Source organism: Halomonas sp. AOP27-A1-41 (assembly GCF_052378605.1).
Taxonomy (GTDB): Bacteria; Pseudomonadota; Gammaproteobacteria; order Pseudomonadales; family Halomonadaceae; genus Vreelandella; species Vreelandella citrativorans.
Genome location: NZ_JBQSXT010000002.1, coordinates 1 through 115,343, shown reverse-complemented (window position 1 = coordinate 115,343; position 115,343 = coordinate 1). Strand labels below are relative to the sequence as shown.

At 53.7% G+C, this 115,343-nt stretch carries 102 protein-coding genes, 1 tRNA gene and 2 pseudogenes (1 of these 105 running past the window's edge); 58 read left to right on the top strand and 47 right to left on the bottom strand.

The features are described from left to right. The 5 genes from ACT3TC_RS02695 to ACT3TC_RS02675 form a co-directional block, all read left to right on the top strand. Positions 1–1,357, top strand: partial view of an NAD-dependent succinate-semialdehyde dehydrogenase gene (locus ACT3TC_RS02695; protein WP_444639023.1) — the 3' portion only. It extends 140 nt beyond the left edge of the window; the window shows 1,357 of its 1,497 coding nt (coding positions 141–1,497); its start codon lies off the left edge, out of view; its stop codon occupies positions 1,355–1,357. A 235-nt stretch (positions 1,358–1,592) separates the two neighbouring features. Further along, positions 1,593–3,026: an aspartate aminotransferase family protein gene (locus ACT3TC_RS02690; RefSeq protein WP_444639022.1), complete on the top strand. Its 1,434-nt coding sequence runs from the start codon at positions 1,593–1,595 to the stop codon at positions 3,024–3,026. A gap of 118 nt (positions 3,027–3,144) precedes the next feature. After that, a complete protein-coding gene (locus ACT3TC_RS02685; protein ID WP_444639021.1) occupies positions 3,145–3,837 on the top strand; it encodes a haloacid dehalogenase type II in 693 nt (230 codons plus the stop codon). 46 nt (positions 3,838–3,883) lie between these two features. Further along, the gene (locus ACT3TC_RS02680; protein WP_087111984.1) at positions 3,884–4,231 is read left to right on the top strand and encodes a putative quinol monooxygenase; all 348 of its coding nucleotides are present in this window, start codon (positions 3,884–3,886) and stop codon (positions 4,229–4,231) included. Positions 4,232–4,279: 48 nt separating this feature from the next. Further along, a complete protein-coding gene (locus ACT3TC_RS02675) occupies positions 4,280–4,747 on the top strand; it encodes an S-ribosylhomocysteine lyase (RefSeq protein WP_444639020.1) in 468 nt (155 codons plus the stop codon). A gap of 99 nt (positions 4,748–4,846) precedes the next feature. Here the strand turns inward: ACT3TC_RS02675 and ACT3TC_RS02670 are convergent, their stop codons facing one another. Beyond that, complete coding sequence (locus tag ACT3TC_RS02670) at positions 4,847–4,984, bottom strand: hypothetical protein (RefSeq protein WP_172117478.1); 138 nt, start codon at positions 4,982–4,984, stop codon at positions 4,847–4,849. A 476-nt stretch (positions 4,985–5,460) separates the two neighbouring features. Between ACT3TC_RS02670 and ACT3TC_RS02665 the strand changes: the two are divergent. Together ACT3TC_RS02665 and ACT3TC_RS02660 are read left to right on the top strand one after the other, a co-directional pair. Then, a pseudogene (locus ACT3TC_RS02665) lies at positions 5,461–6,491 on the top strand (CNNM domain-containing protein). 165 nt (positions 6,492–6,656) lie between these two features. Continuing rightward, positions 6,657–7,307 carry a peroxiredoxin gene (locus ACT3TC_RS02660; protein WP_087111990.1) on the top strand — a complete coding sequence of 217 codons (651 nt, stop codon included), beginning with the start codon at positions 6,657–6,659 and terminating at the stop codon, positions 7,305–7,307. 260 nt (positions 7,308–7,567) lie between these two features. On the opposite strand, the gene ACT3TC_RS02655 is transcribed toward ACT3TC_RS02660, so the two are convergent. Beyond that, complete coding sequence (locus ACT3TC_RS02655) at positions 7,568–8,581, bottom strand: isocitrate dehydrogenase (RefSeq protein WP_444639017.1); 1,014 nt, start codon at positions 8,579–8,581, stop codon at positions 7,568–7,570. A 510-nt stretch (positions 8,582–9,091) separates the two neighbouring features. Between ACT3TC_RS02655 and ACT3TC_RS02650 the strand changes: the two genes are divergently transcribed. The 3 genes from ACT3TC_RS02650 to cfa all read left to right on the top strand — a co-directional run bounded on the left by ACT3TC_RS02650 (position 9,092) and on the right by cfa (position 12,790). Continuing rightward, positions 9,092–10,582: a SulP family inorganic anion transporter gene (locus ACT3TC_RS02650; protein ID WP_444639016.1), complete on the top strand. Its 1,491-nt coding sequence runs from the start codon at positions 9,092–9,094 to the stop codon at positions 10,580–10,582. A 22-nt stretch (positions 10,583–10,604) separates the two neighbouring features. Next, on the top strand, positions 10,605–11,462 hold the full coding sequence (locus tag ACT3TC_RS02645; RefSeq protein WP_444639015.1) for a universal stress protein: 858 nt from the start codon (positions 10,605–10,607) through the stop codon (positions 11,460–11,462). Positions 11,463–11,629: 167 nt separating this feature from the next. Next, positions 11,630–12,790, top strand: coding sequence for a cyclopropane fatty acyl phospholipid synthase (cfa, locus tag ACT3TC_RS02640; RefSeq protein WP_444639014.1), 1,161 nt, complete (start codon positions 11,630–11,632; stop codon positions 12,788–12,790). Here the strand turns inward: cfa and ACT3TC_RS02635 are convergent. From ACT3TC_RS02635 to ACT3TC_RS02620, 4 genes are all read right to left on the bottom strand, one after another. Beyond that, positions 12,787–13,755, bottom strand: coding sequence for an arsenic resistance protein (locus ACT3TC_RS02635; protein ID WP_444639013.1), 969 nt, complete (start codon positions 13,753–13,755; stop codon positions 12,787–12,789). The genes cfa and ACT3TC_RS02635 overlap by 4 nt on opposite strands. A gap of 31 nt (positions 13,756–13,786) precedes the next feature. Then, positions 13,787–14,176 carry a fluoride efflux transporter FluC gene (locus ACT3TC_RS02630; RefSeq protein WP_444639012.1) on the bottom strand — a complete coding sequence of 130 codons (390 nt, stop codon included), beginning with the start codon at positions 14,174–14,176 and terminating at the stop codon, positions 13,787–13,789. Then, positions 14,173–14,559, bottom strand: coding sequence for a fluoride efflux transporter CrcB (gene crcB, locus ACT3TC_RS02625; protein WP_444639011.1), 387 nt, complete (start codon positions 14,557–14,559; stop codon positions 14,173–14,175). Before crcB ends, ACT3TC_RS02630 begins: the two co-directional genes overlap by 4 nt. Before the next feature lie 126 nt (positions 14,560–14,685). Next, positions 14,686–16,380 carry a 2-isopropylmalate synthase gene (locus tag ACT3TC_RS02620; RefSeq protein ID WP_444639010.1) on the bottom strand — a complete coding sequence of 565 codons (1,695 nt, stop codon included), beginning with the start codon at positions 16,378–16,380 and terminating at the stop codon, positions 14,686–14,688. Positions 16,381–16,614: 234 nt separating this feature from the next. Here ACT3TC_RS02620 and ACT3TC_RS02615 point away from each other — a divergent pair, with 234 nt between their 5' ends. Together ACT3TC_RS02615 and ACT3TC_RS02610 are read left to right on the top strand one after the other, a co-directional pair. Further along, positions 16,615–17,097 carry an Lrp/AsnC family transcriptional regulator gene (locus ACT3TC_RS02615; protein ID WP_172117488.1) on the top strand — a complete coding sequence of 161 codons (483 nt, stop codon included), beginning with the start codon at positions 16,615–16,617 and terminating at the stop codon, positions 17,095–17,097. Between the two features lie 71 nt (positions 17,098–17,168). Further along, on the top strand, positions 17,169–17,522 hold the full coding sequence (locus tag ACT3TC_RS02610; protein WP_193054457.1) for a RidA family protein: 354 nt from the start codon (positions 17,169–17,171) through the stop codon (positions 17,520–17,522). Positions 17,523–17,548: 26 nt separating this feature from the next. On the opposite strand, the gene ACT3TC_RS02605 is transcribed toward ACT3TC_RS02610, so the two are convergent. From ACT3TC_RS02605 to ACT3TC_RS02595, 3 genes are all read right to left on the bottom strand, one after another. Continuing rightward, positions 17,549–18,400, bottom strand: coding sequence for a MurR/RpiR family transcriptional regulator (locus ACT3TC_RS02605; RefSeq protein WP_193054458.1), 852 nt, complete (start codon positions 18,398–18,400; stop codon positions 17,549–17,551). After that, positions 18,400–18,609: an EAL domain-containing protein gene (locus tag ACT3TC_RS02600; protein ID WP_444628459.1), complete on the bottom strand. Its 210-nt coding sequence runs from the start codon at positions 18,607–18,609 to the stop codon at positions 18,400–18,402. The genes ACT3TC_RS02605 and ACT3TC_RS02600 overlap by 1 nt, the downstream gene beginning before the upstream one ends. A 104-nt stretch (positions 18,610–18,713) precedes the next feature. After that, a complete protein-coding gene (locus ACT3TC_RS02595) occupies positions 18,714–20,069 on the bottom strand; it encodes an aldehyde dehydrogenase family protein (RefSeq protein ID WP_444639009.1) in 1,356 nt (451 codons plus the stop codon). A gap of 241 nt (positions 20,070–20,310) precedes the next feature. On the opposite strand from ACT3TC_RS02595, the gene ACT3TC_RS02590 reads away from it, so the two are divergent. The 12 genes from ACT3TC_RS02590 (at position 20,311) to lpxL (ending at position 30,898) form a co-directional block, all read left to right on the top strand. After that, positions 20,311–21,474 (top strand): GNAT family N-acetyltransferase, encoded by a 1,164-nt coding sequence (locus ACT3TC_RS02590; RefSeq protein ID WP_444639007.1) that lies wholly within the window; start codon positions 20,311–20,313, stop codon positions 21,472–21,474. Positions 21,475–21,526: 52 nt separating this feature from the next. After that, a complete protein-coding gene (gene ftsB, locus ACT3TC_RS02585) occupies positions 21,527–21,880 on the top strand; it encodes a cell division protein FtsB (protein WP_444628463.1) in 354 nt (117 codons plus the stop codon). A 34-nt stretch (positions 21,881–21,914) separates the two neighbouring features. Then, positions 21,915–22,622 (top strand): 2-C-methyl-D-erythritol 4-phosphate cytidylyltransferase, encoded by a 708-nt coding sequence (gene ispD, locus ACT3TC_RS02580; RefSeq protein WP_172117494.1) that lies wholly within the window; start codon positions 21,915–21,917, stop codon positions 22,620–22,622. Next, on the top strand, positions 22,622–23,110 hold the full coding sequence (gene ispF / locus ACT3TC_RS02575) for a 2-C-methyl-D-erythritol 2,4-cyclodiphosphate synthase (protein WP_193054463.1): 489 nt from the start codon (positions 22,622–22,624) through the stop codon (positions 23,108–23,110). Before ispD ends, ispF begins: the two co-directional genes overlap by 1 nt. Then, a complete protein-coding gene (gene truD, locus ACT3TC_RS02570; RefSeq protein ID WP_444639006.1) occupies positions 23,103–24,143 on the top strand; it encodes a tRNA pseudouridine(13) synthase TruD in 1,041 nt (346 codons plus the stop codon). The genes ispF and truD overlap by 8 nt, the downstream gene beginning before the upstream one ends. Positions 24,144–24,179: 36 nt before the next feature. Beyond that, positions 24,180–24,926 (top strand): 5'/3'-nucleotidase SurE, encoded by a 747-nt coding sequence (surE, locus tag ACT3TC_RS02565; RefSeq protein WP_193054465.1) that lies wholly within the window; start codon positions 24,180–24,182, stop codon positions 24,924–24,926. Continuing rightward, positions 24,913–25,590 carry a protein-L-isoaspartate(D-aspartate) O-methyltransferase gene (locus ACT3TC_RS02560; protein ID WP_172117498.1) on the top strand — a complete coding sequence of 226 codons (678 nt, stop codon included), beginning with the start codon at positions 24,913–24,915 and terminating at the stop codon, positions 25,588–25,590. The genes surE and ACT3TC_RS02560 overlap by 14 nt, the downstream gene beginning before the upstream one ends. After that, the gene (locus ACT3TC_RS02555; RefSeq protein ID WP_444639004.1) at positions 25,587–26,546 is read left to right on the top strand and encodes a DUF368 domain-containing protein; all 960 of its coding nucleotides are present in this window, start codon (positions 25,587–25,589) and stop codon (positions 26,544–26,546) included. The genes ACT3TC_RS02560 and ACT3TC_RS02555 overlap by 4 nt, the downstream gene beginning before the upstream one ends. A gap of 17 nt (positions 26,547–26,563) precedes the next feature. Continuing rightward, the gene (locus tag ACT3TC_RS02550) at positions 26,564–27,628 is read left to right on the top strand and encodes a peptidoglycan DD-metalloendopeptidase family protein (protein ID WP_444639003.1); all 1,065 of its coding nucleotides are present in this window, start codon (positions 26,564–26,566) and stop codon (positions 27,626–27,628) included. A 158-nt stretch (positions 27,629–27,786) separates the two neighbouring features. Further along, positions 27,787–28,761, top strand: coding sequence for an RNA polymerase sigma factor RpoS (gene rpoS / locus ACT3TC_RS02545; protein ID WP_087112035.1), 975 nt, complete (start codon positions 27,787–27,789; stop codon positions 28,759–28,761). A 112-nt stretch (positions 28,762–28,873) separates the two neighbouring features. Beyond that, positions 28,874–29,974: an alanine racemase gene (alr, locus tag ACT3TC_RS02540; protein ID WP_172117501.1), complete on the top strand. Its 1,101-nt coding sequence runs from the start codon at positions 28,874–28,876 to the stop codon at positions 29,972–29,974. A 9-nt stretch (positions 29,975–29,983) separates the two neighbouring features. Then, the gene (gene lpxL, locus ACT3TC_RS02535) at positions 29,984–30,898 is read left to right on the top strand and encodes an LpxL/LpxP family Kdo(2)-lipid IV(A) lauroyl/palmitoleoyl acyltransferase (RefSeq protein ID WP_172117502.1); all 915 of its coding nucleotides are present in this window, start codon (positions 29,984–29,986) and stop codon (positions 30,896–30,898) included. Positions 30,899–30,986: 88 nt separating this feature from the next. On the opposite strand, the gene speD is transcribed toward lpxL, so the two are convergent. The 4 genes from speD to ACT3TC_RS02515 form a co-directional block, all read right to left on the bottom strand. Beyond that, entirely contained in the window at positions 30,987–31,781 is a 795-nt protein-coding gene (gene speD, locus ACT3TC_RS02530) for an adenosylmethionine decarboxylase (protein WP_172117503.1), read from the bottom strand. 229 nt (positions 31,782–32,010) lie between these two features. Beyond that, complete coding sequence (locus tag ACT3TC_RS02525; RefSeq protein ID WP_087112043.1) at positions 32,011–32,430, bottom strand: OsmC family protein; 420 nt, start codon at positions 32,428–32,430, stop codon at positions 32,011–32,013. Positions 32,431–32,537: 107 nt separating this feature from the next. Beyond that, entirely contained in the window at positions 32,538–33,197 is a 660-nt protein-coding gene (gene murU / locus ACT3TC_RS02520) for an N-acetylmuramate alpha-1-phosphate uridylyltransferase MurU (RefSeq protein ID WP_444639002.1), read from the bottom strand. Further along, a complete protein-coding gene (locus tag ACT3TC_RS02515; protein WP_444639001.1) occupies positions 33,194–34,204 on the bottom strand; it encodes an aminoglycoside phosphotransferase family protein in 1,011 nt (336 codons plus the stop codon). The genes murU and ACT3TC_RS02515 overlap by 4 nt, the downstream gene beginning before the upstream one ends. Before the next feature lie 70 nt (positions 34,205–34,274). Between ACT3TC_RS02515 and ACT3TC_RS02510 the strand changes: the two genes are divergently transcribed. From ACT3TC_RS02510 to ACT3TC_RS02480, 7 genes are all read left to right on the top strand, one after another. Further along, positions 34,275–36,722, top strand: a complete 2,448-nt coding sequence (locus tag ACT3TC_RS02510; RefSeq protein ID WP_444639000.1) for an LPS-assembly protein LptD — start codon at positions 34,275–34,277, stop codon at positions 36,720–36,722. A gap of 35 nt (positions 36,723–36,757) precedes the next feature. Continuing rightward, positions 36,758–37,783, top strand: a complete 1,026-nt coding sequence (locus ACT3TC_RS02505; protein ID WP_172117507.1) for a peptidylprolyl isomerase — start codon at positions 36,758–36,760, stop codon at positions 37,781–37,783. After that, positions 37,784–38,842, top strand: coding sequence for a 4-hydroxythreonine-4-phosphate dehydrogenase PdxA (gene pdxA / locus ACT3TC_RS02500; RefSeq protein WP_444638998.1), 1,059 nt, complete (start codon positions 37,784–37,786; stop codon positions 38,840–38,842). Between the two features lie 41 nt (positions 38,843–38,883). Further along, entirely contained in the window at positions 38,884–39,714 is an 831-nt protein-coding gene (rsmA, locus tag ACT3TC_RS02495) for a 16S rRNA (adenine(1518)-N(6)/adenine(1519)-N(6))-dimethyltransferase RsmA (RefSeq protein WP_193057004.1), read from the top strand. After that, the gene (gene apaG / locus ACT3TC_RS02490) at positions 39,711–40,088 is read left to right on the top strand and encodes a Co2+/Mg2+ efflux protein ApaG (RefSeq protein ID WP_193057005.1); all 378 of its coding nucleotides are present in this window, start codon (positions 39,711–39,713) and stop codon (positions 40,086–40,088) included. Before rsmA ends, apaG begins: the two co-directional genes overlap by 4 nt. Positions 40,089–40,279: 191 nt before the next feature. Next, positions 40,280–41,098 carry a symmetrical bis(5'-nucleosyl)-tetraphosphatase gene (locus tag ACT3TC_RS02485; protein ID WP_444638996.1) on the top strand — a complete coding sequence of 273 codons (819 nt, stop codon included), beginning with the start codon at positions 40,280–40,282 and terminating at the stop codon, positions 41,096–41,098. Between the two features lie 2 nt (positions 41,099–41,100). Next, entirely contained in the window at positions 41,101–42,222 is a 1,122-nt protein-coding gene (locus tag ACT3TC_RS02480) for a polynucleotide adenylyltransferase (protein WP_444638995.1), read from the top strand. A gap of 19 nt (positions 42,223–42,241) precedes the next feature. Here ACT3TC_RS02480 and folK read toward each other — a convergent pair whose 3' ends face one another. Beyond that, the gene (gene folK, locus ACT3TC_RS02475) at positions 42,242–42,787 is read right to left on the bottom strand and encodes a 2-amino-4-hydroxy-6-hydroxymethyldihydropteridine diphosphokinase (protein ID WP_444638994.1); all 546 of its coding nucleotides are present in this window, start codon (positions 42,785–42,787) and stop codon (positions 42,242–42,244) included. Positions 42,788–42,791: 4 nt separating this feature from the next. Next, entirely contained in the window at positions 42,792–43,163 is a 372-nt protein-coding gene (gene folB / locus ACT3TC_RS02470; RefSeq protein ID WP_192527421.1) for a dihydroneopterin aldolase, read from the bottom strand. A gap of 78 nt (positions 43,164–43,241) precedes the next feature. Here folB and plsY point away from each other — a divergent pair, with 78 nt between their 5' ends. Then, positions 43,242–43,814, top strand: coding sequence for a glycerol-3-phosphate 1-O-acyltransferase PlsY (gene plsY, locus ACT3TC_RS02465; protein WP_444638993.1), 573 nt, complete (start codon positions 43,242–43,244; stop codon positions 43,812–43,814). Here plsY and tsaD read toward each other — a convergent pair whose 3' ends face one another. Continuing rightward, complete coding sequence (gene tsaD / locus ACT3TC_RS02460) at positions 43,815–44,864, bottom strand: tRNA (adenosine(37)-N6)-threonylcarbamoyltransferase complex transferase subunit TsaD (RefSeq protein ID WP_444638992.1); 1,050 nt, start codon at positions 44,862–44,864, stop codon at positions 43,815–43,817. 235 nt (positions 44,865–45,099) lie between these two features. Here tsaD and rpsU point away from each other — a divergent pair, with 235 nt between their 5' ends. From rpsU to rpoD, 3 genes are all read left to right on the top strand, one after another. After that, a complete protein-coding gene (gene rpsU, locus ACT3TC_RS02455) occupies positions 45,100–45,315 on the top strand; it encodes a 30S ribosomal protein S21 (protein ID WP_008956349.1) in 216 nt (71 codons plus the stop codon). A 175-nt stretch (positions 45,316–45,490) separates the two neighbouring features. Further along, positions 45,491–47,359, top strand: coding sequence for a DNA primase (dnaG, locus tag ACT3TC_RS02450; RefSeq protein ID WP_444638990.1), 1,869 nt, complete (start codon positions 45,491–45,493; stop codon positions 47,357–47,359). A 225-nt stretch (positions 47,360–47,584) separates the two neighbouring features. Further along, positions 47,585–49,441, top strand: a complete 1,857-nt coding sequence (rpoD, locus tag ACT3TC_RS02445; RefSeq protein WP_444638989.1) for an RNA polymerase sigma factor RpoD — start codon at positions 47,585–47,587, stop codon at positions 49,439–49,441. Positions 49,442–49,566: 125 nt separating this feature from the next. Here rpoD and ACT3TC_RS02440 read toward each other — a convergent pair whose 3' ends face one another. Together ACT3TC_RS02440 and ACT3TC_RS02435 are read right to left on the bottom strand one after the other, a co-directional pair. Then, a complete protein-coding gene (locus tag ACT3TC_RS02440; RefSeq protein ID WP_192527424.1) occupies positions 49,567–51,138 on the bottom strand; it encodes an AbgT family transporter in 1,572 nt (523 codons plus the stop codon). A 175-nt stretch (positions 51,139–51,313) separates the two neighbouring features. Further along, entirely contained in the window at positions 51,314–52,210 is an 897-nt protein-coding gene (locus ACT3TC_RS02435) for a LysR family transcriptional regulator (RefSeq protein WP_444638988.1), read from the bottom strand. A gap of 160 nt (positions 52,211–52,370) precedes the next feature. On the opposite strand from ACT3TC_RS02435, the gene ACT3TC_RS02430 reads away from it, so the two are divergent. The 6 genes from ACT3TC_RS02430 to ACT3TC_RS02405 all read left to right on the top strand — a co-directional run bounded on the left by ACT3TC_RS02430 (position 52,371) and on the right by ACT3TC_RS02405 (position 58,570). Next, entirely contained in the window at positions 52,371–53,480 is a 1,110-nt protein-coding gene (locus tag ACT3TC_RS02430) for an S-(hydroxymethyl)glutathione dehydrogenase/class III alcohol dehydrogenase (protein WP_193054474.1), read from the top strand. Positions 53,481–53,570: 90 nt separating this feature from the next. Further along, positions 53,571–54,425: an S-formylglutathione hydrolase gene (gene fghA / locus ACT3TC_RS02425; protein WP_444638987.1), complete on the top strand. Its 855-nt coding sequence runs from the start codon at positions 53,571–53,573 to the stop codon at positions 54,423–54,425. Positions 54,426–54,433: 8 nt separating this feature from the next. Then, a complete protein-coding gene (mtgA, locus tag ACT3TC_RS02420) occupies positions 54,434–55,150 on the top strand; it encodes a monofunctional biosynthetic peptidoglycan transglycosylase (RefSeq protein ID WP_444638986.1) in 717 nt (238 codons plus the stop codon). A 260-nt stretch (positions 55,151–55,410) separates the two neighbouring features. Then, positions 55,411–55,803: a DUF4168 domain-containing protein gene (locus ACT3TC_RS02415; RefSeq protein WP_087105327.1), complete on the top strand. Its 393-nt coding sequence runs from the start codon at positions 55,411–55,413 to the stop codon at positions 55,801–55,803. Positions 55,804–55,932: 129 nt separating this feature from the next. Further along, positions 55,933–57,843, top strand: coding sequence for a putative nucleotidyltransferase substrate binding domain-containing protein (locus ACT3TC_RS02410; RefSeq protein WP_444631431.1), 1,911 nt, complete (start codon positions 55,933–55,935; stop codon positions 57,841–57,843). 1 nt (position 57,844) lies between these two features. Then, entirely contained in the window at positions 57,845–58,570 is a 726-nt protein-coding gene (locus ACT3TC_RS02405) for a 3'-5' exonuclease (RefSeq protein ID WP_444631430.1), read from the top strand. Positions 58,571–58,633: 63 nt separating this feature from the next. Here ACT3TC_RS02405 and ACT3TC_RS02400 read toward each other — a convergent pair whose 3' ends face one another. The 4 genes from ACT3TC_RS02400 to ACT3TC_RS02385 all read right to left on the bottom strand — a co-directional run bounded on the left by ACT3TC_RS02400 (position 58,634) and on the right by ACT3TC_RS02385 (position 63,495). Next, positions 58,634–60,277 carry a BCCT family transporter gene (locus tag ACT3TC_RS02400; protein ID WP_192527427.1) on the bottom strand — a complete coding sequence of 548 codons (1,644 nt, stop codon included), beginning with the start codon at positions 60,275–60,277 and terminating at the stop codon, positions 58,634–58,636. A gap of 160 nt (positions 60,278–60,437) precedes the next feature. Continuing rightward, entirely contained in the window at positions 60,438–61,310 is an 873-nt protein-coding gene (locus tag ACT3TC_RS02395) for a glycine betaine ABC transporter substrate-binding protein (protein ID WP_172117528.1), read from the bottom strand. A gap of 152 nt (positions 61,311–61,462) precedes the next feature. Beyond that, entirely contained in the window at positions 61,463–62,293 is an 831-nt protein-coding gene (locus ACT3TC_RS02390) for an ABC transporter permease (protein WP_172117529.1), read from the bottom strand. Next, positions 62,293–63,495: a quaternary amine ABC transporter ATP-binding protein gene (locus tag ACT3TC_RS02385; RefSeq protein WP_172117530.1), complete on the bottom strand. Its 1,203-nt coding sequence runs from the start codon at positions 63,493–63,495 to the stop codon at positions 62,293–62,295. The genes ACT3TC_RS02390 and ACT3TC_RS02385 overlap by 1 nt, the downstream gene beginning before the upstream one ends. Positions 63,496–63,879: 384 nt before the next feature. Here ACT3TC_RS02385 and ACT3TC_RS02380 point away from each other — a divergent pair, with 384 nt between their 5' ends. Next, positions 63,880–64,287, top strand: coding sequence for a hypothetical protein (locus tag ACT3TC_RS02380; RefSeq protein WP_444638984.1), 408 nt, complete (start codon positions 63,880–63,882; stop codon positions 64,285–64,287). 283 nt (positions 64,288–64,570) lie between these two features. Here the strand turns inward: ACT3TC_RS02380 and ACT3TC_RS02375 are convergent, their stop codons facing one another. The 6 genes from ACT3TC_RS02375 to ACT3TC_RS02350 all read right to left on the bottom strand — a co-directional run bounded on the left by ACT3TC_RS02375 (position 64,571) and on the right by ACT3TC_RS02350 (position 72,938). Next, the gene (locus ACT3TC_RS02375; RefSeq protein ID WP_172117533.1) at positions 64,571–65,971 is read right to left on the bottom strand and encodes a sigma-54-dependent transcriptional regulator; all 1,401 of its coding nucleotides are present in this window, start codon (positions 65,969–65,971) and stop codon (positions 64,571–64,573) included. A gap of 11 nt (positions 65,972–65,982) precedes the next feature. After that, the gene (locus ACT3TC_RS02370) at positions 65,983–67,428 is read right to left on the bottom strand and encodes a sensor histidine kinase (protein WP_172117534.1); all 1,446 of its coding nucleotides are present in this window, start codon (positions 67,426–67,428) and stop codon (positions 65,983–65,985) included. A gap of 109 nt (positions 67,429–67,537) precedes the next feature. Beyond that, positions 67,538–68,716: a PQQ-dependent sugar dehydrogenase gene (locus ACT3TC_RS02365; protein ID WP_444638983.1), complete on the bottom strand. Its 1,179-nt coding sequence runs from the start codon at positions 68,714–68,716 to the stop codon at positions 67,538–67,540. Positions 68,717–68,815: 99 nt separating this feature from the next. Continuing rightward, positions 68,816–69,709: an AEC family transporter gene (locus ACT3TC_RS02360; RefSeq protein ID WP_172117536.1), complete on the bottom strand. Its 894-nt coding sequence runs from the start codon at positions 69,707–69,709 to the stop codon at positions 68,816–68,818. A 78-nt stretch (positions 69,710–69,787) separates the two neighbouring features. Further along, positions 69,788–70,702, bottom strand: a complete 915-nt coding sequence (locus tag ACT3TC_RS02355; RefSeq protein WP_444638982.1) for a LysR family transcriptional regulator — start codon at positions 70,700–70,702, stop codon at positions 69,788–69,790. A 178-nt stretch (positions 70,703–70,880) separates the two neighbouring features. After that, the gene (locus tag ACT3TC_RS02350) at positions 70,881–72,938 is read right to left on the bottom strand and encodes a TonB-dependent receptor domain-containing protein (RefSeq protein ID WP_444638981.1); all 2,058 of its coding nucleotides are present in this window, start codon (positions 72,936–72,938) and stop codon (positions 70,881–70,883) included. 423 nt (positions 72,939–73,361) lie between these two features. Between ACT3TC_RS02350 and ACT3TC_RS02345 the strand changes: the two genes are divergently transcribed. From ACT3TC_RS02345 to ACT3TC_RS02330, 4 genes are read left to right on the top strand one after another with little or no spacing between them, the layout of a single operon-like run. Then, a complete protein-coding gene (locus ACT3TC_RS02345) occupies positions 73,362–74,285 on the top strand; it encodes an ABC transporter substrate-binding protein (protein ID WP_193054481.1) in 924 nt (307 codons plus the stop codon). Between the two features lie 39 nt (positions 74,286–74,324). Then, on the top strand, positions 74,325–75,338 hold the full coding sequence (locus ACT3TC_RS02340) for a FecCD family ABC transporter permease (RefSeq protein WP_444638980.1): 1,014 nt from the start codon (positions 74,325–74,327) through the stop codon (positions 75,336–75,338). A 7-nt stretch (positions 75,339–75,345) separates the two neighbouring features. Further along, the gene (locus ACT3TC_RS02335) at positions 75,346–76,494 is read left to right on the top strand and encodes a FecCD family ABC transporter permease (RefSeq protein WP_444638979.1); all 1,149 of its coding nucleotides are present in this window, start codon (positions 75,346–75,348) and stop codon (positions 76,492–76,494) included. Continuing rightward, the gene (locus ACT3TC_RS02330; protein WP_444638978.1) at positions 76,491–77,300 is read left to right on the top strand and encodes an ABC transporter ATP-binding protein; all 810 of its coding nucleotides are present in this window, start codon (positions 76,491–76,493) and stop codon (positions 77,298–77,300) included. Before ACT3TC_RS02335 ends, ACT3TC_RS02330 begins: the two co-directional genes overlap by 4 nt. Before the next feature lie 20 nt (positions 77,301–77,320). On the opposite strand, the gene ACT3TC_RS02325 is transcribed toward ACT3TC_RS02330, so the two are convergent. Further along, positions 77,321–77,911 (bottom strand): hypothetical protein, encoded by a 591-nt coding sequence (locus ACT3TC_RS02325; RefSeq protein WP_444638976.1) that lies wholly within the window; start codon positions 77,909–77,911, stop codon positions 77,321–77,323. Positions 77,912–78,024: 113 nt separating this feature from the next. Between ACT3TC_RS02325 and ACT3TC_RS02320 the strand changes: the two genes are divergently transcribed. From ACT3TC_RS02320 to ACT3TC_RS02285, 8 genes are all read left to right on the top strand, one after another. Further along, positions 78,025–78,101: transfer RNA gene (locus ACT3TC_RS02320), tRNA-Ile, on the top strand. Between the two features lie 97 nt (positions 78,102–78,198). Beyond that, on the top strand, positions 78,199–79,275 hold the full coding sequence (locus tag ACT3TC_RS02315) for a site-specific integrase (protein WP_444638975.1): 1,077 nt from the start codon (positions 78,199–78,201) through the stop codon (positions 79,273–79,275). A 232-nt stretch (positions 79,276–79,507) separates the two neighbouring features. Beyond that, the gene (locus ACT3TC_RS02310) at positions 79,508–79,756 is read left to right on the top strand and encodes a plasmid-related protein (protein WP_089675995.1); all 249 of its coding nucleotides are present in this window, start codon (positions 79,508–79,510) and stop codon (positions 79,754–79,756) included. After that, positions 79,753–80,124: a hypothetical protein gene (locus tag ACT3TC_RS02305; protein WP_444638974.1), complete on the top strand. Its 372-nt coding sequence runs from the start codon at positions 79,753–79,755 to the stop codon at positions 80,122–80,124. The genes ACT3TC_RS02310 and ACT3TC_RS02305 overlap by 4 nt, the downstream gene beginning before the upstream one ends. 664 nt (positions 80,125–80,788) lie before the next feature. Beyond that, positions 80,789–81,508, top strand: a complete 720-nt coding sequence (gene virB5, locus ACT3TC_RS02300) for a P-type DNA transfer protein VirB5 (RefSeq protein WP_141440765.1) — start codon at positions 80,789–80,791, stop codon at positions 81,506–81,508. A gap of 13 nt (positions 81,509–81,521) precedes the next feature. Further along, the gene (locus tag ACT3TC_RS02295) at positions 81,522–82,001 is read left to right on the top strand and encodes a hypothetical protein (RefSeq protein WP_444638973.1); all 480 of its coding nucleotides are present in this window, start codon (positions 81,522–81,524) and stop codon (positions 81,999–82,001) included. After that, the gene (locus tag ACT3TC_RS02290; protein ID WP_193063292.1) at positions 81,998–82,258 is read left to right on the top strand and encodes an EexN family lipoprotein; all 261 of its coding nucleotides are present in this window, start codon (positions 81,998–82,000) and stop codon (positions 82,256–82,258) included. The genes ACT3TC_RS02295 and ACT3TC_RS02290 overlap by 4 nt, the downstream gene beginning before the upstream one ends. Position 82,259: 1 nt before the next feature. Then, entirely contained in the window at positions 82,260–83,339 is a 1,080-nt protein-coding gene (locus ACT3TC_RS02285) for a type IV secretion system protein (RefSeq protein WP_444638971.1), read from the top strand. Positions 83,340–84,887: 1,548 nt separating this feature from the next. On the opposite strand, the gene ACT3TC_RS02280 is transcribed toward ACT3TC_RS02285, so the two are convergent. The 10 genes from ACT3TC_RS02280 to mads1 form a co-directional block, all read right to left on the bottom strand. Next, positions 84,888–85,037 (bottom strand): hypothetical protein, encoded by a 150-nt coding sequence (locus ACT3TC_RS02280; RefSeq protein WP_444638970.1) that lies wholly within the window; start codon positions 85,035–85,037, stop codon positions 84,888–84,890. Positions 85,038–85,042: 5 nt separating this feature from the next. Beyond that, positions 85,043–86,143: a hypothetical protein gene (locus tag ACT3TC_RS02275; protein WP_444638969.1), complete on the bottom strand. Its 1,101-nt coding sequence runs from the start codon at positions 86,141–86,143 to the stop codon at positions 85,043–85,045. Next, positions 86,143–89,301 carry a type III restriction-modification system endonuclease gene (locus tag ACT3TC_RS02270; protein ID WP_444638968.1) on the bottom strand — a complete coding sequence of 1,053 codons (3,159 nt, stop codon included), beginning with the start codon at positions 89,299–89,301 and terminating at the stop codon, positions 86,143–86,145. Before ACT3TC_RS02270 ends, ACT3TC_RS02275 begins: the two co-directional genes overlap by 1 nt. Then, on the bottom strand, positions 89,298–90,386 hold the full coding sequence (locus ACT3TC_RS02265; protein ID WP_444638967.1) for a PDDEXK nuclease domain-containing protein: 1,089 nt from the start codon (positions 90,384–90,386) through the stop codon (positions 89,298–89,300). Before ACT3TC_RS02265 ends, ACT3TC_RS02270 begins: the two co-directional genes overlap by 4 nt. An 8-nt stretch (positions 90,387–90,394) precedes the next feature. Next, the gene (locus tag ACT3TC_RS02260; RefSeq protein WP_444638966.1) at positions 90,395–92,338 is read right to left on the bottom strand and encodes a site-specific DNA-methyltransferase; all 1,944 of its coding nucleotides are present in this window, start codon (positions 92,336–92,338) and stop codon (positions 90,395–90,397) included. Between the two features lie 82 nt (positions 92,339–92,420). Then, positions 92,421–93,830, bottom strand: a complete 1,410-nt coding sequence (locus tag ACT3TC_RS02255) for a DUF2130 domain-containing protein (RefSeq protein ID WP_444638965.1) — start codon at positions 93,828–93,830, stop codon at positions 92,421–92,423. Between the two features lie 2 nt (positions 93,831–93,832). Then, positions 93,833–95,713 (bottom strand): ATP-dependent nuclease, encoded by a 1,881-nt coding sequence (locus ACT3TC_RS02250; RefSeq protein ID WP_444638964.1) that lies wholly within the window; start codon positions 95,711–95,713, stop codon positions 93,833–93,835. Further along, positions 95,710–96,423, bottom strand: coding sequence for a DUF4391 domain-containing protein (locus tag ACT3TC_RS02245; protein ID WP_444638963.1), 714 nt, complete (start codon positions 96,421–96,423; stop codon positions 95,710–95,712). The genes ACT3TC_RS02250 and ACT3TC_RS02245 overlap by 4 nt, the downstream gene beginning before the upstream one ends. Beyond that, on the bottom strand, positions 96,420–99,728 hold the full coding sequence (locus tag ACT3TC_RS02240; RefSeq protein WP_444638962.1) for a helicase-related protein: 3,309 nt from the start codon (positions 99,726–99,728) through the stop codon (positions 96,420–96,422). Before ACT3TC_RS02240 ends, ACT3TC_RS02245 begins: the two co-directional genes overlap by 4 nt. Positions 99,729–99,765: 37 nt before the next feature. Then, positions 99,766–99,963 carry a methylation-associated defense system helix-turn-helix domain-containing protein MAD1 gene (mads1, locus tag ACT3TC_RS02235; protein WP_444638960.1) on the bottom strand — a complete coding sequence of 66 codons (198 nt, stop codon included), beginning with the start codon at positions 99,961–99,963 and terminating at the stop codon, positions 99,766–99,768. 1,085 nt (positions 99,964–101,048) lie between these two features. Between mads1 and ACT3TC_RS02230 the strand changes: the two genes are divergently transcribed. After that, positions 101,049–103,187 (top strand): TonB-dependent siderophore receptor, encoded by a 2,139-nt coding sequence (locus tag ACT3TC_RS02230; RefSeq protein WP_444638959.1) that lies wholly within the window; start codon positions 101,049–101,051, stop codon positions 103,185–103,187. A 67-nt stretch (positions 103,188–103,254) separates the two neighbouring features. Here the strand turns inward: ACT3TC_RS02230 and ACT3TC_RS02225 are convergent, their stop codons facing one another. The 5 genes and pseudogenes from ACT3TC_RS02225 to ACT3TC_RS02205 form a co-directional block, all read right to left on the bottom strand. Next, on the bottom strand, positions 103,255–103,590 hold the full coding sequence (locus ACT3TC_RS02225; RefSeq protein WP_192527439.1) for an AzlD domain-containing protein: 336 nt from the start codon (positions 103,588–103,590) through the stop codon (positions 103,255–103,257). Then, a pseudogene (locus ACT3TC_RS02220) lies at positions 103,587–104,298 on the bottom strand (AzlC family ABC transporter permease). Before ACT3TC_RS02220 ends, ACT3TC_RS02225 begins: the two are co-directional and overlap by 4 nt. Beyond that, positions 104,295–104,825, bottom strand: a complete 531-nt coding sequence (locus ACT3TC_RS02215) for a helix-turn-helix domain-containing protein (RefSeq protein WP_441679520.1) — start codon at positions 104,823–104,825, stop codon at positions 104,295–104,297. The pseudogene ACT3TC_RS02220 and the gene ACT3TC_RS02215 overlap by 4 nt, the downstream one beginning before the upstream one ends. A gap of 230 nt (positions 104,826–105,055) precedes the next feature. Continuing rightward, entirely contained in the window at positions 105,056–106,282 is a 1,227-nt protein-coding gene (sstT, locus tag ACT3TC_RS02210) for a serine/threonine transporter SstT (RefSeq protein WP_444638958.1), read from the bottom strand. A 341-nt stretch (positions 106,283–106,623) separates the two neighbouring features. Then, the gene (locus tag ACT3TC_RS02205; protein WP_444638957.1) at positions 106,624–106,938 is read right to left on the bottom strand and encodes a hypothetical protein; all 315 of its coding nucleotides are present in this window, start codon (positions 106,936–106,938) and stop codon (positions 106,624–106,626) included. Between the two features lie 868 nt (positions 106,939–107,806). On the opposite strand from ACT3TC_RS02205, the gene ACT3TC_RS02200 reads away from it, so the two are divergent. Continuing rightward, positions 107,807–109,459, top strand: a complete 1,653-nt coding sequence (locus ACT3TC_RS02200) for an SLC13 family permease (RefSeq protein WP_444639088.1) — start codon at positions 107,807–107,809, stop codon at positions 109,457–109,459. Positions 109,460–110,050: 591 nt separating this feature from the next. Continuing rightward, positions 110,051–111,952 carry an FUSC family protein gene (locus ACT3TC_RS02195; protein ID WP_444638956.1) on the top strand — a complete coding sequence of 634 codons (1,902 nt, stop codon included), beginning with the start codon at positions 110,051–110,053 and terminating at the stop codon, positions 111,950–111,952. A gap of 105 nt (positions 111,953–112,057) precedes the next feature. Here ACT3TC_RS02195 and modC read toward each other — a convergent pair whose 3' ends face one another. The 3 genes from modC to modA are packed head-to-tail and all read right to left on the bottom strand — an operon-like array spanning position 112,058 to position 114,643. Beyond that, positions 112,058–113,170 (bottom strand): molybdenum ABC transporter ATP-binding protein, encoded by a 1,113-nt coding sequence (gene modC, locus ACT3TC_RS02190; RefSeq protein WP_441679514.1) that lies wholly within the window; start codon positions 113,168–113,170, stop codon positions 112,058–112,060. Continuing rightward, on the bottom strand, positions 113,163–113,861 hold the full coding sequence (gene modB, locus ACT3TC_RS02185) for a molybdate ABC transporter permease subunit (RefSeq protein WP_441679512.1): 699 nt from the start codon (positions 113,859–113,861) through the stop codon (positions 113,163–113,165). The genes modC and modB overlap by 8 nt, the downstream gene beginning before the upstream one ends. Continuing rightward, the gene (gene modA, locus ACT3TC_RS02180; protein WP_444638955.1) at positions 113,858–114,643 is read right to left on the bottom strand and encodes a molybdate ABC transporter substrate-binding protein; all 786 of its coding nucleotides are present in this window, start codon (positions 114,641–114,643) and stop codon (positions 113,858–113,860) included. The genes modB and modA overlap by 4 nt, the downstream gene beginning before the upstream one ends. Positions 114,644–114,869: 226 nt before the next feature. On the opposite strand from modA, the gene ACT3TC_RS02175 reads away from it, so the two are divergent. After that, complete coding sequence (locus ACT3TC_RS02175; RefSeq protein ID WP_193054497.1) at positions 114,870–115,280, top strand: DUF1090 domain-containing protein; 411 nt, start codon at positions 114,870–114,872, stop codon at positions 115,278–115,280. Positions 115,281–115,343: the final 63 nt, after the last annotated feature.

The window sequence follows — 115,343 nt, the reverse complement described above, 5'->3', positions numbered from 1 at the left end:
GATCGGGCATATTCCTCTTCTGGAAGCCGAGCAGATTACCGCGGCGGTGGATGCCGCTGAGTCGGCCTTTGTTCACTGGCGCGCACTGCGTGCCGATGAGCGCTGCGAGCGCTTGCTGGCCTGGTACGATTTGATTCAGGCCAACCGCGAAGACCTAGCGACCATCATGACCCTGGAGCAGGGCAAACCGCTGCCCGATGCGCGGGGCGAAGTAGAGTACGGAGCAAGTTTCGTGCGCTGGTTTGCGGAAGAGGGTAAGCGCACTTACGGGGAAACGATCCCCAGCCATATTCCTAATGCCTCGCTGGGGACTATTAAAGAGCCAGTTGGCATTGCCGCGATGATTACGCCGTGGAATTTTCCGCTGGCCATGATTACCCGTAAAGCGGCGGCCGCGCTGGCTGCTGGCTGCCCGGTGATTGTGAAACCGGCCAATGAAACGCCTTTTTCAGCGCTGGCGCTGGCAGAATTAGCCGAGCGGGCAGGCATACCGGACGGTATCTTTAACGTTGTTTTGGGTGAGCCTGCCGAGGTTTCAAAAATACTGTGCAGCGAGCCACGCATCCGGGCGCTGTCGTTTACCGGCTCCACCCGCGTTGGCCGCCTGTTAATGGAGCAAAGTGCGGGAACTGTTAAGCGCCTTTCACTGGAGTTGGGCGGTAATGCGCCGTTTATCGTCGGGCCGGATATGGACCCCAAAGAGGCGGCTTACGCGGCGGTAGATGCCAAGTTTCAAACGGCAGGGCAGGACTGTTTGGCGGCCAACCGGATTCTGGTGCACGAATCCATTCATGACGCCTTTGTTGAGCAGTTTACCGAGCGCATGGCGGCATTAACCGTCGGCAATGGTTTGCAGGGCGAGATCGATCTTGGCCCGCTGATTCACCGCCAGGCGGTAGAGAAGGCCGCCTCGATTGTCGATGACGCGATTTCTCGGGGCGCCACGCTGGTGATGGGAGACCAGAACCAAGCGCCGGGCGAAAACTTCTTTATGCCGGTGCTATTAACAGGCGTAACGCCACAAATGAAAGTCTGGCGGGAAGAGAACTTTGCCCCCGTGGCCGGGATCACCGCTTATTCGAGCGACGAAGAAGTTATTGAGCTTGCCAATGATACTGAGTATGGCTTGGCGGCCTATGTGTATACCCATGATATCCGCCGGATCTGGAAGCTGATGCGTGCGCTGGAGTACGGCATGGTCAGTGTAAACTCCGTCAAGATGACCGGCCCACCGGTACCCTTTGGCGGCGTGAAGCAGTCGGGCCTTGGCCGTGAGGGCGGCGCCACCGGTATCGACGAGTACCTCGAAACCAAGTATTACTGCTTAGGCGCGCTGGGGTCTGTATCAGGGAGCTAGAGTAGATAGTTTCGCAGTAGAGGCTAGTTAGGCACTAAGCGAACCGTCTTTTTCAGGGCCGAAACATGCTCCATTCAGTTTCGGCATTCCCGCCATCCATGGCGGTCAGTGAAAAAGCCGAGCGCCCAGGGATGGGTTTACAGCGTGTTCGCGTGTGACTAACCAGCCGTGAAGCCTGCAATATTTCAAATTCCTTCCCGCTGACCGGGGAGGTTTATCGTACAGAGAGAACGTTATGAGCCAACATCAGGATCTGATCGAACGCGACCGCAAAGTCACTTTTCACGCCTCTACCCATCTGCGTGACTTCGCCCATGGCGATGCGCCGGGCCGTGTGATTACCGGCGGTAAAGGCATCAATATTGTCGATAAGGATGGCCGCGAATTTATCGACGGCTTTGCCGGGCTTTACTGCGTTAACATCGGTTATGGTCGCACGGAAATTGCCGAAGCCATTTACAAGCAGGCGATGGAGCTCTCTTACTACCACACCTATGTCGGCCACTCGAACGAGCCGCAGATCGCGCTTTCCGAGCGTATTCTGAAAATCGCTGGCATGAACATGTCCAAGGTCTACTACGGCATGTCGGGCAGTGACGCTAATGAAACCCAACTGAAAATTGTGCGTTACTACAACAACGTACTTGGCCGCCCGCAGAAGAAAAAAGTCATCTCGCGTATGCGTGGCTACCATGGTTCGGGCATTGCTTCTGGTTCCTTGACCGGTCTTAAGGCGTTTCATGACCACTTTGACCTGCCAATTGATACCATCCGGCATACTGAAGCGCCGCACTACTACCTGCGTGCCGCCGAGCAGCATGGCATGACCGAGCTTGAGTTTTCCTCCTTCTGTGCCGACAAGCTGGAAGCGATGATCCTTGAAGAAGGCCCGGATACGGTGGCGGCGTTTATCGGCGAGCCGGTATTGGGCACAGGCGGTATCGTACCGCCGCCCGAAGGTTACTGGGACGCGATTCAGGCGGTGTTGGCCAAGTACGATGTACTGTTGATTGCCGATGAAGTGGTATGTGGCTTTGGACGTACCGGGTCTGATTTTGGTAGCCACCACTACAACATGAAGCCGGACCTGGTCACGATTGCCAAAGGCCTGACCAGCGCCTATCAGCCGCTTTCTGGCGTGATTGTGGGTGAAAAAGTATGGCAAGTGCTTGAGCAGGGCACGGGTGAGTTTGGCCCAGTCGGTCACGGTTGGACCTACTCTGGCCACGCGCTGGGCTGTGCCGCCGGTATTGCCAACCTGGATATCATCGAGCGTGAAAACCTGGTGGGCAATGCGGCTGAAACCGGTGCGTACTTCCAGGCGCAGCTTAAGGCCACGTTTGAAGGCCATCCGCTGCTGGGGGATGTACGCGGTGTTGGCTTAATGGCCGCGCTTGAGTTCTCACCGGATGCCAAGCAGCGCCTGCACTTTGACCCTGCCCTCAAAGTAGGACCGCGAGTGGCCGCCGCCGCCATGGAAGAGAACCTGATTGCTCGCGCCATGCCCCAAGGCGACATTTTAGGTTTTGCGCCTCCGCTGACCATTAACCGCTCAGAAGTTGATGACGTGATTGGCCGTGCCAAGCGCGCCATTGACCGGGTAACCGATGAACTTACCCGCTCAGGCGATTTAAAAGCGGGCCATCAGGAAGCTGCGTTGACGATTTAATGAAAAGACGCTGATCTGGTAACGCCGCTGCTTACTTATGCAGCGGCGTTTTTGTTTTTGGGGTGGGAAGCTATGCTACTAAATACAGTGACGGTGAACGGATACGTTAGGAGTGGCTATGCAACCGGTATTGGCTTTCGATGTATATGGCACGCTGATTGATACCCAGGGCGTTACGGCGGAACTCGAACGGCGACTTAACGATGCCTCCAACGCAGAAGAATTTGCCAAGCGCTGGCGGGAAAAGCAGCTTGAGTACAGCTTTCGTCATGCCTTAATGGGCGCTTATGTGCCTTTTTCAGAATGCACGAGAGAAGCCCTGGTGTTTACCAGCCGCACGCTGCAAGCAGGTCTTTCTGACAATGACCACGACCACCTCATGGATGTATATGCAGAGCTTCCAGCCTTCCCGGATGTGGTGGATGCGCTTGATCAGTTGCGTGATGCGGGCATTCGTTGCGTGGCGTTTTCCAATGGCACGACGGAGGCGGTAACCCAGTTACTGGTACGTGCCGGTGTAGAAAGCCACATGGATGCGGTGATCAGCGTGGATGATATCAAGCGCTTTAAGCCAGACCCGGCGGTATATAGCTATCTTCGCTCACAGCTGGAAGCGCGTCCTGAGCATACCTGGCTAATTTCAAGCAACGCCTTTGATGTGATTGGTGCAACCCATGCCGGGCTGCGAAGTGCCTGGGTGCGGCGTCATTCCGATGCGCCCTTTGACCCCTGGGGCATTGAGCCTGATATGACGGTGCCTGACCTGGAGGCCTTGGCCGAACGTATTATTCGCCAGGTTGTTAACCGATAAGAACAAGCCGCATAATGACGTACGATTCATATATCAGGATGTGATTATGTCAGAGAAAATTTACTGTATTGCTGGCTTCAAACCCAAACCAGGCAAAGAGGAAGCGGTGTTTAAAGCGCTTCAGTCGCTGGAGCCAAACACACACCGGGAAGATGCCTGCATTCACTACACGGTGACCCGCCAGATCGATAACCCCTTCGCTCAAGGCACCAGCTATCCGATTGTATTCCATGAAATCTGGGCGAGCCGTGAAGAGTTTGAAGCACATTGTCAGCGTAAAGAGATCCAGGACTTCTTTGCCAAGCACGTTGAATCACCGGATGGCGATATCGAAGATGCCAACGTATGCGTGTATACCGATGAACCGTGGAATTTTGATGCCCCCAAGGTATAACCCCAGCGTGTAGAATGGGCCCACGACACCGATAAGCACGGAGCAACCATGACCGAAAAGAAAATGAACGTTGAAAGCTTTAACCTGGACCATACCAAGGTTAAAGCGCCTTATGTACGTCTTGCTGATATCAAGCAGGGCCAGAACGGCGACCAGATTCATAAATATGATCTGCGTATCTGCCAGCCGAACAAAGAGCACATGGAGATGCCTGCGCTGCATTCTCTTGAGCACTTGATGGCTGAACTATCGCGTAATCATACCGATAAAGTGGTCGATATCAGCCCGATGGGCTGCCAAACCGGCTTTTATATCGCGATGATCAATCACGATAACTACGACGACGTGTTAACCATTATTGAGCAAACGCTGAACGACGTTCTGGCGGCTACTGAAGTACCTGCCTGTAACGAAATGCAGTGCGGCTGGGCCGCGAGCCACAGCCTGGAAGGCGCCCAGAAGCTCGCTCGTGACCTGCTTGCCAAGCGTGGCGAATGGACGGAAGTGTTTGCATAAAACGGCCTTTTCAAACCGTTTTTAAGACCGTTCGTTTGACGCCGTTGCAGAGAAAACAAGAACGCCTTCTTCACGGAGGCGTTTTTGTTTGAGCGTTTCTTATAATCGCGTATCAGCGGCCAGTTGCTCAATAGAGCGGGCGACGTCCTGAGCGTCGTGGAGAATCTTGTTCACAATCGCATCAATTTCGCTAACCCTGGATTGACCGGCTTTGCTTTGTTGAATGACCTGTTGCATGGCTTTGAGTATTTCCCCTTGAAGGGTATGACGGCCATTGAGTCATTGAGCGCCTTTAGCCACGGCCTTTTGCCGTTGAGATTCTTGATGATGCTGGGTGGCATCATTCGCTACTTTCAGGATTTACGTCACATGGCTTCGAAAATTTCGTATAGGCACATACGTCGCCTCTAACCAGACTTCTTCGTTCGCACGTACGCGACAAAAATGTCCCTGACGGCTATCCCCTTGCCGCTAATGAGTGCCAAAGCTGTTGATGTTCGGCGCTGCTGACTTCCAGTTCATCACAAAACATGCGGTGATGCTTACCCTTTATACCGTCTAACTGCGTAACGAAGATGACAAGTACCAGCTATAGAGAGGAGGAAATTGAGCCAGCAGGGAGCGCTATCCATGCCTGAAAAGGCGTACAGAGGTCTATTGACAGACATCTAGATTGCTCCTATAAACACTTATACTCACCACCTCAGGTTCTCATGTTCCTTCTCATCACGATTGCCACGCTTTCCATCGCACTGTCTTTTTTGTGTTCTATTCTTGAAGCGGCTTTACTCTCTATTACGCCCAGCTATATTGCCAGGCTAAAAGAAGAGAAACCCAAGCTGCATGCCTCGCTTAATCAGCTTAAGACCAGCATTGACCGGCCTTTGGCGGCGATACTGACGCTTAATACAATTGCGCATACCGTTGGTGCAACGGCAGTGGGCGCGCAAGCGGCAGTGGTATTCGGCGAAGCCTCCATTGCCATTGTGTCTGCTGTCATGACAATGCTGATTCTGGTGCTGTCTGAAATTATTCCCAAGACGATTGGCGCCACTTATTGGCGCGGGCTGGCACCACTTTTGCCGCGTTTACTAAAGCCGATGATAGTGGGGTTACTCCCTTTATCTGGATGTCGGAGCAGATTACGCGTCGGCTGGGCACGTCAGAGCATGATGTTGATCTACGTGATGAGATCAAAGTGCTGGCGCGCGTAGGGCTTGAGGAAAAGGTGTTGGATGCCGACGAGTCGCGCACCATCATCAATATGCTTAACTTGCATGACATTGCCGTAAGCCAGGCCATGACGCCAAGAACGGTATGCGTGACAGTGCCCCCTAACATGGACGTCAAAACATTTGATCAGCAGTACGGTAAGACATCCTTTACGCGCTTTCCCGTTATGGATAACGGTGAAATGGCCTTTGGCTATGTGCATAAATCCGATACATATCACGCCGATGACGCCAAAACCATGCGCGAGCTTATGCACCCCATTGGCAGTGTCGATATTGCGCACAATGTAGAGCAGGTTTTTGCTTCAATGCTCAAGGACCATCTGCACATGCGCGTTGTGTATGACGAGCATGGCACCTTTGTAGGCCTTATTACGCTTGAAGATATTATTGAAACCATCCTGGGTCAGGACATCATTGATGAGACTGACAGCGTGGCTAATTTAAGGCATCACGCCAAGCAGCGCTGGCTGACACGTGTAAAGCATAAAGACCCCAATGCTAGCGCTTAGGCTAGCCGTGCGAAAGGGTACTTCAAAAGTGACGGGAGCTGTCCTTTGAACGTCAGCCAATAGCACGGGTGAATATTCGCTTTCTTAGCACTAAATGTTCTATAGTGGATTGCTTAAAGGTGGTTTAAGGTATTAAAAGCAGTAATCACCCGCGAAGGAGGCACAATGTCACTACGTATTAATGCGGTCGTTCCCGATTTTGAAGCACAAACTAGCCAAGGGCCTATCCAGTTCCACGAGTGGATTGGTGATAGCTGGGCTATTTTATTTTCACACCCCAAGGACTTTACACCGGTTTGCACCACGGAGTTTGGTGCTGTAGCCACGCTAAGCGCCGAGTGGAAAAAGCGCGGTACTAAAGTGATTGGTGTGTCGGTTGATGGCGTTGAGGATCACAAACGCTGGGCCGACGATATCACCCGGTATAGCGGCAGCGACGTTGATTTTCCGATCATCGCCGATGAAGGCCTTAAGGTTTCCAAACTGTTTGATATGCTGCCCGAAGATGCCTATCTGCCGGATGGCCGTACGCCAGCCGACAGCGCCACGGTACGCTCGGTGTTTATCATTGGGCCGGATAAGCAGCTAAAGCTATCCATGACCTATCCCATGACGGTAGGGCGTAATTTCGCTGAAATTCTACGTGCTCTGGATGCCCTGCAGGCAACCGTTAAGCACGGTGTGGCGACTCCCGCTGATTGGACAGTTGGCCAGGATGTGATTATTCCGCCAAGTGTTTCAGATGACGATGCCAAGCAAAAATTTGGTGAGTTTGACGCGGTGCTGCCTTACCTGCGTAAAACATCGCTAAAATAAGCGCGCAGTCATAGCGTTCTTAAAAGCCCCAGGGTTATTAACGCCTTGGGGCTTTTTTAATGGCGCCTGATAACCCATGACGATGTTGCTAACACACGTTGTTTAAGCGCTGTTGATACGCTGGTCTGTTAGTTTAAGACTTTGGTTAGCCGCTGAGCTTCCGCGATGGTTGGCTAGCAGTGGGCAAGCAGGGCTCGTAACCAAAAGCGCCCTTGATGAAAGGGCGCAGATAGCTAACGAAACGTATTCAAGCCGAATATTTAGGCGTGGATGTACTCAACCAGCGCTTGTGCAAAGGTATCGGTGTTGCCCGTGCCGCCCATATCGGGTGTGACCATGTCACGGCGGGTCTCTAACACCGAGCGAATGCCGTGACGGATAGTTTCGCCTTTGTCTGCCATGCCCAGGTGATCAAGCAGCTGTGCGGCAGCCAACAATAGAGCGCAGGGATTGGCGAGCTTTTTACCCGCAATGTCAGGGGCTGAGCCGTGTACCGCTTCAAAAATCGCCGCTCTTTCACCAATATTAGCGCCAGGTGCCAAGCCCAGCCCGCCCACCAGGCCTGCACACAGGTCTGAGAGAATATCGCCAAACAGGTTAGTGGTAACCACCACATCAAACTGATGCGGGTTCATCACCAGCTGCATACAGGCGTTATCGACAATCATCTCTTGAAACTCAATGTCGGGATATTCGCCTGCGATCTCACGCGCCACATCCAAAAACAGCCCTGAGCTGGTCTTGATGATATTGGCTTTATGCACTGCAGTGACCTTTTTCCGGCCACTGCTTTTGGCCAGCTCAAACGCATAACGCACAATACGCTCGGAGCCTTTACGGGTTACCTTGATCACTGAAATGCCGGTGTTGCCGTCGTCGATCATCTCCTGACCGTCAGACAAATACGCACCTTCGGTATTTTCGCGTACGGTGATCATGTCGATGTCTTCAAAGCGCGAACGAGTGCCAGGAAAACTGATTGCCGGGCGTACGTTGGCATAAAGGTCAAAGTGACGGCGTAGCTGTACGTTAATGGAGGAGAAGCCCTTGCCAATGGGCGTGGTCAGCGGGCCTTTCAATGCAATGCCGTGTTTCTCTATAGCATCAAGTGATGCCTGCGGGATCAACGTTCCATGATTTTCCAGCGCTGACAGGCCTGCATCCACAAACTCGTATTCAAAGCCGCACTCAAGCGCATCGAGCACGCGCAGGGTGGCATCCATAATTTCAGGCCCAATGCCATCGCCTTTAATCACCGCAATTGAATGGCTCATGTGCTACTCCTCTGGAAGATGGGAACGCGTTGGTCGAAATGTTGACCAGGTCTTATGCGCTTGATGCCCATGGTAGCGATGGTGACGCCGAAGCGCATCCTGCGCTGACTATTTAAGTATACAGCCAGGCCTCAAGTGCGCCGGGGTGCAGAAGAGGTAGGTTGCTGGTAAACTCTGCGCCGGTTCTGCCGCTTAACCTTCAGTGGCAGGGTAACTTCGTAAAATATCTCGGCAAGGCATCTGCGCAATGAAACGTTCATTGGCAACATCTGTAGTACTTACCACTGGGTTGATGACTCCACCCTAGGTATTCCCTCTTTCGAAAATGCCATGGCGCGAAAGCGCTTCCACGGCGTTACGGCATTCTATTGCCGTTATTTGGCTACTGACGCTCCTGGCGTCTTCATCCTGCAGCCTGACTCATACAATCTGGTTTTGAATGACGTGACATCTGACCCTGTGCGGCGGAGTTAGCGCGTCTTGTTTAATCAATAACGATGGACTCCCTGAATGGCACTTTTCAGCAAGCATGAGTGGTTTTCCAATATTAAAGGCGACACCCTTTCGGGCCTGGTCGTCGCGCTGGCGCTGATTCCCGAAGCGATCGCGTTCTCCATTATCGCAGGCGTCGACCCGAAAGTAGGTCTTTATGCCTCGTTCTGTATTGCGGTGATTATCGCCTTTACCGGTGGGCGGCCGGGGATGATCTCTGCGGCCACTGGCGCCATGGCGCTATTGATGGTCACGCTGGTGCGTGAGCATGGCCTTGAGTACTTGCTGGCGGCAACACTTTTAACCGGGGTGCTGCAGATTATCGCCGGGTATTTAAAACTCGCTGAGCTAATGCGCTTTGTGTCGCGTTCGGTCGTTACTGGTTTTGTGAATGCGCTGGCCATTTTGATCTTTATGGCCCAGTTACCTGAGTTAACCGATGTCACTTGGCATGTGTATGTCATGACCCTGGCCGGTTTAGGCATTATCTATTTATTCCCTTATCTGCCGGTGATCGGTAAAACGCTACCCTCGCCACTGGTGTGCATCGTGGTGTTAACCATTGTGTATATGGTGAGCGGTATGGATATTCGCACGGTGGGTGATATGGGCGAACTTCCCGATACGCTGCCGATTTTCCTGTGGCCGAATGTCCCGCTTAACCTTGAAACCTTGATGATTATTCTGCCTTACGCCTTGATGCTGTGTGTGGTGGGTCTGCTGGAATCGATGATGACAGCGACCATTGTGGACGATTTGACCGACACATCGAGTGATAAAAACCGCGAGTGCAAAGGCCAGGGCATTGCCAATATTGGCGCCGGATTACTGGGCGGTATGGCAGGTTGTGCCATGATTGGTCAGTCGGTGATCAATATTAAATCCGGTGGCCGTACGCGGCTATCCACATTGATTGCGGGCGTTGTACTGCTGCTGTTGGTCGTGTTTCTCGCCGACTGGGTATCACAAATCCCCATGGCCGCGCTGGTGGCTGTCATGATCATGGTGTCGATAGGCACCTTTAGCTGGGCGTCGATTCGGGATCTTAAAAAGCATCCTCTCAGTACCAATATTGTCATGTTGGCGACGGTCGCTGTGACCGTAAGCACCCATAATCTGGCGATCGGGGTCTTTGTTGGCGTGCTGCTGGCAGCGCTGTTTTTTGCTAATAAAGTTGGCAATATCATGTACATCGGCTCTACTGAGATAGAGGCGGGCTGGGAGCGTGAGTATCAGGTCGTTGGGCAGGTCTTCTTCGCCTCTTCCGAGCGTTTTATGGCGGCGTTTGATTTCAAGGAGAGCCTGGACAAGGTAACGATCAATGTATCCAACGCGCACTTCTGGGATGTTACCGCTGTACAGGCACTTGATCGGGTCGTTATCAAGTTCCGCCGTGAAGGCACTGACGTCGTGTTGGTTGGGATGAGCGAAGCCAGCGCCACGGTGGTTGACCGCTACGCGATGCACAACGATCAAAAGGCGGTCGAAAAACTGATGGATGGCCACTAAGCATCTAATAAAGGAGAGCAGCATGCCGGAACATGTAGTCGCCGCAATTGACGGTTCCCGGTTTTCACAAGGCGTTTGCGATTACGCTTCTTGGGCAAGCCTTGCGCTGGGCGCGCCGTTAACCTTTGTGCATGTGGCCGATAACCATTCAGAAGTGCCAGGCGAGCCGGATCTTTCGGGCCAGCTGTTTTTTGGCGCCCGCGAGCGCTTGCTGGAGGAATTGATGGGTCTTGATGAGAAGCGTGCCAAGGTCAACCGCGAACAGGGCAGGTTGATGCTGGAAGCAGCCCAGGCGCGCGCCGTTGAAGAGGGCGTTAGCGACGCCGTTACTCGCCAACTGAACGGTACTTTGGTGGAAACACTGGTCGGGCTTGAAAATGAAATGCGCCTGCTGGTGATGGGTAAGCGCGGCGAGACGGCTCATCAAGCCAGCGAGCATCTTGGCTCCAACCTTGAGCGGGTGGTGCGTGAAATGCATCGCCCTATCTTGATGGTGCCCGCCACGTTCAAGCAGCCTGAAAAAGTATTGATTGCGTATGATGGCAGCAAAACGGCTCGCAAAGGCGTGGAAATGCTGGCCCGTTCGCCACTGTTTTCAGGCAGCGAGTGCCATGTACTACTGGTGGATACGGATAATGCAGAGAATCGCCTGGAGCTTGGTTGGGCGCTAGGTATCCTGCGTGAAGCAGGCCACAAGGCAGAAGGCGCTATCCGCAACGGCAACGTAGATGATGCGCTGCAAACCTACGAGCAAGAGCACGCCATTGACCTCTTGGTCATGGGCGCTTATGGGCACTCGCGCATCCGCCACTTGTTGGTTGGCAGCACGACGACAGCGATGCTGCGTAGCAGCCGTATCCCCGTTCTTATTTTGCGCTAAGTCTCTTTTATGTTCCTACGGTAAGTCGCTTTGCTACGGGTTAGCAGAGCGGCTTTTTAACAATGAAAAAGGGAAAAATTAAAATCTGCAAATGCTGAAATGAGCTTCTATGTTTATTTAAGAGTGTCTTGAACTATTCATCTCTTGAGTAGCGTAAGGAGCCTGATGTGAATCTACCCACGCTTGAACGAACATCACAGCCGTTTAATCCCACCTCTTCCTCTCATCGCTTTGCAGCCAGCCTAATGGCCCAGGCTGATATACAGTTCAACGGCGATCGCCCTTGGGATATGCAGCTTAAAGCGCCTGGTGTGATCGAGAATGCACTGGCGCGTGGCAATCTGGGCTTAGGTGAAAGCTATATGCAGGGGCACTGGGACTGCGATCAGTTGGACGTGTTTTTTACCCGCTTGCTGCGCGCGCAATTGCATCAACGTATTAAGCCCACGCAATTGATTTATCACGCGTTGCGTACTCGGTTGTTAAACCGACAAAGCGTAAAGCGGGCTTGGGAGGTGGGCGAGAAACACTACGATCTTGGCAATGAGTTTTATGCGGCCATGCTTGACCAGCGTATGACGTATACCTGCGGTTATTGGAAAGACGCGTGCACACTAGATGAAGCACAAGAGGCGAAGCTGGACTTAATCTGCCGAAAGCTGCAGTTAGCACCGGGTATGCGCGTACTTGATATCGGCTGTGGGTGGGGGAGCTTTATGGCTTATGCGGCCGAGCATTATGGCGTTGAGTGTGTCGGCCTGACCATCTCCAAAGAGCAGGCGGATTTTGGTAAACGATTGATCAAAAAAGGCTTGCCGGTAGAGTTCCGTTTACAGGATTACCGCGATGAAACTGAAAGATTTGATCGTATTGTTAGTATTGGCATGTTCGAACATGTGGGCCGTAAAAACTATCGCGCCTATATGGAAGTGGTCAGTCGATGCCTAAAGGATGAAGGTCTTTTCTTGCTTCATACGATTGGCAAAAACCTTGGTACGACGATGTCCGACCCCTGGATCGATAAATACATTTTTCCGAATGGCGAGTTGCCTACCTTAAGCCATATTACCGATGCGGTTGAAACGCTTTTTGTGGTGGAAGATATACATAACTTTGGAGCTGACTACGATAAAACGCTGATGGCCTGGTATCACAATAGCGAAGCCAATTGGCCCCAGTTTAAAGGTCAGTTTAATCCAACGTTTTATCGTATGTGGCGCTACTACCTGTTGAGTTGTGCGGGAGCCTTTAGAGCACGTGAAATTCAGCTGTGGCAACTGGTATTCAGCAAACAGGGTGTAGTGGGAGGATACGCGCGGGTTAGCTAGCTGCCTCGCTCACGGTCAGGCAGCAATTTACCGGGCACCCAGCGTAGATAGAAGATCATTCCAAAAAGCTCTACCAGTGACTGAAAAATAATCACTACCACCGCGGCTTGCCACGCGTCAGGTAGCGCCAGCGCGATGGGCAGCATGACAAACGAGTTGCGGGTGCCAAAGCTAAAAGCCAGCGTGCGGGCACTGGCGGTTGGCAAACGGAACAGCCTACCCAGCGCACGCCCCAGCCAGCCCGCAAACACCAAAAAAACCATGAAGACCAACATGACCTGAGCCATCACATGATACAGCCCGCCCAAGTGATTGACCTGTGACGCTGCAATAATAAAGACCACAAAGGCAAGCAGTGGCACGGGCAGTATGCCCAGGTGATAGATGGCGCGCTTGATGCGCTTATGCCGAGTAGCCGCAAATTCCGTTAGCCCGGCAAGCGCCAAGGGAAGCAGGATAAGGCCCGCAAAGGCAACGATTAGTGAGGTGGAGAGTGCCAGATGAAACCACTCTGATCCCAGAAAGAGCCAGAGATAGACAGGGAGAGCCACCATTTGCACCAGTAGCAGCAGCGGAGCAGCCGCGACAGCGCGGGGCGTATCTCCCTTGCCTAGGTGAGTAAAGCTGATAAACCAATCAGTGCAGGGCACCAGCAGTACCAGCAATACGCCGGCCAATACTGCGGGCGAGAGCGGCAGCCAGGCGACCACCAACCCCAGAAAGGCCGGAATGGCGATAAAGTTGCCCACTAGTAGCGCCGTCATAAAGCGGCCGTCGGTAAGGCCGCGCGCCACGCTAAGCAAAGGAATCTGGCTAAAGGTGGCGTACATCAGAAGGCCTAGCAGTGGCCACAGTAACTGCTCCAGTACATCAGCCAGCGCCGTTGACACAACGCCCAAGGCCAGCCCTAGGCCAATGCAGACCAGGTAAATCCAGCACTGGTGTTTTTCCATCTGCTCGCGCATTGGTTCTCCCTGAGTGGTTTTTCTTGAGTATTTATTGGCGGCGAAGTGCCAAGCGCTCGCCCGCCTTGGCGGCCAATAGCCATAGCGGCAGGCTCACCAGCACGTATGAAATTCCCAGCCAGCCTTGCCCATGGTTAATGAAATGCTGCGTTTCCAGGCTAAACAGTGAAAAGGTCGTAAAGCCGCCGCAAAAACCTGCCACGAGCAGCGGGTGCCAGTAGGCTAGCCTGCCATGGGGCGCACGTAGCGCTGTGGCGGCTATCCAGCCGATCAAACCTGACCCCAGTACGTTGACGGTCAGCGTGCCCCACGGGAAATAGCTACCCAAGGCAGCTTGGGAGATAAGCGATACGGCGTAGCGCAGTGCGCTGCCCAGGCCGCTACCAATCCCGACGGCAAGGTAGCATTTCCAAGTCCTCATACGCGGTACCCTGCCAGCGCCCAGCCCAACGCTGCCATACCAATGCCCAGTACTAGTGTGCCGCCCACGTTGAGTGCCGCACGGCCCGATTGACCGCCTTGCCAAAGTTCAAGAGTTTGCAGGCTAAACGATGAGACCGTGGTATAGCCGCCGAGTAGACCAGTTACGCTAAACAGCCAGAACGCCGTTGGTGTGTCAGGCAGGCCTTGGCGGCCCAGTAGCCAGCCTGCGGCCAGCGCGCCGGTCGCGTTAACAACGAGCGTGCCCCAGGGAAACGCCTTGCCCAGCCAGCGCGCTAACAGGTTGGAAAGAGCAAACCTGGCCATTCCCCCGAGTGCGCCGCCCAGCGCGATAAGCAGTACGCTTGCGATGCCTGGACCCATGTTTTCTCCACTGACTAACAAAAGGGGGCTTCGATAAGCGGCCAATTCTAACATGCGTTTTCAAGGCGCAGAAAAATGCCTTGCGTGGGTAGCCACGCAAGGCATTGGTATATTACCTATAAATCGTTAGGCTGGCAGGACGCTGCCCTGCTGGCTTGGTGCTGCCTCCGCGTTTGCAGTAGAGACGCGGTTAATGCCCGAAATCAGGGCTTTCAAAGAAGCGCTCACCGTGTCGCTATCTTCGGCAACGGCGCAAATGCGCTGGCCATCAATGCTCAACTGTACAAAGGCAATGGCGTTGGCTTCGCTACCACCGCCCAGCGAGTGCTCACTGTAGTCGATAATCGTCACGTTAACACCGGAGTGCTTCTGCCAGGCATCGGTAAAGGCCGACATGGCACCGTTGCCGGAACCAGACAGGCGCAGGGTTTCGCTACCTTGCCACAAGGTCACGTCAAGCCCTTCGTGCTGGCCCTTGGAAAGCTGGTAGTCTGCCAGCGACAGTGGCGTTTCCTGGGTGAAGTTATCGAACATCACTTGGCGAATCATCTCGCTTGAGAGTTCGCTGGCGCGCTCTTCGCTCTCTTTTTGTACATAGGGGGCCAAGGCCAGCATCATCCAGCGTGGCAGGTTGATGCCGTAGTCGCGCTCAAGCAAAAAGGCCATGCCGCCCTTGCCGGACTGGCTGTTGACTCGAATCACGGCCTGGTAGTCGCGGCCAATGTCGTGGGGATCAATCGGCAGGTAAGCCACTTGCCACGGTTCGTCGGGCTTCTGGTGCTTGAGGGATTTACGAATCGCATCCTGATGGCTACCAGAGAAGGCGGTATACACCATTTCACCTACCCAAGGGTGGCGTGGGTGCATGGTAATGCCGGTGCACTCGTGAACGACCTGAATGATCTCATCCGGGTTGGAAAGATCAAGTTTAGGATCAATCCCTTGGCTGTAAAGGTTCATGGCCAGCGTGATGATGTCCATGTTGCCGGTACGCTCGCCATTACCCAGCAGCGTGCCTTCCACACGGTCGGCACCGGCAAGCAAGGCAAGTTCGGCTGAGGCTACTGCACCGCCTCGGTCGTTGTGGGTATGCACCGAGATAATCACGCTATCGCGACGACTGATGTGCTGGCAGAAGTATTCGATCTGGTCGGCATGGTGGTGAGGGCCAGCCACTTCGACGGTCGTCGGCAGGTTGAGGATACACTTGTTCTCAGGCGTTGGCTGCCAAACGTCCATCACCGCTTCACAAATCGCCAGCGAGAAGTCGATTTCGGTGCTGGAGAAGCTCTCCGGTGAATACTGAAAACGCCAGGCAACGTCTGGATAGCGCTCGGCATACTGTTTAACCCAGGTAGCGCCCTGAACGGCAATATCGGTAATACCGTCGCGGTCCATCTCAAACACGCGTTCGCGCTGAATGGTCGAGGTCGAGTTATACAGGTGGATAATAGCGCGCTTGGCACCCACTAAAGCTTCAAAGGTTTTTTCAATCAAATGCTCGCGACACTGCACCAGCACCGCGATAGTGACATCCTCAGGAATCTGATCTTCTTCAATTAACCAGCGCACAAAATCAAAGTCGGGTTGGCTGGCGGAAGGGAACCCCACCATGACTTCTTTAATGCCCACCTTAACGATCTGGTGCCAGAAGCGCTTTTTCTGCTCAACGGTCATCGGCTCTAGCAGCGCCTGGTTACCATCACGCAGGTCTTCACTTACCCAGATCGGCGCACGATCAAGGTCACGGTCAGGCCATTGGCGGTTAAACGCAGGAACGCGCGGTGCTGGGCGATATTTACGATGATCGAAAGCAGACATGATGAGATTCCTAAGGGGGTTAATGACTTGGAAAACTGGCCGCTTGTGGGTAGGCCTTTGTTCATCGGTGCAGACTCATGATGCAGAGTATGGCACACAACCGTTAACTGCTTTTGGCAGTGTGAATAGTGTAACGGGTTTATAGCGCTAGGTTGTTGCTAAAAATGAATAAAAATGGCATTAATTGGCAGTATGTTTTAATAATTTATAATTTCTTAGCAGAGGCTGCTGTTTATGTCGGTGACGCCATTGACGCTTGACCGTTTTGACCGCCAAATTTTGACGATTCTGCAACAAGAAGGGCGGATCAGTAACCAGGAATTGGCTGATCGAATTGGCCTTTCGGCATCGCCCTGTTTACGCCGGGTGCGTGCGCTGGAAGAGCACGGCTTGATTATGCAGTATCGCGCCGAGGTAGATGCTCGCCAGTTGGGCTACCAACTGATGGTACTGCTGCATATTGCCATGGACCAGCATACCTCCGAGCGGTTTGAGAACTTTGAACGCCACATCCGAAAAATTCCCAACGTGATCGAATGTCTGATCATTACCGGGCAGGCTGCCGACTTTCAGCTAAAGATTTTAGTCCAGGATATGGATGATTATCAGCATTTACTGCTGCACGTTATTAACCGTATTGAAGGTGTCACAGGGGCGCATACCAGCTTTGTGTTACGCCGGGTTTTTGAACATCGGCCGGTACCCACACAGCGCTGAACAGGAAAGCGTGGTCAGTCACTGAGTCGCCGTTTACACTGTTTTTTTCCCATTTTTTAGGAGAGTGCTCTATGACGATCGAACGTCACGATACCAAGGCCCGCATGAGTCGCGCCGTTATCCACCAAGGGGTTGCTTATTTGTGTGGTCAGGTCGCGGGGCCTGAGGCGCGTCATGGCGATATTAAGGCGCAGACAGAAAGCATGCTGGCGCGTGTCGATGCGCTGTTAAAAGAGATCGGCTCAAGCCGTGAGCAGCTATTAAGCGCCACGATTTATCTCAAGGACGGCAGCGATGTCGTCGCCATGAATGAGGTGTGGGATGCCTGGGTGCCCGAAGGCTACGCGCCAGCGCGCACCTGCGTATGTGCCCCGATGCCTGCCGACGAGTTAAAAGTAGAAATAACCGTGACCACCGCTGTATAGAACGGAAGCCTTTCTAGCTGGTTGAGCTAGTCCAGCGGAAAGCGGGTGTCGCGCAGGCTGTCCTTGATTTTTTTCAAGTGCGGTAAGAAGTCTTCGCCACGCCGTAGTGTGACGCCGGTGGCCAGGGCGTCAATCAAGGTAAGCTGAATCACCCTTGACGTCATGGGCATGTAGTGGTCGGTGTCTTCAGGTGTTGCCACGTTAAGCGTGGCGCTGCACTCGTTGGCAAGCGGTGACGCGGGGGCTGTAATACCCAGCACAACGGCGCCAGATTCGCGCGCTACACGGGCGATATCTACCAGCTCACGGGTGCGTCCGGTGTAGGAAATAATCACCACCACATCGCCCGTATGGCAGGACGCCGCCACCATGCGCTGCATCAATACATCGGCGTAGGCCATGACCGGTAGATTGAACCGAAAAAACTTATGCTGAGCATCCTGAGCGACGGCACCTGATGCGCCTAACCCAAAAAAGTGAATCTGTTTTGCCTGGGTTAGGTAGTCGACCATTCGTTCAATGGCCGCCATATCAATATCACGCTGGGCTTCATCCAGCGCGGCAATGGTGGCGCCAAAAATTTTCTGCGTGTATTGGGCCGCCGTATCGCCGGGCTCAACGGCGCGGGTCACGTAGGGTGTCCCACCCGCCAGGCTTTGCGCGAGCTTGATTTTAAAGTCGGGATATCCCTTGGCGCCAAAATTGCGGCAAAACCGGTTAACGGTTGGCTCGCTGACACTGGCGGCTTGGGCCAAGCTTGCGATGCTTAAGCTGGTAGCGGCTGTCGGATCGTCCAGGATCACGTTAGCAACTTTACGCTCGGAGCGGTTTAATTCTTCTAAGCGTTCGCGTAAGCGGTCAAGCAAGTCATGCGCCATTAAGCAGGCTCCAAAGCAGTGTGGGGCGGAAGTTGTGATGTCCAATCTTTACACCAGGCAACAAACACATTGGCTGGCAGTGGTCGAGCATAATAGTCCCCTTGCGCTGCTTCGCAACCGATAGAGTGTAAATCGGCGGCGTGTTCGGCGGTTCCAATCCCTTCTGCCACAATATCACAACCCACCGCGTAGGCTAATTGGGTAATCATAACGGCAAGTTAGCGATCAGTGCCGGAGCCTCTACTCTGCGAGGTTGCTCTTATCCTGCCAATATCTCTGCAATGAAACGCCAATAGCCCCTAATGAATAAGCTTTAACGTAAACGAAGCAGTTTCATAAGCCAGCGCCGGTAGGGCGGCTGTAAAATTCTGCTGGTAGCGTGTTTCGTTTGATAAAACACACCACGTAAATGGCTAAAGCGCTCAAAACCGTGGCGCCCATGATAAGCCCCCATGCCACTTTCACCGATGCCGCCAAACGGTAAGGTGGGGACCGCGTGATGGAGCAGTGTTTCATTAAAGACAAGCGCACCTGAACGAGTCTGTTGCAGTAACCGCGTTTGAAGCGTTTTATCATTAGTAAACGCATATACCACTAGAGCGTGCGGACGTGCATTCACAAACCCAATCGCCGCCTCCATATTTTTAACACCGATAACGGGGAGCGCGCGGCCAAAAATCTCTTCGTGCATCACAGAAAGTGTTTGGGTGGGGTCGATAGCCAGCGCAGGGGCATGGTTGCCGTGATCAATGACTCGGCAGCCGTGGTTACGGGCTTCTGTCAGCAGGCCCTCTACGCGTGCGCGATGGGCATCATTGATCGGGCTGGTTGCCTCTCTGCTATCAGGGCGCTGCTGGACAATAGCACGGCTTAGTGCGCTAACCAGGGACTCAAGATGACGGCTTTCTACAAGAACGTAATCGGGTGCCAAACACGTTTGTCCACCGTTAAGTCCCTTGCCGAATATAATGGCCGTGGCCGCTTTATCTATATCGGCATCACCTGCCACCAGTGCGGGGGATTTACCGCCTAGCTCCAGGGTCACTGGCGTAAGGTTGGCTGCCGCAGCACTAGCCACGTGACGTCCAATGCTGGTCGAACCGGTAAACACCAGGTGATCAAAGGGAAGCTTGCTAAATGCCTGAGCCGTCGATGCATCTCCTTGAATGACGACGAGTTCATCCTGGGTAAAATATTGGCAAGCCAAGCGAGCGAGCAAGGTGCTGGTGTGAGGTGTTAGCTCACTGGGCTTTAGCATGACAACATTACCGGCGGCAAAGGCGTCAATAACGGGCAGTAGCGCAAGACTCCACGGGTAATTCCAGGGGGAAATAACCCCAACGATGCCCAATGGCTGCGGGGCTATGCGTGCTTGTGCCGGTAACAGGCGCCAAGGCACACCGACGCGCCAGGGGCGCATCCAGCGCCAGAGGTGACGGCGCGCATAACGTATGGCCTGTAGCACGGCACTAATTTCCGCCAAATGGATTTCTGTGTCGCTACGCTGGCCAAAGTCCGTTTGAATAGCCCGCACAATCTCATGCTGATGGCGCTTGGTCATTTGCGCTAAACGTGCCAATCGTGCGCGACGAACACTTAGCGTTGGAAAAGGCGTTTGATCAACAGCGTGTCGTTGGGCATTAAAGATACCTGTAAAATCGTGCTGCATAACCGCTCCTTATCTTCCGTACCTGGGTGTCTTGGGGCGCAATAGTGGCTTGTAAGCGCTACGTTAATGCTCGTGTCGTAAGGCTAAGACGGTAGTTAAGACTGTAGTTAAGACGATAGTTAAGACGATAGTTAAGACGATAGTTAAGACGATAGCTAAGTCGATAGTAAAGGTAACGCTGCGTTAATGATAAAGTAAGACAGGATAACAGGGCGCCAACGCTTTGCTCTTGGGAGATATCATGTCTGCGTGCTCGTTAGAACTCTCTACTCTATCCGCCATGGAAGATATTGAGGCAAACCAGTGGGATGCCTTGGTCGGCCACGATCAGCCTTTTCTGCGCCATGCATTTTTGCATGCGCTGGAGGCGAGTGGCTCGGTGAGTCGTGAGACAGGATGGGAGCCCTGCCATGCCTGCGTTTGTCGTGCAGGCCAATTGGTAGGCGCACTGCCCATGTACCGTAAACATCACTCTTACGGTGAGTATGTGTTTGATTGGGGGTGGGCGGAAGCGTTCGAGAGAGCCGGTGGCACCTATTACCCTAAAGCGCTCAGCGCTATCCCGTTTACTCCCGTTCCGGGGGTGCGCACGCTACTTGCTAGCCATCTAAATGCTGAGGCTATCCGTGCTCTGTTAGCGTCAGCCTGGCAGACGCTTTGTCACCAGGAGGCGCTCTCCAGCTGGCATTTATTGTTTGCCGATGAGCATGACGTGACGGCCTGGCAGGCGCAGTTTCCCCAATTAACCGTCCGCGAAGGGCTTCAATTTCAGTGGCAAGACGCAGGTTTTGGCGACTTTGATGGTTTCCTGGCAAGCCTGACATCCAAACGGCGCAAAATGATCAAGCGTGAACGGCGCTTGGTGGCCGAACAGGGGCTAAATGTGGTGCGCCTGGAGGGCCAGGAGATCACCCTGGAAACAATGACGCACTTCTATCGCTGTTATTCAATGACGTATCTGGAGCGCGGTCGTTCGCCCTATTTAAATCATGCCTTCTTTGAACAGTTACGCCAGACCATGCCCGAAGCATTGATGCTGGTGCAGGCGCAGTTGAATGGCCAGCCAGTCGCGTCGGCGCTCTATTTTCGTGGTGAGCACACGCTGTATGGCCGCTACTGGGGAAGTGAAGTGGAGGCCGATTGTCTGCATTTTGAAGCCTGCTATTACCAAGGCATTGAGTACTGCTTGCAGAATGGGCTGACGCGCTTTGATCCTGGTACCCAGGGCGAACATAAGTTAGTACGCGGTTTCGCCCCTCAACGCGTTCGTTCGCTGCACTATATGAGCCATTCTGGCTTGGCGGCGGGTATTGCCCAATTTTGCCAGGCGGAGGGCGCCCAAGTGAGCGCGTATCGTGAGGCGGCTTTTCAAGCGCTGCCTTTTAAAGTGCCTGCGGCTCGCTGATGGTTCTGCATAGTGGCATAATGCGCGCCGTTACTGCCTTGGGAGATCGGTGATGCACAAATGGGTTGTGGTAGCGTTACTTGTCGTGCTGGGTTTGCTCCAGTACACGCTTTGGTTAGGTAATGGCGGCTGGCGTGACCTGCAAATAGTCGAGCAGCGCGTTGCTGCACAGGAAGAGGCCAACTTGCCCATGCGCGAGCGAAACGCACGCTTAGCGGCCGAGGTCACCGATCTTAAAACCGGGCTGGACGCTATTGAAGAGCGGGCCCGAAGTGATATGGGCATGGTGCGTAGCGATGAACAGTTTTTCTGGGTGCCGGGTGTCGCCATAACGACTGAGTTGATAGGTATTAACGCAGGCCTGGTGGTCCAACCACGACTAGACCGTGAGCAATCGGCACAGTGAGTAAACAAACAGTGAATATGTCAGGTAAGCGGCTTTGAAAAAAACGCTTTGGCTGATCGTGCCTGCCGCCGGGCAAGGGCGTCGCATGGGAGCTGATAAACCCAAACAGTACCTGATGTTAGGTGAGCGCCCGATACTGGTGCACACTCTGGCGCGACTTTACGAGGCGTTTCCCAAGGCGTCGTTAGTGCTCTGCCTGGACAGCGATGATCAGTGGTTTCAGGCTGAATGGGTGCCTTTTGCGGCCTGGCAGCGCGTAACGGGCGGCATCGAGCGCATGGATAGCGTACTCAATGCGCTACATGCCATACCCGCACAGGATGACGATATTGTGATGGTGCACGATGTGGCTCGCCCGTGCATTACCACGGACGACCTGCATGCCCTGTATCAGGCGGTGACTCATCACACCGGCGGGGCGCTATTAGCGATGCCGGTGGCAGATACCATGAAACGGGCCAACGCCGAACAACAAAGTACCTGTACAGAACCCCGTGAAGGGCTTTGGCATGCGCTGACACCTCAGGGGTTTCATTACGGGCTATTGCGTCAGGCACTTGAGAGTGCCCGGCATCAAAAACGCATGGTGACCGATGAGGCGTCAGCGGTCGAGGCGCTGGGTAGGCAGCCACAACTGGTTAGCGGGCGGCGCGATAATTTAAAAGTGACGCACCCGGATGACCTTGCCCTCGCCGCCGCCATTTTGTCAGCACAATCAGATACGTTTACTCAGGAGGCTTAATGCGAATTGGTCATGGCTTTGATGTTCATCGGTTCGGCCCCGGCGACCACTTAATGATTGGTGGCGTTAAGCTGCCGTTTTCACAGGGCTTTGTCGCACACTCCGATGGCGATGTGCTGCTTCATGCGGTCAGCGATGCGCTGTTAGGTGCCTGCGCGCTCGGTGATATTGGTCATCACTTTCCCGATACCGACCCCGAATGGAAAGGCGCTGATAGCCGTATGCTGCTGCGCCATGTGGTGAGCCTGGTTCGGGCGGAAGGTTATGAAGTTGTAAACCTGGACGCGACCCTGATGGCTCAAGCGCCCAAAATGGCGCCGCATATTGCGACAATGCGTCAAACCATTGCTGATACCCTGAATGTCTCCTTGGGCCAGGTAAACGTTAAGGCTACCACGACGGAACGGCTAGGGTTTACCGGGCGCGGTGAAGGCATTGCTGCTGAAACGGTGGTTTTACTTGGCCGGCCTGAGGCGTTGAATGAGTAAGCTGCCTCAGTGGGCACGCTCTTTGGATGCTGCGTTTGGGCCGCCCAAGCCGGGGCATTATCGGGCCCAACCTGAGGATTTTTTGGTTGACGAACAGCTGGACTTCACGCCCGAATCGCATGGTGAGCATCTTTGGCTGCGGATTGAAAAACGCAATCAGACCACGCTGGATGTGGTGAAAAGTGTCAGCCGATTATGCGGTGTGACCCCGCGAGATATTGGCTATTCAGGCATGAAGGACCGAATAGCCGTGACGCGCCAATGGTTAAGCATTCACTTGCCAGGGCGTGACGCGCCTGCTGACTTGATATCAGCACTGGGTGGATTAGGCATCACGGTGCTTGAAAGCGTGCGTCATCCACGCAAACTAAAACGTGGCGTTCATCGCACCAACGCGTTTACGTTACGATTGAGTGGCGACGCGATCACAGCGGATGATTTCGTTCATCGCTGGCAGGCGCTTTGCCAGTTCGGGGCGCCCAACTATTTTGGCCCTCAGCGGTTCGGCCCTGAGGCGCGTAATTTACAGCGTGCCGAGGCACTACTCGCACGGGGGTGGCGCAAACGTGACGACCGTCAAGGAATGCTGCTCTCTACTGCGCGAAGCTTTCTATTTAATGAGCTGCTAAGCGCTCGCTTGGCGGACGGCAACTGGCATCAGCCTATCCCAGGCGATACCGTGATGCTTGACGGCACCCAAAGCGTATTCGGCGTCGACGCGGTGGATGAGTCGTTGATAACGCGTGCCGCTGAGCTGGACGTGCATCCAACCGCGGCGCTTTGGGGCATTGGTGAAAACGCCGTTGATGACGCAGGGCGCTACGAGGCGCAGCTGGCCCGTCAGCATCCTGAGTTGTGTAAAGGTTTGGAGGCAAGCGGTGTGAAACGCTCCCATAGGGCACTGCGTATGCGATTAACGGCGCCCCAGCTCACTTGGGAATCTGATGCCGTGCTACTCTCGTTTGCGCTACCCCGAGGCAGTTTTGCTACCGCCGTTATCGGTGAACTCATTCATCACCCGGATATGGCATAAGCCGCCAGATTACGCTTGATCAACAAGGAGGCATCAATGCGGCGACTGCTGCTCTCTAACGACGACGGTGTTTACGCCCCAGGGCTGAAAGCGCTACATGATGCGCTGGAAGCTCATGCCAAGCTGCGTGTCGTTGCCCCGGACCGTGACCGTAGCGGGGCAAGTAACTCGCTGACATTATCGCGCCCGCTCTCATTAACCGCGCTGGAAAATGGTTTCTATAGCGTGGATGGTACGCCCGCTGACTGCGTTTACTTGGGCGTAAATGGCGTGTGGGATGAGCGGCCTGACCTGGTTATTTCAGGGATTAACCACGGTGGCAATTTAGGCGATGACGTGCTCTATTCAGGCACGGTGGCCGCGGCCATGGAAGGACGCAACCTGGGCATGATCGCGATTGCCATGTCGCTATGCGGTGATCGTTACTTTGACACCGCGGCGAAAGTGGCCTCCAGCCTGATTGGCGCCGCCGATCAACTCTCCTTGCCGCCCAGAACGCTGCTCAACGTTAACGTTCCAGATGTGCCGTGGGAAGCCATCAAAGGCGTTAAGGTAACCCGGCTTGGATATCGTGGCCCGGCTGAAAAACCGCTTGCGATCAAAGACCCACGTGGGCGGACGCGCTACTGGATTGCACCGGTTGCTGCCAATGCGGATGACGGTGAAGATACCGATTTTGCAGCGATCGAGGCAGGGTATGTATCGATTACGCCGCTGCAAACCGACTTGACGCGCCACCCTGCGTGCCGTGACGTACAGGATTGGTTGGATGCCTTTGCCTGATATTTCGCCCATTGAGCGGCGCGGGCGGGGAATGACCTCTCAGCGTACCCGGGATCGCATGATTGATCGGTTGATCGAACAGGGGATTCGACATCCGGATGTGCTTGATGTGATGGCTGGCGAGCCCAGGCATCTGTTTGTTGACGAGGCTTTGGCGCATCGTGCCTATGAAGATACGGCGCTGCCTATCGGCTTTGGGCAGACGTTATCACAGCCGCTTACCGTGGCGCGAATGACAGAACTGGTTGTGAAAGCCGAGCCACGCCGTGTGTTGGAAGTGGGTACCGGTTCCGGGTATCAAACGCTGATTTTGTCGCGCTTAGTGAAGGAGCTTTACTCCATTGAGCGTATTTACGCCTTGCATGAGAGAGCGAGTGATCGCCTTTGGCGCTTGGGCGCAGAGGTAACGCTAACCGTTGCCGATGGCGGCGAGGGTTGGTCAACGGCGGCACCGTTCGATGTTATTTTATTGACGGCTTGTGCGCAGACACTGCCTGAGATATTGCTCGAGCAGCTAAGTCGTGATGGGGTGTTGATTGCGCCGTTGGAAGCGCCTGATGGCAGCCAATGGCTTACCCAGATAAAGCGCAGTGGGAATGCTTTTGAGAAGCGGCGGCTTGAGCCCGTGCGTTTTGTACCTTTATTGCAAGGAGTAGTGGATTGAAGCGTAAATCCTTGGGGATTTTTTTTAAAGGTGCCGGGATGGGGGCCGCAGATGCCATACCCGGAGTTTCCGGGGGCACGATTGCCTTTGTTACCGGCATTTATGAAGAGCTGATCAATACCATTAAGCAGTTTGGTCCTGGCGCGCTGGTGGTTTGGCAGCGTGATGGGTGGCGTGCCCTCGTTAAGCACTTGAACCTGGCCTTCTTGATTCCTTTGCTGGCTGGTATCGGCATCAGCCTGGTCAGCGTGGCGCACTTGGCGCTATGGCTGATGGAAGCGCACCCCCTGCTGCTTGATGGCTTCTTTTTCGGGCTGGTCGCCGCCTCTGGAATGGTGGTCGCCCAAGCGGGAGACCGTTGGAAATTTTGGTATTTATTTCCGTTGTTGGCCGGTTTACTGTTAGCCAGAATGCTGCCGAGCTTAATGCCCTTGGTGCTATTGCTCGGTAATGAAGCCACGATTGTGATGGTGGCGGGATGTATTGCGATTAGCGCCATGTTGTTGCCAGGCGTGTCGGGTAGTTTTTTGTTGCTCACGATGGGGCTCTACGGCACGATAATGGGGGCTATTCGCAGTTTCGACATCACTATTATTATGCTGTTTGGTATGGGGTGTGTGATAGGCCTTGCGCTGTTTTCGCGGCTATTATCCTGGCTGTTAAGACGTCATCATGGCTTTACGATGCAATTGCTTTTAGGGTTTATTATTGGCTCGTTGCCGGTTCTGTGGCCATGGCGCGAGCTGTTGCGTTATCAGGTTGGCCCAAGCGGGCAAATGATACCCTTGGAGTATCGTTATTTACTGCCCAGTGATTATGCGGTGTTGACCGGCGCTTCCGCGCAGATTATCGGCGTGGTGCTGCTGATGGCCGTTGGTATATTGCTGGTCATGCTATTGAACCGTCGGGCAGGGAAGTCGACCACGTTAGATTCAACTAATACGGCCCAGCGCTGAAAAGGAGTAGGGTTTGCATGCGTAAAGTCTTCATGATGTCAGCCTTGGTGTTGGCAATTAGCGGGTGTGCCAATCAGCAGCACAATACCCCGCAAGTACGTGACTTGAGTGAAGCGAGTCGCGTGGTGGAAAACTCGCCTCAATATACCGTCAAACCAGGTGATACCCTGTATGGCATCGCTTGGCAGCATGATCTGGATTACCGCCAGCTAGCCACCATCAACAATATTGACGCGCCCTACCAAATCCATCCCGGACAGATGATTGCATTACGTGAAGGGGCAGGGGCTGGAAATAATTCCCAGCCCGCAAATCAGGCGCAAAACACGCCGAATGAATCGCGCGGCGTCGTCGCAACCGGGCTCAACCCGCAGGCGACAGCAGTAGCCAGTAACGACCAGGAACTTGATTGGCTACTGCCTGATGAATCGGCGATTGAACGCGCTCAGCGTTTAAACGCTGAGCGCCCTGAACAACAAGCGGTTGAAAGTGCTCAGCAGGTAGCGTCAACTAACAGTGCGCCGCAAGAGTCTCCCTCTCAACCCGAGGTGCCTGCTACCGAGCCAAGGCCTGAGCCCGAGCCTGAGCCTGAGCCAGAAACGGTCCCAGCATCGGAGCCTGAGGAACAGGTGGTTGCTCAATCCGAAACACCTGTGGCTGCTCCAGAGGAACGTTCGGATCGCTCATCACGTACGTTCACGCCCGCAGAGACGATCAACTGGCAATGGCCGACAGATGGGCAAGTCGCGGGTAGCTTCGGCGAAGGTGATTCGATTACCGCCGGGATTGATATCGCCGGACAAAAGGGGCAACCTGTCAAAGCCGCAGGCCCGGGTATTGTCGTTTATGCGGGGAGTGGCGTACGTGGGTACGGTAATCTTATTCTTCTTAAACACAACGATCAGTTCCTAAGTGCCTATGCGCATAATGACAGCTTAAACGTTAGTGAAAATGACGTGGTTGAAGCAGGCGAAGTGATCGCCACCATGGGAAACAGTGATGCAGAAAGCGTTAGGCTGCACTTTGAGGTGCGCCGTGATGGTCAGCCTCAGGATCCTATGGAGTTTTTACCTGCACGCTAATCAGTGGAGTACCCGATAAGCGAGTAGCGGCAAGGTTTTGTTGAGCCAGCCCCTTACGAGCTGGCCCACATAAAAATAATAACACCAGTAACGCACACGTAAGCGTGGTTACCTTTAAATATTAAAAGGCGGGCAGGCGATACTACGGGGGTAAGGCCATGAGTATGCTGGAGAAGGATCTACAGGAGGTTGACCTGGATGCTGCCGAAGAAGCGTTGGAAAACGCTGACGATGATGTCGCAGCGGAAGAGGAAGCTTTTGAGAAAGCACTAGGACGTGAGGACCGGCAATCGACTCAAAGCCTGGATGCGACGCAAATTTACCTCAATGAAATAGGATTTTCGCCGCTCTTAACGCCAGAAGAAGAGGTCTATTATGGCCGCCTGGCGCGAAAGGGGGATCCGCTTGGTCGTTCTCGAATGATCGAGTCTAACCTGCGGTTGGTGGTTAAAATTGCCCGGCGCTATCTAAACCGTGGGCTGACGCTGCTGGATCTCATTGAAGAGGGTAATTTAGGGCTTATTCGTGCCGTTGAAAAGTTTGACCCTGAGCGTGGGTTTCGCTTTTCAACCTATGCAACATGGTGGATTCGACAGACCATTGAACGCGCGCTAATGAACCAAACGCGCACCATTCGTCTGCCGATACATGTGGTGAAAGAGCTTAATATTTATCTGCGTGCCGCGCGTGAGCTGACACAAAAACTTGACCATGAAGCGACCGCTGAAGAGATTGCTGAGCATCTCGACAAACCGGTTGATACGGTCAAGAAAATGCTTGGCCTCAATGAGCGTGTCTCCTCGGTAGACTACCCCATGGGTGGAGAGAGTGATAAACCGCTGATTGATACCTTGGCCGATGATGATGTTCAAGGCCCAGAAGGTTGCCTGGTAGATGGTGATGTGCGTGAACACGTGGATCTTTGGCTTGATGAGCTAAGTGATAAACAGCGTGAAGTGGTCGTGCGTCGTTTTGGTTTGCGCGGTCATGAGGCGGCCACCCTGGAAGAGGTCGGCGCTGAAATTGGCCTGACACGCGAGCGTGTACGACAGATTCAAGTCGAGGCATTAAAGAAGCTACGCCGTACGCTTGAAAAGCAAGGCCTGTCGCTAGAGGCGATTTTCGAAAGCTAGCCAAGACAGCGTGGCTACGTAGGCACGGCCTCAACGCACCGAGTTTATACTCGGTGCGTTGTTGTTAGAGGGGCTATTTTTGATGACTTATTATGTATAAGCGAGATACGCAATGCGCCCGCTAGCGGCCCATATCGATTTGGATGCTCTGCGTCACAACTATCAGTTGGCGTGCCGCTGCGCGCCACAAAGCCGCTCGGTGGCGGTTATCAAAGCGGATGCCTATGGTCACGGCGCTGTAGCGTGTGCTCACGCGCTTGAAAGTCACGTCCCGGCGTTTGCGGTGGCGTGTATCGAAGAAGCGATTGCGCTACGTAACAGCGGCATCAGCAAACCTATTGTGCTGTTAGAAGGTATCTTTAGCGCTGATGAGTTACCGCTGGTGGAGCGCTACGCACTGTGGACCACCATTCATAGCGCATGGCAGGTAGACGCGCTGCTAGCATTTTCGCCAAGCCAACCCATTCCCGTTTGGTTAAAAGTCGATTCGGGTATGCATCGGCTGGGGTTTGGCCTCACGGAGGCGGAAGCGGTCTGGCAGCACCTGGCCAATGCACCACAGGTCACGGCGCTGCATTTAATGAGCCATTTTGCGACCGCTGATGCCAGCGACGGCCACTATTTTAATCAGCAGCTGTTGAGTTTAAAGGCCTTGGCCAAGGCGCTTGATGCGCCTTTGTGTTTAGCTAATTCACCGGCGACGCTTGCCTGGCCTGACGCCCATGGTGACTGGAACCGACCAGGCATCATGCTCTATGGCAGTGACCCATTGGAAGTGGCCACCCCAACCACGCAGCAATTACGTCCGGTCATGAGTCTGCGTTCGGAAATTATCGGTTTGCGCGAGATTAACGAAGGTGAACCCGTCGGCTACGGAGGGCGCTGGCGCGCCCCGCGCCGGTCACGTATTGCGGTGGTGGCCGCGGGTTACGGCGATGGTTATGACCGCCATGCGGTGGATGGTACGCCGGTACTGGTCAATGGGCAGCGCTGTGCTATCGCCGGCAAAGTGTCGATGGATATGTTGACCGTTGATGTGACCGATATACAAGATGCTGCCATTGGCAGCGAGGTGGTGCTCTGGGGAACGGCCAGCAATGGGGCAGTGCTAGCCGTCGATGAGGTTGCACGCTACTGCGATACGATCAGCTATACCCTGCTTACCGGGGTGTTGCCACGCGTACCCAGACGTTATCAAGAGTCTTCAGTGTAGGTGGTACGTATGTCGAAAAAAGAGTATCCAGCGTCGTTTGCTCACCCACGCTACTGGGGAACCTGGCTTGCCATCGGTGCGATGTATATCGCGGCTTGGTTACCTTGGAGTATTAAGCTTTGGGTAGGCAAGGTCATCGGGCTATTGGCATGGCGATTTGCCAAACGGCGGCGGGACATTACGGCCACCAACCTGGCGCTTTGCTTCCCGGAAAAGAGTGCCGATGAACAACGAAAGTTGGTGAAAGATACCTTTATTGCTAACGGTATTGGCCTGGTGGAAACCGCGACTGGCTGGTGTCGGGAGGCAGAAGGATTTCGTCATCGAGTGGCGTACCATGGCCAGGAGCATTTGGCGAATGCCAAGGCCCAAGGCAAAGGAGTATTGGTCGTCGGGATCCACTTCTCAACGCTTGATTTGGGTGGCGCGCTGCATTCGCTGTTCTTTCCGGCGGATGTCGTATATCGCCCGCATAATAACCCGCTTTTCGAGCGCTTTATGACGCGTGCTCGTTCACGTATTTTCGGCCAGGCGATTGATCGACACGATCTGCGCGGCGTGGTGCGACGTATCAAGGCAGGGCATATTGTCTGGTATTCACCCGACCAGGACTTTGGGCCGGATGTCAGTGTATTTGCCCCCTTGTTTGGTCAGCAGGCGGCCACCATTCGGCTAACGTCTAAAATCGCTCGTATGACGGGCGCGCCGGTGGTGCCGCTGATGTTTCATCGCAACCCGGATAACCGCACCTATACGATTGAGTGCCTACCTGCGTTTGAAAACTTTCCCAGTAACGATGAAGTTAACGACGCAACGCGGGTTAATCAGTTTATTGAGCGTGCCATTCGCAAGCACCCCGAGCAGTACCTGTGGCTGCATCGGCGCTTCAAAACGCGTCCTGAAGGGGATGAAGGTTTCTATTAGATACGATTCTTTTAGATACGGTTTTTTTAGATACAAAGAAGCCGGCGCGATGCCGGCTTCTTTGTGGCTGTTGTTAGCTACTCAGGCATTAATCCAGGTTACGTGAGTAGAAGATTTCCAGCATCTCTTTGCGCAGGCGGCTTTCGATATCGCGGGCTTCTTCAAACGTAATGTCGCGACGCGACTTGCCGAACAGGTAATTGTCGAGCTCGAAGTCTTTCAGCAGCATCTTGGTATGGAACATGTTGTCCTGATACACGTTCACGTCCATCATCTGATACGCCTGCTTGGTATCTTCCGCCAGGTAATCCTGGATCGAGGCGATCTCGTGATCGATGAACAGCTTTTTACCGTCGACGTCCCGGGTGAAGCCGCGCACACGGTAATCCATGGTGACGATATCAGAATCAAAGCTGTGAATCAGATAGTTCAGCGCTTTCAGCGGGCTGATATGCCCACACGTTGATACGTCGATATCCAGGCGGAAGGTGCTGATGCCGTTGTCAGGATGCGATTCCGGGTAGCTATGTACGGTGACATGGCTCTTATCCAGATGGGCAACCACGGTTTCAGGCAGCGGGCCAGGGCCTGGTTCTGTGTTTTCAGGGTTGGCTTCATCAAGCTCATGTTCAGCAATGAGAATGGTGACGCTTGCCCCGTGAGGTTCATAATCTTGACGGGCAATATTCAACACATGCGCACCGATAATATTGGTGACATCCTTCAAAATTTGCGTCAGCCGTTCGGCGTTGTACAGCTCATCGATATAGTCGATATAAGCGGTACGTTGCTCTTCGGTCTTGGCATAGCAGATGTCGTAAATATTAAAGCTCAGCGAGCTGGTCAGGTTATTGAACCCGTGGAGTCGGAGACTATCTGTCATGTCCGAACCTCCCTATGGCTGATGAAGACACCCCGACGAGCCAGCGCCGGAACCGAGAAAAACCTAATGCCATACGTGGTGCGCATGTTCTAAAAGCACTTGCAGGGCAGTCAGGGGGAATACAAGGAGGCGTATTATGCCCGGCCGGGGCAGGGGATGCATCCAGGCAGGGCATTTTTTTTCGCTGTGCTGCATCGTAGGCCGAAGGAGCGAGCGTCGTCGCTCTGCCTCAAGCCTCTACAATTTCAAAGGAGTGCGTAATTTCAACACCGCCTTTGACAAGCATAATGGATGCACTGCAGTACTTTTCGGCGGAAAGCTCTACGGCACGTGCAACTTGCTTCTCTTTTAGCGCTCGGCCTGTGACCACGAAGTGAACATGAATTTTGGTGAATACGGCAGGCACCTCATCGGCGCGCTCAGCATCCAGTTCGGCAACACAGTCGGTCACATCGGCACGGGCTTTATCGAGAATATTCAGGATATCAAACGCCGTGCAACTGCCCATGCCCATCAGCAGCATTTCCATGGGGCGAGGCCCGGTATTGCGGCCGCCGTGGTCGGGTGGGCCATCGATCACAACGCTGTGCCCACTGCCTGACTCGGCGATAAATTGACGGCCATCCGTCCATTTTACCCTTGCTTTCACGTGGCTCTCCTTATCTTGGCGACGACAGGTAAGTCGCGCAGCATAACATTTCTTTGCCTGGGCGCACTGTTTGAATCCCCACTCTGGGCCTTCTTATAACGGGGGATTTACTGGCTTAAAAAGTGCTCCAGGGCGACAAGGCGTTCGGGTGTTCCTACATCAACCCAGTGTCCTGCGAAGTGTTCCCCTGACACCTGCTGTTCATGCATCGCATTTTTTAATAGTGGCGCGAGCGCAAACGCCTCGGTGGGCTGGCCAGCCAACAGCCTGGGATGAATAATGCTGACACCGGCATAGGTATAACGCTGTGCACCTTGATTAAGAACGCGCCCCTTATCCAGGGAAAAGTCGCCTTCAGGATGATGGTCAGGGTTATTCACCAGTATTAGGTGCGCCAGATCGCCACTTTTTAGCTGAGTGTTGACGGGCAGGTAGTCACACCACACATCACCATTGACCAGCAGAAAGGGTTCCTCGCCCAGCAGCGGTAGCGCCTTTTGAATGCCTCCGCCCGTTTCAAGCGGCGTGGCCTCATGGCTCCACTGAATATTGACACCGTAGGCCCGGCCATCGCCTATCGCTTGAATGATTTGCTCGGCGCGATAGCTGACATTAATAATGACGTCTTCAATACCTGCCCGCTGAAGCCGCTCCAGGTGATGAACGATCAGCGGCTTCCCTGCGACCGGGAGCAGGGGCTTGGGGCAGTGGTCGGTTAACGGGCGCATTCGCTTGCCTAATCCGGCCGCTAATATCATCGCTTTCATGGACGCTCTTCCGCCAGGCGTTGCAGAATGGCTGGGCGCAGCGTGAGCCTTACCCAGTTGGCAAAGGCGACGTGTTCGGGCAGGCCATTCAGGCTATCTTCAAGGTGATCCAGGAAGTGGGGTAAGCGTGCCAGGTAGCCCTGTTTGTGGTCACGTAGCGTTAACCGACAAAAAATCCCCAACACTTTTAACGAACGCTGAGCGGCCATGGCGTGGCACTGGGTAATAAAGTCGGCCTCTGTTAGTACACTGGACAGGCGCCCATCGCTGCGGGCCTGGCGATAGAACAGGGTGGCCAGCTCGGCGAATTGGGCCGCACTAAAGCGCCAATAGCGGCCTCGCAGCAAGGAAATAACGTCGTAGCTAATCGGCCCTGCCACGGCGTCCTGAAAGTCGATCATATATAAGCGGTCATGGTTGATCATGATGTTCATGGCATCAAAATCACGGTGAACGCTAACCGTCGGTTGTTGAAGCGCCCGGTGAATAAGGTCTGTGCGCAGTGCCTCCCAGCTTGATGGGCAAGGTAGCCTCAGCCACTTATCCATGCACCACTCAGGGAACAGGTCGAGTTCACGAGCCAATAGCGCAGCATCATAGTCGGGAAGTGCGGTTGGGCTGGCCCTGTTTTGCAGCTCGGCAATCAAGCCCAGAGCTTTTTCATGATACTGAATCACCGCGGCACTATCGGTAAACCGGTCCTGCATGGGGGTACTGCCTAAATCGTCCAGCAGTAAAAAACCGTCGTCTAAATTCGCGGCATAAATTTTGGGAACGGGTAAGCCCGCCGCGTACCAGCGGTGGCCAATGGTAACAAAAGGGGCTGAATCCTCTTGAGCAGGCGGTGCATCCATGACTATTTGGGTATCGCCATTAGGTAGTGTTAGACGAAAATAACCCCGAAAGCTGGCGTCGCCGCCCGCTGGTGAGAGGGTAATCAACGCCGGATTTAGGCTATTTTGTTCTGCGGCCCATCGGGTGAGGGCATCAATCCGTAAAGAGGACATGCAAGCTCCTTGCTGGTCGGGCATCATGCGGGCTGTATAATACCTATTCTGGATGCCAAGGATAACGAACATGGGCAAGCGATTTTCGCGCATCATACCGGTTGCGCATACGCTGATGGGCAGTTTGCTCGCTAGCGCCTCGTTCTCGGTGGTGGCTCAGAATCAAGCGCTGCCCGCACAAGCGCTTGACTGGCAGGCCTGGGAAGGAGATGAAGCGTCACAACAGTTGTGCCGTGGCCGATACGTGATGCCCAGCTACCGGTTGCCTGTAGAGCAGAACCCGGAAACGCTGTCAGTTGAAACCCAGGACGTAGATTACGCCGCCGATGGCGAGGCATTGCTGCGAGGCGATGTGGTATTGCGACGTGGTAATTCGGAATTAGAAGCCGAACGCATTTATTTACCCGCAAACCGTGAGCAGGTGGATGCTGAGGGGAATCTCGCTTTGCGTGATGGCCAAGCGTTGGTGCGTGGCGACAGCGCCACCCTAATGCTCAATGAAGACCGCGCGAGTGTGCGTAACAGCCACTATGTGCTGTATGAAGAGCGCTTGCGTGGCCAGGCAAGTCAGCTTGAGCAAACAGGCGAGTCTCAGTATCGCTTGCGAGATGCCACCTTTACGACCTGTGAGCCTGGCGCCAATACCTGGGAGCTGGTGAGCAGTGATATACGCCTAAATCAGGAGTCGGGGTTTGGTACCGCGACGAATGCCCGCTTAAAAGTAAAAGACGTGCCTGTTTTTTATTGGCCGTGGTTGCGCTTCCCTATCGACGATAAGCGTCACACGGGGCTGTTGTCCCCGGCTATCGGGTTTTCGTCAGATGGATTTAATTACGCACAGCCGTTTTACTGGAATATCGCCCCTAATCACGACGCCACCATTACGCCGCGTTGGATGAGTGACCGTGGGTTGCTGCTCAACGGTGAATACCGCTACCTGTTTTCGGAAAGCGAGGGAACCATTGAGGGGGGCTACTTAAGTAGGGACGACGGAGGTAACAGTGGTAGTGACCGCTTTGCTGGCGAAACCCGTTGGTATATCGATGCGCGCCATGCGGGCCGAGTCAACAGCCGCAGCAATTATCGGTTGCGCTATGGCGCTTCCAGTGACGGCCGCTATTTCGACGACTTCGGTGATGAGTTTGGAGGGAGTGACCGCGTAAGCCTTGAGCGGCTTGCCCAGATAGATTATCAGGGTGACCAGTGGTATCTCGATGCCAGGGCGCAAGGCTTTCAGCGCCTTGAAGACCCGCTTAGCGACTCCGATAAGCCGTTCTACCGCTTGCCCAGCCTGACCGCGAATTCCAATTGGCAGCTAGGCAGTGGCTTCTTCAGCGAATGGCGCTCCAACGCGACCTATTTTTGGCGTGACGTGGATGAGCGGCTGGTGCCGGAACGCGAGGCGGCAACCGGCACGCGTCTACACTTAACGCCGGCCGTCGGCTGGCGCGAAGAAAAGCCCTGGGGATATATCGAACCACGGGCTGAGCTTTGGTATACCGCCTACGAGTTGGACTACGGTGACCGTGAAACGGAGCGCAATACCTCACCAAGTCGAACTGTGCCGGTGACGTCGGTGGATGGCGGCCTGGTATTTGAGCGTGAATTGGAGCTTGGAAATCGCGGCTATCGGCAAACGCTGGAGCCGCGGTTTAACTATGCCTATGTGCCCCGCAAGAACCAGACCCAGCTACCCGATTTCGATAGTCGTGAGCGGGCTTTCTCGTGGGACCAACTGTGGTCGCCCCACCGCTTCTCCGGCGGGGATCGGGTCGGCGATCTTAACCGTGTGTCAGTGGGTGTGCAGACGCGCTTTATCGAAGATGACAGTGGCCGTGATCGTCTAACATTCGGTATCGGGCAAAGTCTCTATTTTTCGGACCGCCGTATTGATAGTGACGGAGACCCGGATACCCTGCCAGCGCGGCCAGAAGAAGACCCTTACGTTAACCCGCAGCGTTACTATCAGGCCACGCGTGATCGTTCGCCTCTGGTAACCCGGCTGGACTGGCAGATCAATGATCGCTGGAGTACCGGCTACGAATGGCTTTACGATGATCACCGTGAAAAGACGGAACGCACTCGCTTTGACCTGCGTTATCGGCACCCTGAAGGCCATGTAGTGAACCTGGGTTACCGTTGGGAGATCGAAGGCTTCGACCCTGATACGTTACCAGGCGATGATGGCTTTCGTGATTACAACCGCGAAGAGTGGGACGTGTCATTTGCCTGGAAAACCAGCCCAAGGGTGGATCTGATAGGCCGGTATCTTCACGACCAAACCAATGATCGTGCGCTTGAAAAACTGGCAGGGGTACAATGGAACGACTGCTGCTACGGCGTGCAGCTTGTTTGGCGCGAGTGGGTGGATGATAACGACACTGCGCGTGTTGCAGATGACTTCAACGATCGCGGGCTATTTTTACGCTTTGTATTCCGTGGCTTGGGCGGCGTTGGCCAAGAGGCTGACAGCTATTTTGAACGGACCATTCCTGGTTACCGTCCTACTCCCTTGTAACGACGTTCTTGAATGGCGACTGAAAGAGACTTTTTATGAAAACCAGAAATATGCTGCTAGCTCATGCAAAAACGATGTCGGCCGCGAGCGTTATCGCGCTGTGCATGGGCGCAGGCACGCTTGCCGCTCCACTGGTCACGCAAGCGCAGAATTTTGAGTCCACCCAGCGCCAGCCGATCGATAGCATCGTTGCCGTGGTTAACGATGGCGTTATTATGCGCAGTGAACTCGACGATCGTGTTGCTCAGATAGAGCAGCAAGCGCAAGCTCAGGGAGGCTCGCTTCCGCCAGGCTCTGCGCTTCAGGCGCAAGTGCTTGAACGGATGATACTGGATGAAATCCAGTTACAGCTGGCAAATCGCAGCAATCTAAGCATCGATGATACCGAGCTGAACCGTCAGCTGCGTACGATTGCTGAATCCAACAACATGACGTTGGATCAGTTCGCAAACGCGGTAGAAGCCGATGGCATGACGCTTGCTGAGGTGCGTGAAGACATTCGGCGTGAAATGTTGATGCGCCAAGTGCAGCAGCGCCAGGTTGGTCAGCGCGTATCGGTCAGCGACCGTGATGTTCAGCGCGTGCTTGATCAACAGGGCAATCAAAATAGCGATCAGGCGTTTGTCGAAGAGATCCGCGCACGTCACGTATTGGTTGAGCTAACGCCAACGCGCAGTGAAGAGCAGGCGCGTGCCCGGGCCCAGGAGGTGCGTCAGCGTTTACAGCAAGGCGCTGACTTTGCCTCCGTAGCACGTGAGTTTAGTGACGACAGCGGCAGTGCGCTTAACGGTGGCGAGCTGGGTTGGGTGCGTCCTGGCCAAACCGTACCGGCGTTTGAGGAAGCATTGCAGACGCTGAACGTTAACCAAATCTCCGAGCCAGTGCGCTCACAGTTCGGCTACCACGTAATTGAAGTTGAAGAGCGTCGTCGTCAGAACGTGACCAATGAGAGCCGCCAGGAGCAAGTGCGTCAGGCCATTTTCCAGCGCCGCGCCAATGAAGAGCTGCAAGTCTGGCAGCAGGAAATTCGCGCGGAAGCCTTTGTGGATGTTCGCCTTTAAATGAGCCAAATCGCTGACCTTCCGCTGCTGATCACCACGGGAGAGCCTGCGGGTATTGGGCCTGAGCTAGTGCTTATGCTGGCCGCGCAGGGCCATCTGCCGGCGCAGGCCGTCGCCATTGGTGATGTTGATATGTTGCGCCAGCGGGCCGCTGCGCTAGGGCTTGATGTGGCGCTGGTGGAAACAAGCCCAGGCCAGGAAGTGGCCGCCTGCGCGGGGCAGTTACCCGTTTGGCCCGTAGCGTTGAATGAGCCCGCAACGCCTGGCGTGCTTAACCCGGCCAATGCAGGGTATGTGCTTGCCACGCTTGAGCTGGCCGTGGCGGCCTGTCAGGCAGGCCAGGCGGCCGCCATTGTCACCGCACCGCTGCATAAAGGCGTCATCATTGAAGGTGGCTACCCAGGATTCACAGGGCATACAGAGTGGTTGCGTGATGCCTGCGGTGTTGACGAGGTCGTGATGATGCTGGCAACCGATGCCGCGTTACACGCCAACGCAGCGGACTGGCAAGGCAGTGGTGATCTTCGCGTTGCATTGGTCACCACACACTTGCCGCTGCGCCAGGTCGCCGATGCGATTACCGTCGCGCGGGTAACCCGGATTAGCCGCTTGTTGGCCGATGATCTAGTGCATCAGTTTGGCATTGCCTCGCCGCGTATTGCCGTATGCGGGCTAAATCCTCACGCGGGCGAAGATGGCCATTTGGGCCATGAAGAGCAAGAGACGATTATCCCCGCACTTGAATCCCTGCGTGCGCAGGGGCTGGATATTCAAGGCCCTTTTCCTGCCGATACGCTCTTTACGCCTCGCCACTTGGCGGGTGTTGATACCGTGCTGGCGATGTACCATGACCAGGGCTTGGCCGTGCTTAAGTATGCTGGCTTTGGTCAAGCTGCTAATATCACGCTGGGCTTGCCGCTAGTGCGTACGTCGGTAGACCACGGCACCGCGCTTGACCTCGCGGGTAAAGGCGTGGCTGACCCTGGTAGCCTGCGCGTTGCACTATCGCTTGCGCGGCGTCTTGCCGAACAGCGCGCCCAAACGGCCCGCCAGGCGTAACGCCTCCACGATTGAAAAATACCTCCAAGGAATTCTGTTAGATGTCTCAAGTGCCCCAGCAGCACCGTGCTCGCAAACGCTTCGGTCAAAACTTTCTACGTGACCTGGGTATCATCTCGCGTATTGTGCGCTCTATTGGGCCGCGGGAAGGCGACCGTCTTGTTGAAATTGGGCCGGGCCAAGGCGCGCTGACCGCGCCACTGCTTGAGGCGGCAGGGAAGCTTGAGGTGATTGAGCTGGACCGTGATTTGATTCCGGGCCTACGCGTGCAGTTCTTCAACTACCCCGACTTTATTATCCATGAAGGCGATGCGCTGAAGTTTGACTTCGCGGCGCTGAAAGGCGATGGCCCCGCCCTGCGTGTCGTCGGCAATCTGCCCTATAACATCTCAACACCTCTGATCGTGCATCTGCTCACGGCCGGTAATGCGGTTGCCGACATGCACTTCATGCTCCAAAAAGAGGTCGTTGAGCGGCTGGCTGCCCAGCCAGGCGGTACGGATTGGGGGCGGCTTTCTGTAATGGCACAGTACTACTGCCACGTCGACCAGCTGTTTATCGTACCGCCCGAGGCCTTTGTGCCCCGGCCTAACGTCGACTCTGCCATTGTGCGCCTCACACCGCACGCAAGTTTGCCGCACGTAGCCGACGACCCGGCACTCCTGTTTGAGCTGGTAAAGCTAGCCTTTGGCCAACGCCGTAAAACCTTACGTAATAACTTTAAAGGACGCGTCAGCCCTGAAACGTTAGAAGCGCTGGGTATTGACCCCACGCGCCGCCCGCAAACGCTAACGGTTGCTGAGTATGTAACCATTGCTAACCGTGTGGCTGCTGATGAAAGGCCAGGTAGTGATGGGAGTGAAAACGGGTGAGTGGTTTAGCCATCGACGTCAGTGTAACGCCTGAATATTGTGCCGAAGAATCCAGCGACGTGGAATCACGCTACGTATTTAGCTATACCGTGACGGTACATAATCAAAGCCCGCATAGCGTACAGCTGATGGCACGTTACTGGAAAATCACCCAGGGCAGCGGCGATAGTCAGGAAGTGCGTGGCAAGGGCGTGGTCGGGCAGCAGCCATTGATCGGCCCCGGTCAGCGCTTTCGCTATACCAGTCGGGCGATTTTGCAAACACCGGTGGGCGTGATGGAAGGTGCCTATACGTTGTTGAACACCTATACCCAGCGTGCCTTTGAAGTGCCCGTAGCGCCTTTTCGCTTGGCTGTGCCGCGCCAGTTGCACTAACGTTAGTGATCACCATCGCGAATACTGCATTAAAGCATTGTTGAGTTCAGTCTGACGGCCAGACAGTGCTGGTTTGGTATGGGGCTCTTGCCAGGACAGGCGCTCAGAGCGCAATCGTACACCGCGCAGCATGTGTAATGTGCGCGTTTTAATATGCATGTTTAATGCCCTCGTTTATATAAGGCCCGCGCATGAGTACCTACGCGATTGGCGATTTGCATGGCTGCTACGCCGAGTTTATGACGCTACTTGAAGCCCTGAACTTTAATCCCTCGCACGACACTTTGTGGCTGGTGGGCGATGTGATCAACCGTGGGCCAGGCTCCCTTGAGTGTTTACGCGAAGCGCACGCACTGGGCGGCTCGGTACGCTGTGTGCTGGGCAACCACGACTTTCATCTGTTGGTGGTCGCGCGTGGCGGTGGCAGGCAAAAAAAGCACGACACCCTCAACGATATTCTTAATGCGCCAGATCGCGAGCAACTGCTGGATTGGCTGCAGTGCCAGCCGCTTGCAGTGCAGCAAGGCAATACTCTAATGACGCATGCCGGTTTGCTGCCTCAGTGGCGCATAGAGCAGGCTGTCGCTTATAGCCGTGAGGTCGAGCAAGCGCTTGCCAGCGAGCAGTCAGGGCATTTCTTGACCGAGCTTTTTGGTAATCAGCCTGATTGTTGGCGAGAGGACCTGGAGGGAATGGACCGGCTGCGCTTTATTGTTAACGCTATGGCACGTATGCGATTTATTGACAGCCAAGGGCGGCTGGAGTTTGCTGCTAAAGAGGGACTCGCTAGCACCCCGCCTGGCTTTGCGCCGTGGTTTCAGTATGCCCGTGACGACGACCCACATCTCCTGTTTGGGCACTGGGCCGCGTTAGAAGGAAAGACTCGGGGCGCCAGGGTTCGGGTAGACGCGTTGGATACGGGCTGCGTGTGGGGGGGGACGTTAACCGCGCTTAATATAGATACCGGTGAGCGAATGAGCGTACCCAGCCAGCAACGAGGAGGGCGGTAGTAATGGCGCACTCAAATGATCCGCGCATTGCCGGGCTGGACGTATACCGCGTGGGAGGCGCTGTTCGCGATGCGCTGCTGGGCTGGCCAGTGTATGACAACGACTGGGTGGTGGTGGGCGCTACCCCAGAGGCTATGCGCCAGCGCGGCTTTAAGCCCGTGGGGCGAGATTTTCCGGTGTTTTTGCACCCTGATACAGCGGAGGAGTATGCGCTGGCGCGTACGGAGCGAAAAGCCGGGCACGGATATTCCGGGTTTGAAGTGCATGCCAGCCCCGAAGTAACGCTGGAAGAGGACCTGCTGCGTCGCGACCTGACCGTGAATGCCATTGCACAACGGGTCGATGGGCCGCTGATTGACCCCTTTGATGGCCAGAAGGATATCGAACAACGCGTGCTGCGGCATATTTCTTCTGCGTTTGGTGAAGACCCGCTGCGGGTGCTGCGTACGGCACGTTTTTTAGCCCGCTATGCGTCGCTGGGGTTCTCTATCGCCTCTGAAACCCTGGCACTGATGACCGAGGTTAGCCGCAGTGGTGAGCTTGAGCATTTAGCCGCTGAACGAGTATGGGTCGAAACCGAAAAAGCCTTGGGTGAACCCAGCCCCGAAGCTTACTTCACAACGTTGGCGCAGTGTGAAGCGCTGGCAATATGGTGGCCGTTCTTAGAAGGAAAACTGCAGGACGGCTTGGCCGCACTGCAGTACGTGCCTGACGATAGCTCAACGCCGCTGGCGCATTGGCGCTATGCATTACTGGTGAGTGTGCTGGACGACGCGGGTCGCGAGGCATTGGCGTCAACGCTACGTTTACCCAATGCCGTAGCGCAGTTGGCGCGCTATGTCGCGTTGACCCTGTCGCTGCTAAAAGAGCCTTTAGAGGCGATAGCGGTGCTGCATTGGCTGGAACGCCTGGATGGTTTTCGTAAGCCTGACCAGGTCGCCACACAGCTCACGTTAGTCGGTGTTATTGAAAAAAATTATGCCCAGCCGCTACAGGCTGCTTGGCTGGCGGCACGTAGCGTTAGCCCGCAGGGGCTCATCGCTCAAGGATTCAAGGGGGCTGAATTAGGCCAAGCGCTACGTGAACAGCGCCAGCAAGCGGTCAGTGATGCGTTAAGCGAATGATTAGCCAAGCAGAAGAGGTTTAGCGAGCCTGGGACGTACAGAGCGCAGGCTCCGCGTGCGATATCCAGGCGCTACCCCAGGTAAAATCTACCGCCCAAAGCCGCTGATTCCCCAGCGAAAAATTATTCCAAAGTGTGGCGTAAGGCGTGTTGCAAGCCGGGTGCCGTTCGTTAGGTAGCAGCTCCGCCAAGGGCTGTAACACGAATGCGCTTTCGGTCATCTCGGCGCGGGGCAGTGCAACACCTTCAACGACGCCCTGCAGGTTGCCCACCGTTAGCAGGTCGATATCCAGCGCTTTAGGGTTGTATTTGTCCAAGCCCTGCTTACGGCCATGATTAATTTCCAAAGCCTTGGCCCATGCCTGTAATTCACTCGGCGACCAGTTACTTTCGAAGGCCACTACCAGGTTGTAAAAATTACGGGTATCGCTAAAACCAACCGGCTCGCTTTCAAAAACGCGCGAGACGTTTAAAGGCCCGAAGGTATCGAAAAGTGCATCGAGACACAGGCGGATATGACGCACAGGATCAATATTACTGCCTAAACTGACGGTAACCAGGCTCATGAGATTATGTCCTTGTGGCCTCCGGTAGCTCGCCACGTGTAATTTCAAGGCCTACGCTCGCCGCTTGCGGCACCGCGCCGGGTTTACGCACCCGCAAGCGTAACCAGGTAATGGAAAACTCGCTGCGCAGGCAGTCAGCCAGACGTTCCGCGAAGGTCTCCACCAGCGCGAATTGATGCGTGTCAGCGAATCGTTGGATACGCTGGCAGATAGCCGCATAGTCTAGCGTTAAGCTTAAATCGTCAGTAGCGGCAGCCGGGCGAATATCGGTCGCCAGGGTTAAGTCCAGGCTAAGCGACTGTTGAATGGTGCGCTCCCAATCGTAAACACCAATCACGGTGTCTACCTTGAGTGCTTCGATCAAAATGCGGTCCACAAGCTCTTCCTCGGCGACAACAAGCGGGCGATTGTACGTTAGGATGAAACGAAACGACAGTAGGATGGAAAAGGCGCCATGGCGTGGTTAGTGTTCGGCTATTTAAGCGGCAGTTGGCTGGCAGCGATTAGTGTTTGCCGGATAGCGGGAGTGGGCGATCCTCGTCGCTGTGGCTCCGGTAATCCCGGTTTTTCTAACGTGTTACGCCTTTATGGGCCGCGCCTGGCGGGCGCCACGCTTTTGCTGGATGCGTTAAAAGGCGTACCCGTAGTGCTTGCCAGTAAATTAATGGCGTTACCGGTCAGTTGGCAGGGGCTGATTGGGCTGGCGGTATTGCTGGGGCATAGCTACCCGGTATGGTATGGCTTTCGTGGCGGAAAGGCCGTCGCCAGCGCGTTGGGCGTGCTGCTGGTGCTGACCCCGGGTGTTGCGCTGGTGAGTGTGGGGGTGTGGACCTTGCTGGCGTGGCGCTTAAAAACCGCGGCAATGGCTTCCTTATTAAGCGCGCTGGTGGCGCCGCTTGCCTGTATCTGGCTGGCGCCTGCTTATGTGGGCGTAGTGGGCGGCTTGAGCCTACTGGTGCTGCTGCGTCATGGGCTTAATATTCGCAGATTAAGACGCGGCGATGAGCCGCGCCTGGGGCGTCGCTAATTATTCGGCGTTGGGAGGCATCAACTGATCAAGCGGCCAGCGCGGCGTAGCCTGCATAACGCCATCCTTGTCCTGTTCACCAGCGGCCAGGCGCTGCGCGCCCACGTACGCAATCATGGCGCCGTTATCCGTGCAGAACCGGCCGCGAGGATAGTAGGCCTTTGCCTGACGTTTTTGACACTCAAGTGCCAAGCGCTCACGCAACCGGTGATTGGCGCTCACCCCGCCAGCCACCACCAGCCGTTTTAACCCCGTTTGGTCCAGCGCCCGGCGGCATTTGATGACCAGTGTATCGACCACGGCTTCTTCAAAGGCGCGGGCCACATCAGCGCGCGCCTGCTCGTCAAGCTCGCCAGCCGCTTCCAACTGACGTATGGCCGTTAATGTATGCGTTTTTAACCCTGAGAAACTGAAGTTAAGCCCCGGCCGGTCAGTCATCGGACGTGGAAAACGAAACCGTTTGGGGTCGCCCTGTTCGGCAAGCTTGGCCACCAACGGGCCGCCGGGATAAGCAAGGCCGAGCATTTTGGCGGCTTTATCAAACGCTTCACCGGCCGCATCATCAACAGATTCACCCAATAGCTGATAGCTTCCAAGTCCTTGGACTTCCACCAACTGGGTATGGCCGCCAGATACCAGTAGGGCCACAAAAGGAAACGCTGGCGCATCGTCTTCCAGCATGGGAGCGAGTAGATGACCTTCCATGTGGTGCACGCCCAATACCGGAATGCCTAGTGCACGGGCCATACCGTGGGCCGTACTGGCACCCACCATGAGCGCGCCTACCAACCCCGGGCCTGCGGTATAGGCAATACCCTCTAAATCGTCTCTTGTCAGCTTGGCATCACTTAACACTTGCTCAATCAAAGGGAGCAGCTTGCGCGTGTGGTCCCGTGAGGCAAGCTCGGGTACCACGCCGCCATACTCGGCGTGCATGGCAATTTGGCTATACAGCGCATCGGCCAGCAGGCCATCGCCCCCTGAACGGGAGGTGTCATAAAGAGCAACGCCGGTTTCGTCGCAGGAAGTTTCGATGCCAAGCACACGCATAGGAAGTCTCTACAGAGGGCTAACAGATTGCATAAGGCAAAATTTTAACATGTCTAACGCCCATAAAGGTGGCATTGATTACACAATGTCAGGGGTGCAGTTTGCAATCATTGCCAACCACGACTAAACTATCGTGCGCTGTAAAAACTGGGTCGTACGCTATGTTCCTCGCAATAATGCGATGATGGTGTACGTACTTTCGAACTCAAGACTCCTTAAGGTAGGTGAGTGCTTAATGCCTTCTGTAAAAGTACGTGATAACGAGCCGTTTGACGTCGCCCTGCGTCGCTTCAAGCGTTCTTGCGAAAAAGCTGGTGTTCTTTCTGAAGTACGCCGTCGCGAGCACTATGAGAAGCCGACTGCTGAGCGTAAACGCAAAGCGGCAGCTGCCGTAAAACGCCACGCCAAGAAAGTTCAGCGTGAGCAAAAGCGTTTCGAACGGCTCTATTGATCCGTACCCGAGAGAGCCAGAGCGGTTAGCTGGTTGTCTCAAGAGGGATGCCAAGCGGCCGCCACTAGGTGGCCGTTTGTTTTTTCAGTTTTCTACGCTGTTTAAGGTGATTGGGCAGTCCGCCAGATGACGTTAAGCAAGCGTTTAGCGCACATGCGCGAGGGTGCCGTTGTAAATGGCAGGCCAGATTCCCCAGCGTTTTATTGACGATTTGCTTAGCCGCGTTGACGTGGTGGAAGTGGTTGGTGAGCGTGTGCAGCTTAAAAAGGCTGGCCGGAACTACTCGGGTCTTTGCCCTTTTCATCAGGAAAAAACGCCTTCGTTTACGGTAAGTGCTGATAAACAGTTTTATCACTGCTTTGGCTGTGGCGTGCATGGGAATGCACTACGCTTCTTGATGGAATACGACAAATTGCCGTTTCCTGAAGCGGTGGAGCAGTTGGCCGGGCGACTGGGTCTTGACGTGCCGCGCGAAGGCGCTGACGACCCGCGTGCACATCAGCGTGAAAAAAAGCGCAAAGAGGGCGTTAACCTGCTCGAGCTTGCGGCAAGCTTTTATCGCGAGCGCCTTAAAATGCGCGAAGGGCAAGGCGCCCAGCAATATCTGGAAAACCGGGGGCTTTCTGCTGAGGTGATCAATGCCTACGGCATAGGCTACGCGCCTGGCGGCTGGGAAGCGCTCAAGCAGCACCTTGGTGAGCGGGAGATATCAGAACCTGTCCAGATTGAGTATGGCCTGTTGATCCATCGTGAAGATACGGGGCGTACTTACGATCGTTTTCGGGATCGGGTGATGTTTCCGATCCGCGATCTACGAGGGCGGACGATTGCATTTGGTGGGCGAGTGATGGGCGACGAGCAGCCCAAATACCTCAACTCACCAGAAACCCCAGTGTTTCATAAAGGGCGCGAGCTTTATGGGCTTTATGAAGCGCGCCAGGCATCCAGCAAGCTTGAGCAGCTGGTGATGGTAGAAGGTTATATGGACGTTGTGGCGCTTGCGCAGTACGGCATCCATAACGCGGTGGCTACGCTGGGAACCGCGACGACCGAAGATCACCTAAGCCGTCTGTTTCGTTTGGTCAGCCGAGTGGTGTTCTGCTTTGATGGCGACCGCGCTGGCCGCCAGGCCGCCAGTCGAGCACTGGAAACCGCGCTGCCGTTGATGATTGACGGCCGTGAGGCGCGTTTTCTATTTCTGGCAGAAGGTGATGACCCGGATACGCTGGTGCGTCGTGAAGGCGCCGAAGCGTTTAAGGATCGTGTTACCTGCGCGATGCCGCTGTCGGAGTTTTTGTTTGAGCAGGCGGCTCAGGGCCGTGATTTAAACACGGTGGAGGGGCGCGAGCGATTTGCAAGCCAGGTGCTTGAAGCGTTGAACAAAGTACCTGATGGCATGCTCAAATCGTTACTGCTTGAAGCGCTTGCCAAGCGCAGTGGCTTGGCGCAACAGCAGTTGCAAGCGCTGTTGGATAAGCGCACAGCGGCACCCAGGGGGCAGGCGTATTGGGAGCCTGCTAGCGAGCAGTTTCACGGTGAGTCACCTGGGCTGGAAAATGACAGCTTGGTCAATCGATCGGGTCGTCAGGGGGAGGTGTCTCAAGTTCTGTCGGCTGTTAGCCGTATAGTGCAGCTTTTACTACATGAGCCGCGTTTGATAGTGGCATTGCCTGAATCTCTGTGCTGGTTGCCAGAGAGTGAAGAAACATCGCTATGCCGTGCCTTAATTGCATTGCTACGCGCTGGGCGCTATCGCAGTCCACAAGTGATTCTTGCGCACTTTCAAGGCACTCATGAAGGACAGCTATTAAGTGAAATTGCGAAAAAAGAAATATTGCTTCCAAAAGAGCATCGCGAAACAGAGCTTAAAGATAATGTTAATTACCTCAAAGCCATAAAAGAGCAGCATGACCCTCAAAACGAGCTTGATGCACTGATGGAGCAGTTCTCTGCGTTAGTAAAAAAGCAGGAGTCTGGTGAGAAATTAACTGTTCAAGAGAGGCAAAAGTTTATGCAGATGTTGGAAGCAAATAAGCGGTTATAAGTTTAAACGCCACATCTGTGGGTTGAATTTATTGACTTCAGCACCACATAAAGGGGTTAGTAGCCAAGTGCTGGCCTAACCGAACAACCTAACACACCTGAATGACCGCGCAAATACGTTTCGCTGGAAAAAATACAGCTATTTACGCTATACTGTTCGGCTTGTTGAGTTTAATCGATTCAGCGCTCCAGGTGTTTCATTCTTCTTCGTCGAGATAGGGTTTCTATGGCTGGAAATGCGCAGCAGCAGTCACGTCTGAAGGAGTTGATCGCGCGCGGCAAAGAGCAGGGTTACCTGACATATGCCGAGGTCAACGACCATCTACCCGAGGATATCGCCGACCCGGATCAAGTGGAAGACATCATTGGCATGATCAACGACATGGGTATCCGTGTCGCTGAAGAAGCGCCTGATGAAGACACTTTGATGATGTCGGATCACTCCACGGACGAGTCCGCTGCGGAAGAGGCCGTTGCGGCACTCGCTGCCGTGGAAAGCGACGTGGGTCGCACCACAGACCCAGTCCGCATGTACATGCGTGAAATGGGCACAGTAGAACTCTTGACCCGTGAAGGCGAAATCGAAATTGCCAAGCGGATCGAAGAGGGTACACGTGAAGTCATGTCGGCACTGGCCTACTTGCCAGGGGCTGTCGCCTCCATTCTGGATGCTTACGACGCTACTCAGGATGAAGAAGCGCCTGGCCGTCTGTCGGATCTTTTCTCAGGGTTTATCGACCCCGATGAAGGTATCCCCGGCGTTGCCGAAGCGGATGTGCCTGAACCTGAGGTAGCCACCGACTTAAGCGACGACGAAGACGGCGACAGCGATGGCGAGGAGGATGACGAAGATTCCAACGCCAGCGAAGGCGGTCCGGACCCTGAAGAGGCGCGGGCGCGTTTTGAGCAAATTCGTGAGCAAAACGCGTTAGCTGCAACGGCGCTGACCAAGCATGGTCGCGGCAGCGCCGAGCTGAAAGCCGAACAGGCTCGTCTTGCCGAGTTGTTCTCGCCGATCAAACTGGTGCCAAAACACTTTGAACGCTTGGTAGGCCAGGTACGTATTAGTGTTGAGCAAGTGCGTGCTCAGGAAAAAGCGGTCATGCAGCTTTGTGTTAAAAAAGCCAAGGTGCCGCGCAAGACGTTTATCAAATCGTTCCCGGGTAGCGAATCTAACCCCAAGTGGTTGGATGCGTTCCAGGAAGCGCAGCCCAAATACGCTGACCGTCTTGAGCCGTTACGTTCTGATATCGCCCGTTCGCAGCGTAAAATTGCTTTCGAAGAAGACATGGTGCAGCTCACCGTGGCGGATTTGAAAGAGGTGAACCGCAAGCTGTCAATTGGTGAGGCAAAAGCACGCCGCGCCAAGAAAGAGATGGTTGAGGCCAACCTGCGTCTGGTTATCTCGATTGCCAAGAAGTACACCAACCGTGGTCTGCAATTCCTTGATTTGATTCAGGAAGGCAACATCGGCTTGATGAAGGCAGTGGATAAGTTCGAATACCGTCGGGGTTATAAGTTCTCTACTTATGCTACCTGGTGGATTCGTCAGGCGATTACCCGCTCAATTGCCGACCAGGCACGGACGATCCGTATTCCGGTTCACATGATCGAGACGATCAACAAGCTTAACCGCGTGTCGCGCCAGATGCTGCAGGAAATGGGCCGCGAACCGACCCCGGAAGAGCTCGGCGAACGTCTTGAAATGCCGGAAGACAAAGTACGTAAGGTGCTCAAAATTGCCAAAGAGCCTATCTCCATGGAGACGCCGATTGGTGATGATGATGACTCGCATCTGGGCGACTTTATCGAGGACGGCACCATGCTGCTGCCTATCGATATGGCCACCGGCGAAGGCTTGATTGAAGCGACGCGTAACGTATTGGGCGGCCTCACCGCACGTGAAGCCAAGGTACTGCGCATGCGGTTCGGTATTGATATGAATACTGACCACACGCTTGAAGAAGTGGGCAAGCAGTTTGACGTAACCCGTGAACGGATTCGTCAGATTGAGGCCAAGGCGCTGCGCAAGCTTCGCCACCCTAGCCGCTCTGAGCCGCTACGCTCGTTCCTGGACGAGTAAGCCAGTCCAGGTTAGTGCTTAGGCGCTAGTGTCTAGCGTAAAAAAAGCCCGCCGTTTTTTAAACGGCGGGCTTTTTGCTATCTAGTGTCAAGCACTCCACGAATCCTGATGCCGTTGAGCCTTTGTTATAGCGTGTAGTGAGTGGCAGAGCCAGGACCAACAGGCAGACCCAGCAAAAACACCCACACAAAGAACAGTAAACTCCAGCCGATCAACATGAATAGCGTATAGGGCAACATTAAGGCGACCAGTGTGCCTATGCCCATATCGTTGCGATAACGGGTAGCAACCGCCAGTATCAGCCCAAAATAGCTCATCATCGGAGTGATCAGGTTGGTGACAGAGTCACCGATCCGGTAGGCCGCCTGAATCACCTCTGGCGCGTAGCCCATCAGCATCAGCATGGGAACGAAAATCGGAGCGGTCACCGCCCATTGCGCCGATGCGCTACCCAGCGACAGGTTGACGAACGCACACAGTAAAATAAACAGCGCAAACAGACCCGGGCCACGTAACCCAAGAGACTCCAGCAGATCAGCGCCCGCCACGGCCGTCACGGTACCAAAATTGCTCCAGTTAAACAGCGCCACAAACTGAGCGGCAAAGAAGACCAGCACAATATACAGCCCAAGGCTGCTCATGCTTTTGGCCATGGCATTTACCACATCACGATCATTGTGCATCGTGCCTGCCAGGCGCCCATAGATGAAGCCCAGTAGCGAGAAGGAGACCGCTACAATGACCACAATGCCGCTCAAGAAGGGCGAGCCGCTGATTAGCCCTGTTTCTGGATTACGCAAGATGCCATTTTCAGGTACCACGGTCATGGCAATTAAGCCAATAAGCACCAGCGTGGCTAACCCCGTGCCTTTTAGCGCCCGCTTCTCCTCAGCGGAAAGCCCTTGCATGGACTGCTGACCAATGTCGCTATCGGCATCAGCGGCATCGTATTTGCCAAGCTTCGGTTCCACGATACGTTCGGTAACCAGGCCGCCGATCAAGGTCACAAAGAAGGTGCTGACAAACATGAAGAACCAGTTTGCTTCAGCGCCTACCACATAAGCCGGGTCCAGTAGGCGAGCGGCCTCTTGGGTAATACCAGAAAGTAACGGGTCGACGGTTCCAATGAGCAGGTTGGCGCTGTAGCCGCCGGAAACACCACAGAAAGCCGCAGCGAGACCCGCCAAAGGGTGGCGCCCAAGTGAATGGAAGATCATGGCGGCCAGAGGAATAAGTACAACGTAACCAAGCTCGGCCGCCATGTTGGACATTATGCCCGCAAACACAATGGCATAGGTAACGATGCGGGGTGAGCGGTTAAGCACCAACGCTCTCATGCTGGCAGAAAGTAGCCCTGAGTGTTCGGCTACGCCAACGCCCAGCATGGCAACCAGTACAGTGCCTAAAGGCGCAAAGCCTGTGAAGTTTGTCACCATCTCGGTGACCAGTCGGCGTAAGCCTTCGGCATTAAGGAGGGAATTAACCGCAATCCATTCGCCCTCGTTAGCGGGACGTGGGTCGGCAACCGACACGCCTAAAGCACCGGCAATACCGCTGGCTATCACCACAAGGACACATAAAATGGCAAATAGCGTGACCGGATGAGGGAGCAAGTTGCCAAGCCACTCAACGCTATCGAGAAAGCGGGTAAATGCGCCACGCTTTAGATTTTTTTCATGGTTTTTAGGGGGTGTCATAAGTTTTATATCGTTAGAGTGGAGGTTTGTAGCAAAAAAAGGCCCATTGAGGCTAAAAGATGACACTACGTTGAAGTGTATAAGGGCGCAAACGGCTTTACGTATAGCGGGATTTAAAAAATGAAATGCCGCAAGCGCAGGAGGGGCTATGGCAAGCGAAAGGTCGGCCCTGGCGTTAAAGTGATGGCGTGTTCGGCAGTACTCGCGACATATTAGCCACCAGATAATCGACCAATTGACGAATCTTGGGGGACAAGTGGCGGTGGCGGGGGTAAACCGCCCAGACAGCCGTATCATGATGCTGAAAGGGCTCCAGTACGGCGATGAGTTCGCCACTTGCAAGGTGAGGTGCCACGTAATAGTCGGGCAGTTGGGCAAGGCCCAAGCCCTTAAGCGCGGCATCCAGCAGGGCGGGCCCGGAGTTACCTGTCCAGCAGCTTTCTACGCGTACTTCGCGGCGTTGGCCGTTGGTATCAAACAGCCAATTAGGCCGTGAACCTACCAAACAACGATGTTGGCCAAGTTCCGCCAACGTGTGAGGAGGCGGTGTCTGGCGAAAGTAATCCTGGGAGCCGACAACGTATTCACGTCGGTCGCACAGGCGCCTGGCGATCAGGCTTGAATCCTTTAATACGCCCATGCGAATGGCGATATCAAAGCCTTCCTCAATGAGTTCAACGGGCCGGTTGGTAAAATGCATGTACACTTCAAGATCAGGATGTAGGCATTGAAATTCATTAACCAGTGGTGCGATATAACGCTCGCCAAAGGTAGTGGCTGAGGTCAGCTTAAGCAGGCCTCGAGGCTTGGCCTGCAGTTCGCTCAGCGCCTGTTCGGCATCTTTCAATCCATCAAACAGATGCTGACAATGCTCCATATACAGAGCGCCTGCATCCGTTAAGCGTATTTGACGCGTTGTCCGGTATAGAAGCTGAATGCCGAGCTGGTTTTCAAGTTGGCTCACCAAGCGGCTAATATGCGAGGTTGATACTTTTAGATGGTTTGCGGCCGCAGAAAATGTGCCCAGTCTGACCACTTCAATAAAGGCTTCGACACGATCCCAGCGCTGCATGGAGGCTCATCCGTTGTAGGTGATTGTTGCTCAGTGGCAATAATATTATGAGTATATCCCGCTTTTTCTAGTACCTCTAGCTACCTTACACTGTCGCTATTGGAGCAATACGTTATCTGTTCAGGCGACTTACTGCGCCACTGTCTTAAGGAGTGACACTATGAAATCACGTGCTGCCGTTGCGTTAGAGGCGGGTAAACCGCTTGAGCTGGTTGAAATTGATGTGGAAGGTCCGAAAGCGGGCGAAGTGTTGGTAAAAATGGCGGCTACTAGCGTTTGTCATACCGATGCTTATACGTTGTCGGGGGCTGACCCGGAAGGACTCTTCCCTTCAGTGCTGGGTCATGAAGGCGCCGGTGTCGTTCAGGAAGTAGGTGAAGGGGTGACCAGCCTCAAGCCTGGCGACCATGTTATTCCGCTATATACCGCTGAGTGCGGCAAGTGCAAATTCTGTCTGTCAGGTAAAACCAACCTGTGCGGCAGCGTGCGTGCCACCCAAGGGAAAGGCGTAATGCCCGACGGCACCTCGCGCTTCTCGCTGGATGGCAAGATGCTGCACCACTACATGGGAACGTCCACGTTCAGCGAATACACCGTACTTCCTGAAGTCTCGTTAGCGGCGGTTTCCAAAGAAGCCCCGATGGATAAAATCTGCTTGCTGGGTTGTGGCGTGACTACCGGTATTGGCGCGGTACTCAACACTGCAAAAGTAGAGCCAGGCGCTACCGTCGCAGTCTTTGGTTTGGGTGCGATTGGTCTGGCGGTAATCCAGGGCGCGGTCATGGCGAAAGCGGGTCGAATTATCGCCATTGATGTTAATGCGGATAAGTTTGAGCTGGCCAAGCAGTTTGGCGCGACTGACTTTGTAAACCCCAAGGATTACAGCGACTCCATTCAGCAGGTTATTGTTGATTTGACCGATGGTGGCGTGGACTATTCGTTTGAGTGTATCGGTAACGTCAATGTGATGCGCTCAGCGCTTGAGTGCTGCCACAAAGGCTGGGGCGAATCGATCGTGATTGGCGTCGCCGGTGCGGGGGAGGAGATTTCCACACGTCCGTTCCAACTGGTGACCGGGCGCGTTTGGAAAGGCTCCGCGTTTGGTGGTGTGAAAGGCCGCAGTGAACTGCCAGGCTACGTTGAGCGTTACATGAACGGTGAAATTAATATTGATGATTTCATTACTCACGATATGCCGTTTGAGAAAATCAACGAAGCGTTTGAACTGCTGCATGCGGGCAAGAGCATCCGCACCGTTCTGCATTACTAGGTCGTTATTAACAGGTCTGTATTGTTAATTTACTGATAAAGCGCGGCAGGCAGCACTGCCGCGCTTCTCTTTTCGCAAGGAGCCTGCCCCATGAGCATGAGTGAAACCCTGGAACTGGTGTCTGCCAATCGCAGTTTTGGTGGCTGGCACAAACGCTACCGCCATTACTCTCGGGCGCTGGATTGCGATATGGAATTTGCGGTGTACTTACCGCCACAAGCCGAAAGCGAGCGTGTACCGCTTTTATGGTGGTTATCCGGGCTTACCTGCAACGATGAAAACTTCATGCAGAAAGCGGGCGCCCAGCGGATAGCGGCAGAGCTTGGGATTGCTATCGTTTGCCCGGATACCAGCCCACGTGGCACAGACTTACCGGGTGAGCACGATAGTTATGACCTTGGCTCGGGGGCAGGTTTTTATGTCAACGCTACCCAAGCGCCGTGGAAGCCACACTATCGAATGTACGACTATATCGTTGAAGAGTTGCCTTCCGTTGTACGCCAGCACTTCCCGGTAAACGGGCGTGAGTCGATTAGCGGTCACTCGATGGGTGGCCACGGGGCATTAATTTTAGCGTTGCGTCATCCAGGTCGTTTTAGCTCGGTGTCAGCATTCTCGCCGATTGTGAACCCGATGAACTGCCCTTGGGGTCAAAAGGCGTTTACCAGCTATTTGGGTGAGGATCCGTCCACCTGGCGTCAATACGATGCTTGTGAATTGGTCGCTAATGGCGCCTCGCGTCAACGGCTGTTTATTGACCAGGGCGAGGCGGACCAGTTTTTAGAAGAGCAGCTCAAGCCCGAGCAGCTTGAAGCCGTATGTGACGCGCATGATCACCCGCTTACACTGCGTCGTCAGCCAGGTTACGACCATAGTTACTTCTTTATTGCCTCGTTCATTGAGGAGCATCTACGTTATCATGCGGAACATCTTATGAAATCTTAAGGATAACGATGCTTAAACGTACGCTGAGCCGCTTTCTTCGTCAGCTATGGCGTCTTGTGTGGCGCGGCGTGCTGGTTTTTGTGCTCCTTTCTGTGGCGCTGGTCATTCTGTTTCGTTTTGTGCCCTTGCCAGGCTCCATGATCATGGTGGAGCGCAAAATACAGAGCTGGGTAAACAGCGAGCCTATTCGCATTCAGCATCAGTGGCGAAGTTGGGACAATTTATCCAGCAATGCCAAGTTGGCAGTGATTGCTGCTGAAGACCAGCGCTTCCCTCTGCATCGAGGCTTTGACCTTGTTGAGTTGCGACGCGCCTGGGAGACCAGTCGTGATGGCGGCCGTTTGCGCGGCGCCAGCACACTGAGTCAGCAAACAGCCAAAAATGTTTTTTTGTGGAGCGGGCGCAGTTGGACGCGCAAAGCGTTAGAGGCCTGGTTCACGCTGTTGATTGAAATTTTCTGGAGCAAACAGCGTATTCTTGAGGTGTATCTGAATATCGCTGAATGGGATAGCGGCGTGTTTGGCCTGGAAGCCGCAGCGCAACACTATTTTGGCGCCTCCGGCGGAGCGATGACGGAGCGCCAGGCAAGCCTGCTCGCGGCCATCCTCCCCAGTCCACGTACCCGCAGCGCCTCTCGACCTGACGCCCAAGTGGAAAGGCGTAGCCAATGGGTACGTCAACAGATGCATAACCTAGGCGGAGTAGGTTACCTGGAACGGCTATAGAAGGCTGGATTAAAGAGCTAAAGCCATCTTCTTCCCTTGATACGCTTCTTTTTATAAATAAAAGTGCGCTAATGTTGTTCAAAATGATAGCAGTGTTTTTTATATAAGTGATTGAATATAAGCTTTTTTAATATTTTTTGTGCATGTTGTTATTGTCATAACTTCATTTTGTTACGTTCTCTTACTTAAAAAATTGAACCTGTGCTGAATCCTTGCGTCACACCTACCACATTCATACCGCGTCAATGAGGTTTCTTACTATGCAACGTATAACTGCTCTATTCTCTGCTGCCCTGCTCGCCACTGGCTTAATGGCATCTACTGCCAACGCCCAGCAAGCGCAGGACCCGGCTCAGGATCCCATGGCTACTCAGCAAGCAGCACCCGCCCAGGATTTTTCTGACCAGCAGCTACAGCAGTTCGCCGATGCTTCTCAAGAAATCGCCGTGATCTCGCAAGAGTACACACAGCGTCTGCAGGAAGCAGGAGATGAGTCAGCCCAACAGGAAGTTCGCGCCGAAGCTAACGATCGTATGATCGAAGTAGTTGAAGACAGTGGCTTGGATGTCGATACCTTCAATGCTATCGGTCAGTCTATCCAGCAAGATCCGGAAATGATGCAGCGTGTTCAAGAGATGGCAAGCCAGTCCTAAGCCATCACTAGCTGATACACCAGCAAAGCCCGACACCTTGGTGTCGGGCTTTTTTTGCGTCCAGGGTTTACGGTAGTGATGAACCGAGCCAAACTCGGCTTATCTATTAGACACGTCTTGGGAGATCACATGGACGTAGAACTACTTGAAATACGCCAGTTTATGGGCCAGTTTCCTCCTTTTGATGGTCTCTCGGATGAGCTGCTTGATGCGATTGCCGAGCGCGTTGAGGTCAGCTATTTCAAAACGGGCAGCGATATCCTGGAGTTAAATGACACCGTTAGTGAGCTGTGCTTTATAAGAAGTGGCGCTGTTGAGGTGTATCGCCGCCAGGGCGAGCTTTATAACCGGTTGGGCGAAGGGGATATTTTTGGCCACTTTAGCTTATTGCGAAATCACAAAGTACGCTTTCCGGCTCAGGCGATTGAAGACACACTGATCTATTTTATTCCCAACGATGTCTTTCAGCGCTTATGTGAAGAGGATGATGACTTTGCTGACTTTGTAGAGCTTGAACGGCCCCGGCTTGAAACGGTTGCCGAGCAACAAAAAAAGTCGAACGATATGATGGTCACGCGTATTCGCAAACTGGTGACCCGCTATCCCGTCATGGTGGCATCCACCACCAGCCTTCAACAGGTTGCCCAGCAAATTAACGACGCCCAGGCATCAGCGGCCATTGTGCTCACCCAATGTACCGGCAGCCCGCGCTACAGTTTTCAAGACAGCGAGGGCGCCAAATGGAAAATGGTGGGTATTTTTACCGATAGTGACTTTAGAACCCGGGTCGTGGCAGAGGGGCTTTCACCGCAAACCGCGATTGGCGATGTCGCGTCCTCTCATTTGATTACCATACAGTCGGATGCGTCGATATATGAGGCCATGCTGACCATGCTGCGCAACAATGTTCATCACTTGCCGGTGCTGTATCGGCAGCGGCCTGTTGGCGTGGTGCACCTTTCCGATATTATTCGCTATGAAACGCATAGCGGACTCTACCTGGTCAGCAATGTTTTCAATCAGTCCAGCACACAAGGGCTTGCCAAACTGGCACCCGATGTTCGAGCGTCCTTTGTCCGAATGGTTCAGGAGGGCGCTAACTCGCAAATGGTGGGCAGCGCGCTTTCAACGGTGGGGCGTAGCTTCTTCCGGCGCTTGCTGGAACTGGCCGAAGCTGAGCTGGGGCCACCGCCGGTGCCTTACTGTTTTATGGTTAATGGCTCAATGGCACGCAATGAACAAAGCATTGTGACTGACCAGGATAATGCGCTCATTTTGTCTGATGACTTTATCCCTGAAGAGCATGACGCCTATTTTTATGCGCTGGCCAAGTTTGTTAGCGATGGGCTGGATGCCTGTGGTTACACCTACTGCAAAGGCGATATCATGGCCACCAATCAAGAGTGGCGTCAGCCGCTGGGCGTTTGGAAAAGCTATTTTGAAGATTGGATTTCCAATCCGACGCCTAAAAAGCTGCTGCAGAGTTCGATCTTCTTTGACCTTGATAGCATCTATGGCGAAGAACATTTTGTTGAAACGCTACAGGATCTAATTGCTCGTAGAGCCGCTGAGTCGCCGTTGTTTTTAGCGGCAATGGCGCGTAACGCGTTGAACCGTACGCCGCCGCTTGGCTTCTTCCGTACCTTTGTCATGGAAAAGGATGGCAAGCATAACAATTCAATTAACCTGAAACGCCGTGGCACAGCACCGATGGTTGACCTAATCCGTATCCATGCGCTGGCGTGTGGTTCCAAAGCGCAAAATACGTTTCAGCGACTAAAAGATATAAGCGATACCCAGCTTTTAGCTCCAGGTGTTAGCGATAAGCTGAGCTATGCGTTTGAGTTTTTATGTATGACGCGGTTGCGCCACCAGATGATCGATATTCAGGAAGACCGAGAGCCAGATAACAATATTGAGCCTGAAAATGTAGAGGACAGCGAGCGGCATACGCTGAAAGATGCTTTCCATGTGCTTAGCAATGCTCAGAAATTTTTAAAGTTCCGTTACCCGGTGCCCGCTCAACGGCAGAGGCACTAACATGCTAGGCATTCGCCCGCGTCACCGCATCACCCAGCCCGACTGGATTGACTATATGGCGCAGCGTGAGCGCCAGGCGAAAGACCCTGCTATCCAGCGGTTTTTTGCCACATCACTGCCTTCTGGTGATACCCCCATTGCTGACGTGCCGATGGTTGCACTGGATTTGGAAACCACCGGTTTAGATGAGCGGCGCCATGCTATTGTCAGTATGGGCGTCGTGCCGTTTACACTGGATCGTATCAAGCTCGCGGAGCGCCGTTATTGGGTCGTCAAGCCCACCAGAACGCTGTCTGAATCATCGATAGCTTTCCACCATATTACCCATTCCGAGGTGGCAGATGCCCCGGATTTGGACATGGTGCTGGATGAGCTGTTGGACACGCTTGCGGGCCATTTGGTCGTGGTTCACTTTCGCAATATTGAGCGGCCCTTCCTGGATACGGCGATTAAAGCACGGCGTGGCGAGGGGGTGATGTTCCCGATGATCGATACGATGTCGCTTGAGGCGAGGATACATCGACAAACGTTATGGGCACGTTTTCGCCGCTGGTTGGGACGCCCCCCGGTTTCAATACGTTTAAACGCTAGCCGTGCCCGCTATGGTTTGCCTGCCTACCAGGGGCATCATGCGCTGGTCGATGCATTGGCAACGGCAGAGCTTCTCCAGGCACAAATCGCCACCCATTATCAGCCAGATACGCCTTTAAAAAATATTTGGTGTTAGCACGGTACTAATAAAAAACGGGCAGCCCTTGGGCTGCCCGTTTTGGTCATGCGTACCGATTAATTACACTGCTTTTGGTTCGCTCATCAAACCTTTGACGATCGCGTAGCACGCCACCAGTAGGATGATGGTAAACGGGAACCCGGTGGAAACGGCCATGGTTTGTAGCGCCGTAAGGCCGCCGCCCAGCAGCAGCGCAATGGCAATGGCGCCTTCAATGATCGCCCAGAACACGCGTTGCGGTGTGGGGGCATCCACTTTGCCGCCCGCAGTGATGGAGTCAATCACAAGCGAGCCTGAGTCGGAGGAGGTGACAAAGAAGATGATGACCAGCAAAATCGCCACGAAAGAGGTGATTTGTGCCAGTGGCAATTGCTCCAGCATCAGGAACAGCTGAAGGTCGACGCCCGCATCGCGCACGGTGCTAATACCCTGGCTTACATATTGATCAATGGCGGTGCCGCCAAAGGTCGTCATCCAAAGTACCGATACTACTGAGGGGATAATAAGTACGGAAATCAAAAACTCTCGAACCGTACGGCCGCGTGATACGCGGGCGATAAACATGCCGACGTAAGGAGACCAGGAGATCCACCATGCCCAGTAGAAGGCCGTCCAGCCTTGGCTGAAGTTAGCATCTTCACGGCCGAACGGGTTTGAAAGCGCGGTGAAGTGAGTCGCATAGCTCCACAGGTTTTCAAAGAAGCCCGTCGCGATGAACAGAGTCGGGCCTACCGCAATCACAAAGAACAGTAGCAACGCCGCCATGGCGATGTTGATCTTGGAGAGCAGTTGCACGCCCTTATCAACACCAGCAACAATGGATGCAATCGCCACCAGGGTAATGCCGACGATCAATAGAATCATCGTGACATCGCTTTCAGGCGCGCCAAACAAATACGAAAGCCCCGCTGCCGCCTGGCTGGCACCTAGGCCTAGTGACGTAGCCAAACCAAACAGCGATGCAAACACCGCCAGAATATCGATCACATGGCCTGGCCAGCCCCAAACGCGCTCACCCAAAATGGGGTAAAACACCGAGCGCATTGAAAGCGGCAAGCCTTTATTGAACGAGAACAGGGCCAGCGAAAGTGCCACGATGGCGTAAATCGCCCAAGGGTGCAGGCCCCAGTGGTAAATGGTGGCTGCCATGGCAAGCGATGTGGCTGCTGCAGCGTTGCCTTCGGCGCCGCCAAGCGGTGCCCAATTACTGCCATCAAAGGCGGTGCCGAAGTGGGTAAGTGGCTCATTTACGCCAAAGAACATCAAGCCAATGCCCATGCCAGCGGCAAACAGCATAGAGAACCAGCCCATATAGGTGTAATCCGGTTTGGCGTCGACGCCACCAAGGCGGATTTTACCCAACGGGGAGAAAATCAAACCAACACATAAAATAACGAATATGTTGGCAGCCGTGATAAAAAACCAGGACAGGTTGCCGGTTAGGAAGTTGAAAATGGAATCGTATACCGGCGCAATGGTGTCTTGCAGCGCCAGCGTCAAGACCACGAATAGCAGTACAATAATCGCTGAAATGCTAAACACCTTGCCGTGCAGGTCAAGGTCAAAGCCCATTTTATTGGTCGTAATGTTGTCCTGACCAACAACGTAGTCGGTATCGATCAGGTTTGCCGCCCCATCGGGAGCGGGTATGCCTTCAGGGGATTTTGGCTCCTCAGGGGAGCTATTGGGCTCTTGTTTATCCACGAGTACCTCTCCGTTTTAATTAGAAAACACGCGTAGTGTCGTTTTGCTTAACTATATATTAACAAGCATTGTATTGCTGTTTTATTGGAACTGTTTTGTAAGTGCAAACAAAGGTGCCGACCCCAGTATCAACTGACGTCGGCACAGTGGTGGATAGTGATTAGCTATTTAGCCATTGCTCAACCACATCCTGGTTTTCTTCGACCCATTTCTTGGCGTTCTCGTAAGGGTCGCTTCCGTCCTCCTGATTCATCAGCATTACTTCACCCATCTGTTCTGGGGTCCATTCGAATGCATTGAGAATCGCGTAGGCTTCTGGCATTTCATCGGCAAAGCCGTTACGTACAACGGTATGAATTTGCTCAGCGCCTCCAAACACGTTTTCTGGGTCTTCCAGGTATTTAAGGTCCCAGCGTGCAAACATCCAGTGGGGCGTCCAGCTAGTGATCACGATATCTTCTTCATTATTAATGGCGTTGCTAAGCGCTGCCACCATCGTGGCATCGCTGCCACTGCGCAGGCGAAGATCAAGGTCATAGGTATCGACAACTTGCTCCGTCAAGCCCATCAGGCCTGCACCAGGATCTATACCGATGATCTCACTGTTAAAGAGGTCTGCGTTGCTATTAAGGTCGGCAATCGAGTCAACGTCTGTGTAAGACGGTACGACGAGCCCCAGTTTGGTGCCGTCCAGGTTGGGGCCCAAGTCTTCGACGTGGTCACCAATGCGCTCCATGTACTCAGCGTGCGTTGTTGGCAGCCATGCGGCAACAATCGCATCGGCGTCACCGGTTGAAAGTGCCTGGAACATGGCCGCTGCGGAAAGCGAAGTCATGTCTACTTCGTAGCCAGCCTGCTCCAACACCGCAGCAACGACGTTAGTGGAGGCTACTTCTGACGACCATTCAACATACGCAAGATTGATGGTGCCTTGATCCTGCGCCTGAGCGGCACTGCCTACGACTAACCCAGTACCTGCAATCAATGCGGCAGAGGCCAGACGGATACGACGATTTAGCATACGTGTTTTCATTCACTTGCTCCCTTTTGTATTGTTTGCCTTAACATAACATCATGTTAGGCAATTCAGCATGGTCGTGAAAATAAAGCTCATCAAGTCAAAGGGGCTAACACCCCATCAAGCTACTTCTCATTTTCTCGTTGTCGTTGGGTATTTCAGTCAGCTTACCTTGAGGTCTTGCGTAACGACTGCGTTAAACGGTCAAGCAGCATGGCCAGAATAACAACGGCAATACCGGCTTCAAAGCCGTCGCCTGGGCGCAGGCGCTGTATTGCACGCCATACTTCGCTGCCTAGCCCATCGGCACCTATCATCGCGGCAATAACCACCATGGAAAGCGCTAGCATGATCGTTTGGTTAATGCCCGCCATCACAGTAGGTAACGAGAGCGGTAGCTGCACTTTAAATAGTTTCTGGCTTCGAGTAGCGCCGTAAGCATCCGCAGCTTCTATTAACTCTGTAGGTACCTGACGAATGCCGAGCGTCGTAAAGCGAATGGCGGGCGGCATGGAAAAGATAACCGTGGCAAAAATGGCGGACACAGAACCAATGCCGAAAAAGGGAATGGCCGGTATCAGATAGACGAACGCAGGCATGGTCTGCATAAAATCCAGCAGCGGCATGAACAAGCGATAAAGGCGTTCCGATAAGGCCGCGGTAATGCCGATAGGCAGTGCAATGACAACGGCAACGACGGTTGCGATCACCACCAGCGTTAACGTCTCGATCATGGGTCCCCAAAGGCCCATGTTCCAGATTAATGCCAAGCCAAGGACCGCCCCCAGTGCCAAGCGCGGGCCCGCAAGCCTCCAGCAAAGCAGGGCAATAATGGCCAGCAGTGCCCACTCCGGTAGCCACATCAGCCCATCATTCAGGCTGTTAATCCCGGTTTGGGTAAAGCGTGAAATGCCGCGAGTAACCACAGAGTATTCGCTGGTTAGCCAAGTGAGGCCACCTTCGATCCAACTGCCTAGCGGGATACGGGGAATGTCCATTACGGTTCTCCTGCTCGTGCCAATTCATCCAGTACCGCGCCTTTCACCACAACGCCCAGAAGGCGTTGCTGTTCATCTACCACGGCAATAGGAAAGCTCTTTTCACTAAACATGGCGAACAGGTTCTGCAACGGCTCGTCGGGGGACACTTTGCGGAAGTCCTGAGTCAGGTAGTCGGCGATTTTTTCGGCGCCTTCCTTGATCGCCGTACTCGCGGACTCGGCTTCCAGTAGCCCGAGCAGACGGCGGTCACGGTCAGTTACGTAGATAGAGTCAATTGCGTGGTCCCGCATGCGGTGAAGTGCCGTGCGCGGGCCATCACTGTCACGCGCGGTGCTACGCAGTGGGCGCATAGCGCTCTCGGCCGTTAGTACACGCGAGCGGTCGACCCCTTCGATAAACCGACGCACATAATCATCCGCAGGTTGGGTCAGAATTTCTTCAGGAGTGCCAATTTGGACGACTTCGCCATCTTTAAGCAGCACGATTCGATCACCGATATTCAGCGCTTCATCCAAATCGTGGGTAATGAAGACCGTGGTCTTTTGCATTTTGGCTTGGAGCTGCAAAAGTTCCAGTTGCATGTCCTTACGAATCAAGGGGTCAAGCGCTGAAAATGCTTCATCCATTAACAGTACGCTGGCATCGTTAGCCAGTGCGCGGGCCAGGCCAACGCGCTGCTGCATTCCCCCTGAAAGCTGGTGGGGATACGCGTTCTCCCAGCCTTCCAGACCCACCTGTTTAAGGGCGGTATGGGCGATTTTATGACGCTCGGCTTTATCAATGCCGCGTATTTCCAAGCCAAACTCTGCGTTTTTTTGCACCGTGCGATGCGGAAACAGCGCAAAATTTTGGAAGACCATCGAGAAATGGCGGCGCCGGCACTCCAGTAACGCTTTTTCACTCAGGGTGGGGATGTTTTCATCATCAATGATGATCTCACCTTCCGTTGTGTCAATCAGGCGATTAAGACAGCGGATCAGTGTCGATTTGCCTGAGCCCGAAAGGCCCATGATGACGAGGAGTTCACCTTCATAAACATCGAAGGATATGTTGGAAAGGCCGAGTGTCTGGCCTGTTTGTTCAAGGATTTCTGGACGTTTAAGACCCTGGTCGCGTAGCTCTAATGCTTTTCGAGGTTGTTTACCAAAGACCTTACTTAAGCCTCGGACTCTAATTTTAACAGGACGTTGCTCATCCATAGGCGATGCCTTTTATGTGTATGAGGCGCTTTGTATGGTTGCTCTTTCTGATTTGCCGCCATTTACATAAAAGCAGCGCCACCTTCTATATAAAGCAGCCACACAAAGCATTCATAATGAAAAAACAGTATATGGTTGTATATTTATTAAAAAATATTATACATAAATGAGAGGGTTGTGTCACAACGCCTCTTTAAGCGCGGTCAAGAAATGCCACATGTGTCATTTTGCGCCCACGCGTGGTTGATTGTTAATAGTGATTGTTTCTTTTAAGATGTTGATTTTAATTATTATTTTTAATAATTCATTGAGTTGGCTTGATGTGTGCTTGGTTTAGGATAGTGATTCAGGATGTTTTTTGCAGGTTTCAAGGAGATGAATTTTATGAATAAGCACGCGGATGTAAAAGCGAAGCGCCCACGTCTACTTTCTTTGTGCATGATCGCAACTGCTGCCAGTGTCCTCTTGCTTGCTGGCTGTGGTGACAATGAAGAAGAATTGCCGCCTGCCCAACAGCCTGAAACCATGGAGCAAAGTGCAGCACCTGACGTTGAGCAGGATGCCACCATGACCCAAGAGCCCTCCTCAGTGGATCAAACCGCAGATCCCGCTGATCCAGCAAGCATGGACTCAGCAGATAACGGTGAAGCAATTGTCCCGCAAGAGTCAGTCCAGCCTGAAGATGAGGCGCGTACCCAGGATGTTGAAGAAGAGCCCGGTTTTGGTGAAGGTACAGATCCCATGCCAGGTGTCGCCGATGAAGAAAATGATGATGAGTTAACTAACGGCTAATACCTACGTACTGTTCCCTACGATGATAAGCCGCTTCAGCTGTTCGTTCCCTGCGGCTGCTCCACACGGTTTATCATCTTTACCCTCGCGCCTGCGAGGGTTTTTTTTGCGCTGAAGTATGATGCTACTGAGGGTCGCTAGCCGTGTACCCGCGCTACCGCAGCCAGACGCTTGCATCGTAGAAGCGCCTGGCTATGTCGATAAAACACGCATCAAGGCACTGTTGTTGGCCTTTTCATACAGAGTCCTGTTGGTCTAGTCCGATTGAACTGGTCCTGTTGATCTACTCTTCGCTATCTTCAAGACGGCGATAGAGTGTGCGTCGAGCGATACCCAAAAGCTCCGCTGTTCGGCGTTTGTTGCCTCCTGTCGCTTCGAGCACTTTTCGAATATAGCGCTTTTCCACTTCCTCCAGGCTAGGCCATCGAGTGGGCGAGGGCGTCGGTAACTGTGCCCCTGGCAGTACTTCTCCGCTTAACGTCGGCGTGATCTCGGCACCAGCTTCCGGATGAGAATTCTCGCGTAAGCGTTCGGGTAAATCCTGGTGCTGCAAAAGACCCTCTTCACTGAGCGTTACCGCTCGCATAATGGCGTTTTCCAATTCGCGGACGTTACCGGGGTAGGTGTAATTCAGCAGGCTGTTGAGTGCCTCGGGCTCAATTTGCTCAATCTGCTTGTTTTGCGCTTCCGCATGTTTATCAATCAACGCAAAAATCAGATGTTCAATATCGCTGCCCCGTTCACGCAGGGGAGGAATGCGCAGTGAAAAGGTTTCCAGACGATAAAACAAGTCGCTACGAAAACTCTCCTGCTCAATCTCTTTGTCCAGGTTGCGGTGGGTTGCCGCGATGATGCGCACATCCACAGCTTCTTCGCGCTCGCCGCCGACCGGACGCACGGTTTTTTCCTGAAGCGCCCGGAGCAGTTTGGCCTGGAGGTTGATCGGCATTTCGCCTATCTCATCCAAAAACAGGCTGCCACCTTGAGCGGTATGAAAAAGCCCTTTGCGCGCTTCATTGGCCCCGGTAAAGGCGCCTTTCACATGGCCGAAAAACTCACTTTCCATCAGCTCAGCAGGTATGCTGGCGCAGTTGACGGGGATAAAAGGGGCCTCATGGCGAGGGCTTTCCTGATGAATGGCGCGCGCCAAAAGCTCCTTGCCGGTACCGCTTTCTCCCAAAATAAGAATGGGGGCGTTACTTTTAGCCAATCGCGATGCGTCATGAAACAGCGACTGCATAACATTACTTTTGCCCACAATACCGTGAAAGTGGCTGAGTTCTGTATCGTGTGAAAGCGATAGACGCTGGCGCTCCAGCACCCGAAAGACCGCCTCACGGATAGCATCAAGGTCAAGTGGCTTGGTCAGGAAGTCGTTGGCGCCAAGCTTGAGCGCTTCAACGGCCTGATCGATAGTGCCAAAAGCGGTAATAACGATGATCCCCAATTCGCTGCCACTTTGACGAATTTGCTGCAGCAACTGAATGCCCGTCATTCCTGGCAGGCGTACATCGGTAATCATCATGGCCACAGGGGTATGGCTTAGTAGGGCAATGGCCTCTTCAGCGCTGGGCACGCCAAGCGTTTGATAGCCCGCATCGTTCAACTCTTCTTCTAAAAGCTCTCGGATAGCGGGGTCATCTTCCACTACCAGCAAAGGTAAAGGATGTTCCTGATGGGTCACAAATGTTGTCCTCAAGCGGATGCGGTTTCACTAAGTGGAAGTGTGATTTCAAATCCAGCGCCACCAAGAGCGCTGTCAAACACACCAATCGTACCGCCGTGGTCATTAATAATACGGTGCACCATGGAGAGCCCCAAGCCACTGCCTTGACCCACCGGTTTGGTAGTGAAAAATGGGTCAAAAACGTGCTGATGGTTGCTAGCAGGGATGCCTGGGCCATCGTCTTCTACATAGAGCGTTAATTCATGATCATGCGTACGTACGCGTACGCGAATATGGCTTACGTTAGGTGCTTGCGCTGCATTACGCAGTAGATTGGTAAGCACCTGAACGATTTGCTGTTCGTTCGCCAGTAAATGAGGCGTGGGCGAGGGAAGATGGATGTCCAACCGGATATTTCGCGGTTCAAGCTCCTCTTCTACTAAATCGCTGGCATTTTGAATTAACCGATCAAGCGCCAGCTCGCCTTTTTCGACATTATGCTGTCGGCCTAATTCCATTAATTGACGAACTATTTCGACAATTCGCTCAACTTCGCCACGAATACGGACAAGTTTCGCCCGTTCCTCATCGCCAATGACGTTTCGGCGAGCTAGCCGCTGGGCCTGGCCGTTAATAACCGTAAGGGGGGCGCCAATTTCGTGGGCGACGCCGGCTGCAAGAACACCCAGCTCTGCCAGTTTTTTGGATTTACGCAGGCGCTTTTCAAGCTCAATTTCACGCTGTTGACGCTCTTCAATATCGTGATCTTTTTCAGCCATGGCATCGAGCATGCCATTTAAGCCTGAGGCAAGCCGACTATACTCAGCCGGGCCGTCTATCGTCGCACGCTGGCTACGATCACCGTCTTCCACCAGTAGCATAACGTGCAATAAACGATTAAGCGGACGTTCAATATAGCGCCTAAACCCCCACCAAATGCTAAAGACGATGCCAGCTGCGCCAATGACAAACACCAGAACCGCCACAATGCTTATAAACCCGGTGTAATTTTCGATGCCGGTATTTAAGCGGTTAACCTGAAGTGCACCATGAACGGTGCCATCCTGGGTGCGTAGTGGGATGATGGCCGAGTAATAGGTCCAGCCATCATACTGGCGGTAATTGCTGTAAAGGTCATCCTGCTCAATCACCTGACGGATCTCTTCGGGAGAGAAAAGATCTTTACCTAAGCCCAGCCCGTAAACTTCGCGCCCCTGAAGGTCAAAGACGTAAGCGCCATAAATTCGATGGAACGAAAATGCCGATTGCAGCGCTTCTTCTAGCGGTGTGGGGCTGTCTCGGGAGACCGCACCACTCAGTGAGGTGCTAAGCGCCCGAGTAATGATCTCGACTTCCGTTTGCAATTTGGAGCGAACATTGTCTTCCAGCGATTTTATGGCCACTAAGCTGAACACCACCAATACAACAAACAGCGGTACGATGACGGTGATGATAATTAAATTACGAAGTCGCATGCTGCTTCCATGGTGGCATTAAGCGTTTCATCAGTGAAAAGCATTATCAGTAGAAACGGCGGTTGATGAATAGAGTTATGAACGTAGGGGCCATCAAAGAATCGCCGGATTAAGGGGATTCTGCAGGCAGTAGTCGATAAAGGCTGCCTTGGCGCTCATCGGTTAGCAAGTAAATGGCACCGTCTGGGCCTTGGCGCACATCACGAATACGGCCAATATGACCATCAAGAATACGCTCACTTTCAGTAACTTCATCGCCATTAAGAGTGAGGCGTAGCAGCTGTTCACTGCTTAAACCACCTGCGAGCAGGTTGCCTTCCCAAGCGTTAAACGTGCTTCCTCTGACTTCGGCTAAGCCGGATGGTGCAAAACGTCCTTCAAAGTCATAATTCGGGTCTTCCATGCCTGGCAGCGACTTTTCGCCCATGGGTTGTTGGGTAGCGTAATCGTTGCCGAGCGTTACGTCAGGCCAGCCGTAATTAGTACCTGCCTTGATGTGATTCAGCTCATCACCCGTGAGCGGGCCATGTTCTGATACCCACGGCTCACCGTTTTTCAATACGGTCATACCTTGAATATTACGATTACCCAGCGAGTAAATCTCATCTCGGGTGCGGGCATCATTCACAAACGGGTTGTTTTCCGGCACGCCGCCTGTTTCGGTCAAACGCAGCGTAGAGCCTGCGTGGTCATCGCGCGCCTGCGCTCTGGAAGGCTCCGAACCCCGGTCGCCAACGCTCATAAGCAGCGTACCATCGTTTAACCAGGCCAGGCGTGAGCCGTAATGGCGACCGGGAGCCGAGGCACGATCCTGCTCAAACAGATGCTCTACATCGCCTAATTGGTCATCTTGCCAGTAAACACGCGAAAGCGCTGTACGACTGTTGTTAGCGTCAGGTTTCCTCCAGGTAACGTAAATCCAGTCGTGTTCGCCGCTGCCGTCTGCAAAATCCGGGTGCAGTACCACGTCAAGCAGGCCACCTTGGCCATGATGATTGACCGTTGGCATGCCCTCCAGCGCCTGGTATTCACCGCTGCGCGAATCCACCAGATTTAGTTGCCCGTTGCGCTCGCTCACCAGGAGGCGGCCATCCGGAAGAAATGCCACCGCCCAAGGGTGTTCAAACCCCGAGGCTACCCGCTCAATGGCGACGGCTAGATGCTCGGTTTCGATAGATTCATGGACAACCTCAGCATGCGCCGTACCCGCTGCACTCGTTAGCAGCAGTCCGCCCAAAACGGTTGATAGCCATGAAGTAACCGGCTTGGCGTTTTGTTCCACGTGCATAGCGCATTCTCCTGTAGTGATGAGCCCAAGGGGAACCTCAGCGGGGCGAACCTTGTGATAAGGCCATCATCAGTCTAGCAGGGACTTTTCCTATTGGGCTCATTCCCCTCCAAGAGAAGGCATTAGGAGTGCTAACAGTATCGGTAGGTAGATCAGTGCTAACAGGGTCGAGCAAAATACCAGGCTGGCCACATAGGCTGGCTCACGCCGGGCACGCTGGGCAAATAAATAGTTAAACACCGCCACGGGCATGCACATTTGTAAAACGAGAATGCCTTGCGCCAGCGGCGGAAGCCCTACCCAGCCTGCGATGAACCAGGCCGCCACCGCCGCCAACGGTATGCGCACGAGGCTAAACCCTAACCCGGAACGCAGGCTTTTTACCTGAATACTCGCCAAGGAAACACCCAAGGTGATCAGCATCAACGGTACGGTAAAGCCCGACATAAGGCCCACGGTGTTGCCAAGCCAAGGCGGTAGTGAGGTATCGGTTAGCAGCAGCACCATGGAAATTAAAATGGCATATACCGTCGGGGTCTTAACGAGCGTTTTTAGCGGGTTGCCTTGGCTGTTGAGAACAGAGCCCAGGGTGAACTGGAACAGCGAGACCGTTACCATCACCGTGATGCCATAAGCAAAACCAGCGCTACCAAATGCATAAAGAACCACCGGTAGCCCCATGTTGCCGGTATTGGGGTACATCATGGGAGACAGCAGAACGCGCCAGTCACGGCCCAGCAGCTTGGCAACAGCAAAGGTCGCTAGCCCCATGGTGATGATCACCAGCGCAGTCGCCAGCATGGTGCGACCAAAGGTGTCGGCATCTATGTCGGCACCCGCAAGCGAGGCCAACACCAGCGCGGGCGTGCCGATGTTGAAAACCAGTCGAGTAACAAAATCGACAGGATAAGGGTGTCCTAGCCGAATCCACAAAAAACCTAACCCCGCACCGGCAAGTACGGGGGCCATAACAGCAAACAGTTCGGCAAGCATTAACGGTCCTTGGCAATCGTGGGTTGCCTATTGTCGTTAATGAGCCTGCTAATAGGCAAGGCGAATACGCAAAATTCGTTAAGCGTTTACGGCTGTGCGTTGCCACTGCACGGGAACGTGCTGGCGTAAAAAATCAAGCAACGCGTTGGTTCGCCGAGGTTGGTGGCCGTAAGCGTAAAGTAAATTAATGGGCAGCGGCGTAGGCTCCCAGCCCACCAGGCAAGGGACCAGCTCGCCAGGGTGATGTTCTTCACGCCGTTTAACTAACCAGTGGGGCAGTAGACCTATCCCTTGATGGCCCGCAATGGCGTCGATATGCAGCGCGGTCAAATCGACGCGCAGGCGCGAGCGTGGCGGGTCGAAAAGATAATCACCGTAACTGGCGTGATGGAGCGTTAGTCCGTTGGATGCCGTGTTGAGCAAGTCGATCCAGGCGTACTGGGGTAACTCATCAGGATGGGTTGGTGACCCGTTTTCGGCCAGATAGCGTGGGCTGGCATATAACCCGCGGGTTAAATGGCCCAGACACTCCTGGTTAAGCCCGCATTCATTGGTAAAGCCCAGCCATACATGCACGCTATTGCTATGCATTTTGGTGGGCGGTGTTTCGCGGGTTCGAAGCTCTAGCTCTACTTTTGGGTAACTGTTTAAAAAGGCATTGACCACAGGGGCCATCCAGCTTCGCGCCAAGGCCCCATGGATTTCCAGCGTGACTTTGCCACTAATTTCTTCGCGCAGCTCGGCCAAGGCTTCCTGGCTGTGGCTTGCCATCGAGAGCAATTCAGTACAGTACGTATGAAAGAGCAGGCCAGCCTCGGTAGGAATTAAACGATTGGCCTGGCGGCGTAGTAGTGGCTGATTAAGCCGTGCTTCCAACTGACTGATACGACGACTCAGTGTTGATTTTGCTAACCCCAGCTTTTGCGCACTGCGTGTCACGCTACCGGTCGCCATTACATCCGCGAAAGCAGCCAGTTCGTCAAAGTCATACATGGTCGCGCCACAGGTCAATTAAGAAGCGTCTATTGTGCCACTTAATAATGTGAATGCAAATAATATACATTACAGTTCTGGCGATCAGCTAAACGTTATAATTCACGTTAAACAAAACAAAAAACCCCGCGTTAAACGGGGTAAAAGGATCGAGAATGTATTGCCAGTTAAGCTGTTCTTAGAAGTCGAACGTTAGACCCAAGTTATACTGACGACCATCCAGCACGACGCCATACTCATCGTTCGTCACTTCTTTATTGGCAATATTGTAGATACCCGCTTTAACCTGCGCGCGGTCCGTTAGGCTATAAACCAACCCAGCATCGACAAAACCATACCCTGGGGTGCCATCATCCATACTGGTGCGCGACAGATAATCGCTAGTGGAGCCGCGATAATTACCTTGTGTCCACAGGTTCAACTCAGGCGTGGCTTGCCAATCAACCACGAGGTTGAACATATGCTCGGGGACCTTGTTCAACGGTTGGCCTGCAAACTCACCTGATTTCTGCTCGGAGTCGGTAAAGGTGTAGCTGGAGCGTAAGCGAACATCTTGAGTAACGTCATAGTCCAGCGAGAACTCGACACCCTGTATTTCTGCTTTATCAATATTCCGGTAGGTGCTGATGAATACATACTCGTTCCCGGCGTAGGGGCATTCCCATGTGGAGGGGTCATTGCGATCAGCACCCGCCGTGTTGCAGTAGCGGTCTTCGGCGATCTTGTCCTCAAACTGGGTGTGGAACAGCATCATACTTGAAGTAAGGCGGCTATCATTGCTGGTAAACACAAACCCGGCTTCATAGTTGGTGCTGGTTTCAGGATCGAGATTTTCATTACCGATGATCAGCGCACGGGCATGGGGCGCTGGAGAGCCACTGCCGCCAGTGCCTCGTCCAAAACCTTCAGTGGCAGCGGCAAGGCCCGGCTGGGAGTAACCGGTAGAGACGCCGCCCTTGAGCGTCCACTCAGGCGTCAGATGGTAGTTGGCATAAACTCGCGGAGACAGGTGGCCGCCGAATAGCTCATCGTCGTCGTAACGCATGCCGGTTGTGACGCTGAAAGCATCCGTAAGACTCCACTCCATCTCGATGAACAGCGCAGCAATCCAGCGATCAACACTGCGCATGGCGTTAGGGCTGTTGCCGATGAGTCCATTGGTGTCATCGACAAGGTCTTCTACCCGGTACTGACCGCCGAAGGTCAGCATGTGATCGCCCCAGAAGTAGGTCGATTGGCTATTAAACGTCGTTACTTTCTCGCGCTTCTCGTCGGGCGTGGTGTTTACTCGTTCTGAGATGTCATGCTGTAGGTAAGTATCTGTCATAAAGGCGCCGTACGTGCCTTTATGACCCAGCGTGAATACATCCTTATCGTATCGATAGGTGCTGGTGCTGGCAGGGTTTCCTCGGCTATCAATTTCTGGAATGCTTCGGCCAGGCGTATGAGTGAATTCTTTGGTGGAAGCGGTATAGCCCGCGCTAAATTCGTTCAGCTCGTCGGGGGTTAAAGTGAGCTCGGCGCCAATCTGGCGTGTATCGCTGTCAGGCGTGCTTTCAGCGTTGTCGCTACCGCCTTCGTAGTCGCTCTCTTCTGTGCCGCGCCAGCTACCATGCACGCGTAAGCCGAGCAGCCCTTCGATCAGAGCGCCACCGGTATAGAAACTGACCTGCTGTGAGTCGTTATTAATATCGTTGAGGGAGTGGGTGTACTCAGTGGTCACCTGCCCCGACCACTCATCCGGCACGCGCTTGGTAATGATGTTGATAACGCCGCCCATTGCCTGCGATCCGTAAAGCGAGGACATGGGGCCGCGGATAACCTCGATACGCTCAATCATCGAAATGGGCGGAAGACCGATCTGTTTGCCTTCATCCTGGCCATTGGTATTGACGGCGCGCCCGGCAGAAACAGGGCGGCCATCAATCAGATACAGCGTGTAGCTATTGTCCATCCCGCGGATACTGATGTCCTGCGCTTCCCCGCCACCGGTCACATAGACACCGGGAATGTTCATTACCGCATCCGTAATATCGCTATAGGACTGACGGTTCAACTCTTCACCGCTGATGACCGAGATACTGGCGGGTGCATCCGCAATCGACTGCTCGAAGCCCGAGGCAGTTACCACCATCGTATCAAGCGAAGTGTTATCCTGGGCGGTAGCAGCGGCAGCGATAGCCATTGAAGACAGACTGACAGCCTTGGCCAAGGCGCGACGTGAAAAGTAAGTCATGTTTTTCCCTTGAGATAATAGTGCGCTCTGCTTTTATGAATATATTAGCATATGATACTGGTTCTCATATGAGATTTGCATTCTATTGTTAAAGGTTCCATAAATCGATGAAAAAACCATGAACATGTCGTTGTGATGTACGCAACCGTATACGTTTGTAATTTTATGTGTGTTGAATGTAACAGATGCTTTTGTGTCGATTAACCCGGTAGAAAAACCCGGTAGAAAAAGAAGAGTGGAGGCAAAAAAAGAAAAGTCTTTGAATGCGAAATAAAAGAAAAGGGGAGCCTGGTGCAATAAAGCCTGGAGATTGCCAAGGTAGGGTGTTGCCATAAATGGAACACGTTATTCTGTGAAACAGTACTGCATTTGTTTTTGAGAATCGTTACTATTAAAGAAATCAATTAACAGTAGGGATTCACTATGCTGCGTTCGTTACTGCGTCTTGGCTTGTCCGGTGTGCTATTGAGTAGCTTGATTACCAATGCGCAAGCCCGAGAGCTGGAGACTGCTTTTGGAGAAATTGAAGTACCTGATGCGCCAGAGCGTGTTGTAACGCTATATGAAGGCGCGTTAGACGCATCGTTGGCCGCCGGTGTCACCCCGATAGGCGCCATTGCTTCGCGTGGCAGCAAGGATGTCGCGGCTTACATTGGTGAGCACACCGATGTAAGCACGCTGGAAATGGTCGGTGTTACCCGTGAACTCAATATCGAAGCGGTACTTCGTTTACAGCCTGACCTGATTCTTGCAGCACCACAGCTTTCTGAAGAGCAGTACCAGTTGCTGTCACGTATTGCCCCCACGGTCGTCCCTAAAACAAGCGGTTTTTCTCGAGACAGCTGGAAAGCAGAAACGCAGCTGTTTGGTCAGGCGCTGGGTAAAGAAGCAGAAATTGATGAAGCGCTTGAAAAGGTGGAGCAGCGTGCCGCAGAGCTTAACGAACGTTTGAGTGATGCCAATGTCGGCGGCACCGCTTACCTGGTGCGGTGGATGCCTGCTGGCCCCATGGTCATGTCCTCTGAGCTGTTTTCAACTGGCGTACTTGCTTCGACAGGGCTGATAGTGGAAGACGAAGGCCTGGTCAGTGAGGGCAGTGCCCATAGCGATGTATTAAGCCTTGAAAACCTCTCACTGATTGACAGCGACTGGCTATTTCTTGCCACGCTCAATGAAGATGGCCAGCAAGCGTTGGAGGCTGCCGAACAGAGTAATGCCTTCACCCGTTTGAATGTTGTGCAACAAGAACACGTTGTGCCTGTGAATGGCCAGGTATGGAGCAGCGCCTCAGGGCCGCTGGCCGCTCAGGCCATCTTGAACGATATCGAACAAGCGCTCTTGCCTTAAGCGTCCTTACTATCAAGGTACGCCTGTGAAGGAACGAACATGTCAGTAAGTTCGCTAACGCAGCGCTTTGAACAACGAACGCTGCTGTTAAGCCTGCTCACCGCCCTAGTGGCGGTGAGCGTCGTTAGTTTGTTGGTGGGGGCTGGCAGCGTTTCGCCATTACAAGCGCTCTCTATGCTGTTGGGTAACGAAGACAGTGACGCGCATTTTGTGGTATGGGGATTGCGCGCACCACGCACCTTGATTGGCGTTGTGGTGGGGATGGCGCTGGGTGTTTCAGGTGCGCTCTTGCAAGCCGTTGCGCGTAACCCGCTAGCGGAACCGGGGTTGCTGGGCGTCAGTGCGGGGGCGGCGTTTGCTGTTGCGCTGGCGCTAGTGCTGGGTTCAAGTGCGGCCACCCTGCGTATTTCCGTTGCGCAGTTGGGTGCATTGATAGGCTGCCTCTGCGTATTGGGCGTAGCGCGTTGGCGCGGCGTGGGCAATGACCCAGTGCGCCTGGTGCTGGCCGGTGCTGCTTTCTCGGCGTTGCTGGGGGCGATGACCGCGCTACTGCTGCTGTTTGACCAGCGCTCTGCTGACGAAGTGCGCTTCTGGGTGATTGGCAGTTTGGCCGGCCGTCGTCTGGAAGATCTAATAGCCGTATTGCCTTCTATCGCCTTTTGCACGCTTTTGGTTGTGTTGATTGCGCGCCCTTTATCCGCATTAGCGCTCGGGGAGCGGATGGCATCGGGGCTGGGGCATCATCCTCAGCTGATTCGTGCATTGGTCGTACTTTGCGTAGCGCTTTTGGTCGGGGCCGCAACGGCCATTGCCGGGCCTATTATTTTTGTCGGGCTGGTAGTGCCTTTTGTTGCACGTGCGTTTGCCGGGCCGGATATCCGACGCACTCTATGGTTTTGTTTACCGATTGGCCCGTTAATCGTCGTCTCGGCCGATGTTATTTCCCGCTTGGTGGTCGCTCCCTCTGAACTACCGCTGGGTGTTCTTACGGCATTGTGCGGAGCGCCTGTGCTTATTGCTGTTGTGCGCGCCCGCCGTTTACCCATGTTGTGAGTTTGTTATGACGCCTCGCTGGTTAAAAGCTGAATTCAAAAAACAGGGCGCCACGGCTGTGGTCGCGAGAACACCCGATATGGGAATGGTGCGTTATGAAGAAGAGCCGGTAGAGCCGCCAACGGGCTACTGGCGCTGGGGCGAGCGCCGAGGCGATGGCTACAGTATTCTGCTTGAGCAGCGAGCCGTTTGGGTTAACAGTGGGTTAGCGGTCACATTGCTGCTCGCCTGCATTACCTACCTTAGCCTTGGCACCGTCACCCTGGACCCGCGCGATGTAGTACAAGCACTGGCTGGGCAGGGCGATATGATGACCGGTTTTATGGTGCAGGAGTTACGCTTGCCGCGGCTTGTGGCCGCCTGTTTGACCGGAGGCGCCTTTGCGCTGGCGGGTATTTTGATGCAAACGCTGGCACGTAACCGCTTGGCCACGCCCGGTATTATTGGTATTGATAACGGTGCCACTGCCTTTGCGGTAGCCTCCGTTGTGGGGATGAGCGTATCGCTGGCGCCTTCCGCGATGGCCTTGACCGGCGCCGCCACGGCGGCCGTTATTACCTTTGGGCTTGCTGCTGGCAGCGGCACGCAAGGGTACCGGTTTATCGTTGCGGGGATTGGGGTAGGGGCCATCTTTGGGGCCATCACGCAACTGATGTTGGCGCGCGTGGCTATCGATACAGCCAATGCTGCTTATCCCTGGACTGTTGGTTCCCTCAATGCCCGTTCCGGCGGCTCAGTCCAACTGCTGGGAATTGGCTTAGCGCTAGGCTTTGTTGCCGCACTAGTGCTGGCACGTTCACTCACGGTGTTGCGGTTTTCCGACGCTACGGCCAACGGTTTGGGCATCAACACTACCGTGCGCCGTATCCAAATATTACTGCTATCGGTTGCTTTAACGGCCTTGGCCGTTGCGGTGGCGGGGCCCGTAGGCATGGTGGGGCTAATCGGCCCTGAAATTGCTCGTGCGCTTTCCACTCCGCGCCATGTGCCGGTAGTCGCGGCTACGCTGGCAGGTGCGCTGGTGATGGTGTTAGCGGACCTTGCGGGACGAACGCTACTGTCGCCAATCGAACTGCCGGTTGGTATTGTCACCGCCATCATCGGCGGCCCTTGGCTTTTATGGATTTTGATGCGCCCGCAACGGAGTCACGCATGAACGATTTTCGAACCCCGCCCACACTAGCCACTCACGCATTAAGCATGGGTTATGGCACGCGGCGGGTGATCGATGGCCTGGAGGTGACACTGCCCAGTGCCAAAGTGACAGCCATTGTAGGGCCTAACGGATGTGGTAAATCGACATTACTTGCGGGCCTGGCGCGTTTGCATAAGCCCGATGAAGGTAGCGTGTTGCTCAACGGTGAAGATATTCAACGCTTACCGTCTCGCCAACTCGCCACGCAGTTGGCGCTGCTGCCCCAGGAGGCTATCGCTCCAGAAGGGCTAACGGTAACGGAACTGATTCGTTTTGGGCGTCAGCCGCATCAGGGTTGGTTGCGGCAATGGTCAGCCGAAGACCAGCGGGTGGTACAACACGCGCTTTTAGCGGCAGGGCTTGAGGATTTAGCGGATCGCCCCATTGACGCGCTTTCGGGTGGGCAACGCCAGCGTGCGTGGATCGCTATGACCATCGCTCAGCAAACGCCGCTTTTACTGCTGGATGAGCCGACTTCCGCGCTTGATTTAGGCCACCAGATCGAGGTGTTTGAACTGGTGCGCCACTTGGCTGGGCATGGTCGCACCGTGGTGATGGTACTGCATGATTTAGCCAGCGCTTGCCGCTACGCGGACCACTTGATCGCCATGTGTGATGGGGAAATTGTTGATCAGGGCGCGCCCGCGAATGTGGTCACGCCAGAGCTGGTGCGCAAGCTGTATCAGGTCGACTGCACGTTACTTTCCGACCCGGCGACCGGTAGCCCGTTACTGGCTAATGTGCGCCGGGCGACTGAGCCCGCTTAAAAAGATTATTCGCTAAAGGCTTAACGGTTAATCAGCAAGGCATTCAGCGTAATGGGCACGTTATCGTCAATCTGTTGATAGCCAAGCATGGATAGCAGAGTACGGACCGTGGTGTTTGCCATTAACGTCTTGCCATCCAGCGTCATTGGCTCTGCGTGAGTCACCCTCACTTGATTCAAGCCTTCGCGGGTAAAGCGCAAGGGCACCGACTCCTCCCGGCTCACCATTTCGTTTTGTACACGAAAGGTAATGGTCTCGACCAGCGACTCATTGATATCCAGTGCATCCAGCCGTTCCGGCGGCATCTGCCCAACCAGCGTGACCAGCGGAGTATTCGACAGCAGAGCGACCCACGGCGGTAGATCATTAAAGCGCGAAAGCAGATCGGTCTGGCTCAACTTGAGGGGCAGGCGCAGCGTGCCATCGGGCGAAATATCTCCCTCTAAGTCGCGCACCTGATGATGATGCGTTTGAGGTGTCGCCCCGTTGAGCTGAGTAATCGCCGCCTCTACACGCGACTCACCAGGATCAAGCTGCCAATCGGCCAGAACCGGCACCGTTAGCAGCAACGGGAAAAGAGCAATCAAAGCTTTCAAGGCGCGTCTCCGCATAAAGAACTCCATCTCAAGACCCGCAATCTCGTAAAAAGTGCCATTCCCGTACGAAGATACATGCGTAGGGGTAGCCTCGCCCCGCCACATTCGCTATTATATGCACGCTTTTCGGGCCTATAGCTCAGTTGGTCAGAGCAGGGGACTCATAATCCCTTGGTCGTAGGTTCAAGTCCTACTGGGCCCACCATTAAAATCAGTAGCTTAGCAGTTTTCTCTGGTGAGCCCCCTACTCCAAGGGTACAGTTTCGGTACAGTGCCGATCTTTCAGACCCTGGAGATTTATTGTGGCCACCATCGTCAAGACCCCCTCTGCAACTTGGAAAGCCGTCATCCGCAAGTCGGGCTGGCCCACCACTGCAAAAACCTTCCGTACCAAACGTGACGCCCAAGATTGGGCACGCCGCACCGAAGACGAAATGGTGCGCGGCGTTTATATCCAGCGTAGTGCCTCAGAACGAATTACGCTTGAAGCAGCGCTAAAGCGCTACTTGGCCGATATCACTCCTACCAAGAAACCCAGCAGCCAAAAAAGCGAACGCCTTAAGGCCAATACGCTTATCGAGCATTTGGGCAAATACTCTCTAGCCGCCCTTACGCCAGAGCTTGTCGCTAACTACCGTGACAAGCGCTTAAACAGTTTGGGACGCCGAGGGGTGCTAATTAGCCCCAATACCGTGCGTCTAGAGCTTGCCCTGCTTGGCCACCTCTTTACAGTGTCGATTCAAGAGTGGGGGCTGGGCCTGACTTATAACCCTGTTCAGAATATCCGCAAGCCTAGCCCAGGGGAGGGCCGGAGTAGACGTCTTGATTCCGAGGAGGAGCAGCGGCTATTCTCGGTATTACACCAACACAGCAACCCTATGCTTGCATGGATCGCCAGAATCGCCCTAGAGACGGGTATGCGATCGTCAGAGATCCTAACCCTCACTCGCAGCCAGGTAGACGTTAAACGCCGCCTGGTGCGCCTTACAGACACCAAAAACAACGAAGCCCGCCTTGTGCCGCTGACTCAAGCCGCGACAGAGGTGTTCAAGCAGGCCCTGAATAACCCTGTGCGCCCACTTGACTGCAACTTGGTGTTTTTCGGTGAGCCAGGCAAAGAAGGCAAGCGAGGCCCTTACGTCTATACGAAGGTTTGGAATCAGGCCAAGAAGAAGGCGGGTCTTGATGACTTTCGTTTCCATGACCTGCGCCATGAAGCTGTTAGCCGGTTAGTAGAAGCGGGGCTATCTGATCAGGAGGTGGCTGCGATCAGTGGGCATAAGTCGATGCAGATGTTAAGGCGATATACGCACCTTCGAGCGGAAGACCTAGTAGATAAGCTCGATAAGATTAAAAAATATGCAATCAATGATGAATAATTTCTATCAATGTTGTGTTTTTGATAGCCTTTCATGTCATTGAATTATAAAAATATTTTGTTTTATGTAGATGAGTGATGACCAAATCACTATAGGTTGGTAAGCACATATTAGATGTCTTGGTGTTCGAAGGTGGGGTATTTTGGTCTTATAAATCAATTGCTTATATTTGATCTTTTTCTGGATATGTCAAAAGATACGCTCACTTACTCAAAACGCGGTGGACGTATCAATGACAACGGAAGAATACATGCTTCAAGAGTATGGCCCTCTGATGAGCCTGGGGGACATTGCGAATTTACTGGGGCGGTCTCCCGATGGGGTCAGAGTCGCCCTTTACTCTGACACGGATGTTTCCCGGAAACTTAAGCCGACCATGCTTCGGGTTGGCCGGCGGGTCTATTTTCGTACTCTTCAAGTCAAAGATGCGCTAACCCTCGAAGGCGATAGCAGCGATTCGGCTGTCGTAAAAAGCGTATGAATCAAGCAATCAAGGTCAGACGGCGCGCATTTTCTGTGGTACCTGATGACATCCTGGCTGATGAGCGCCTGAGCTGGCGCGCTCGCGTACTACTCGCCTGGATGCTTGGGAGAAGCCCGGATTTCGACCTGCGAATCTGGTACATCCGCAAGGTCTTTCGGATTAGCCAGCAACAGTGGGTGAAAGCGCGCAAGGAAATGCAGGCGGTTGGTTATTTTCAGCAAGAGCGGATCCAGGGGGAAAAGGGGCGGCTTCAATGGGTTCACTTTGTTACCGACACCCCAGAACCGCCATCCCCCCAAAAACCACCTAATGGTAAACCATGTGATGGCGAACAATCAGATGGGTCTCCAATACATGGTGAATAGGGGGATAAACCAAGATGAGTATTACCAACAAGAGTAATACCAAGAAGAGATTACTATTTGGAACCTAGCAAACCGAGCCTTAACACACCGCCCCCCGGCCCGTACCGGGCCTGGGTGAGAAAGGCGCCTTCGGCGCGGGTTCAGCCGATTAATTCAAGGGAACCGAGAGTGTGAGTCCTTCGCATACGATTCATTACCGTGACATTGATAGGTACTGCGACAGTCTTGAACGAGTAGGAGACGTGAAAGTTATCTTGAAAGCCAATCGAATCAACGGCTACGCACTCTGGATTGAAAACGTAGGTGACATACGGAAAGTCGTTGATGATCGCGGTAACCAAGTCTGGTTTAGAACAGTAGACCAAGCGTTGGAGGAGCTCATTAACATTTCGTATTTAAGCAATCAGATTACTGTTGATAAAACCAATTGGTGACGTTGGGAACTTCTTCCAGCATTTTTTCTTAACTGGGTATCGCCCATCTACTTAACCGGCTCCGCGCTGCGCCCGGTATGACCTGCTGGAATAGACAGCATGACTACGTGGAAAGGCACGTTGTGATAGCCCGCTAGGGTGAGCTTCCGGATGGGGAGCAAGACCGTTGCTGATGTGGCGGAATGGCTGACAAGCCCGATGCCCTCCTTCATCGAAAAGGAGTGGTAAATATGAAATACCTCAAGGCCTTTCCGGCTATTACCATCGCGTGTTCAGTATTGCTAAGTGGGCATGCGTCGGCGCAGATACCTGTAACCGATGTGACGCTAAACGGGCAGACGACTGCCAACCAAGCCGCAACTATGGCGCAGTGGGCCCAGCAGCTCGTCGAGATGAAAAATCAATACGACCAGATGCAGCGAGACTATGAAGCCCTCACGGGTTCGCGTGGCTTGGGTACTATCATGAATGACCCATCATTGCGGGACTACCTGCCCAACGACTGGCAAGGGGTTTACGACTCCGTGAAAAGCCAGGGATACTCCGGCCTTAGCGGTACTGCAGCGACGGTCTACAACCAAAACCGAATTTATGATTCCTGCGCGCATATCTCGATGGTCGACCAGCGCACGCTTTGCGAAGCCAGGGCGGTGAAGGCGTCCCAGGACAAAGGTTTTGCCCTGGACGCCTACGATGCCGCAAGGGGTCGTCTGACACAAATTGACCAGCTTATGGGCCAGATCAACGCAACGGATGATCCAAAGGCCATTGCCGAGTTGCAGGGCCGTATTCAAGCAGAACAAGCGATGATTCAGAACGAGCAGACCAAGCTGCAGCTTTACGACATGGTTGCTCAAGCCGAGGGCCGCATTCAAGAACAGCAGCAGCTTGAACTGAATGCGCAAAGCCATGCACGGCGCGGCTGGCTGCAGCCCCAGATCGCCGACTGAGGAGCGCTTGAACATGATCACCTATCTACACCTGCCGATAATGGCAATTAGCTTATTTATCCTCCTGGCAACATGGCGTTTCTGGTCTTGCATCAACCGTATGGGGTTTACAAAAGAGGTAGGTCGGCGTGCGCCCTGGATGCTTCAAGGGGACGTGATCGCGAGCATCCTGGCGTTGATGCCGTTCCTGTTAGCCCTAGTTGATTGGGTAGACTTAGCATTGCCACATCAGAGCAGCCCGACTGCCTCCTACATGGCCGTGTTTGTCTCGGTAGGGTGTTTACTGGGCTGGATGTTCATCGTGCGCCAGTCCGGTGAACGCTTTGCCGGCCATTGGGCCGGTACGCGGGAGAGCGCCCTGCGTACAGTTGCAGCGCTACGCATCATCGACGCTGCAGAGCTGGCTTATGCCCTTGAGGTGGCACGGCAGCACGAAGCACGCCACGGCTCTGGCCGTGTCCTCAAGGTTGAATCGCGGGAGGAGCGGAAATGAGAAAGCTCATCCTCTTCCTTGTTGTTCCGGTCGTACTGGCGGGCTGTGGCGAGAACACGATGGTTCAAACCGTAGATTGGTACAAAGACCATGATGCGGAAAGAAAGGACATGATCGCTAAGTGCAAGAGCAGCCCCGGAGAACTTGCGGCCTCGCCCAACTGCATCAACGCGCAGCAGGCACAGAACGAAAAAGATCTATCGCGGCGCGGGTATTTGAACTTGCCGTCGGTTAATTCCAATCAGAAGGGGGAATGACATGGACCCGATGATCTTTCAGTTCATAGGCCAGTATCTGGATGCTGCACTAAGCCCCTTTATCAGCGGAACCGTGGGTGAGGTTATTTCGACCTTCACCTTATTCTTCATCAGTGGCGCTGCCATACATCTGACGCTATTGGGCTATTCCATCGGATGGGGCTATGTAGAGCTTCCTTTCTCTACGTTCATCAAAATTTGCGTCAAATACCTGTTCATCGGGGCCCTTGCGCTGAACGCTGCGACTTATTCGATGTGGGTTGTCGATAGCATCCATTCACTTGAAGTCGGCTTCACTTCGGCCTTTGCGGGAACAGGTAGCAGTGCCGTCCCCACTTCGGTTTATTCTGTGGTGGATGCGGCCCTCGGCAAGGGGTGGGGTGTTGCTGCTGATTTATGGGAGAGTGCGGGAAATCGAGGCATAACCGAAATAGGCACAATGATCGGTGAGTATTTTAATGCCGCCCTCATCGCGCTTGCGACGGGTCTTATTGGGGTTCCCGCGGGCGGCATGATTGTCGTGGCAAAAGCTTCACTGACAATCATGCTTGGCATTGGTCCCGTGTTCGTTGCGCTGTTGCTCTGGCCAGCGACGTCCAAATTTTTTGACAGCTGGTTTAGCCAGGTGATGACTTACATTCTGCGCATCGCCCTGGTCGCAGCTGTTATGGGTCTGGCTTTCAAAGGATTTGACGCTGTGATAAATAGCGTCGATCTGGACAGCGACCAGAGCACGCTATTTACTTCGTTGGTGCTAGTTACCTTCACCCTTGTGATGTTCTGGCTACTGACCGAAGCGAACAATGTAGCTGGACAGCTCGCTGGTGGTATCAGCAGTGGGGCAGTGACTCTACGCGGAATGGCGCAAGGGGCAATGACTCCAATGCGGACTGCGGGTAGAGTCGTCAATGGGCAAAGCACCCGCCGCGATATGCAATCGGGCATGATGGTTACTGCGGGCCGTTCTAATCATTTGATTTCTGGCAACACAGTGTGGAACCCTGCTTATCGACAGCACGTAATGCAAAACCTAGGGAAAAACTGGGGCCGTGCTAGTGGTGGAAAGATCGACAAAGGTTGAGGACGTATCCATCAATACCCAGCCTGGGCTCCTGGGTGTCGGGCAATGCCCCTATGGGTTCCTCGGCGAATGGCGTTCAGGTTGGCCAGTGAATAGAGGGTATGCTCCTGCCAGTAAAAATACGGCGCCCTTATAATATTGGCTTAACCCGACACCCCAGGTGCCAGCATCGTAGTAGTAATAGTAGTAATAGTAGTAGTAATACTATTACTACTATTACAGGTATGAGATAGATTTTTCTGGAATCAGAACACTAGGTATCAAGGCGGCAAGCGTCTGGATTTCAAGCTACAACTCCGAAAAAAGAGTATGCGGCGCAGCCGCCTTTCTCGCTCCGCAACAGCGGGGGCGGCGTGTACACTTTTGTTTCAATGCTGCTCCGACGAGACGCGCGTGAAGTCACTGCTCTACTACATGTCAGTTAAAGAAATAATCACACAGAATTCCAGATGCGCTTTCAGTGAAAAGTGGATTACGTACTTGATCTGCAATATTTAGCCATGACTAAGGCATAGCTTCAATGGATCTAATACTGGGAAGTGTGCTGCTCTTAGCAAGACAGTTTCAGCGTGTGGAGGTAATCAGATGTCGGGCGAGAAACCTTCGTCATGACGAAGGAATGATGTTGCTCATGGGCTAAGGCAGTGAAATGTCGATCACGTACTTGATCGACAATCTTGAGCCATGACTAAAGAATTGCGTCAATGGGACTAATGCCGGGAAGTGTGTTGCTCATAGCAAGACAGTTTCAGCGTGTAGAGGTAATCAGATGTCGGACGAAAAACCTTCGTCATGACGAAAGAATGATGTTGCTTATGGGCTAGTGCAGGATAGGCAGTTGCCGTAAAATTGTATTACACAACCGCTCCACTCAATCAGCGTTCTGACTAGCTCTTCGAGTCTCCAAGACAGTTTTAGCTTAACAGCTCTGAAAGCTGAAAGACGCCCCGTGAATCCTTCCTTGAGATGCATCCCAAAAGTTGGACATCAATCCAAGCTTGGAGGTGTTTTTATGACAAAGTATGGTGCGCGGCTCAAAATCGAATTCGTTAAGCGGTACCGTCGTGAAATAGTGGCTATTAAGAGGTAGCGACGCACTATGGTGGCTGGCTACCGGTTGCATGGCGACTCGGGGCTATAGTCGGAGTTTGCGCGCAATATTCTGACTCTGCTAAGCAAGACTGAATTGGGTAAGGCAGGGCTCGCCAAGATGCTGTGACACAAAACTGTATCTGTGGAGATTCACCGGCAAGTTCGCTATTTGATTGATGAGAATTTTATCGAAATGGCCATGCGAGCAAAGCCCATCGGCTCCAGCTACAATGATGAACCAATGAGCGAATATGGTATTGGCAAGTGGAGTCGAAATGGAGCCTGCGCAACGCTTCGGCACGGGCAGTGGAGCAAGGTCGAGACTCCGGAGACTTTCCTCGACAGCGGCAACTGAATACTGGTCTGCACCCATGCCACTTCCGCTTTGCCGTCGATTAGTTCGGCGTTCTCGCCTTCGATTATCGCCTGATTGCTGTGGATGAATTCCATTACGTATCAGCCAATCCCGACAACAAGCTGGGTACCCATCTGGGCGAGCTGCTCGCCCGTGACAAGGACATAGTGGTTATGACCGGCTTCTACTTCCGGGGGAGATGCCGAGGCGGTATTGGCTCCACAAGACGAGTCTCGCTTTGATACCGTCACCTACACTAATCCGATCTAGGTGCGTATGCCGCCTCGCTGGCGTCGATAACAGCCCGTTTATCTGCCTCCAGATCTTCGATGCGCGCATCCAGCGACATCACTCGCTCTCGAAATTCCTGATTCTCCAGCTCGACTGCTGAGCGTTGCTCCGCTCCTTGTTCGATGACAGTCAGCATTTTCGTCTGCCATTGATCGCCGGATATGATGCTGTCCCGGTCTTGGAGATACCCAAAACCGGAGACGATCAAAGCGAGCAATGACAATCCCGCAGAAATACCGACCGCCCACACTGCGACGGTGATCTGCGTACGCGTGGACTGATCGGATTTTCTGTCACGCTCATCCACCTGCTCCATTAGAGTTGCAGCCGCTTCCACCAAATCTTTGAGTGCCTGAGCGGACTCAGCAGTCATCTTTCCTGTTAGTCGAACCGTCTCCAGCTCTTCTGCACGCTCGCGTGCTTGACGATTATATTGCTCGTTTATGACCTGGAAATGATCCGTGCTTGATACAGGGATTTCGGCGGGCATCAATCTATCGCTCAGCCGCTCGAACTCGGTCAGGGTCGAGCCTAAAATAGCTGAGCTATTTCGAACCTGATCGAAGAGCCTCTGTGTTGGGCCAAGAACCTGATCTGTCAACTTGCGAAATTGATTAGCTTGCTCCTCAACTTCACTACGCAACAGACGATCCAGGAATGCTGTCGGTGATTCATTCGCGTCTCGGACAATGGGCTTTCGATCCTTTCCTCCCTCACGTGCTGATCGAAGTGCATTCGATAACGTGTACGCTTCAGCCAGTTCCTCCACCGCTGGATCTGATAGTGACTGGATTTGGTCATGGGTAACCCCGGATCTTTCTTTCTCCCATGAATAGTCGGGTGATAGACTGGCAATGAAGGGGAGAAATTCCCTAATCCGCTTGCTTTGATCTATTGTGGAAATGTCGTTAAAAGCACTGATGTCCGACCTGCTTAAAGGAAACAGGAAAAGCTTTCCAATGGCTGTATCCACCTCGGCAACAGGCTTCAGTAAGCTACTGATGTCGAACCCCTTCTTTTGAGACGCATCCGGCTCGGTACCATCTGACCCATCCGAAATAGCCATTACTTCACCACCTCCATCAGCTTGCCGAAACTGTCTACCACGTCGTACTTGACGTTTTCCGGGGCGAAGCGGCGGTTCATCTGCTCAAAGAACTTGCGGGCACATTGGATTTTGGTTTTCTCAATCTCGCGCAGATCCATCGACGACATAGAACCTTTGGTTTCCGCCACGAAATAGATATGCTTGACCGCGCCTTCCTTGAAACTGATGGCCCAGTCGGGGTTGTAGTCACCAACTGGCGTTGGGATCAGGAAGCCGCGTGGCAACTTGGCGTAGACCACGACCTCCTTGGCGGTATCCAGTTCTTTCACGAACTCCCGCTCCACCTTCGAATCCGTCACCACATAGTCGTAGATATGCCGTTGTAGTTTGTCACCGGCGTTGCTGAAATCCTGCTTGGATTGCCCTGCGGTGAAGATATCGAGGTCGAATGTGTCCTCGACCGAATCGTAGGCCAGATGTTCAATGATGACGGTCGCCTTCTGCTCGTTGATCAGGCGTACCGCCTCGGCGATGAAGCTCTCGGGATTAGTTTTGAACTGCGCGAACACGGCGGCGTTGACCCCCTTGAGGATTTCCGTCACCGTCCGGCGAGTCAATTGAGTGCCCTCAGCCAGCTTGCCGATCAGATCGTACTTGACCGCTGAATGGATCGACTGCTTGTTGTATTCGACCTCTGTTTCGGAAACCTTGAAGCCGTCCCCGCGCTTGAGTGCCTCACCAGTCACTTGGTCAATCTGCTCGCCTGCCTGGATGGTGTACTGCAGCGGCGTGACGCGCAGGCTGCTATCCAGCTCCTTGACAGCCTTCTGCACGAGCTCATCCGAGTCGAAATCGACGCTGTAGGCCGCCTTGCGGTTGATGCGGTTCCACAGGGCCTTGAACTCCTGTTTATCGAAGTTGGCGTTGAGCGGATTCTTCTTCGGCTTGCGGTCGTCACCGATGTCTGGCAGCTGGCTCTCGCTGAATACACTGTCGATGAGCTGGAATACTTGTTCAGCGTGCGACAGCAACTCTTCCGGCAGATCCGCCAGAGCGCCGTCTTTCTTCGCCTGATGGTACTTCTCGGTGATGGTGCGCTTCTTATCCACGTAGCCGTTCTGGATCAGATAAAACTCGATGTCCGTCGCTTGATCATCCGATACCGTGACCGTGCCTTCAGCCGTGTTCAGTGTCTTACCGGTGAAATAAGCCTTGTCTGCTGCACGCGGACGTGCAGACAACGAATCGCTGATGTCCTTCTGCAACGCTGCCACAAAGTCCTTGTAGCTCTCGCTGGCCACCACCGTCAGCACGTTCACGTCATGGACAGTCGCTGGATGATCTATCCGGTCGCCATTCTGGTTAACAGACAGCCGCAAACCGCGCCCGACTTCCTGGCGACGCGTAACTTCGTTGCTGTAATCAGGCTGCTTCAAGAAGCAAATCACGAAGACGTTAGGGTTGTCCCAGCCTTCACGCAAGGCCGAGTGCGAAAAGATAAAACGCACCGGCTCGCTCAGCGACAGCAGCCGCTCCTTGTCCTTCAGGATTAGGTCGTAGGCATCCACATCATCGGAGAGCCCGGCATTCTCGCCGCGCTTGGCAACCGTGGGATCGGCCAATCGCTTGGTCTTCTTATCTATTGAAAAGTAGCCGCTGTGGGTTTTATCTACCGCAATGCCTTTCAGGTACTTGATGTAGGGAGTTTCATCTAGGTCAAGCATCTCATTGAGGTACTGGTCGTACTCCTCCTCGAAGACACGGGCATATTCGCCCTTCTCGTCGGTAGAGGAGTAATCCCGGTATTTGACCACTTCGTCGATGAAGAACAGGGTCAACACCTTGATGCCTTGCTGGAACAGCACCTGTTCCTTGTCGAAGTGCGCCTTGATCGCCTCTCGAATCTGGATGCGGCGTAGTGCCGCCTCGGTCACATCACCCGTTGCATCGCCTACGGTGAGCTCGACCCCATTGGTGAAGCTCAGCGTGTCGGAGTTGGCATTGATGTCAGAGACGACAAAGCCATCGCGGTACTGATCCAGCCCATTGGATAGCTCGAATAGGTTGTCGCCTTTGCCCAGCTTGCGAACAACGCGCTTGATATTGCCACCGGCCAGCTTCTGCTCGAACTCCACTCGCGCCTCGGGCGGTTTCTTGCTCGAAATCTCGATGGATTGCAGATACAGATAACCTGCCGTGCCTGCCAGACCTTTAACCGCAATACCTCTCACGGCGATCTTCTTCACCAGCTTCTGGTTGTAAGCATCCAACGCGTCCAGCCGATGAATCTTATTGTGGGTGGTCTTGTGGGTGGCCGAGTAACGCAGCACCATCAGCGGCTTAAAGTTGACCAGCGAATCCAGGGTCTTGCCGCCTTCCATCTTCTGCGGTTCGTCCAGGATCAGGATCGGGCGGTTGGCGCTGATGACATCGATGGGCCTACGCGACTGGAAGTCGTCCAGCTCCTCATAAATGCGCCGGTTATCCTTGCCGGTGGCATTGAACGCCTGCACGTTGATCACCATTACGTTGATGCCGGCATCTGACGAAAAGCTTTCCAGGTGGTGCAACTGCTTGGAGTTGTAGATGAAGAAACGGGCCTTCTTCTGGTGGCTCTGCAGGAAATGCTCGGCGGTGATCTTCAGCGACTTGGCCACGCCCTCGCGGATGGCGATGCTAGGCACCACAATGATGAACTTGCTCCAGCCATACAGCTTGTTCAGCTCGAAAATGGTCTTGATGTAGCAGTAGGTCTTGCCCGTGCCGGTTTCCATCTCGATATCCAGATGAATGTTGGAGATAGCGGTTGCCGACTTGATGTAGGCCGGTTTGGCAGGGGTAGGTTCCCCTTTGGCATTCAGGGTGTAGAAGTCCGTCAAAGAGGCGGAAACCAGCAGGTTCTGCTGACGCTGTACCTCCTGGATATTGCTGAGCAGAGCCTGATCCGACAGCATCAAATCAGCATTACGAAAAGCTGCCTCCTGCTCTTCAGCGCTGACCGAGGGGGCTGCCATCTCTGCGAAGGACGACTGCGGGCTGGTCGGTGCCGCCTTTGAGACGCCCGGATCAAGACGGTAACGAATACCACCGTGATGAGGCGGCTGTCCCTTGAAGCAGTCCACCACCGCCTGCACGGCGGCCGTCTGGTAGGCCTGGGTTTTGAATTTGAGTTTCATGCCTCACCGCCTTTTAGTTCTTCTTCAATGTCTTCAATGCTTGGCAAGCTGCTTTGCAGGGTTTGCGGCAATGCACGGGTCAGTTCAAAACCAGACACCCCGATGGGCTTGGTCATATCGCGCAACGCATATTCGGCCAGCACGCGGTCTGGCTGCTGGCACAGGATCAGGCCAATGGTCTGGCCATCGGTTTCGTGGCGCAGCAGATCATCGACCACACTGCAATAGAAGTTCACCTTCCCGGCATATTCCGGCTTGAAGTCGCCGCGCTTGAGCTCGATCACCACATAGCGACGCAGTTTCAAGTGATAGAAGAGCAAATCGACATAAAAATCCTTGTTGCCCACTTCGAGATGGTATTGGCGGCCCACGAAGGCAAAGCCCTGACCCAGCTCCAGCAGGAATTTTTCCAGATGTGCGATCAGCCCAGTTTCCAGCTCCCGCTCATGGAAACCCGCTTGCAGCGTGAGAAAGTCAAACAGGTAAGGATCTTTCAGTGTTTGCTGGGCAAGATCCGAATCAGGGGATGGCAACAGCTGGGTGAAGTTGGTCACCGCGTTGCCAAAGCGCTTATGGGCAACGGATTCAATTTGCATCAGCAGGATATTGCGGCTCCAACCATGCTCGATGGCCGCCTGCATATACCAGTGTCGCGTGGGCAAGTCCTTGACCTTGGCCATCAGCTCGGCATGGTGACCCCAGGGCAAGGCGCATAGCAGCTCAGCCGGGAAAAGTGCCACGGGCTGTGGCACTTCCAGACTCGCCGCCGTTTGTGCCACAGGCTGTGGCACAAATTGCAGATGCGGATATTCCCGGTAGAACGCCAGCATCCGCTTGATATTGCGCTCGGAAAAGCCTTTTTCTTCCGGTAACTCGTTGTGCAGATCGCGGGCCAACGTGGGGATTACGCCTGTACCCCAGCCTTCCTGGTGCTGACGAGTATCAATCAGCGCACCAACCTCCCAGTAAAGCCGGATCAGCTCGGCATTGACGGCCATCACCGCCCGTGTCTGTGCATGGCGAATCCGCTGTTTGATGTCTGTCAGCACCTGCCGGTAGGAGGCATCGTGAGTAAGCTTTGTCATGGGTGGCCTCAAATGCTCTTCACTTCGGTGCCGGGCGAGACCAGTTTGAAGATCTGTTCCACGTTGATCTTGACCGCATTATTCTTGAACCCGGCATCGCGGAACACCACGCGCAGCGGCTGGTGCGTGGCCAGTTCCTTGACAAATGCTTCGTCAATGCCGCCATGAGCATCGAAACAGGCGGCCAGCGCGTTGTCATCGACGAAGTACACGGCCTTGCCCTGGATGGTTTTCTTCTCTATAGGCAAGGCCAGATCCACGCCCCAGTCCAGCATCACCTGAAACAGCAGGTCTTCCGCTGAGCGGTCGGGTTTGATGTTGTCCACGAACATATCGAGGTTGGACTTGTCCAGCGCATCAGGTGCGTAGTAGACGTCGGCCACGTTCGAAGTGTCGATTTTGAGGACTCGAAAGCCGGTGTCCTGCCTCCAGCCATTACCAGAGTCGACTTCAAGCAACTGTTTGCCAGCCCGACGAATGCGTTCCTTTCCAATGTCCGGGATATTCTTGAATCCAGCTTTTGCTCCTGCGGAATCAGCCGCAAGCTCTTCCGCCAACTGCACCATGATGAAGCGACGATTCCCACCGTCCTCGGCATTAACTGCCATAACCGCATGGGCCGTTGAAGAAGAACCGGAAAAGAAGTCCATAACGATGGAATCTGGATGACTGCCGATCTTTACGAGTTTGCCCATCAGCGCTGTAGACTTAGGGAAGTCCATGATGGCCGATCCAAACAGCTCTTTGATTGCCTTACGCCCGTAGTCGTTTGTAATCTCTTTATCCGCCCAGAGGGATTTGACCAGCGTCTTGGCTACCTCTCCGTTTTCGCCATGCAAATAGTCCTTCCGGTAGATACGCCATTCGTCACCAGTGGGTTGTGCGCAAAGCAGCTTCCCTTCCTTCGTCACCTTGTCCTTTCCCCATGTCCAGCACGTTTTGACGCCGTTGGGAGCGTCCGGCCAGACTTCAATCTGAAAATTCACTTCCTTCTTGAGCGAAACAGCCCCAGTCGATTTATCGACATAGAGCGGGTAGTAAAGCTTCGGACGTGTAGTCGGATTGAATGCTTGATTTCGATTGCGTAGCCCAAGCAGTCGGTATGGGCCTTGCTCATCCTTTTTATCGTACTCTTCGACCATCCGGCCTTCTTTTTCAAGGCCACGAACTGATGAAGAATTAAGCCCGTCCTTTACAAACACAAGTACAGTTTCATGGGTCTTTGCGACAAATCTATCCAGATGACGACCACGAGGGTTCAATTGAACCGCAAGTTGGGCGACAAAATTCTCTGAGCCGAAAACCTCCGAACAGATTCTGATTAGGTTGCTCGATTCGTTGTCATCAATGCTGACGAATAGCACGCCATCTTCTGCCAGAAGTCGTGATGCAAGGCGAAGCCGTGAATACATCATTGTTAGCCAATCGGAGTGAAAGCGTCCATTTGCTGCGGTATTAGCAGACAATCGATTGCCCTCTTCGTCGACTTGATTCGACCGACGTAAGTATTCGCCAGCGCCTTCGGAAAAATCATCGTCGTATATGAAGTCATTGCCCGTGTTATACGGCGGGTCAATGTAGATCATTTTGACTTTTCCCAAATACGTCTCTTGCAACAGCTTCAACGCATCCAGGTTGTCGCCTTCGATAAACAGGTTTTTTGTGGTATCGAAGTCCACGCTCTCTTCGAGGCAAGGACGCAACGTCTTGGCAATTGGTGCATTGGCCGTCAGCAGCGCCTCGCGTTTGCCCGGCCAGTTCAGGTGATAGCGTTCTTGTGGGCCTTCTACGATGGCGTCGGACAGCTCCTGCCTGAGCTGGTCAAAATCCACTGCCAGCTTCACGCCGCCATCCTCGCCTTGCGCTTCCGTCACGCAGCCGGGGAACATCTCACGAATGCGGGCGATGTTGTCTTCGGTCAGGTTGGGGGAGTGCATCTTCAATTTATCCATATTCATTTCCCGGTTCGCTCTGCTGCTTTGGCATAGCGACTAAATTTGTGCTCTATTTCAGCAATGATTGAAATGGCTCGACTCATTCTGCGTCAGAGCCGTTGCCATTTTTGAGTTCGTCAAACTTTTCCGCCATGGTCGGGTTGCCGCGAGTCAACTTTTTGATTGTGAGGTCTTCGGCCTTGTCATTCGCGAGCCGCAGGTTATTCGCTGACTTGTAGAGCGCGTCCTTTGTTTTCTCGAGGTCTTTGATTGCCTCATCGATTCGCTTCACAGCTTCTTCGAAACCCTCGGAAGCGAGACGCCAATTCCGGCCAAACGCTGTTTTAAAGTCGTCGAGCCGTGTCTCGAATCGAGTGATGTCGAGATTCTGCGCCCGGACAAGAGCTAGTTCTGATTTATATGCAAGCGACTTCATCGCTGCGTTGCGCAACAATGTGATGATGGGAATGAAGAATTGCGGCCGGATAATGTACATTTTCGGGTATCGGTGGAATACATCGACGATTCCGGTGTTGTATAGCTCGCTTTCGGGTTCAAGCAGCGAAACCAGAACGGCGTATTCGCAGCCCTTTTCAAGGCGATCCCTGTCGAGCTCCTTAAGGAAGTCTTCATTCTTTTTCTTGGTGGCCGTTTCATCGCTCTCATTCTTCATCTCAAACATGATGGAGACGATTTCGGTAGCATCCTCATCCAGATCCCGGAATACGTAGTCGCCTTTACTCCCGCTGCTCACGTCATTGTCTTTCTCGAAGTACGCTCGCGGAAAGGCTGTGGCACGAATACGGTTGAATTCGGTCTCGCAGTGCTGCTCGAGGGTTTCGCCAACCATTTTGGTCGATAGTCGAGCTTTCATGTCGCGTAGTCGTTCAATCGCGTCGTCGCGATCTTTGATCTGCGTCTCGTACTTATCTTTGAGCGCCGTTTCGGCAAGTTGCTTTTCCAGCTCCACCCGCTGAATGCCGGTCCTCAGCACGTCGCGCTCCTTCTCCACTACACTGACTGCCTCGGTGATCGCGAGCTTATTCTCGATTCCGATGGCATTGAGTTTTGACTGAAAGGCTTGTGTCTCCGCATCCTTTATCGCGGTGATTTTCTGTACTTCGCTCACAAGTTTTGCATCAGCAAGTTCGATGGCCGATTGCCTATCGCGCTTGGACTGTTCAAGCTCGTTGACCAGTGCGTCCCGCTCTTTTTCCACTGCGCTAAGGGCTTGAGTCACTGCGAGTTGCCGCGCAACCTCAGCGGCATCAACCCTAGCTTTCAGTTCTTGAATCTCGGAGTCCTTGGCAGCAGCGGCTTGCTGAGATTCGCTCGTGATCTTGGCTTGGGCCAGTTCGACAGCATTCCGCTTGTCTTGCTCAGCCAGCTCAAGTCGGTCATGCAACTGCTTGTCGAAATCGCTATCGCGCACCTGCTTAAGGATGTCGGCGTACCCGGCTTCATCTATCTTGAATGCCTTGCTGCAGTGTGGGCAGATGATCTCGTGCATGACTATTCCCCCTTTGCCTTGGCCAGGATTTGCAGCAACACCTCGGGTACATCACCTTCTGCCCTGAGCGTTGCAGTGCGATATGCAAGTTGATTTTTTGAGAGCTGAATCCCTGTTTCAACTTCGACACTCTCGCAGGCAATAAACCACTCTGGCCAGTTTCCCGCCAGGAACGACTCAAGGTGATCCTCAAAAACTGCCACTTCATCGGCTACGGTCGCAGAGGGAAAGTCCTCTTCTGGAAGGTCGAAATATTTCAACAGTAATCGGTTTGGTTTTGCATGGCTCGTACGCTCCGATTCTATTTTGTCTTGTGCTTTTCCATTGGCTATAGCGCGAGCTTCGAACCCACTATCTGCATCAAAGAGTGCATAAACTGGAACCCCAATCGAAGACAGGATCGCATGTGCCAGAGGAATTGATGATTTTCCGTTTACGGAGACAATGGAGACGCCTACCGTTTCAAGTGAGCCCGCTAGTGACCTATCACCAATCCCATGGAACACGGAAGATTCGGTAGTTCCCTCAACAAGAAACGCGCGGTTCGCGAACAGAGCTATGGCAAGCTGGTCGGCGACGTTGTGATCAAGTCGACGGTCGACCACGTCACCATCGACAATTCCCTGAAGTTTGGCCTTCACATCCGCAACTGTTGCATAGTGCACAGAAACCACCGGAGTCTCGTCAGCCGATCTCGTTAGTCGTCTGACCTGGTCAAAATGACGCGCCTCAAGGAAGTAGGGGCTATGCGTTGCGTAAGTCACTTGTATGCGTTTATCAGCATCTTCGGCAATCGACCTGAGTACCCTTGCAAAGGCTTGTGCCTGGATTGGGTGCTGAAAGAGTTCCGGCTCTTCAATTGCCAAGCAAATGACCCCTTCAGCTGAGGCCGCACCAGACTGCGCCAAAAGCTGGAGTGCCGAAATCAAGATTGTGCGCTGAAAGCCATGACCCTGCCGCTCTACAGCGGTCTCGGTTGTGCCATCAAGTACAGCTACTTCGAATGTTGTCTTGGGGGCCTTGAGCTCTACGTCTGCTGGAGAAACGGTAACAGAACGCCCCGGCGAATAAGACGTAACTACATCATTGAGTTGTGCGGTAATTGAAACCAGCTGTTCCTTAAACTTTTCTTCATAAACTTTTTGCTGTTTGGTGCGCGACTCTTCGACAATCTTGGCTATCTCTTCATCAGCAGCAGTGCGATCAATTGAACGCTCAAGAATCCTGCCTATGATGCTCGATTTTCCGTCAAGAGACTCTTCGCTTGCGCGAAGATCGGCAGTAACCAGGACAAAGTCGAACAGACCACTCATCTTGCCGCCGCTGTTAAAACCGAAGAAGTTAGTCTGCAGCGCTTCATCAACGTCGACAAGCTGGTCAGTATGGGCTGCTTCCCATGCCGTCATTGCCTGGTCGACGGATGGACCGGTATTGGCCGCTGGTAGCTCTAGGTCTGGTCGGTCACGTCGAAGGGAGGCGTACAATTCTTTTTTTGCCGTAGCAGTGGCGGCCGCTTTGATCACATTGAAATCTGGGAAGCCCTTTGCGTTGGCCGAGAGGGTCTCGGAACCATCAGGTGACCGACACTTCCAAGCGGTGAACGTGGCAACTCCTTCCGGCGCGTACTTGCCAAGTGCTTCGCGATCTTTTTCAGTGAGGTCAGCGAATGTGATCTGTACTTCGATATCTTCGTCAATCGCCCCAAATGAGCAATCTTTCTCTGTCAGAGAGCCAGGTTTACCATTGAAGAACCAATCAAGAGCACGAAGTACGGTGGATTTTCCAGCACCGTTTGGCCCAATGAAGGTCGTGACAGAATCGAAGGGAATAGTCACATCTTTCAACGTGCGAAAGTTTTTGATACGAACGGATTGGATCTTCATTTCTGCTCCTTGAATTTATTATTTGCTATTTTGAGTTCGTCCAACTCAGATTTCAGCCTCCGCAGCTCGGCATTGATCTCGACCTTGCGGTTGAACTGTTTTTCCTTGGCCAGTCGAGCTGAGGTTTTGTCCACCTCACGTTGTTTGGCCTGCGCTTGTTCAACACGCGCCACCAGTTCGGCCAGCGTTTCCTGTGGCCGCGCTGGCAAGGGGATTAACCGATGGAGCAGTTGTTCGTACAGTCCACCCAGGTGCACGGCGATGGGCATAGCGGTACGCTCGCAGCCCGCGGAAACCCACTCCGATGCAAAATAGTCCGAAAGCACCCAGCGGCTGGCGTCGGCTTCGTTCGGGCGTTTGTAGGCGGCAATTACCTGCGTTTTTCCCTCGAAGGCCAGTTCAAACACGATGGGGAAAGGTATGGCCCCGTCGATGCTGCGTAATACATCCCGATGCAATTCGGGTGTCTTGAGCTGGATACTGAATACCTGAATCTCGGACACGCCGGGCCGCTCTGGCAGGTGGAGCGTTTCCGAGGCCAGTTTGAAGGCCCAGACGATCTGCTCCACCTGCTGGACGAACAGTTCTTTCAGCCGCGTATTGACCCCGCCGTGCTCGTAGATCTTGCTCTTGGGCAGAGCACGGCCAACGGCTGCCTGCTTTGGGTAGGCGATCAGCACGGACTGTTGTGTGAGCGCTCCCTGACTCATTCAACCTCCTGAATCACGATAAAGCCGATCAGCTCGAAGTCGTCCAGCCCCGAGATGGTGTTGGTCAGCGCCGTGGTCTTGCCACCGCTGAACAGGCTGTCCAGATCCTTTTCTTCCTTCACGTCGATCATTGACCGGATGGATTGGCCTAGAAGATCGGAGTGGGCCTGCATCTGGCGACCGTCGAGCGTTTCCTGATTGAAGCGTTGACAGGCTTCGACGATGGGGTTGTCCTGTCCCTTGCAGCAGCTACGCACCAGATCAAGCAGGCGTTTGACCTCGGTGTGGTCGTGGATGACCTCACCCTCGCAACTGATGTAAATGAGGTAGTACGGGTGCAAGCGGTTGTGCTGATTTAGATTGATGTCGTCTGCTTTGGCAGAAAGAGCGCGATTACGCAAGGTGAAGATTGCCCCTGGCGGCAGCCCCATCTGGGGTTTGGCAGGAACCACGGCGTGCATGCCATTGGGCGCATTGCTCAGTTCGCCGTGGGCTTTGACGTAGTTGAGCAGATCCATGCGGAAGTCGTTCAGCCCCAGGTCGGTGATAGAAACGCCGGTTTTTAGATCCTCCAACTCGATGACCTCTTCCTGCAGGCGGCGCAGTTGCTCCTTGCGGTACGATACGTCGTTGGCCTGCGCAGACAATACGTTGTCGTCGCCGGTGGCGGTAACGTCGGCGATCATCATCCGGCTCTCGACGCGCTCCTTGAGATTGATGTATTCGTCGAGCGAGATGTCTGGCCAGTAGTTGACCAGTTGAATGCTGCTATTGGGCGAGCCGATGCGATCCACCCGACCAAAGCGCTGGATGATGCGCACCGGATTCCAGTGGATGTCGTAGTTGATCAAGTAGTCGCAATCTTGCAGGTTCTGGCCTTCGGATATGCAGTCGGTACCGATCAACAGGTCAATTTCGTGGGGCTCGTCCGGTAGCACCACGGCCTTTTCCTTGGAGCGCGGCGAGAACAGGGTCAACAGCTCCTGGAAATCATAATTGCGCTTGTGCGTAGCGTGCTTGATGGTGGACTGTGGCGCGCTCTTGCCGGTGACCTTGGCGCTGTGGATGGAGAGCTTGGCCAGTAACTCAGGTGCAAGGTTGGCGTACAGGTAATCGGCGGTGTCGGCAAAGGCGGTGAAGATCAGCGCTTTCCGGTTGCCAGGGTTGATGGGGTTCTCGATCTTGCCGAGCAGTTGCGCCTTGAGGTGCTGTAGCTTGGTATCTTCCTGTGGCGTGATCTTGTTCATCGAGGCCAGCAGGGCGTCGATAACCTGCAAGTCCACCTTGAGTTCGTGCTCCCAGGATGGCAAGTCCATGTCAGCGAGGCTGATCTTGATCTTGCCGCCGATTTCAGTGCCTTCGTCACCGGGCATCGGCAGATCGTCGTCCTCGGCATCCAGCCCTTCCAGCACTTCCGTGAGGTCACCCACCGTCGCCGTACCACCGGCGGATTGATTGAACGCGGCGATCTTGGCGAGTGTGGCTTCATTGTTGGCCCGTAGCGATTGCAGCGTGAGGCGGAACGACTGCACCGAGCTTTCGAGGCGCTTGAGCAGGTTGACCGTCATCAGGGCCTGTAGGCTCTTTTCCCGGTCGGCCTGACGCAGCGTGCCCTTGCCTCCTACCTTGGTATCGTAGATCTCTTCGTACTTCTTCAGGCGGCTGGGCAAGATATAGCTGATGGGCGCATACACAGCCAGCTTGAGCAGGGAAAGCTGTTCAAAAATCTCATTGAAACCCAGCACATCCGACCGCTCGGTCAGGCGGCAGTGGAAAGACAGTGGCTTTCGGCGCTCGGGAAATTGGCCAATGTCGGTGGTATCGTAGAAGGTCTGGATGTGCTTGCGCGAACGGGCGATGGTCACGCTGTCGAGCAGCTCGAAGAAGTCGAAGTCCAACGTATCCAGAATTGCACGTGCAGTGCGTTCCTCCGGAGGCAGCTTTGACCATATGTTGAAGGCTGCTTGGGCATTGCGAAAGACCTCTTCCACTGACTTGCTGGTGCGCAACTTCTTGCGGAGGTTTTCCGAGTCACCCTCGTAGGCCAGCGCAAGCTGATTGCGCAGATCATTGAAGCGGTTGTTGACCGGCGTGGCCGACAGCATCAGCACCTTGGTCTTCACCCCTTCCTGGATCACCTTGCGCATCAGCTTCTGGTAGCGCGTTTCCTTGTCTTTGTAGGCGTCGTTGTTGCGAAAGTTGTGCGACTCGTCGATGACGACCAGATCGTAGTTGCCCCAGTTGATTCGGTTCAGAGGCGTGCCGAAGGACTCGCCGCTGGTGCGGGACAGATCGGTATGGCACAGCACATCGTAGTTGAACCGGTCGCGAGCGAAGATATTGGTCTTGAGGTTGCGGTTGTAGTTGAGCCAGTTGTCCGCCAATTTCTTGGGGCAGAGCACCAGCACCGAGCGGTTGCGCAGCTCGTAGTACTTGACGACCGCGAGCGCGGTGAAGGTTTTGCCCAGGCCGACGCTATCAGCGAGGATGCAGCCGCTGTAGGTTTCCAGCTTGTTGATAATGCCGGTGGCCGCGTCCTTCTGATAATTGAAGAGTTTGTTCCAGATTAGCGTGTCCTGGTAGCCGGTACGGTCGTTGGGCAGGACGTCTTCATCGATGTCGTCGAGAAACTCGTTGAAGATGTTGTAGAGCATCAGGAAATAGATGTTCTCGGGTGAGTTCTCTTGATAGACCGAAGCGATATGCTCGCAAATCTGCGCGGTCACGTCTTCCAGCTTCTCAGGATCATCCCAGATTTGGTCGAACAGGCTCAGGTAGGTGGCGGCAAAAGGGGCATCGTCCATCTTGTTCACAAGGTTGGAGACCGCATTGCCTTGCTGGTAGCCCAGATCAACGGCGGTGAAACCGTGCAAGGGCATGTAGGCGGTATTGGTGCCACCCGTCTGCACGCAGGCGAACTGCTGCATGGGCGCTTTGGTGCGATTGCTTTTGAACGTAGCCTTGCGCCGTATCCAGTCAGCGCACTCTTTGGCCACCGCCCGCTGGGTGAGCTTGTTGCGCAGCTGGATCTCAAACTCGCTGCCGTAGAGGCTGCGCTCCCGGTCGAGCCTGGGGATGTGGAACTCCTTGCGCTCCTTGCGAATCTTGTCGGCAACCTGGCTGGCTATGAAAGCGGGTGAGGTGAAGATGAAATTCAGCTCGTCGACCTTTTCCAGCTCGGCTTTCAAGGCCTCGAAGGCGTACATCGAAAAGCACGATGCTGCGATCTTCAGGCGCGCTCCGGATTGGATGGTTTGCTTGAGGTCGTCGCCCAGCAAACGATTGATGTTGTCGATCAGCTCCATCAGACGGTCATCCTCGAAGGCTTTAAGCAGTCGCCACTCATTTCGCCCCCGGCTTTTCCGATTGGGCGGCGATCCAGCCGTCGATGTCAGCCTGTCGGAAGCGCCACATCCCGCCCACCTTGAAGCCGGGGATCTTCTTGGCTGCCGCAAGCCGATAGATCGTCCGCTCAGTTACCTTCAAGTACTCGGCAACTTCCTTGATCGTCAGAATTCCGCTTTCGCTGTTGCTGGGCATTAGTCGGCCAATCATTGGTAGAAAACAACAGAATAATGCAAAGTTTTCATATCTGCGACTGAAAGCGAACACCAAGGAGGGTGGCATGAAGAAACCGCATCAGGACGAGCCGTTTTTCATCACCGAGGAGGTCGAAGCGGGACTTAGCGCTGCCAGCTACTAGTTCGAGCCGCCCAGTCACGCCCGGACAACCAGCCTGCCCGAAATCCTGACGGGCCTCACAGACACGGAACTAGCAACCTGGCCCAGCGTGCTGTCGGAGGAAGAGATCGAACGGCGACAGGGCAGAGTATTTGAAGCAGATCGATGAACACGGCATCGCAGGGGCGACCCTATGGCAGCGGTGCCGAGGTCACGCCCTTACTGCTGGAGAACTGCATGAGATGTACTGGAAAGTAGGCTTCATCGGTACAGTAGAGGTACACACATCAAGTCTGTCTTCTTTCGCCAAATTGCGCTAAACTACTGACGTATAAGTGCTTTCTTCTTATCTTAATTACGCTTTTATACGCTTGATTTTCCTAGACATAGGGTGTCAGCGACAAACTCATAATCCCTTGGTCGTAGGTTCAAGTCCTACTGGGCCCACCATTTCTAATTTTTGCTTGCTTCTGGCAAGAGATTTTAAGTCCCATGGCTCAAAATCAATCTTCCTTCCCGTATGTCTCCCCGTGCTCTTTGAAAGTTACCCACTTTTGCGATGTGCTTCGCTGTTGGCTCGAAGGTAGTCGGCTGTTTTGTGTTGTCGGTTAACAATAATGAGCACGAGTCTGCTAGGCCTAAAGCTGTGTTCTAAGTGGCTAATCTAGCCCCATCCCAAAGCTTTTTTTAGCTATCTGGCAAATAAATATGCCTCGGCCAATCTGGTTCATGGCTGGTCACTTTAGAAATAAAGCGCGAAAGAACACAAGGCTCCTCAGGCGGGGGATACGGCCTGTGAATGATGTTGCGGCTAAGAAAACTTGACATCGTGTGATTGTTGTAGTTGTGAATAATAATCCGTATCATTCGCCTTCCTCTGTTTGCTTACTATAAAAACACGTGCTCCTCTCCCCCATTCTGCCTGTCAGTGAGGTTTGTTTAACATGCGTCGTTCGCCTTTTTCCGCTACACCGTTGTCTGTCGCTATTCGCCGTGCATTGGCTGTGTCGTTAGGGGGTACGTTGTGTGTTGTGCCTTTTGCTGCACTGGCGCAGGAAGAGGCCGTGAACATGGGGACCACCGTAGTGACGGCGACCGCACTGAAGGTGGATACGCCAGATGTAGAAACGCCTCGCGCTATTTCAACTGTTAGTGCGGAGGAGCTTGAGGATCGAGGCGTCAATAAATATGACGAGACCTTCCAGTACCGCTCCGGTGTTGTGTCTCAGCCTTACGGTAATGACAACAATGCCGACTGGTTTTTCCTGCGTGGGTTTAGTGCGGAAGGCGCTACTTACCAGGATGGTTTAAGGCTCTTCCGCACAGGAGGCTATTTCTGGTGGATGAGTGAGCCCTTTGGCTTTGAACGTGTTGATCTTTTGAAAGGGCCTGCGTCAATTCTCTATGGCGAGGCGCCCCCTGGCGGTATGATCAACGGGATTAGTAAACGGCCTACCCGTGAACCGCAAGGAACGCTGCAGGTTGAAGCCGGTAACCATGATCATCGCCAGGTAGGGGTGGATGTGTCTGGTCCGGTGGGGCAGCGCGATGACGTGCGCTATCGCCTAGTGGGTCTCTATCGCGATGGCGAGGGCGAGCTCAACGGGAGTGAAAAAGAGCGCTATTACTTTGCGCCTAGTCTGGAGGTCGATGTTAGCGATGATACCACCGTCACCTTCCTTGCTAGCGTTCAGAAAGACCAAGGCGTGCCTACCACTGGGTTTTTTCCGGCACTGGGTACCCTTGAAGACTCTCCGTTTGGGAAAATTGACCCGGCGACCAATTTTGGTCAACCGGATTATGATCGGTTAGACCAGCGCCAGGTTGCGATTGGCTATGAGTTGGAGCACCAGATAAACGATACCTGGGAGTTTCAGCAGAATGCCCGCTATACCCATTTGGATTTGGAACTGCGTAACGTTTATCCCAATTCGTATGTGACACCGCCACGCAGTATTTCCCGTGGGATTATTGACCGGGACGGCCAGTACGATGCGTTTAATATTGATAACCGACTCATCGCGCGTACTTATACTGAGAACACAGAGAATACGTTATTGGTCGGCGCGGGTTATCAAGAGCTGAATTTAAATTACACCAACCGTGACAGCTTCCGCACCTTGGGCGATGGCTCTAGCTTCTTTACAAATATCGATACGGTGGATCTATATAACCCCGATTACTCGGCGTTTACGGCGCCGGATACCGGTGACCCAACCGAGCATAATGTCGATCGCCGCCAAGTGGGGCTCTATGTTCAAAATCAACTGCGCATAGCAGACCAGTGGGTTTTGCTTGCCGGGGCGCGCTACGATAACGTCGATAGCAGTGATAATTTTAGTGATACCACGGGCAGCTCCAGCGAAGGGTACGATGACGAACATCTCTCCATCACAGCCGGTGCGATGTACCTGGGCGATAACGGTGTTTCCCCCTATGTGAGCTATAGCGAGTCGTTCACCCCGGTGGCGGGTATTGGGCCGGATGGCGCTAGTTACGAGCCATTAGAGGGCCGCCAGTTTGAGGCTGGGGTTAAAATTGCCCCGCTGGAAGTCGATGGTTACCTCACGATTGCTGCCTTTGATGTCGAAGAAAATAACACCCTGATCTCGACCAGTGCGCCTGTTCAGGAGCAGGTAGGTAAGCGCCGCTCGCAGGGGATAGAGATCGAAGGCGTGGGCTATTTAACAGATGAGCTAAAACTGATTGCCGCCTATACCTATACCGATGCACGCTATGATGTGAGCGATGCACTGCAGGATGAGCGCGTTCCTTTGGTGCCAAGGCACATGGCGTCGGCGTGGTTGGATTACGATATGAGCCGCACCCTGTCTGGGCTTTCGGTAGGAGCTGGAGTGCGTTATATAGGGGAAACAGTACCCAGCGCGGATAGCACTATTGAGCAGAATGTCCCTTCTACAACGCTCTATGATGCCATGGCGAGCTACCGCATTAACGACAGCTGGACTGCCCAGGTCAACGTCAACAACCTTACCGATGAAGAGTATGTCAGTGGGTGTGACTTTTACTGCTATTACGGTGCCTCACGCAGCGTGGTAGGTAGCCTGAAATATAGCTGGTAGGTTGCTGCTGGCGAGTGGTTAACGTCAGTTGCTGAGTCATTCAGCAACTAACGTGTTGGTACATTTGTTAAAGCATGGAGGCGCCTACTTGCACCAGCCCAAACATGCCGACGCCTGCTGCCACCGGCCAACCCAGTGAACGCACGCGCAGCCATACCAGTAGGGTAACCAGCAGTCCAATCGCGGTTGCGGTCCAGGAAATCGTACTTGGGTTAACCGGTACAATAGAAACGCCCAGCACCGCTGCAATCATTAGCGGCCCTAAAATACCCAGCCACTGAGGCATGTTGTTGATACCGCTATCACTGCCTAAACGGCGCTGCATCCACAGAAAAGGGACGACGCGTATGAGTAGCGTACCCAATGCCGAGGCAATAACCGCTAACCAAAGTCCGGTACTCATAACGCACCTTTGCTGGATTCAAGCTTGACCATATAGAAGCAGAGCGCGCCGCAAGCAGCCGCAAGCGGGATGGCGACGTTGGCCCAGCCATATAGCGTAAAAAAGAGTGCGGATAATATGGCCCCGCTGAGTGCGAGCGACCAGCGTTTGTCGGTAAATCGCGGTGCTACCATGGTTAAAAACAGCGCGGGCAGGGCGAAAGGCATAATCTCACCCAGCAGAGGCCAGCGAGCGGTGAACGCCTCTCCCGCCGTCGCCCCTACGATAGTCCCTATGATCCAGGCGCCCCAGGCGAGGAGCGATGCTCCCAAAAACCAGCCGAAGCGCTCCGGTTTATCCAAGTGAGGAAGCCGCGTTAAGGCTAAAGCAAACACCTGGTCAGTAAGGCCGTGCATCAGCCAAGGCCAGTGACGGCTCTGAGGCAATAATGCGGCTAGATTAGGGCCATAAACCACATGGCGTACGTTGATCAATAGCGTCATGGCGACAACCAGCCAAAGCGGCGAACCCCGCCGCGATCATACCAACAAAGAGAAACTGCGAGGCTCCGGCGTAGATCAGCAGTGAAATAGCGGCGGCCTCCCATGTGGTGAAGCCCGCTTGTGTCGCCACCAGGCCGAATGAGAGCGAGACCGGTATATAGCCGCCCAGCAGAGGGATGGCTTCTCGTGCGCCTTTTAGCGCTGAGTGAGTTAATGCATGGCTCATGGTGTATCACCTTTTTCACCATAGGTGATGGTCAGGATCATGGTGGCTTCTGCCGCTTGGGTGCGATAAATGTGTGGTTTATCGGCAGGGAAGGTCAAGGTTTCACCGGGGGTAAGCTGCGTGGTGTTACCTTCCGGTCCAGCTTCCAGCCAGCCGCTAATAAGGGTAAGGGATTCCTGCGTGCCCGGTGTGTGCGCTTCAGCCCGGCGCCGCGTGTTGGGCGCGCAGCGCATCCAGTAGGCGTCCACGTGGGGGGCGTCTTTGCCTTGGTCAATGAGGCGTACCTGCACGCCGTCTTCGCCCAGCGGAACGGTAATCGGCGCTACCAGGGTGCCAAAGGGAGTGTTGAGTTGAACGGCCAGCCGCCAAATGGTGTCCAGCGTTGGGTTGCCGTTGCCTTGCTCAAGCCGACATAAATTGGATTTAGCCATACCGGCGGCGTTCGCTAACTGAGAAAGCGAAAGGCCTTGTTGCTGGCGCAGCGACTGCAAATGCTGGCCCAGCGTATTAAGTGAAAGCTTATCCATACAGGGTGTCTCGTTGTTCCTTATAGAGAACGTTCTATATAAGGAACGCTTGTTTGTCAACCTGAGCGCTACAAAAGCGCTTCGTCGCTTCTGAGCGATGCTAACCGTAAGAAGCCAAATACCAAAACGGCCCGTTTTGAAGTCATGATCCAAAACGAGCCGTTGGTATTTATTGGCCTTCTCTTAACAGCGGGAATGTGGCTGTTAAGAGAAGGCTGAACGCTTGAAGCTTAGGCGCTGGTCTTTGCCTCTTTAGCTCGGCAAGCAGCCGCAGTAAACAGTACATCGGTTGAGGAGTTAAGCGCCGTCTCTGTGGAATCCTGTACCACGCTGATCACAAAGCCAATCGCAACCGCCTGCATGGCCACTTCGGTAGGAATGCCAAACAGGTTAGCGGCCATCGGGATCAGCATTAGCGAGCCGCCCGCCACGCCTGAAACGCCGCAAGCCGCCAGGGCGGATACGATGCACAGTAGTAGGGCGGTCGGGAAGTCGACGTTAATACCTAAGGTATGTGTCGTGGCCAGGGTAATGACAGTGATAGTGATGGCCGCGCCACACATGTTGATGGTGGCACCCAGCGGGATAGAGATGGAGTAGGTGTCGGGGTCTAGCTTCAGGCGGCGGCAAAGCTCAAGGTTAATCGGAATGTTGGCAGCAGAACTACGCGTGAAGAAGGCGGTGATCGCGCTGCCACGCAGGCAGGCAAAGACCAGCGGGTAAGGGTTTTGACGGGTGGCGATGTACACCAGCAGCGGATTGCTTACCAGCGCGACAAACAGCATGCAGCCCACAATAACGGTTAGTAGCTGGGCATAATTAAGCAGCGCTTCGATACCTGACTCGGCCAGCGTACCTGCCACCAGGCCAAAGATACCTAGTGGCGCAATGCGAATAACCAGCGCCACAATTCGTGAAACGGCGTCAGAAAGATCGCTAAGAGCAAGGCGCGTGGTTTCGCTGGCTTGGCGCAGCATTAAACCCAAACCGACGGCCCAAGCAAGAATAGCAATAAAATTACCTTCCATCAGCGCAGTAACAGGGTTAGCGACCGCATTCAGCAGTAGGTTTTGCAGTATCTGAAAAATATCTCCGGGCGGGTTACCACTTACCTGTTCTGCGTTAAGCGACAGCTCCGTAGGAAACAAAAAGCTCGCGGCTACCGCAATCAGTGCCGCAATCAGCGTACCGACAATATACAGCACTAGCACTGAGCGAATATGTGTAGGCTGCCCCTGCCTATGGGCGGAAATGGCGGCTGCCACCAGAACAAAAACTAAAATAGGCGCAACGGCTTGAAGAGCGGAAATGAACAGCTGCCCCAGTAGCGCTACATCACCGGCAATTGCGGGTGCAAAGATTGCGAGCAGCGTACCTGCCACGATGCCAATTAAAATCTGCGGGATAAGGCCCAGCTGTAAAAGCGGGCGGAATAAGCCAGTGGTGGTTGCAATCATCGCGCGTCACTCTGGTAGTCGAATAGGGATGGGCATACGTAGACGCCTCCGGAAAGGGGCAGCATTCTACCACTTGGCGCTATCCTGCGGGATTTTCGTGAGCAAGTTTCTTTGAGTGGGGTATTAAGGAGAGCAGTCACTGCGCTTGGCAGTGCTGGTATTGCTTTGTATGTCAGCCCAGTAAGTGCAAAAAGCTGGGAGAAAGGTGCGCTGAGAGACGATGTTTTAATGAACGGGGATACGCAGCGGAGAAGACTGACCGATTGAACGAATACTACCCTTGCCGCCGAATAAAAGAGGCAAGGGTAGGGCTGAAAAGCAGTACCTTGATAAGTAAATAATTAGGCAGCGACTATTGCCTGACGAGGTGTCTTGCTAGAAACCGCAGTTGGCGTCATCTCGGCAGCGGCACCGGCTTTCATGCTGGCTAGCATGGAATAGCCTTTGTCAGTTAGCTCAATCACGTCGGGGGAGGAGCCCCATTTTAAAAGCATTTCGTCTAGCTGATGCTCCGCTGTTTCAAACTGGCTACAGTGGCAGAGCAGCTTGGCGATGGTGTAATCACATTCCGGGGTGTCGAACATTTCATCCTTGATTTCTTGAATCGCAAGTTGAAGACCAGCTTGGGAAATCTCTGCTAGATGGATATGTTGCATGCCACTACTCCTTGTGAATGCTGAATTTATTTGTACGTAAATTGTACTCTTCAAGACTAATATAGGTTTCCTTCAGAAGCAAACCCCTTAAAGGTGTTATTTGCCTCTTCTCGCTCTTACGCTTTCGCCCAATAAAAATCCCGCTCCGATGAGTAGAGGGGGCTCGCTGCTTCCCTTACCGCTATTACAAAGGTAGCGTAGCGATCAATGTGACTACGCAGCCTGATAAAAAAGCCAGTAAAGCACGTTTTATCATTTCTTATTCTTGGCTTTTTGATTCCTATATAGCTGTTATATAAGATGTTTTTTAAGGTAGTTACGGCTGTCTGGTTTTGCTCCATTGAAAAGATGTTGACGTTTCATCTTGGCTCCCATCGCGTTGCGATTAGTCACCCCTGATCCCCACTAATCCAAAGCCCGTACCCTTGGGCCATTTCACAACGTTTTTTAAAGAATCGTTTCTGAAAGACCGCTTCAGGTTTCAGCATAGACCACGATAGGTAAAAAGCGACTTAATAAAAGCTATACAAAACATTAATTTTTTTGCCATCAATATGTCACCAAGGAAAAGCCTGTGTTGATGGGTGACGCTTGAAAACCAGATGGTTTTTCCAGATTCGCGACTGGCAGCACGCAGCGATAGACATTTTTGGCAATAACCAGGGTGCCTGCTGGCTCAGGTTATACGACTAACGTTGTTAGACTTTGGTTGTAATTGTGGGCGTTTTACTGGACTAATGTCCTATTGCAGTTAATAAAGGGCGCCACGAAATCGTTGAGCCCTTCTCAGCCTGGGTAAGTTGCTCACTATCAATCTACTTTTTGTTCACCTGACAGCGGTGTTTTTATAATGCGCAGAGTTGCCATGATGACCGTGTGGGACCAGCTATGGTATTCCCACGATCAAGCCAAGAAACTGCTGATGTGTGCGTTACCCTCAACGCATGCTCCCAGCACCTCACGTCCTTCCGCCGAATCCGGTGGTGGAGAGTCTCAGGGCAGTGGGCCATCTCCACGCCCACCTGCTTACAATAAGCCCCAAACAGTAGGGCTTGTACTTGGGCCGCTGCTGTTTGCTTTGGTTGCGCTGTTTTTTCATCCTGCTGATTTAAGTTTTGAAGGCCGCATGGTCTTGGCTACTACGTTGTGGGTCGCTGTTTGGTGGATTACTGAGGCTATCCCTATCCCGGCAACGTCGTTATTGCCCATTATATTGCTGCCTATTACAGGCGCATTGGATGGAAGTACGGTCACGGCTGCTTACGGAAATCCTATTATTTTCCTTTTCCTGGGCGGGTTTATGATCGCACTGGCCATGGAAAAGTGGGACCTGCACAAGCGTATCGCACTGACGATTATTTCCGTGTTGGGCACCAGTATTAACAGCATCGTGTTTGGCTTTATGGCGGCCACTGGGTTTCTTTCCATGTGGGTGTCGAATACCGCCGCGGTCATGATGATGCTGCCGATCGGCACCGCGATCGTCTACCAGGTGAGCCAGGAGCTGGGTAAAAACGGGGGCGAGGTTGATAGCAAGGAAATTGACAAGTTCAGTAAAGCACTAATTTTCGGTGTCGGTTACGGCGGCACTATTGGTGGGTTAGGCACGTTGATTGGTACACCGCCGAACATCATTTTAGCGGCGGTCGTGAATCAACTTTTTGGCGTGGAAATCTCCTTTGCCAACTGGTTAATGTTTGCTTTCCCGGTGGTAATGGTGCTGCTGGTGTTAGGTTGGCTGATGCTTACTTACCTGATTTATCCGATTAGTTTTCGTAACCTTCCCGGCGGTAAGGATCTCATCAAGAAAGAAAAGGAAGCGCTAGGCAAGATCTCATTTGAAGAGAAAGCCGTTCTGGGGGTGTTCATTTTTGCAGCGTTTTTCTGGATTACTCGCTCTTTCTTGTGGCAAGGCCAGATTATTAATATTCCCGGCATCAGTGATGCCATGATAGCGATCAGTGCTGCGATATTACTGTTCCTGCTTCCCTCTAAAAACAAAGGCGGCTGTCTGCTCAACTGGGATATCGCGCGGGACGTGCCGTGGGGTATTTTACTGCTATTTGGAGGCGGCTTGGCCATTGCGGCAGGGTTCGGCTCCTCAGGTCTGGCGGGCTGGATTGGCAACCAGATGAGCGTGCTCCAGGGAATGAATTTCATTCTGGTCATTCTACTGGCGACCGGTATGGTGCTGTTTCTTACGGAAATTACCTCCAATACAGCAACGGCAACCATGATTTTACCGGTACTGGCATCGCTGGCGCTGGCGCTAAATATTCACCCGTTTGCTTTGATGGTACCTGCTGCCATGGCGGCCAACTGTGCCTTTATGTTGCCGGTAGGGACGCCGCCCAACGCGATTATCTTCGCAACTGGCAAAATCAAGATCACCGAAATGGTACGTAACGGTTTCGGCCTGAATATTATCTCCATGCTCCTGATTACGGCGTCTGTATACTTCCTTTTACCGATGCTATGGGGGGTTGATCTGACGGTCTATCCCGAAGCTTTCCGTCACTAAAGCGCTCTTTTAAGCATTTTTGATCAAAGCCCTTATCCAACTGATAAGGGCTTTTTTTATGCACATGGTTTTATGTACATCGTTTTTATACACATAGTTTTTACGCACATCGTTCGTATCAGTTTATTTATGATACAAATTTCCCTTTCAAAAGTGGTTAAAAGATTTAGAAAGGGCAGCCCGCTTAAATTGAATTTTTACGCTTAAGTTCAGCGACTTTTCGTACACACTCTGGGCGATCAGAGGAGAAAGCGATGACGCTATTGTTGTTGAAAGTTATTGTGGGAAAAGACAGCTTGATACTTTAGCAAAAGAGCGCGACGGTTATTGACACTAAACCTGTCAGGATGAAGAATCGATTCATAAATGATAAGTGCATGTTGGGAATGTAAGGGAAAGAGGCCGCCTGAAACTATTACGTCCCATAACGATGTGTCTCAGACGTCTCGGCTTCATAAAAGTGGCTGGAGTGAATAAGAGACGTTTGTTGGCCGCTTCTACCCGATTGCTTACTACCGAGCCCTGTCAATAATGGTGATTAGACCTTACGATTTCGCAACCTGTGCTCTTGGCCGTTTCAGACTGAGTATTTTGACGTCTGACCCTGGCTGGGTTCGGCTTCGTTTGGCTGTGCGCACAATGCTCACGATGGGGCTTGTCTGCCTGGCGCTTCTCCTTCTTCATCGCTGGTTTCCCATGCCTGCGCCAGCCTATGCCGTTGCGATGCTTACTGCGCTTCAAGGAGCGGTGGCCATAAAGGATGCAACGGCTGGCAAACGCGCTGTTTCCCGCGTTTTTGCCGCACTCTGCGGCTTCGCCGTTATTGCGGCGATTTCGCTAGTTGAACACTCGATTCTTCACATTAGTGCCGTGCTGCTTGGGGTCATTTTTTGGGCAGTGTTTATACGCCAGTTTGGCGCTCGCTGGCAGGGCGTCGGCGCGTTCACCTTTATGTGCGGTGTCATCGCTGCCTTTTTGAAGGCGCCTGATACGGACCTAATGGATATCGCTATTTCATTAGCGTTATCAGGCTTTATCGCGCATTTCGTCCGCAATTTTGTGCTGCCGGAACGACCCGTTCAGGATTTTGAACGGGCGATACGTGCCTCCCTGCTCTCTGCAGACCGCTTGCAGGCCGGGGTCGCACGTTCGCTGCAGGCTGGAATGGCGATCGACTTGCGTGAAACGACCCGACTGGCACGCCGGGCGCAGGAGGCGGCTTTCTTATGCGAAAGCTATCTACCCGCCATGTCAGAAGCAATGGATATCAAATTAGCCGACCTACTGGCGATGCGCCTGTTTGATCTGAGACTTGCTATCGAAAGGGTGCTTGATGACGCGCTAAAAGTTGATCATAAAACATCCGGCCCCGAGCTTGCCGTGCTTGAAAAGCAGCTCACTGAGCTGCGGGATGTTGAAGTAAAAGTGCGTGCCGATGTCGCTTCTATCGGTACTTCCTCTTCGGCTTCATCTCCCAAGCGCCCGCCTTCGGTGCCTGCCGCGGCCTCGTCGCCGCGCGGAAGCCTTCTCGCCAATCCATTCTTCAGGCAAGCTGTTCAGGTAACACTGGCATCCGGCATTGCCATGATTGTGGGTCTCGCGTTGTCTCCAGAAAGGTGGTTCTGGGCGGTGATGACGGCCTTTCTGATTTTCTCCAATACTCAGTCGCGGGGTGCTGTCGCCGTTCGTGGGCTTAACCGGGCGCTGGGTACTGCTGTGGGCATTTGCGTGGGTATTGGGCTTGCTACCCTGGTGCATGGCAATCTCTACTGGACCATACCGCTGGTGGCGATCTCGATCTTTGCAGCGTTTTATCTGATGATGCTCTCTTACGCGATGATGACGTTTCTAATCACCATCGCTCTTTCGCTCATCTACGGCATTCTGGGAGAGTTTACGCCGGGGTTGCTTGTCCTGCGGCTGGAAGAAACACTGGTGGGTGCCTTCGCGGGAATCATCGTCTCGCTTGCCGTCTTACCGCAGAGTACTCGCGAGCAGGCCCGTCAGGCATTTGATCACTTTCTATCAGTGTTTGAAAAGCTACTGGGGGATATTATCGCCGAAGAGGGCGACGCGAAGCGTCATTCACGCCTGATAGCATCCGTCACCGCGCTTGATACAGCACGGGCGAGCTTCGTTGATGCTGCAAGCCCCATGCAAAGCTTCATCTCGTTCGGAGCGACGCACCGGTGGGCTTATCAGAATTTGAAGTACGCCTCGACCCTGGCGTACGCCGCGCATCTGCTGGAGCGTCGGTTTAGCCAGGCTTCGCCAAATGAGCAAGAGCAGCAAGCAATCGCTGGTATTCGCGCTCGGCTTGCCCACCCGGCCGAGAATCATCTTGAGGCGCCCGCTTTAGAGAGCCCTGTTCAAAATAACCTGTCGACGTCAGCGGATAATGACTTAGCGGCCAACGATTTGGCGGATGACACAGCCGCTTATGCGATCACTCTGATAAATCAGACGCTGGATCAACGCAAAAGTGAGCGATAGCAGAGGCAACGTATCCGTTCAAAAGCGTTGTGTACGCCAAAGCCGGTTCTGAAATGCCAGTCGCATGGCGAAGCCTCGGCCTGTCTAATTCAGCGCCAGACACACTTAACATGCCGTAAACGACACGCTGCGAATGAGTGCCGTGACCTGCATGCCTTTTGCCAACCCCATCTCATCCCATGATTTACGCGTTAACCGAGCGCGTAAGAAAAATCGACCGATGCCTAAACGCAGCTCCACTGTATAAGGTGCTTCGGGAAGGATAATGAAATCAGTGATAGTGGCGCTGAGCTGGTTGCGATAACTGGTGTTGGCGGGTGGAGTAAGCGCCAAGGCAATATCGCGGGCCAAAATGCGTACTCGCAAGCGGCTGCCAATCGGCGCTGAGGTGCCAGGCAGTACCAACTGATGTTCGTCATCAAGCGCTAAATGAGTCAGGCCATACGCAGTTTCATGGGCGACTACTTCGCCTTGCAGTAGCGAGGCCGCATCAAATCCCCCCAGTTCATGGGTTAGATCAAAGCGCTGGAGCAGGGCGCCCAGTGTGTCGCTGGCGCGAACCTGTCCGGCTTTCATTACCACCAAATGATCGGCAATCGCCGTGATCTCTTCGGCATCATGGCTAACGTAGATAACCGGAATATCTACCTGCTGGGTGAGCCGGGTGATGTAGCGCAGCAGCTCCTCTTTGCGCGCGCCATCAAGCCCGGTTAGCGGTTCATCCATGAGAAGCAGTTGTGGGTCACTGAGTAGTGCTCGGCCAATGGCCACACGGCGGGCTTCACCCCCTGAAAGTGTGCCGGGCATGCGCTCCAGCAAGGCCTCAATACCCAGTAGCTCCACTATTTCGGCAAAGCGCTGCGACGCCGGGCGGCGCATACCGTAGGTTAAATTACCGCGCACCCGGTAGTGCGGAAACAGGCGTGCTTCTTGAAACACAACCCCCATACGCCGACGGTGCGGCGGTACGAAGATACCTTGCCGGGTATCCAGCAAGGTCTGCTCGCCGAGTGTTATGGCACCTTGCTGTGGCCGTTCAAGCCCGGCTATCAGCCTAAGCAGGCTGGTTTTGCCGCTACCGGAGGGGCCAAAAAAACCGCTTACGCCTGTCGCGGGCAGGTTGAGCGCAGCAGACAGGTGAAAAAAACCTAGCTGTTGTTCAACTTGTAGCGCGAGCCGCGGGTCGCTGGGCTGATAAGACGTCGTCACGTTAGCCATCGCGTTCCTGTAGGCGTTGTCGGGTGCGCCGGGCTAGCCATTCCGAGGCAATTAACGATACCAGCGCAATGGCAATGGCGATTAGGCACAGCCGCGCGGCGGCGGCCTCCTGGCCGGGTGATTGAATCAGGGTGTAAAGCGCCAGTGGCAGGGTGCGGGTTTCTCCAGGGATGTTGGAAGCAAAGGTAATCGTTGCGCCAAACTCGGAAAGCGCCCGGGCAAAAGCGAGCACCGTGCCGGTTAGCAGGCCGGGCACGGCCAGCGGCAGCGTAATCGTGGTAAACACCCGCCATCGGCTAGCGCCCAATGTGCTGGCGGCGGCTTCAAGCTTCGGGTCAACCGCTTCAAGGGAGAGCCGTAAGGCGCGCACCAGCAGTGGAAATGCCATTACGCCGCTGGCGACCGCAGCGCCTTGCCAGGTAAACGGCAACGATACTCCCAGTGTGCTATACAGCCATTGGCCAATAACGCCTTGTCTACCCAGCGTCACCAGCAATAAATAGCCGACTACTACAGGCGGCAACACCAGTGGCAGGTGAATCAAGCCGTCCACCACCGCTTTACCGCGAAACTCAAAGCGCGCCAGCCACCAGGCCACGGCAATTCCCGGCGGTAAAATCCAGGCGATGGCGGCCAGCCCGATTAACAAGCTTAGGCGGATGACCTCCCACTCAGCAGGCGAAAGGCTCACCGGGCATCCATATCGGTATCAAATCCGTACTGTGCAAAGATGCTCAGTGCTTCTTCGCTCTCAAGCCATTGGCGTAAAGCAACCGCAGCATCGTTCTGCTCGGCGTCGATTAAGGCAATTGGGTAGGTGATAGGCGCATGCGTTTCGGGCGGGAAAAGCCCCAACACTCTTACTTGTTGGCTGGCTAATGCGTCGGTTTGGTACACAACACCCGCTGGCGTTTCCTGGCGTTCCACCAGTGCAAGAGCCGCCCGCACGTCGTTGCCACGCGCAAGCCTTGGGAGTAGCTCCTCCCACTCTCCTAGCGCTTCAAGCGCCTGTTGGGTGTAGATGCCTGCCGGCACATGGTCCGGGTCGCCGACCGAGAGTCGGTCCCGCTCACCCAGCAGCGTGGCGATGCGGGCGTCTTCGCCTGGTGTGAAATGCTCGGGAGCGTCTGGGCTTGCTGAAACCAGCGCCAAGCGGTTGTACAGTAAATCACTGCGCTTTTGAACATTAATGCCTTGGGCTTCCAGCCAGTCCATCCACTCAACGTTTGCTGAAATAAACAGCGCCGCCGGGCTGCCGTTGGCAATTTGGCGGGCAAGGGTGGATGAGGATGCATAGATCGGCGTTACAGATACATCATGCTGCGCTTCATAGGTCGCGATAGCTTCGTTAAGTGCATCGGTAAGCGAAGCTGCCGCCGCCACTTGAATATTTGCCGCTGCATAACTTGCGGTAGGCATCACCATCATGAGCAGGGGGGCTATCAAGGGGCGATAAATGGCGAGATTGATCATACGGTTACGGTCCTTGTGCGCATCTTCTTGAGGGTTAATGTAACGCTTTTATCATGATCTAATCCAGGAGGCGGTAGCCAACATTGGCCATACGCACGGGTGATGAGTCCTTGGTCATTGCGTCAGCAACGTTTAAACAGAGTGACGACCGCGAACTGCCAGGCATTTTGTGTATCTAACCTTCGATGAGCCAGTATTTATCAAATGAGCTGTTATAGGGAAAAACATGAAAAAAAATATGATTCAGGCAGGTGTTGTTGCCTTATTGGCGGGTATGTTGTTACCACCGGTCGCCGCTGCCGCCGATGATTTATGTGAAAGCAAGGCAGCCGATGTTCGTGAGCAGTTAGCGCATGCCCAGGCTCAGGGTAATCAGCATCGAGAGGAAGGCTTGCAGCGCGCGTTAGATGCGATTGACGATAACTGCACGAATGAAAGCGTACTAAATGATGCAACGGATGAAGTAAAAGAGAGCCTTGCAGAGGTTCAAGAGCGCCAGGCGGAATTTGAAGAGGCGCTCAATGAAGGCGATGACGATGACATTGAAAAAAGGCGCGTTAAGCTGGAAGAGGCAACGCTTGAGCTAGAACGCCATACTGAAGAACTGAATGCATTACAGCAGCAAATTAGCGAGTAAATCATTGGGCGCTATGCTAGGCATAGCGCCCATCAGTAGCAGGGTAAGTAACGTGCAGGTCAT

Bases quoted from the DNA above. Each gene is read 5' to 3' on its own strand.
- ACT3TC_RS02690 (WP_444639022.1), top strand. From the start codon at position 1,593: ATGAGCCAACATCAGGATCTGATCGAACGCGACCGCAAAGTCACTTTT.
- ACT3TC_RS02685 (WP_444639021.1), top strand. From the start codon at position 3,145: ATGCAACCGGTATTGGCTTTCGATGTATATGGCACGCTGATTGATACC.
- ACT3TC_RS02680 (WP_087111984.1), top strand. From the start codon at position 3,884: ATGTCAGAGAAAATTTACTGTATTGCTGGCTTCAAACCCAAACCAGGC.
- ACT3TC_RS02675 (WP_444639020.1), top strand. From the start codon at position 4,280: ATGACCGAAAAGAAAATGAACGTTGAAAGCTTTAACCTGGACCATACC.
- ACT3TC_RS02670 (WP_172117478.1), bottom strand. From the start codon at position 4,984: ATGCAACAGGTCATTCAACAAAGCAAAGCCGGTCAATCCAGGGTTAGC.
- ACT3TC_RS02660 (WP_087111990.1), top strand. From the start codon at position 6,657: ATGTCACTACGTATTAATGCGGTCGTTCCCGATTTTGAAGCACAAACT.
- ACT3TC_RS02655 (WP_444639017.1), bottom strand. From the start codon at position 8,581: ATGAGCCATTCAATTGCGGTGATTAAAGGCGATGGCATTGGGCCTGAA.
- ACT3TC_RS02650 (WP_444639016.1), top strand. From the start codon at position 9,092: ATGGCACTTTTCAGCAAGCATGAGTGGTTTTCCAATATTAAAGGCGAC.
- ACT3TC_RS02645 (WP_444639015.1), top strand. From the start codon at position 10,605: ATGCCGGAACATGTAGTCGCCGCAATTGACGGTTCCCGGTTTTCACAA.
- ACT3TC_RS02635 (WP_444639013.1), bottom strand. From the start codon at position 13,755: ATGCGCGAGCAGATGGAAAAACACCAGTGCTGGATTTACCTGGTCTGC.
- ACT3TC_RS02630 (WP_444639012.1), bottom strand. From the start codon at position 14,176: ATGAGGACTTGGAAATGCTACCTTGCCGTCGGGATTGGTAGCGGCCTG.
- crcB (WP_444639011.1), bottom strand. From the start codon at position 14,559: ATGGGTCCAGGCATCGCAAGCGTACTGCTTATCGCGCTGGGCGGCGCA.
- ACT3TC_RS02620 (WP_444639010.1), bottom strand. From the start codon at position 16,380: ATGTCTGCTTTCGATCATCGTAAATATCGCCCAGCACCGCGCGTTCCT.
- ACT3TC_RS02615 (WP_172117488.1), top strand. From the start codon at position 16,615: ATGTCGGTGACGCCATTGACGCTTGACCGTTTTGACCGCCAAATTTTG.
- ACT3TC_RS02610 (WP_193054457.1), top strand. From the start codon at position 17,169: ATGACGATCGAACGTCACGATACCAAGGCCCGCATGAGTCGCGCCGTT.
- ACT3TC_RS02605 (WP_193054458.1), bottom strand. From the start codon at position 18,400: ATGGCGCATGACTTGCTTGACCGCTTACGCGAACGCTTAGAAGAATTA.
- ACT3TC_RS02600 (WP_444628459.1), bottom strand. From the start codon at position 18,609: ATGATTACCCAATTAGCCTACGCGGTGGGTTGTGATATTGTGGCAGAA.
- ACT3TC_RS02595 (WP_444639009.1), bottom strand. From the start codon at position 20,069: ATGCAGCACGATTTTACAGGTATCTTTAATGCCCAACGACACGCTGTT.
- ACT3TC_RS02590 (WP_444639007.1), top strand. From the start codon at position 20,311: ATGTCTGCGTGCTCGTTAGAACTCTCTACTCTATCCGCCATGGAAGAT.
- ftsB (WP_444628463.1), top strand. From the start codon at position 21,527: ATGCACAAATGGGTTGTGGTAGCGTTACTTGTCGTGCTGGGTTTGCTC.
- ispF (WP_193054463.1), top strand. From the start codon at position 22,622: ATGCGAATTGGTCATGGCTTTGATGTTCATCGGTTCGGCCCCGGCGAC.
- truD (WP_444639006.1), top strand. From the start codon at position 23,103: ATGAGTAAGCTGCCTCAGTGGGCACGCTCTTTGGATGCTGCGTTTGGG.
- surE (WP_193054465.1), top strand. From the start codon at position 24,180: ATGCGGCGACTGCTGCTCTCTAACGACGACGGTGTTTACGCCCCAGGG.
- ACT3TC_RS02560 (WP_172117498.1), top strand. From the start codon at position 24,913: ATGCCTTTGCCTGATATTTCGCCCATTGAGCGGCGCGGGCGGGGAATG.
- ACT3TC_RS02550 (WP_444639003.1), top strand. From the start codon at position 26,564: ATGCGTAAAGTCTTCATGATGTCAGCCTTGGTGTTGGCAATTAGCGGG.
- rpoS (WP_087112035.1), top strand. From the start codon at position 27,787: ATGAGTATGCTGGAGAAGGATCTACAGGAGGTTGACCTGGATGCTGCC.
- alr (WP_172117501.1), top strand. From the start codon at position 28,874: ATGCGCCCGCTAGCGGCCCATATCGATTTGGATGCTCTGCGTCACAAC.
- lpxL (WP_172117502.1), top strand. From the start codon at position 29,984: ATGTCGAAAAAAGAGTATCCAGCGTCGTTTGCTCACCCACGCTACTGG.
- speD (WP_172117503.1), bottom strand. From the start codon at position 31,781: ATGACAGATAGTCTCCGACTCCACGGGTTCAATAACCTGACCAGCTCG.
- murU (WP_444639002.1), bottom strand. From the start codon at position 33,197: ATGAAAGCGATGATATTAGCGGCCGGATTAGGCAAGCGAATGCGCCCG.
- ACT3TC_RS02515 (WP_444639001.1), bottom strand. From the start codon at position 34,204: ATGTCCTCTTTACGGATTGATGCCCTCACCCGATGGGCCGCAGAACAA.
- ACT3TC_RS02510 (WP_444639000.1), top strand. From the start codon at position 34,275: ATGGGCAAGCGATTTTCGCGCATCATACCGGTTGCGCATACGCTGATG.
- ACT3TC_RS02505 (WP_172117507.1), top strand. From the start codon at position 36,758: ATGAAAACCAGAAATATGCTGCTAGCTCATGCAAAAACGATGTCGGCC.
- pdxA (WP_444638998.1), top strand. From the start codon at position 37,784: ATGAGCCAAATCGCTGACCTTCCGCTGCTGATCACCACGGGAGAGCCT.
- rsmA (WP_193057004.1), top strand. From the start codon at position 38,884: ATGTCTCAAGTGCCCCAGCAGCACCGTGCTCGCAAACGCTTCGGTCAA.
- ACT3TC_RS02485 (WP_444638996.1), top strand. From the start codon at position 40,280: ATGAGTACCTACGCGATTGGCGATTTGCATGGCTGCTACGCCGAGTTT.
- ACT3TC_RS02480 (WP_444638995.1), top strand. From the start codon at position 41,101: ATGGCGCACTCAAATGATCCGCGCATTGCCGGGCTGGACGTATACCGC.
- folK (WP_444638994.1), bottom strand. From the start codon at position 42,787: ATGAGCCTGGTTACCGTCAGTTTAGGCAGTAATATTGATCCTGTGCGT.
- plsY (WP_444638993.1), top strand. From the start codon at position 43,242: ATGGCGTGGTTAGTGTTCGGCTATTTAAGCGGCAGTTGGCTGGCAGCG.
- tsaD (WP_444638992.1), bottom strand. From the start codon at position 44,864: ATGCGTGTGCTTGGCATCGAAACTTCCTGCGACGAAACCGGCGTTGCT.
- rpsU (WP_008956349.1), top strand. From the start codon at position 45,100: ATGCCTTCTGTAAAAGTACGTGATAACGAGCCGTTTGACGTCGCCCTG.
- dnaG (WP_444638990.1), top strand. From the start codon at position 45,491: ATGGCAGGCCAGATTCCCCAGCGTTTTATTGACGATTTGCTTAGCCGC.
- rpoD (WP_444638989.1), top strand. From the start codon at position 47,585: ATGGCTGGAAATGCGCAGCAGCAGTCACGTCTGAAGGAGTTGATCGCG.
- ACT3TC_RS02440 (WP_192527424.1), bottom strand. From the start codon at position 51,138: ATGACACCCCCTAAAAACCATGAAAAAAATCTAAAGCGTGGCGCATTT.
- ACT3TC_RS02435 (WP_444638988.1), bottom strand. From the start codon at position 52,210: ATGCAGCGCTGGGATCGTGTCGAAGCCTTTATTGAAGTGGTCAGACTG.
- ACT3TC_RS02430 (WP_193054474.1), top strand. From the start codon at position 52,371: ATGAAATCACGTGCTGCCGTTGCGTTAGAGGCGGGTAAACCGCTTGAG.
- fghA (WP_444638987.1), top strand. From the start codon at position 53,571: ATGAGCATGAGTGAAACCCTGGAACTGGTGTCTGCCAATCGCAGTTTT.
- mtgA (WP_444638986.1), top strand. From the start codon at position 54,434: ATGCTTAAACGTACGCTGAGCCGCTTTCTTCGTCAGCTATGGCGTCTT.
- ACT3TC_RS02415 (WP_087105327.1), top strand. From the start codon at position 55,411: ATGCAACGTATAACTGCTCTATTCTCTGCTGCCCTGCTCGCCACTGGC.
- ACT3TC_RS02410 (WP_444631431.1), top strand. From the start codon at position 55,933: ATGGACGTAGAACTACTTGAAATACGCCAGTTTATGGGCCAGTTTCCT.
- ACT3TC_RS02405 (WP_444631430.1), top strand. From the start codon at position 57,845: ATGCTAGGCATTCGCCCGCGTCACCGCATCACCCAGCCCGACTGGATT.
- ACT3TC_RS02395 (WP_172117528.1), bottom strand. From the start codon at position 61,310: ATGAAAACACGTATGCTAAATCGTCGTATCCGTCTGGCCTCTGCCGCA.
- ACT3TC_RS02390 (WP_172117529.1), bottom strand. From the start codon at position 62,293: ATGGACATTCCCCGTATCCCGCTAGGCAGTTGGATCGAAGGTGGCCTC.
- ACT3TC_RS02385 (WP_172117530.1), bottom strand. From the start codon at position 63,495: ATGGATGAGCAACGTCCTGTTAAAATTAGAGTCCGAGGCTTAAGTAAG.
- ACT3TC_RS02380 (WP_444638984.1), top strand. From the start codon at position 63,880: ATGAATAAGCACGCGGATGTAAAAGCGAAGCGCCCACGTCTACTTTCT.
- ACT3TC_RS02370 (WP_172117534.1), bottom strand. From the start codon at position 67,428: ATGCGACTTCGTAATTTAATTATCATCACCGTCATCGTACCGCTGTTT.
- ACT3TC_RS02365 (WP_444638983.1), bottom strand. From the start codon at position 68,716: ATGCACGTGGAACAAAACGCCAAGCCGGTTACTTCATGGCTATCAACC.
- ACT3TC_RS02360 (WP_172117536.1), bottom strand. From the start codon at position 69,709: ATGCTTGCCGAACTGTTTGCTGTTATGGCCCCCGTACTTGCCGGTGCG.
- ACT3TC_RS02355 (WP_444638982.1), bottom strand. From the start codon at position 70,702: ATGTATGACTTTGACGAACTGGCTGCTTTCGCGGATGTAATGGCGACC.
- ACT3TC_RS02350 (WP_444638981.1), bottom strand. From the start codon at position 72,938: ATGACTTACTTTTCACGTCGCGCCTTGGCCAAGGCTGTCAGTCTGTCT.
- ACT3TC_RS02345 (WP_193054481.1), top strand. From the start codon at position 73,362: ATGCTGCGTTCGTTACTGCGTCTTGGCTTGTCCGGTGTGCTATTGAGT.
- ACT3TC_RS02340 (WP_444638980.1), top strand. From the start codon at position 74,325: ATGTCAGTAAGTTCGCTAACGCAGCGCTTTGAACAACGAACGCTGCTG.
- ACT3TC_RS02335 (WP_444638979.1), top strand. From the start codon at position 75,346: ATGACGCCTCGCTGGTTAAAAGCTGAATTCAAAAAACAGGGCGCCACG.
- ACT3TC_RS02330 (WP_444638978.1), top strand. From the start codon at position 76,491: ATGAACGATTTTCGAACCCCGCCCACACTAGCCACTCACGCATTAAGC.
- ACT3TC_RS02325 (WP_444638976.1), bottom strand. From the start codon at position 77,911: ATGCGGAGACGCGCCTTGAAAGCTTTGATTGCTCTTTTCCCGTTGCTG.
- ACT3TC_RS02310 (WP_089675995.1), top strand. From the start codon at position 79,508: ATGACAACGGAAGAATACATGCTTCAAGAGTATGGCCCTCTGATGAGC.
- ACT3TC_RS02305 (WP_444638974.1), top strand. From the start codon at position 79,753: ATGAATCAAGCAATCAAGGTCAGACGGCGCGCATTTTCTGTGGTACCT.
- virB5 (WP_141440765.1), top strand. From the start codon at position 80,789: ATGAAATACCTCAAGGCCTTTCCGGCTATTACCATCGCGTGTTCAGTA.
- ACT3TC_RS02295 (WP_444638973.1), top strand. From the start codon at position 81,522: ATGATCACCTATCTACACCTGCCGATAATGGCAATTAGCTTATTTATC.
- ACT3TC_RS02290 (WP_193063292.1), top strand. From the start codon at position 81,998: ATGAGAAAGCTCATCCTCTTCCTTGTTGTTCCGGTCGTACTGGCGGGC.
- ACT3TC_RS02285 (WP_444638971.1), top strand. From the start codon at position 82,260: ATGGACCCGATGATCTTTCAGTTCATAGGCCAGTATCTGGATGCTGCA.
- ACT3TC_RS02275 (WP_444638969.1), bottom strand. From the start codon at position 86,143: ATGGCTATTTCGGATGGGTCAGATGGTACCGAGCCGGATGCGTCTCAA.
- ACT3TC_RS02270 (WP_444638968.1), bottom strand. From the start codon at position 89,301: ATGAAACTCAAATTCAAAACCCAGGCCTACCAGACGGCCGCCGTGCAG.
- ACT3TC_RS02265 (WP_444638967.1), bottom strand. From the start codon at position 90,386: ATGACAAAGCTTACTCACGATGCCTCCTACCGGCAGGTGCTGACAGAC.
- ACT3TC_RS02260 (WP_444638966.1), bottom strand. From the start codon at position 92,338: ATGGATAAATTGAAGATGCACTCCCCCAACCTGACCGAAGACAACATC.
- ACT3TC_RS02255 (WP_444638965.1), bottom strand. From the start codon at position 93,830: ATGCACGAGATCATCTGCCCACACTGCAGCAAGGCATTCAAGATAGAT.
- ACT3TC_RS02250 (WP_444638964.1), bottom strand. From the start codon at position 95,713: ATGAAGATCCAATCCGTTCGTATCAAAAACTTTCGCACGTTGAAAGAT.
- ACT3TC_RS02245 (WP_444638963.1), bottom strand. From the start codon at position 96,423: ATGAGTCAGGGAGCGCTCACACAACAGTCCGTGCTGATCGCCTACCCA.
- ACT3TC_RS02240 (WP_444638962.1), bottom strand. From the start codon at position 99,728: ATGGAGCTGATCGACAACATCAATCGTTTGCTGGGCGACGACCTCAAG.
- mads1 (WP_444638960.1), bottom strand. From the start codon at position 99,963: ATGCCCAGCAACAGCGAAAGCGGAATTCTGACGATCAAGGAAGTTGCC.
- ACT3TC_RS02230 (WP_444638959.1), top strand. From the start codon at position 101,049: ATGCGTCGTTCGCCTTTTTCCGCTACACCGTTGTCTGTCGCTATTCGC.
- ACT3TC_RS02225 (WP_192527439.1), bottom strand. From the start codon at position 103,590: ATGAGTACCGGACTTTGGTTAGCGGTTATTGCCTCGGCATTGGGTACG.
- ACT3TC_RS02215 (WP_441679520.1), bottom strand. From the start codon at position 104,825: ATGGATAAGCTTTCACTTAATACGCTGGGCCAGCATTTGCAGTCGCTG.
- sstT (WP_444638958.1), bottom strand. From the start codon at position 106,282: ATGATTGCAACCACCACTGGCTTATTCCGCCCGCTTTTACAGCTGGGC.
- ACT3TC_RS02205 (WP_444638957.1), bottom strand. From the start codon at position 106,938: ATGCAACATATCCATCTAGCAGAGATTTCCCAAGCTGGTCTTCAACTT.
- ACT3TC_RS02200 (WP_444639088.1), top strand. From the start codon at position 107,807: ATGACCGTGTGGGACCAGCTATGGTATTCCCACGATCAAGCCAAGAAA.
- modC (WP_441679514.1), bottom strand. From the start codon at position 113,170: ATGGCTAACGTGACGACGTCTTATCAGCCCAGCGACCCGCGGCTCGCG.
- modA (WP_444638955.1), bottom strand. From the start codon at position 114,643: ATGATCAATCTCGCCATTTATCGCCCCTTGATAGCCCCCCTGCTCATG.
- ACT3TC_RS02175 (WP_193054497.1), top strand. From the start codon at position 114,870: ATGAAAAAAAATATGATTCAGGCAGGTGTTGTTGCCTTATTGGCGGGT.